The following is a 114,201-nucleotide window of genomic DNA, read 5'->3' on the forward strand; positions in this document are numbered from 1 at the left end:
CTCACGAGCGCGAAGATCATCGTCTCGGGTGGCCGGGGTCTGGGCAGCGGCGAGAACTACACGCAAGTGCTCGAACCGCTCGCCGACAAGCTCAATGCGGCACTGGGCGCATCGCGCGCAGCGGTGGACGCGGGCTACGTGCCGAACGACTACCAGGTGGGCCAAACCGGCAAGATCGTCGCGCCGCAACTGTATGTCGCGGTCGGCATCTCCGGCGCGATCCAGCATCTGGCAGGGATGAAGGACTCGAAGGTGATCGTCGCGATCAACAAGGACGAAGAAGCGCCGATCTTCAGCGTGGCCGACTACGGCCTCGTCGGCGATCTGTTCACGGTTGTGCCGGAGCTTCGCCATGCCCTCTGAGCATCATGGCATGCACGGCGACGATAGCGCACGCCACGCATTCTCCGCGCAATCGTATCTGTTCGTGCCGGGCAGCCGCCCGGAACGCTTCGGGCGCGCGCTGGAAAGCGGTGCGGACGCCGTCATCATCGACCTCGAGGATGCGGTCGAACCCGCCGCCAAGGAGGCGGCGCGTGAGAACATCGCGAACTGGGTCTCGCGCAAACATCCCGTGCTGGTGCGCATCAACGGCCGCGCGACGCCGTGGTTCGAGCAGGACGCGAAGCTGGGCGCGCTCGACGGCGTGGCCGGCATCGTGCTGCCGAAGGCCGAGAGCGCCGGGGATGTCGCGGCCACGATCGCCATCGCGCGCCGCCGTGTGAGCGTTTATCCGTTGATCGAAAGCGCGCTGGGCATGTGGCACGCCATGGCGATCGCGAAGGCGCCTTTCGTCAGGCGGCTGATGTTCGGCACGCTCGATTTCGTCGCCGAAATGGGCATGCCCGACGATGGCGAGCCGCTCAATCACTATCGCAGCCAGCTCGCGCTGATCTCGCGTGTGGCGGGTATTGAAACACCCGTCGATGGCGTGACGCCCGATATCCATGACATCGCGCGTATCGGGCGCGATGCGCTCAACGGCAAGCGGCTCGGCTTTGGCGGCAAGCTTTGCATTCACCCGCAGCAGATTGAGGCCGTTCACAACGTTTTCAGGCCGGGCGAACAGGAGCTGGCGTGGGCGGCGCGCGTGGCCGAGGCGGCTAGCCATGCGGACGCGGGCGCAATCACGGTGGACGGCAAGATGGTCGATCGACCGGTGTTGTTGCGGGCGCAACAGATTCTGGCGTTGGCCGAGGTGCTTAAAAAGCACTAATCGAACGAGGCCGGGGAGGCGCATATAGCCGTCCCCATTCGCGAATGCGGCCCACGTCGAGGATAGAGCCGATCAGCGACTGCCTGGCGGGCTATTTTTCGCCGTCGTCCACGCCGTCTGGGCTGCCAAGCAGGGCGCTGAGCGTTTGCAGCAGCTTGCGCGCGGGATAGGGTTTGTCGAGGATCGCGGCGAACAACGCGGGTTGCGCGCGCGCCGAAGCGCCCAGCGCCGCACTCGACAGAATCACGGGGATGTGGGCGAGCGCCGGGTTCGCCTTGAGTGCGCGCGCCAGTTCCAGTCCCGACATGGCGGGCATCATGTAATCCGTGATGACGGCGTCGGGGGCGACGCGCCCGATCAGGTCGAGGCCTTCCACGCCGTTGCGGGCGACATGCACGATATAGCCCGCGTCCTCCAGGAAGAAGGCGAGAAAATCGGTTATCAGGGTTTCGTCGTCGACTACAACGATGGTCGTCATTCCGGCTCACTCTCGGTGCCTGCCGCAAGCCCGGTGGGCTCACGCAATCGTGCGGCGGCGACTGCTTTCAGAGGGATGATTTGTCGGAGGCTGCCGCGCTGGCGTCCCTGATCAGTACCGAGGCGGCATTGGGAATAATGAGCTTGGTCAGCGCGGGTGCAAACGCACTGTCCCGGATCTTGATCACCTTCATCCCTTGATACAGCGAGTCGTCAGCCTCTTCGAGCTGCATGCCGATGACGTTGTCGAACAGGCTGAGCGCCTCGGGCGAAGCCTTGTTCATCGTCGTTGCGCTCAATTCGTTCGTCTCCCATGTGCAAACCGTCGTCACGTCCATGACGCGTAGCTGGTTGGTCAGCGCGGCCAGAAACTCCGTGAAGCGGTGGCTATCGACGCTCGCCCGCTCGAATCCGGCAAGACCGTCGATAACGAGCTTCCGCACTTTGCGTGCCCGCACCGCGTCGAGTAACTGATAGGCGAGACTGTCGATGACGTTTTCGGTGAGCGGGTTCCAGAGCACGGTCAACGCGCCGCCGGCGACGAGCGCGTCCATGTCGATGCCGAGCGCCGCTGCCTTGCTGGCAAGACGCGCGGGCGTCTCGTAGAAGCCGAAGTGCAGCGCCGGCTCCTCGGGGGTGGCCAGACGCAGGAAATTCAGGCCGAAACTGGTCTTGCCGCTGCCGCCCGGACCCACGACCGCCGTGGCCGAGAACGCGGGCAGACCACCCTTGATGCGGATATCGAGTTCGTCGACGCCGGACGAAACCCGCTCGCCTGGCGCGTGGTCCTGCCCCACAGGGCGGCCATAGAGCGATTCGAGGCGCGGAAACACCGTGATGCCCGCATCGCTGATCTCGTAATGATGCAGGCCGCCTAGCGATGCGCTGCCGCGCGACTTCGACACGCGCATGCGCCGCACGGTGCGCGAGCCGAATAGTTCTTCTTCGAGTTGCAGCACGCCATCGACCATGGTGTGCTCGGGGCTCGATTCGTCGATGCGCGCGCTCGTCAGGAACAGCACCGTGCAGCCGCTGAATGCCGCGTGACCCTGCAACTCCGCCACGAAAGCCTTCACGTCGAGCGAGCTATGCGTGCTCTCGCGCGCATTGAGCAGGCCATCGAGAATCAGCATCGTGGTGCCCTGGCGCGCCATCTCCTTGCGCAGCAAATCGACGAGCGCGCTCAGGCCGTCCACGCGCAGCGTGCGAAAGAGGCTCAGATACGTGACTTCCTTGCCGACGCGCCCGGCGTCGTAGAACGCGAGTGCCGAAAGCGACTGGAACAGGCGGTCGTGCGATTCGGCCAGCAGCGTGATGTAGAGCACCTTGCCGCCCTGGCCTGCCTGGGCGAAGGCAATCTGGTTGGCGAGGATGGTCTTACCGGCGCCAGGCCGCCCCTGAAGAATGTACGCGGACCCCGCGATGAGGCCGCCGCCCAGAATCGGATCGAGTCCGGGTACCTCGCTGCGCAAGCGCGTTAGAGTCTGATGCATCGCATGAACTGATTCGTCGAAGAGGATGGCCGAAAGTCCGGCAGGATCTCGCGCGTCTTCGCGGCGGGAAACTGCATTATGCGACAAAGGGCCAGCTCATGGCGATTGCATAAGCACACACAGGCACTAACCGAGGTGCTTTAACTGAGGGTTTTAACCTGGGGATTTAACTCAGCGACCCCATACCCGACTGCTGATAGTTCTGCAGGCCGACCTTGTCGATCAGGCCGAGCTGCGTTTCCAGCCAGTCGATGTGGTCCTCGGTATCGTCGAGAATTTCGACGAAAATCTCCCGCGAAACAAAGTCGTGCACCGATTCGCAATAGACGATCGCTTCCTTACATTGCGCCTGCGCGATGCGTTCGAGCTTCAGATCGCATTCGAGCGCCTCTTTCACGTCCTCGCCGACCAGCAGCTTGCTCAGGTCCTGCAGATTGGGCAGACCGTCGAGCATGAGAATGCGCTCGATCAGCTTGTCGGCGTGCTTCATCTCCTCGATCGATTCGTCATACTCATGTTTTCCGAGCGCGTTGAGACCCCAATGTTTATAGAGGCGCGCGTGCAGGAAATATTGATTGATCGCCGTGAGTTCATTCTTTAGTTCGGCGTTCAGAAGGGCAATGACTTTGGGATCGGATTGCATGAACTCTCTCCAGATCGGTTTTTCAGGTCTTGGGCGCGGGGTTGTTGAACGGCATAGAGAGAGGATAGACATTCAATTCGCGCCGTGCATGAACGGGAGTGGCAACGATATGCATTCTCTTTTCCTGACGTACGCTTTCGAAAATCGGTTCGGTCCCTTTCGCGCATGAGCCGCAGTTTGGCGGTGCGGTGTCCGGTTAGGACTATCATCGTCGGCCTGAATGCATTTCTTTATGTCAGGAGAAAGCGATGGCTGAACTGGTGACATGCCTGTGGTTCGACGAAGGCCGCGCGCACGAAGCGGCGCAGTTTTACGCGGCAACCTTTCCTGATAGCCGCGTCCACGCGCGAAACGTTTCGCCAATCGACGGGATTGGGCAGGGCGCCGAGTTGACCGTGGAGTTTACGGTGCTCGGAAAACGTTTCGTAGGCCTGAATGGTGGTCCGAACTACAAGCCGAGCGAAGCGACCAGCTTCATGGTGCAGACGGACAGCCAGGAAGAGACCGACCGCTACTGGAACGCGATTGTCGGCAATGGCGGCACGGAAGTAGCCTGCGGCTGGTGCAAGGACCGCTGGGGCTTCGCCTGGCAGATCACGCCGAAGCGTCTGCTGGAACTCGTCAATAGCGCCGATCGGGAAGTGGGTCGCCGCGCGATGGAAGCGATGATGCAGATGAAGAAAATCGATATCGCTGGAATCGAGCGGGCGGCGGGGCGGGAGAGCGCAAAATAGCGCCTGCCATCGTCAGTTGCGCGGGCGGCGGTCGCTGCGCAGCAGGCCATACAGCGCGCTATCGGTGACTTCGTCGCCGACGATCCAGCGCTCGCGCAGCAGTCCTTCGCGCACGAACCCCAGGCGTTCGTGCACGCGCGCCGAAGCGGCGTTGCGCGGATCGATATCGGGTTCGATGCGATTGAGTTTCACCGTGTCGAAGGCGTGAGCGATGACCGCTGATGCTTTTCTTTTTCGTTATCCCGATTGGACGGAAGGCGGCTTCAGCTTTGCCCTTCGTGCTTGAGGCGCTTGAGCACGAGCACGCACAGCGCGGGCACATGCACGACGCCCATGCCACCAAAAATCACCACCCACGGCGGCGCGATGGCCCCCGAAAGCATCGCTGAAATCGTACCGAACGCCAGCCCGACCAGCAGCAACACCGCATGCGCGATGAAGCGCTTGCGGCGCGTATTCGTGAAGCGCGGGATGCTCATATGAACGTAGATCATGACGAGCAGGGAGACGGTGGCGATAAGCGGGAACATGGCGGCGCAGGGTTTAAGCGAGTCGTGACGGGATGTTACGCGAGACGGCCATTTCCCGTTGGCGTATTGCGCGCGCAAGACAAGCGGCGACGGCGCATGTGCTGCGCGTCGCCGGGATGGCGGATTCGTTGCTGCCCGTTTGAGGTTTCCTCAAAACGGGCAGTGGTGATGAGGCTTTACTTCGCAACCGGCATCGTGAATTCGGCACCCTTTTCAGTGCTTTCCGGCCAGCGTTGCATGATCGACTTCTGCTTCGTGTAGAAGCGCACACCTTCTTCGCCGTAGGCGTGCATGTCGCCGAACAGGCTGCGCTTCCAGCCGCCGAAACCGTGCCACGCCATCGGCACCGGGATCGGCACGTTGATGCCCACCATGCCGACTTCGATCTGGCGGCCGAACTCGCGCGCCACGTTGCCATCGCGCGTAAAGCAGGCCACGCCGTTGCCGAATTCGTGATCGTTGATCAGTTGCACGGCTTCGGAGAAGTCCTTCACGCGCACGCAGGCGAGCACCGGGCCGAAGATCTCTTCCTTGTAGATGCGCATTTCAGGCGTGACGTTGTCGAACAGCGTGCCGCCCGTGAAGAAACCTTCTTCGTGGCCCGGCACCTTGAGGCCGCGGCCATCGACCACCAGCGTCGCGCCTTCTTCGATACCGCTCGCGATATAGCCTTCGATGCGCTCCAGCGCCTGGCGCGTGACGATCGGGCCCATTTCGGCGTCGGCTTCCATGCCGTTCTTGACGATGAGCGTCTTCGCGCGCTCGGCCAGACGCGGCACGATCTTGTCGGCGACATCGCCCACTAGCACGGCCACCGAAATCGCCATGCAGCGCTCGCCCGCCGAACCATAACCCGCGCCGATCAGCGCATCGACGGTCTGGTCGATATCGGCGTCGGGCATCACGACCATGTGATTCTTTGCGCCGCCCAGCGCCTGCACGCGCTTGCCGTGCTTCGCGCCCGTTTCATAGATGTAATTGGCGATCGGCGTGGAGCCGACGAAGCTCACCGCCTTCACGTCGCGGTGCGCGAGCAGCGCATCGACCACGACCTTGTCGCCTTGCACGACGTTGAACACGCCATCGGGCAGGCCCGCTTCCTTGAGCAGACGCGCCATGAAGAGCGAGGCCGACGGATCGCGCTCGCTCGGCTTGAGGATGAACGTGCAGCCTGCGGCCAGCGCCACTGGGAACATCCAGCACGGCACCATGCAGGGGAAGTTGAACGGCGTGATGCCGGCCACGACGCCCAGCGGCTGGCGCACGGTCCAGTTGTCCATGCCGGTCGAGACTTGTTCCGTGTAGTCGCCCTTGAGCAGTTGCGGGATGCCGCAGGCGAATTCGATCACGTCGATGCCGCGCGCGACTTCGCCTTGCGCATCGGCAAAGACCTTGCCGTGCTCGGCGGTGATGATCGCGGCCAGTTCGTCCTTGTGGCGGTTCATCAGTTCGAGAAAGCGCAGCATGACGCGCGCGCGGCGGATCGGCGGGGTGTCGCGCCAGGCCGGGAACGCGGCTTTCGCGCTCGCCACGGCGGCGTCGACGTCCGCGACTTCGCCCAGCACCAGACGGCGTGCTGCCGCGCCGGTGGCGGGGTTGAAGACGGCTTGGGTGCGGTCGCCCGCGCCGCGTTCGGTCTTGCCGCCGATGAAGTGAACTACGTCTGCGGAATCGGTAAAGGCCTGCATGTCATCTCCTCGCCAGATGGTTGAACCGGGGTTGCTTCAATCGATGACGGTCAGTGTACGAAGGCCGGGCGGCTCTGCAAAGGCACGGCGGCTGAATTGATTGTTTTCCATAGCAAACAATCACCCGTGGAAACCCTGAAAGATGGCGGATGGGGGTGCTATCATCGGCGCGTCAGTCACGATAGAAACCGGCGGGAGACGCGATGGATACGCAGAAAGCCGAATCGCTCTGGACCCATCTGCACTGGCTCAACGTGCTCGCCAATCAGGGCAGCTACACGGCGGCGGCGATGCGCCTGGGCGTGAGCAAGGCGGCGATGAGCCAGCGCATCGCGGAACTGGAGCGCGTCGCGGGCGTGGCGCTGGTGCAGCGCACGACGCGCAGCGTGCGCTTCACGGAGGCCGGGCAGCGGCTCGTCGAGCAAACGCGCGGGGAGTTCGAGCGCATCGCGGCGAGCTTCGCGGGCGTGCGCGAAATGGCCGATGTCGCGCGTGGCACGGTGCGCGTGACCGCGCCGGTGGCTTTCGCGCGTCAGCAATTGGTGCCGCATCTGGCGCGGTTCTCGCGCGCGCATCCCGAGGTGCGCGTGCAACTGGAAATGTCGGACCGCCTTACGTCTATCGCGAGCGAAGGTTTCGATCTGGCGATTCGCCATAGCGCGCAGGTGCCCGAAACGCACGTGGCCTGGAAGCTGTGCGACACGCGCTCCGTGGTCGTGGCCACGCGCACCTATCTGAAGCAGCGCGGCACGCCGCAAACGCCCGCCGATCTCGCCCAGCACGATTGCCTGTTTTATCCGCGCGCGATCGGCTCGGGCGCGTGGTCGTTCGAGAAAACCGGCCGGCGCGCGGAAAACACGCGCGTCAACGTGACGGTGAACGGCCCGTTCTCGGCCAACAACAGCGAGGCGCTGCGCGACGCCGCGCTCGAACATCTGGGCATTGCGCTCTTGCCCGATTTCAGCGCGCAGGCCGCCTTGCAGGCGGGCAAGCTCGTGCTGGTGCTGGCCAACTGGCGGCCAGTGGGCGCGTTCGCTTCGCAGTTGCACGTCGTGCGCCCGTATGGCGCGCATGTGCCGCGCGCGGTGTCGAGTTTCGCGGAGTTTCTGCGGCAGACCTTCAAACAGGGATTTCCACTGGAATAACGGCGCAAACCGTTATGCGCGTCAGCCGTCGGCGCGACGCGCCGGCTGGCGTTGCTGTAAAGGCAGAACGTTCATGGTCGGCGGCGAGTTTTGTATCGCAATGTATCTGCGGGGAGATCTGAAAAACTCGCTTGCAATAAGCCGGGTAGCGGAAACAAGCGAGATACGTCCGGGGCGTCAAATACATCCAACGCAACGTTGCAGCTAGACGAAAGAGCGCAACCCAGCGTGCAGTACCCATCCCGACCTTAGGACTTATTGATCGCTCCCGGAGAAAATCATGAACCTCGTTCGCTCCCTCGCCGCCGCCGCCGTTGTCGTTTCCGCCGCTGTGCCCGCGCTCTCGTTCGCGCAGGACCACACGATCACCCGCGCCGAAGTGCGCGCCGAACTCGTCCAGCTTCAACAGGCGGGCTACAACGCGGCCAGCGACAACAACCAGTACCCGACGAACCTGCAAGCCGCGCTCTCGCGCATCGCCGCCAACCAGCAAGGCACGAATGCCGCGTACGGCGGCAGCGCGAACGCCTCGGAAGCGGGCGCACCCGCCGTCGCCGCGCCGATGCAGCACGTATCGCATGTTTCGCACATCTCGCGTGGCGACCGTGCCGGCGATCCGCAGGATGTGGTCGGTCTCGAACCCATCTACGCCCACTCGTAATGCAGGGCACCTGCCGTCGCGAGCGATGCCCCGCGACGGCCTGCCAACAACGCACAACCAACGCACAACAACGCCACAACAAACCCTTTGCTGGAGTCATTCGATGATCCGTTTTCTTCGCCGGACCCTTGCGAGCGCGATGATGCTTGGTTCGCTGTTCGCGCTGCCCGTCGCTCATGCGGCGCAGACCGCGCCGACTGCTGACCTGCAAGGCAAGAACGTCGTGCTCGTGCACGGCGCCTTCGCCGACGGTTCGAGCTGGGACAAGGTGATCCCGCTGTTGCAGGCGCGCGGCCTGCATGTGGTCGCGGTGCAGAATCCGCTCGATTCGCTGGCGGGCGACGTGGCCGCGACCCGGCGTGCGATCGACGCGCAGCAGGGACCGGTGGTGCTGGTGGGGCATTCGTGGGCGGGCGTGGTCGTGAGCGAAGCGGGCAACGACGACAAGGTCAAGGCACTCGTCTATGTGGCCGCTTTCGCGCCCGATAACGGCCAGTCGATCAGCGACATCACCAAGGGCTTGCCGCCGCCCGTCTGGGCCGACCAGTTGCAGAAGGATTCGGCGGGCTATCTCACGCTGTCGACGCAGGGCGTGCTCGACGACTTCGCGCAGGATTTGCCCGTGGCGCAGCGCCGTTTGATCGCGGCGACCCAGGCGCCGTGGTTCGCGGGCTGCATCGACGAGAAGGTGACGAAGGCCGCGTGGCACGACAAGCCGTCCTGGTTCGTGATTCCCCGGCACGATCGCATGATCGATCCGCAACTCCAGGCGCAGATGGCCGCGCGTATCGGCGCGCAGGTGACGAGGGTGAACGGCAGCCACGTTGCGCTCGTGAGCCAACCGCAAGCCGTGGCCGATGCGATCATCGCGGCGGCGCGCAAAGCAGAATAAGCATGCGTCCCGTTGAGCGGGGAGAATCACGTCAGTTGGCAGACTGGCCCGTGACGTTTTAGTGACAGCCGAAAAAACGGTCGAACGGTTGGCTTCGTTCGACCGCGCACTAAATGGCGTATTGAATCGACTTGATCAGTGACGCAGAGCGATCAGCGTCACGCCTCGCCCTCAAGCTTCTCGATCGACATCCCCAGTTCGGTGGCCATGCGTTCGACCAGCGTTTGCAGGCGCGCGACTTCATCGGCCAGACGTTGCTGTTCCGCGCGTAGCGACTCGTAATCGGCGCTCGAAATCCCGGAACCGCCCGATGTGCCTGCGCCCGCATACTCGCCGTCGAAGCTGCCCGCAGGCGGCAGGCTCACTTCGCCGCACAGCAGATGCATCCAGCGGCTCTCGCGCTCGCCCGGCGCGCGCGGCAGTTTGACGACGAGCGGCGGCTCGCGCTCGGCCAACTCGGCGAGAAAAGCCTCGACCGACGACACGTCCGCGAAACCATGCAGACGCGCCGAATTCAGGCGCAATTCGGCGGCCGTCTGCGCGCCGCGCAACAGCAGCACGGTGAGCAGGGCGACGGCCTGGCCCGGCACGCCCAGCACGCGGTTCAGGTTGTGCTCGAAACGCGGCACGCGGCTGCTGCTGCCCTCGAACACGAGGCTCAGATGCTTGAGATCTTCGATCGCGCTCAGGATTTCGGCTTCGCTCACGTTCATGACCGGCGAGCGCGCGGTTTTCTGGTTGCAGCCCGAGGCCAGCGAATTGAGCGACAGCGGATAGGTGTCCGGTACCGTGTGCTGCTTCTCGATCAGCACGCCGACGATACGGGCCTCCAGCGGCGTAAGCGCGCGCAGCGCGCGGGGCGAGGGAGCATCGGCAGGGGTATTCATAGGCGGGTCAGGCGGAATTTTTTACGGGATTTGATGATACCCGCTCGTGGCGCCGCTGCGCAGGGGCGGCCCGTCGATCGCCGTGGATGTTTCGCCAGAAGTTTATTAGTAGCTTTTACCCAGAATTTTTGAAAGCGCCTAACAGTACCCCGCTATTACCTGAAACTGCCCAAAATCCGGGTTTTTTCCGACTTAAAAACTTCTGCATAGAGATTAACGCTTATTGCACTGCAACAAACGAATGCCTACACTGCTCCAGTTACCAGGCGTTTCGAACCTGCTTCGAAACATTTCGAAAAGGAGGGCGTGTCGTGAGCGCATCCCAATCGCCAATATTGCATACGGCCCTAAAGCTGCACGTCTTCGAACAGGAAGGCGGCTGGCATTGGGGCATCACCATTCCGCGCGCAGCAGGCGGTGGCTTCAAGGTCATCGCTTATAGCGATACGACGTTCTCCGGCGAGACCGAAGCCCGCCGTGACGGCGATCGCGTGCTTCACGCCATGCCGGACCATGCGGCGGCTTCGCTTGTCTGTTGAATTCGCCTGCTGAATTTGCGCTGAAGGCCGCGCGGCGTATGAGCCGCGCGGCCTTCGGCTTTCCTTCACGCCCGTTTTATGTGACCGGGTCATGACAATGTCCACGCGCCCGCAATAATGCGCTGGGGCCAGCTTTCAGATCGCTCGCGCAATGAGCAGGACGCCAGCCGCGATGCTCGTCACCCCGACCAGACGCACAAGACGTCCACGCGCCGCCGCTACGCGTTCGATAGCGATTGCCGCGCTTACGATGAGCGTCGCCTCGCGCTCCATCACGCCGGTCGCGAGCAGCACTGCCATCCAGTTGCCGCAGCAGCTTGCGCACAGCACCGCGAAACGCATACCAATGCGTAACGCAGAGAGCGCATCAGTTGGTGACGTCATCGGGCATTGGCGCATCGAATGGCAGGCGTGCAGGCGATTAACCTTCCATGCTGTGCATTGAAGAACACCCGCAACGATGACGACGCAGCCCGCCGCAAGCGGTGCCGCGCGCGCTATCGACGGTACGCGTATTTCAAGCGAAGCCAGCATGGCGCCCATCGGAAAGAGCAGCGCGCCCGCCAGAATCCATGCCGAGAAATAACCAAGCGCGCTCAAGATAATTAGCCATCCAGAACGAATGGTCAGCGTGCTGCGTTCGCGCCAGAGCATTGCCGCAAGCGCAGGCAGCATCATTGCGGGCGTCATGGTGGCCCACATCGACACGAACGACGCGGCGGTTTGCAGCCACGTCCGCCCGCACAGCGGCAGCCATGCGGCCGAAAGCGTCCAGCCGCCCGGCATCGGCGTGCCGCTCATCGCGGCCATCGACGTGAAGCGCAGCGCTGTCACTGTCGCGCTGGCCGCGAACAGCAGCGCGGCCCCGATCGCGAAGATCACTCGCGCTCTGGCGATGGGCAACACGATGGGCCCCGGTGAGCGTTGTATTCGTCGTGCCGCTTCCACCAGATGCCGGCTTCGTTGCGGCCTCGCGGCGCGCGGTCGAGCCACGGATACATGCCCCAGACGGCATCGAGACCGCGCGCATAGGTCGAATACGTGTGCCAGATCGCGCCGTCCTCGCGCACGAAGGCGCTCAGGCCCGGCCGGTCGCGTGCATAAGTCGCCGCATCGGTGCCGCAGCTTGCCGCGAATTCGGCGACGGGGGCGGGCGGCGGATCGGCGTCCATCGCGTGCTGTCCGCGCGCGTAGTTGTATTCGACATTGCCTTCGCGCTGCTGCGTTGCCGTGAACGACACGTTGAAGTCGAAGTTGAAATCGTTGCCTTGCGACGAGGCCCACGGAAAGCGCCAGCCCATACGCTCGCGATAGGCGAGCAGCCTGGCGAGCGGCGCGCGTGAGACCGCCATCAGCGTGACGTCGTGGTGGGCGAGATGGGCGACGTTGCCGTCGAAGCCATCGGCGAGCGCCGAGCAGGATGGGCAGCCCGCCGCGTAGTCGGGGCCGAACATGAAGTGGTAGACGACCAACTGCGAGCGTCCGGCGAAGAGATCGGCGAGCGAGGCGCGGCCTTGTTCGGTATCGAAGGTGTAGTCCTTGTCGATGCGTACCCAGGGCAGCGCCTGGCGTTGTCGGGCGAGCGCGTCGCTGCGCCTCGTGAGGTCTTTCTCGGCGGCGAGCAGGTCGAGCCGTGCGGCGAGCCATTGCTCGCGGGTGCCTGTTGCATGCGTGGTCATCGTGTGCTCCTGAAAGGGCTGATAGCGGAAACCGCGGAAAATCTGTGCTCTGACTGCCGTGTTAGATTAGGTCCGGACTGCCAGGCGAGGGGAGTGACAAGTGTGTCGGGATTGGGCTGCGCATGGACTCGTTGATCACTGCGGCGGCGCGCGCACTGGCCGCCGGTGATGCGCTGGGCGCGCTGAACCGCGTCGCCCTGCGCGGCGATGCGCCCGCGCTTGCGTTGCGCGGCATCGCCATGGCGCAGCTTGGCGATCTCGAACGCGCGAAGGCGCTTTTGCGCAGCGCCGCACGCGCGTTCGGCGCGCGAGAAGCGGTGGCCCGCGCACGCTGCATCGTTGCCGAGGCTGAAATCGCGCTGGCATTGCGCGACCTGGCGTGGCCCGCAGCGGCGCTCGATGCGGCGCGGCAAACGCTCGACGCGCACGGCGACACCCTCAACGCCGCGCACGCGCGCCATCTGGCCATACGCCGCCTGTTGCTGGTCGGGCGACTGGACGAAGCGGAACAGTGGCTGGCCGATATGGACCCCGCATCGCTGCCGCCCGCGCTCAGGGCATCGCACGAACTGATCGCAGCGGGCATCGCGATGCGGCGCATTCGTGCGCGGGCGGCCCGCACGGCGCTGGCCGAGGCAGCGCGTGCCGTGCGCATCGCGGACATCGCGCCGCTTGCCGCCGAAGTCGCGCGGGCGGCGCAATCGCTGGAGGAACCAGCCGCGCGGCTCATCGCAGGCGGCGAGGCGCGCCCGCTGCTGCTCGATGAAGTCGAAGCCTTGCTGGCCTCGGACACGCTGGTGATCGACGCGTGTCGCTACGCCGTGCGTCAGGCCGATATCGCGATTGCGCTCGCACGCAGGCCGATATTGTTCGTGCTGGCGCGCGCACTGGCCGAAGCGTGGCCCGCCGACGTGCCGCGCGACGTGCTCATCGCGCGTGCCTTTCGCATGAAGCATATGGACGATACGCATCGGGCGCGGCTACGCGTCGAAATTGGCCGTCTGCGCGCGCTGCTGGGCGAACTGGCCGCCATCCACGCGACGCCGCAGGGCTTCGCGCTCGCGCCGCGCGTCGCAAGCGAGGTAGTCGTGCTGGCGCGTCCTGTCGAGGAGGCACACGCGGCCGTGCTGGCGCTGCTCGCAGATGGCGAAGCGTGGTCTAGCTTGGCGCTGGCGCTTGCCCTGAGCACGAGCCAGCGCACCGTGCAGCGCGCGCTCGACGCGCTGGCGGCGGCGCGCAAGGTGCTGCCGGTGGGCGTGGGCCGCGCGCGCCGCTGGACCATGCCGCCGCTGCCCGGATTCGCGACGGCCTTGTTACTCCCCGCGCTCCTGCCAGGCGGGCAGGATGAGCGCATGAACCGACCGGCAAGGAGCCCACAATGAAGCATTCCACGGCCAGCATCCTGCGCGAATATGGTCCTTTCGAAGGCGTCGAGCAGGTGGGCGGCGTCACCTGGGACGGCAGCCGCGTGTGGTTCGCGGCGGGCGACCGGATCGCCTCGCTCGATCCGCAAAGCGGCGAGACCGGGCGCGCGATCGACGTGCCGGCGCATGCGGGCACGGCCTTCGACGGCCAGCACCTGTTCCAGATTTCCGAGGCGCAAATCCACAAGATCGACCCGCAGAGCGGCCGCGTGCTCGCCACGATTCCGGCGCCAGGCAATGGCGGCGATTCCGGCCTCGCGTGGGCCGAGGGCACGCTCTGGGTGGGCGAATATCGCGCGCGCAAGATTCATCAGATCGATCCGCAGACCGGCGTGATCCTGCGCACGATCGAGTCGAGTCGCTTCGTGACCGGCGTGACGTGGGTGGACGGCGAACTGTGGCACGGCACCTGGGAAGGCGACGAGAGCGACCTGCGCCGCATCGATCCGCAAACGGGCAAGGTGCTGGAGCGGCTGGCGATGCCGGAAGGTACCGCTGTTTCCGGGCTTGAATCGGATGGCGGCGAGCGGTTTTTCTGTGGCGGAGGCAATAGCGGGAAGATTCGCGCGGTGCGCAGGCCGGGGCATGAGGCGGGTGGGGATGCAGACGGGGAGCCGGGCGATTGAGCATGGCGTGCCGTTCGGGAAAAGACCTTGAGGTCGCCGCACGCGCCGCACGACCACCCGGAAGACGGTCGCGGCAAGCAGCGTCGGCAATCGTAAAGCCTCATCAGGAATATCGATAGCGCCAAATCGCCGGGTAATCTGACCACTCTTTGACAGACAGTCCGGCGCAGCCTTTTTGATAATGGATGCCTTGATCCGTCGCTGCGCGTATCGCGCGCGACGCCTACGGCCCCACTATCAGGCTCCCTATGAACTCTCCCGCATTGGCGCCGAAATCACCGTACGGCGGCGGCACGCCCGATTCCTTCGTGCGCCTGCACGGCGTGAGCAAGCGCTTCCAGGTCGCCGGCCATTCGCGCGCCATTCTCGCCGATCTCGATCTCGACATTCGCCGCAAGGAATTCATCGCTATCCTCGGCGAGAGCGGTTGCGGCAAATCCACCTTGCTACGTCTGCTGTGCGGGCTGGATAGCGCCTATGAAGGGCAGATTCTCGTCGATGGCGTCGCGCCCAGGATCGGCAACGACGAAGCGGGCATCGTGTTTCAGGACCCGCGTCTGTTCCCGTGGCTCACTGTCGAGCAGAACATCGCGCTGGGGCTTGCGCGCTTCAGCCTGGCTCGCAGCGAGGTACAGCAGCGCGTGAGCGAACACGTCGCGCTGGTCGGTCTCGCGGGTTTCGAACGCGCGCTGCCGCATCAGCTTTCGGGCGGCATGGCGCAGCGCGTGGCGCTCGCGCGCGCCATCGTCGCGAGGCCTGCTTTCCTGCTGCTGGACGAGCCGTTCAGCGCGCTCGATGCGCTCACGCGCTCGCAGATGCACGATCAATTGCTGCGTATTCGCGCGGCCGCCGATCTGACGATGCTGCTGGTCACTCACGATGTCGAAGAGGCCGTCTATCTGGCCGACCGCGTGGTGGTGATGGCGCCGCGTCCGGGACCGCTGCGCGCGGCCGTCGATATCGATCTCGCCTATCCGCGCAATCGTGCGGACACCGCATTCCAGCACGAGCGCGAACGCCTGCACGCGCTTCTCGGTCACGGGGTTAATTCGTTCAGTTGATTGATTAGCTGATTGTGTGCTTTGGACTGTAAAGGCATAGACAGATATTCGCGCAGTGTCCCGGTAGCATGGCTGTAACGGTCGTCATCGCAAAGAGCAGGTACAAAGAGCAGGCAAGCGATCACGATCTGAATGACGGCGAAGGCGCAATAAAAACATCGCCTTTGCGTTTTTATTCATAAGGATTCCTTTTCGTAGCGAGAAGAAAAAATGTCGAAACTCAACGTAGTGGAAACCGGCGAGCTGTCCATCCATCCGATCACGGGCCGCATTGGCGCGGAGATTCGCGGCGTGCGTCTGTCCGGCGATCTGCAACCGGCGGCGCTGGAAGCGATCAATGCGGCGCTGTTGCGCCACAAGGTCATTTTCTTTCGCGACCAGACGCATTTGACGGATCAGGAGCAAGAGTCGTTCGCAAAGCGGCTCGGCGATCCGGTTGCGCACCCGACCGTGCCGGTGCGCGAAGGCACCGAATATCTGCTTGAACTCGATTCGCTGCATGGCGGCCGCGCCAACTCGTGGCACACGGACGTGACTTTTGTGGATGCCTATCCCAAGGCGTCGATCCTGCGCGGCGTGACGAATCCCGAAGTGGGCGGCGACACGGTCTGGGCCAACACGGCGACGGCTTATGACGATCTGCCGGACACGCTCAAGACCCTGGCGGAACAGCTCTGGGCGGTGCACAGCAACGATTACGACTACGCAGCCGCCGCGAGCTACGCGCGCAATACGCTCACCGATCAGGCAAAGGCCGCCTACGAGCGCTATCGCGAGGTGTTCGTTTCCACGCGTTATGAAACCGAGCATCCGCTCGTGCGCGTGCATCCGGAAAGCGGCGAGAAAACCCTCGTGCTGGGCCACTTCTTCAAGCGCTTCGTGGATCTGCCGGGTTCCGCGTCGAACCATTTGTTCGAGGTCTTCCAGGGCTATATCACGCGCCTTGAAAACATCGTGCGCTGGCGCTGGCAGAGCGGCGACGTGGCGATCTGGGACAACCGCGCGACCCAGCACTACGCCGTAAACGATTACGGCGATGCGCGCCGTGTCGTGCGCCGCGTGACGCTGGCGGGCGACGTGCCGGTGAGCGTGGACGGCCGCAAGAGCGTCACGCGCAGCGTGGAAAAGAATCCGAAGCTTGCTGCCGCGGCTTAAGGAAAAGGCGTGCGCTGCGCTGCCGCGCGTTTCGCGTGGCAGCACATCGCACGCATTGAAAGTGCTTTATTTGTGGGGGTTCTCGTGGGACGTCGATTTTTCGCACACTTTTACGCTGCTTGCCTCGTCGCGTTCGCGCTGCTGGCCCTGGTTTCGCCGCATGCGCGCGCACAGAACGTGATCCGCATCGCGGTGCCCGATATCGGCGCGGCATCGAAGCCCGCGGGCGGCGGCGTGGTCGACGTGCTCAACGCGAACCAGACGCTGGAAAAGGCCTTTCAGAAAGACGGCGTGAAGATCCAGTGGACCTTCTTCAAGGGCGCGGGGCCGGCGGTCAACGAGGCCTTCGCGAACCATCAGGTCGATCTGGCTTTTCTCGGCGATCTTGCGGGCATCATCGGCCGCGCGAATGGACTCGACACGCGCCTGATCGCCGCGCTGGCGCGCGATGTCAACGGCTATCTCGCGGTGCAGCCGGGGCAGGGCATCAAGGATCTGAAAGACCTCAAGGGCAAACAGATCGCGCTTTTTCGTGGCACGGCGCTGCAATTGTCGTTCGATAGCGTCCTGCGCAGCGAGGGTTTGACCGAGCGTGATTTCCGCGTGGTCAATCTCGACCTCAACAGCGCCGCCGCCGCCATTGCCGCGCATCGCATCGATGCCGTATGGGGCACGTCCTCGCTCTTCATTCTCAAGGACAAGGGGCTGGTCGATATCCCCGTGAGCACGCGTGGCCGTGACGGCATCGGCACGTTCAAGGCGGGACTGGTGGCGTCGGGCGACTTCCTGCGCGCCCATCCCGAATGGGCGCAGCGCATCGTGGCGAGCGTGCTGGAAGCGTCGGACTGGGTCTCGGATCGCAAGAATCTGGACGCTTACCTGCAGCTCGAACAGACCCGCGCGGGCACGCCCACGTCGGTATGGCGCAATGAAATCGGCGATAGCGATCCGGCCACGTTCTTTTCGCCGTTGCTCGATCCGTACTACGTCAACGCATTCAAGCGCGACGTGGATACGGCAAAGCAGCTCGGCATGATCCGCCAGAGTTTCGATGTCGATCGCTGGGTCGACGCGACGTACCTGAATCAGGCGCTTGCACAGACGAAGCTCGCCGGCCGCTGGCAACCCTCGCGCACATTCACCGAAGTCGAAAAGACGGCAAAGACGAATTAAAAGGCATCTATAACAACATGAAGGACCACCACACCTTTTATCGCTTGACGGCGATTGCCGCAGCGGTTCTGGCCACGACTTCCGCATGGGCGCAGGACGACAGCAAAGCAGAAACCACGACCGGGACCACCCAGGCAAAAACCGAAAACCCGGTGCAACTGAAGGAATTCACGGTCACGGCGCGCCGCCGTTCGGAAAGCGCGCAAAAAGTGCCCGCGCCGATTTCCACGGTCAGCGGACAGGATCTGGAGCGCCAGCGCCTCTATCGCATCCAGGACTTGCAGCAGAGCTTGCCGAGCCTGAACGTCGCGTTCATCAATCCTCGCCAGTCGAGCATTTCGATTCGCGGCATCGGCAACAACCCGGCCAGCGACAATCTGGAGCCGAGCGTCGGCGTCTATCAGGACAACGTTTATCTCGGGCGTCCCGGTATGGCGGTGTTCGACCTGCTCGATATCCAGCAGGTGGATCTGTTGCGCGGCCCGCAAGGCACGCTGTTCGGCAAGAACAGCACGGCGGGCGTGCTCAATATCTCGACGCGCCCGCCGCAGTTTCATACCGAAGGCTATCTGGAGCAGTCGGTCGGCAATGACGGCTATGCGCAGACCAAGGCACATATGAGCGGGCCGCTATCCGAAACGCTCGCGGGCACGCTCGATCTGGAGCACACGCATAGCGACGGCAGCGAGACGAATCTGTACAACGGCAGTCAGTTGAACGGCGTATCGAATTATGGTGTGCGCGGCCAGTTGCTATGGAAGCCGAACAATGATCTGAGCGTGCGCTTCATCGCCGATTACAACACGCAGAATTCGAACACCGGCGCGATGCTGCTTTACGGCGTGCCGGCAAGCAGCACCTATCTGTCGCGCGCGGCGTTGCTGGGCGTGACGCCGGTGGTGAATCCCTCGCAGTTTCAGGTCAATACCGACACCACGCCGCACATGAACGTCCATCAGGGCGGCGTATCGACCGAGGTGAACTACAAGCTGCCGTCCGGTTATGCGCTCACGTCGATCACGGCGGCGCGCTTCTGGGACTTCTCGCCGAGCAACGACGGCGACGGCTTGCCCGTGCCCGCGATCACCAATACCGGCGTGCGCGTGGACGATCACCAGATCTCGCAGGAAGTGCGCCTCGCGTCGCCGACGGGCGGCCCGATCGACTGGGTGGTGGGCGCGTACTACTTCTACGAGCAGACCAACACGAACACCTTCAGCGCGTTCGGCCCGGATGCGGACCTGTTCCAGTACGGCGTGAATCGCGGCATCCTGAACGGCGTCACGGCGGTGTCGCCCGCCTCGGTGGAAACCAATAGCGCCGCGCTGTTCGGTCAGGCGACGTGGCATATCAACACGCGCGCGGACCTCACGGCGGGCGTGCGCGGCACCTACGAAGACAAGAGCGGCTACGTGAACCGTCTTGCGCCCACGGGCGGCGCGGCTCTGCCGGGTTCGCTGCTCGCGTTGCGCAATGCGGCGGTGGGCGCGTACCAGTCGGGACAACTCGGCGAGCGCAGTATCAGTCCGTCGATGATGCTCAATTTCAGCTACAAGCTCACGTCCGACGTGCTCGCCTACGCCACGCTCTCGCACGGAGAGAAGTCGGGCGGCATCAACATGGCGGTGGGCTCCGCGCCCACGCTCGGTGCGAACTCGCTGCTATTTGGCCCCGAGCGCGCCAATGACGCCGAACTCGGCATCAAGAGCGAATGGCTCGACCATCGGCTGGTGGTCAACGCCAATCTGTTCTGGACGCAGATCAACGGCTATCAGGCCACGACATACGTGACGGTGCCGTCCAGCGGTCTCGTGAGCCAGGTGCTCGCCAACGGCGCCAACGTGCGCTCGCGCGGCGCGGAACTCGATCTGCGCGCGCGTCCCCTGCGCGGCCTGACGCTCGGCCTGAACGCGTCCTATGTGAACGCGACCTATAGCTCGTACACGAACGGACCGTGCGCCGCCGAAGTCACGCTCGCCACCGGCGCGACCACCTGCAACCTCACGGGCAAGGCGGTTTCGGGCGCGCCGCGCTGGATCGCCAACCTGAGCGCGCAATACGAGTTCTCGCTTGGCCACGACATCGACCAGTACGTCACCGGCGTATGGTCGCTGCGTTCGAACCAGTACGGCACGCTCGACGATTCGCGCTATGGCCGCCTGCCGGGCTACGGGATCTTCAACCTCGCGACGGGCTGGCGTCTGAACAGCGGCGAGCACAAGTGGGATCTGTCCATCTGGGCGCACAACCTGTTCAACCGCCACTACTACCTGGCGTCGTTTGCGAGCGTGCAGAACACCTATACGGCGATGGCGGGCGACCCGCGCATGGTCGGCGCAACGCTTCGTTTTACTTATTGATTTCAACCGCTTTTAACAGGCACCCACAGGCTCCAACGGGCCGCGAGGCCGACATGCTCAATACGGCGAATTCGACGATTCTCGACGGCAACGATGCCGATGCAGCCCGCGCGCCGCGCGCGATACGCGTGAAGCGCGCGGGCGGTCAGGCCGTCACCTGGTCCGCGCTGCTGCCGTGGGCGCTGCCCGTGTTCGTTTATCTGCTCTGGTGGAAGGCGGCGCACGCGGGCTGGATGTCGGCGCAGATTCTGCCCGCACCCGAACTCGTGTGGGAAACCGCGCGCGATCTGCTGCGCGACGGCCTCGTGTCGAATCTGCTCATCAGCCTGGAGCGCCTCGCGATCGGCTTCGTGCTGGGCACGCTCGGCGGCGCGTTGCTCGGCGCGCTGATGGGCGCGAGCGTGGTTGCCGAAGAGGTCGTCGCGCCGCTGTTCTACGCCATCGCGCAAGTGCCGCCGCTCGCGCTGCTGCCGCTCTTGATGGTGGTGCTCGGCATCGGCGAGGCGCTCAAAATCGTGCTGATCTTCAAGGCCGTGGCGATTCCCGTGGCGATCCACACCCAGGCGGGCGTGCGCGCCATGCCATGGCGGCTGCGCGAGGTGGCGGGCGTGCTGCGTCTGTCCGCATGGCAGCGCGTGCGTCTGCTGGTGCTGCCCGCCGCGCTGCCCGCGTTCCTGACCGGCGTGCGCCAGGCGCTTGCGCAGGGTTGGCTCACGCTGATCGCCGTGGAACTGCTGGCGTCGTCGGAGGGCATTGGTTACCTGATGGTGTATGGGCGGCAGATGTTCCAGCTCGACGTGGTGTTCGTCTGCATCGTCACGATCGGGCTGACGGGATTCGCCATCGATCAGGGCGTGCAGCGGCTGGACCGCCGGCTCGTGCGCTGGCCGCATGAGGCTCCGGGCGCGCGAGTCGCTTCGGCGCGGCACGGCTTGCAACGCTACGCGCGCGGCGCCGTATTGCCCGCGCTGATTCTCGCGCTCTGGGCGCTCGTGGCGTATCTGCATCTCGTCGATGCGAACCTGCTGCCCGCGCCGGGTGTCGTGCTGCGCAGCGCGCTGGACGATCTGCGCAGCGGCGCGCTGCCGGTGCCGCTCGCGCATACGCTTGCCCGCGCGGGCGAGGGGCTGGCCGTGGGCGCGTGCGCGGGCCTCGCGCTCGGCATCGCTTTGGGCGCGGTGACGTGGGTGCGGCGCGCGTTCGGCCCGACGCTCACTGCCTTGCGCCAGGTCGCGATCTTCGCGTGGATTCCGCTTTTGACCGCGTGGGCGGGTCTCGGCGATCTATCGAAGGTGATCTTCGTCGCGCTCGCGGCGTTCTTTCCCGTCGTGCTGGCGACGAGCCGCGCCGTCGAAGCGCTGCCGCCCGCGCTGGTCGAAGTCGCGCTCACGCTGCGTCTGAACGCCTGGCAGCGGTTGCGCTGGCTGATCGTCCCCGCGATCCTGCCTGGCGTGTTCGCGGGGCTGCGGCTCGCGCTCGTCTATGCATGGCTTGGCGCGATCGGCGCGGAGTATCTGATGCCTTCGGGCGTGGGCCTTGGCACCTTCATGATCGACGCGCAGCAGCTCTTTCGCACCGACCGTCTGCTGTCCGCGGCCGTGACGATCGGCGCGCTGGGGGCGTTGTTCGGCTGGCTTGGCAGCCGCCTCGAAGCCTCGGCGACGCGCTGGCGCACGCGGCATTGAATGTCCGATTTGAATTTCACAGGAAACCTCGACATGACAAAGCAGTCCGGCAAACGCCCCAATTTCCTCGTGATCGTCGCCGACGATCTGGGCTTCTCCGACCTCGGCGCGTTCGGCGGCGAGATCGCCACGCCGAACCTCGACGCCCTCGCTCACGCGGGCGTGCGCTTCACCGACTTCCATACGGCCTCCGCCTGCTCGCCGACGCGCGCGATGCTGCTGAGCGGCACCGATCATCACGTGGCCGGCATCGGCACGATGGCCGAGGCGCTGCCGCCGCATCTCGCGGACAAGCCCGGCTACGAGGGCTATCTGAACGAGCGCGTGGCGGCGCTGCCCGAACTGCTGCACGAAGCCGGCTATTTCACGGCGATGGCGGGCAAGTGGCATCTGGGGCTGACGCTGGAGCGCTCGCCGTCGGCGCGTGGCTTCGAGCGCTCGTTCGCGCTGCTGCCGGGCGCGGCCAATCACTACGGCTTCGAGCCGGTCGGAGAGGACGACGAACAGCCGCGCCTGATGCGCTCGACGCGCGGGCTGTATGTGGAAGACGGCCTGTACGCCGAGAACCTGCCCGACGACTTCTATTCTTCCGACACCTTCGCGGACAAGCTGATCCAGTACCTGGGCGAGCGCAAGGATGACGATCGCCCCTTCTTCGCGTACCTGCCGTTTTCCGCGCCGCATTGGCCGCTGCAGGCGCCCGCCGAAATCGTCGAGCACTATCGCGGCCGCTACGACGCGGGCCCCGATGCGCTGCGCGCCGAGCGCCTGGCGAAGCAGAAGGCGCTGGGCCTGCTCGACGCCGAAGTGAGTGCTCACCCCGTCGTCGCGCCCACCCCCGAATGGGACGCGCTGTCGCCGCAGGAGCGTGCTTTCTCGGCGCGCACGATGGAGGTCTATGCCGCGATGGTCGAGCGGCTCGACTGGAACGTGGGCCGCGTGATCGAGCACCTCAAGGAAACGGGCGAATTCGACAACACCTTCGTGCTGTTTCTCTCCGACAACGGCGCGGAAGGCGCGCTGCTCGAAGCGCTGCCGATCTTCGGGCCGGATCTGCAGCGCTTTATCCGCGACTATTACGACAACAGCCTGGAAAACGTGGGGCGCGGCAATTCCTATGTCTGGTACGGCCCGCGCTGGGCCCAGGCGGGCACTGCGCCCTCGCGGCTCTACAAGGCGTTCACGACCGAAGGCGGGATTCGCGTGGTGGCGTTCGCGCATCACGCGGCGCTGGACAGACGCGGCGTCGGCGATGCGTTCGCGACGGTCATGGACGTGGTGCCGACGGTGCTCGAACTCGCGGGCGTCGAGCATCCCGGCACGCACTGGCGCGGGCGCGAGATCGCCGCCGTGAAGGGCCGCTCGCTGCTGCCGTATCTGCGCAACGAAGCCGACGCCGTGCACGACGCCACCCACGTCACCGGCTGGGAACTGTTCGGGCGGCGCGCGGTGCGCCAGGGCGACTGGAAGGCCGTCTTCATTCCCGCGCCAGTGGGGCCGGGCGTGTGGCAGCTCTACGATCTCGCGCGCGACCCCGGCGAAACCCAGGATCTGGCCGAGGCCGAACCGGCGCGGCTGCAAACGCTGCTCGCGCACTGGGAAACCTATGTCGAGGAAAACGGCGTGCAGGCGTTCGAGTTTGCGCCCGCCTGAAGCGCCGATGGCGTGAGCGGGCTGATGGGCTGACGCGCATCGCTGCAATCCGCGCTGCATTAGTACGGCGGCGCAGATATGGATAGCAGCAAATCATGGTTTGGGCGAGCGGGGATCGGATGCTCAAATGGATCGAACACATCATCCCCGGAGAACGAATCATGGCCGCCATAGCCACGCTAGCGCAGCGGTTTGCCACGCCCGAGCGGCGCGCAGCGCAAGCGCCGCCAGCCTGTTCCGCGCACGACGCGCTGTTCCGGCGCACGCTCGACCCGCTCACGCGCCAGCGCGTCATCAGCGCCTTCCTCACGAATCCGAGCCTGCAGCACTGGTCGGCGGGCGCGGCGGCCACCCTCGTCGATGCGGGCTACGAGAAGACCTGGCTGCATGGCGAACTCGTGGTGCCGTATCAGGCCGACTGCAAGGAGATCCTGATCGTGCTGGCGGGCGCGCTGGAAGCGAGCTGGGTGAGCGCGTCGGGCGCGCGCGTGATCGGCGAGTACATCCAGCCCGATTCGGTCATCAACATCATTCCGGCGCTCGACCGGAAAGGCTCGCTGTGTGACATGTATGCGCGCGGCACGGTGCGGCTGTACCATATCCCGCGCGAGGTCATGCTCGACCTGTTCGAGCAGCAGCCTGCGTTGATGCGCGGTTTTTTCGAATTGATCTGCTCACGCAACCGCGAACTGAACAACCGCTTCCGCTTCTCGCGGCTCGCGGACTTCAGCGCGCGCGTGGCGGAACGGCTGCTCAATCTCGCCGAGCGTTACGGCAATCCCGTCGATGCGGGCGTGGAGATCGGCCTGAAGCTTTCGCAGGACGATCTTGCGGCGCTGCTCGGCGTGTCGCGGCAGAGCATCAACAAGGAATTGCGGGCGTTCGCCGATCGAGGCTGGATCGAGATCCGCTACGGGCAGATCACGATCGTCGACAGCGCGGCCTTGCTGATGGTGCGCGAGGCTTGCGAGTAAGCGACGCGAACGCCCGGACCCGATAACCCATTCGATCAGACAGAGGATGCAGACATGAGCACGATTTACGACATTCCCGTGAACGCCATCGACGGCGCGCCAACCACGCTGCGTCCCTACGCGGGCAAAGTGCTGCTGGTGGTGAACGTGGCGTCCAAATGCGGGCTGACGCCGCAATACGAAGGCCTCGAAGCGCTCTATGAAGGCAAGCGCGCCGAAGGTCTGGAAGTGCTGGCGTTTCCCGCCAACAACTTCAAGGGCCAGGAGCCGGGCAGCGATGCTGAAATCCAGGCCTTCTGCACCGGCACTTTCGGCGTGAAGTTTCCGCTGTTCTCGAAGATTTCCGTGGTCGGCGACGATCAGCATCCGCTCTATCGCTCGCTCACCCAGGCGCAGCCGCAAGCGGCCGGCGACGGCCCGTTCCGCGCGCGTCTCGAAGGTTATGGCATCCAGCCGAACGCCGCGCCGGACGTGCTGTGGAATTTCGAAAAATTCCTCGTGAGCCGCACGGGCGACGTGGTCGCGCGCTTCGCGCCCGATACGGCCGCTGACGATCCGAAGCTCGTCGCCGCCATCGACGCGGAACTGGCGAAGGCGTAAGCGCTTTTTTGAGCGTGGGCGGCTCAGGACGCCTGTTCCGACTTCTGCTTTTGCGTCACCAGCACCCGGCTGCCCGCATTCGCGGGCAGCATCATGCTATCGATCGTGGCCAGCAGCGCCACGCACGCGATCATCCAGAACGCCAGTTGAAAATCGCCCGGCGTGGCTTGCCCCGCCGGGGTGCCATGCCATTGTTCGGCCAGCGACAGCAGCAGCGCGCCGACGGCAATCCCCATCCCCGCATTCATCTGCTGCAATACCGAAAAGAGCGTCGTGGCGTCGCGCATCTGCGGCTGCGGCACATCGGCGAAACCGATCGTGTTGAGCGCGGTGAATTGCATCGAACGCGTCATGCCCGTGAAGAACAGCAGCGCGCACACGAGCCAATACGGCGTGGCCGCGCTCAATTGCGCGCAGGCCGCGAATCCGGCCGCGACGAGCAGACCGTTGACCAGCAGCACCGTGCGAAAGCCGAAGCGATGCATGATGCGCGTCGTGCCGGGCTTCATCGCCAGATTGCCCGCGAACAGCCAGAGCAGTAGCGAGCCCGCCTGCACCGCGCCATAGCCGAAGCCGATCTGGAACATCAGCGGCAGCAGGAACGGCGCGGTGCCGATGGCGGTACGAAAGAGCGAGCCGCCCAGCGCCGTCACGCGAAACGTGCGGATCGCGAAGGGCGCGAGGCCGAAGAGCGGCTGCGACGCGCGCCGCAGATGCCACACGCTCAGCGCGAGCAGCACGACGCCACTGATCAGGATGCCGAACGAAGCGGCGCGGGGCACATCGGCGCGACTGATCGCCTCGATGCCCGCCATGAAGAGGCCGAAGCCCAGACCGCTCAGCACGAAGCCGGGCGTGTCGAAACGTTGAGTCAGCAACGTGCCGTTGCGCACGAGCAGGCGCGCGGCCACGAACGCGACGACGCCCAGCGGTAGATTGAGCAGGAAGATCCAGTGCCAGCTCCAGTGCGTGCTGATCCAGCCGCCCACGGGCGGCCCGAGAATCGGCGCGACCAGCGCGGGCCAGGTGAGCAGGGCGATGGCGCGCACAATGCCTTCCTTGGGCGTCTCGCGCATCACGACGAGGCGGCCGACCGGCACCATCATGGCCCCGCCGATGCCTTGCACGATACGCGCGGCGGTGAAGCTCAAAAGCCCCTGGCTCAGCGCGCAGAGCAGCGACGCAAAGGTGAACACGGCGATGGCGAGGCTGAACACGCGACGCGCGCCGAAGCGGTCGGCGGCCCAGCCGCTCACGGGAATGAAAACCGTGAGCGCCACCAGATAGGCGGACACGCCCACCGAAAGATACGCGGGCGCGGTGCCGAAATCGCGCGCCATGGCGGGCAGCGAAGTCCCGATCACAGTGGCGTCGAGGTTCTCCATGAAGAACACGCCCGCGACGAGCAACGCGATCGCGAGGCGCCTGCGGGCGGCGAGTGGGGACGTGGCGTCCATGAAAAGTGGTCCGGTGCTGGGTTAAGGCAAGTCGCCTGGCGTGACTCGAATCTTGGACGAGAGCTTCGCGTGACGTGCGGCGCTCCGCGGCCCTATTCGCGCGCTAATCGGCTTTCAGCCAATGCATCACCTGTTGCCAGTCCGCCGACGTCATCGCCCCAAACCAGTCGTCGTGATCGGCGTTGCCCAGCATCATCAAATGCGCATTGTCATGCGCGTTGGCAAAGTGCTGCGCATGCACCACGGGAATCAGCGTGTCCCGTTGGGCGCCTACGATCACGAGCGGCCCCGTGTAACGGGCGACGGCGGCGACCGAATCGAAGCCGTCGTGCAGCAGCCAGCGTACCGGAAAGATCGGATACTTTTCCGCGGCGACCTCCGCGAGCGAATCCCACGGCGTAATCAGCGCGACCCCGGCAATCGAAGCCTCGTTGCCCTTCACGACCTGCGAAGCCATGCCCGCGCCCAGCGATTCGCCGACCAGATAAACCGGGCCGCCCCATTGCGCGAGCGTCGCTTCGAACGCCTCGCGCGACGCGGCGAGCGCGGCCTTCATCGTGCGCGCGCCCGGACGGTTGCCATGCCCCGGATATTCGACGATGACGGCGCGATAGCCCGCGCGCACGAAGAGATCGGCAAGCGGCAGCTTGGTTTCGGCGGATTCCTCGTTGCCGTGATAGACGATGAAGGTGCCGCGCGGCGCGTGGCCCGCAGGCGTCACGACATAGCCCGCGTATTGATCGTGTACATGCCATGCGTCGACGGTGTCGCCCATATGCGTGAGCGAGCGCAGATCGGGGGCATCGGGCGTGGACGGCAGCAGCAGGCGGTCCTGCATCAGAAACAGCACCAGCGCCGCAATCAACCAGGCGGCGACTGCAAAGCGTAAGCCATAGGAAAGCAGCCGCATGCTGGATCTCGCGCGTTCGTATTCGTGAAGGGACCGCGCCAGTATAAGGAGAATCGTTTCTCTACCGTGATAGCAGGGCCTACTTACGGTACATTGCGCTTCCATCGCGGCGATGCACCGTCAACGCGGAAATTTCCAGGCGACGCGGCGCTCGCGAACGCCGCATCGCCGGTCAACGCGCCTGGCGATGACCCTGGGCCGCGCGTGCGGCGCGCGTCTTCGCGGCCTTCTTTGCCGCGGCGGATCGTCCGGCAGCACCCTTGGTCTGTGCGGCCTTCTTTGCCGCAGCCGAGCGACTCGCGGCCGGGCGCCGCGCAGCGGCACTCTTTGCCTGCTTCGCCAAGGCCTCCGGCGAAACGCCAGCCGAGCTTTCGCGCTTGAGTGCCGCCGTCGTTGCACGCGAGCGCTTTGCTTGCGATTCAGAACTGGTCGCGCGCTTTTTGCCTTGGCCGGCGGCGCTGTCTCGCGCGGCCTTCTTGCGGGTCGCCTCGCTGGTCTTGCCCTTCGCGGGCGCTTTCACCGCGACGCCGGCGCGGCGCGCTTCGGATAGTCCGATTGCAATCGCCTGTTTCGTCGAGCGCACGCCGTGCTTGCCCGCGCGTACGCGCTCGATTTCTTCCTTAACGAATTCGCCGGCCTGGGTGCTCGCCGATTTTCCCGCGTGCTTGTCGGCGCGTGCGCGTGCGAGGGTCTTTTTTTCGGGCATGATCGCTCTCCTGTTGAAGTTGACAGCCCGATAGCGCAACGCGCGTACCTTCTCGGCGAAAGTGCCGATTCGTCTGACCGCGTGGCGAAACGCGTATCGGCATGACGATTGCTCTTTATGTTGGCAGGCATTCCCTTTAGCGCTTGCGCTTCACACTCCTGGTCGACGGGACATGGAAAAATCAACTGCGATGTCAGCCGGCCGCTTCCGGCCCGAGGATTACGACGTGGTGTGCGGGCAGAAGGTCAACGCGCTCGGCCGATATATCGGCTATCTACGTATTCGCAGGAAGCCCGACGGCAAGCTCATCTATCCGTTCGACGGGTGCCAGGTGCCGGGGCCGTTTGCGACCGGCGAGGAAGCGCGCCGCGCGGCCTGCGAGATGGCCGAGGAACTGGTGCGGCTTGATATCGCGAGTCCGGAAGCGTAAGCGCGCCGTGGCCGGCACAGCCCCGCGCGCGACCCGATCGTGTAGCACTGTTTCTTCGAACAAGGTGGTTCTAGACGCAGCCCTGTCTCACACCATCGCCCCGTCAACCTTGAACGCCACCACCAGCGTATTCAGTGAATGCGCATGATCGGCGAGCGAAGAGGCGGCCGCCGCGCTTTGCTCGACGAGCGCGGCGTTCTGCTGCGTCACCTCATCCATCTGCGTGACCGCGAGACCGACCTGTTCGATGCCGTCGCTTTGCTCGCGCGAGGCCGACGCGATTTCATGAATCAGCGTGGCCACGCGTGTCGTCGAAGTCTGGATCGCTTCCATCGCGCCGCTTGCCTCGGTAACGAGCGTCGCGGCATTGGCGACGCGTCCCGTCGAACCCGCGATCAGCGTGCCAATCTCCCTGGCGGCGGCCGAGGCGCGCTGCGCGAGGCCGCGCACTTCCCCCGCGACCACCGCGAATCCGCGTCCTTCCTCACCGGCGCGCGCGGCTTCGACCGCCGCATTGAGCGCGAGAATATTAGTCTGGAATGCGATGCTTTCGATCGTGCCGATGATGTCGGTCATCTTCGACGAACTGGCATGAATTTCATGCATGGTTTGCTCCATGCGCGTAACGGCGTCGCGGCCGCGCCCGGCCACGTCGGCGGCGCCCAGCGCGAGGTCGCGCGCCTGCTGCGCATTGAGCGCGTTGGCCTGCACCGTGCCGATCAGTTCCTGCATCGCCGAAGCCGTCTGCGCGAGCGACGACGCCTGTTCCTCGGTGCGCTGTGACAGATCGAGATTGCCGCTTGCGATCTGCTGCGTAGCCGTCGCCATGGCATTCGCGCCTGCGCGCACCTGCTCCATCGTTTCGCGCAGGCGCGTCTGCATCGCCGCGAGGCCAACCAGCAGCGCGCCCATTTCGTCGTTGCGATGCGCCGTCACGCGCCTCGTCAGGTCGCCGGCGGCGATGGCCTCGAAATGCGCCATCGCCGCGCGCAGCGGAACCATGACGGCGCGACGCAAGTCACGCCAGCTCAGGAACGCGATCAGCAACGCCAGCACGATGCTCGCGCCGCAGATCACGCCGAGCGTGTGAAAGCGCGCGTCCGAATCGGCATCGGCCTGGTGCGCGGCATTGTCGAGATAGTGCTCAAGCGCGCCCTGGCTCGCGTTCATCGCCGTATAGAGGCCGATCAGTTCGGCGGCGCGGCGCTCGTCCATCCAGGCCGTGTCGCCGCCGCGGATCGCGGCGATCAGGCGATCGATTGCGTCGCGGCGCACGGCGGTGCGTTTGGCGTCGAGGTCGTCGGTGAGCGTTTGCAGTTCGGGCGTCTTGGGCAGCGCGCGGAACTGCTGCCACCAGCGGTCAGAATCCGCGAGCAGCGCTTGCGCGCGGTCGAGTTGCGGGCCGAGTTGCGGCGAATGCGGGTTGGCCATCGCCCAGTCCAGACCGAAGCGGGCGCGCGACATCGCCGTGCCCGATTTGCCGAGCGCCACCGCCGAGGCGAAATGCACCGCATACGCGTCGTGTTGCGCGCGATTGGTCATCTCCATGCCGAACAGGCTCACGACGCCCATTGCGATGACCAACGCCCCGAGCGTCACCACCGTCAGCGCGAGGCGCAGATTGATCGTCAAACTTTTCATTATTGTTCCATATGCGAAACTACGCACCGTATATGGAAAGTATAACGGCAGGTTCGGGTGGGAAATTAATCGTGTTGCGGTGGGTGTTTACCCTCGATATGTGCAGATGGCGATCGCCGGTACGAATCCGCGACCTACGGCCTTCGAAAGACGAGGCCAGTCAAGGCCCGAGGCGATGCAAGAAAAAAGCCCGTCCTGAAAGGACGGGCGCAAAGGACGTAGTGTGCGATATGTTTTCGTATCGCTATTCGATAGCGATCCTGACTATATCCCGCACTCCATCCGGAGAAGAAAGACTCACATCGCAAGGGAAACGGCGGCGGCTTCGCGCGGAAACCGGCGCCGCTTCCCTCTTGCCGCTTTACTTCAGCGTTACTGCAGAATCAGAAGCGCGTCAGCATGCCCACGGCGCCCATGACCTGATTGCCCGTCGAAGAAGCGCCGCCCGAGTTATACATGTTCGCGACGTTCTTGTTGCCGGTCGCGTGTTCGTACATCGCTTCTGCGTAGACTTCGGTGCGCTTGGACAGCGAGTAGCGCGCGATGGCGTTCACCTGGCTCCACTTCGGATCGGCGCCATACGAGGTCGCGCCGTTCAGATGCGCGTCGGTGTACGTGTACGACAGGCCGGCCTTGAGGGCGGGCGTGAAGTTGTACATGCCGTTGACTTCATAGTTGTCGAAACGCACCGAGCCGTTGCTCAGGCCGAAGGCGCTGGTGCCCTGGTACTGGCTGTGCGAATAGACAAAGCCCACGACAGCCGGGCCGAACGCGTAGTTCAGGCCGGCAGCGGCGGTGCGCTGCACGTCGGACGTGAGGCTGCCCTTCACTTCGGTCTGGTCGACCGCACCCGTGGTGTTGGTGAACGCGGTGCCCGTCTTCGATCCCGAGCCGTTGGTCTGCAGATAGCCGGCAGCCGCCGTCAACGGACCGTAGGTGTAGCTCGCGGCCGCGCTGTATGCGCGGCTTACGGCGAATTCGGTGCTGTTGCTGAATGCGTACATGCCGCCGAACTTGAAGCCGCCGTAGTTCAGGCTCGTGTACTTGACCGAGTTGTTGAAGCGCACGCTATGCTGAAGGTTGTCATTGTCGTACGGGTGCGCGAAACCCGAGTCGCCGAAGGTGCCCGCCGTGGCCGACAGCGGCGCGACGAAGTCGACCACGTCGTCGTACTGGCGGCCCATCGTCAGCGTGCCCAAGGCGTTGCTGCTCAGGCCCACATAGGCTTGACGGCCGAACATGCGGCTGCTTTGGCCCAGCGTACCGTTGGCGACGCTAAAGCCGTTTTCGAGCACGAAGACGGCTTTCAGGCCACCGCCGAGGTCTTCGGCGCCCTTGAGGCCGAAGCGGCTGCCGCTGATGTTGCCGCTCGCGAGTGCGACGCGGCCGCTACCGCCGACGTTGTTCGTATAGGCGATGCCGGCATCGACGAGGCCGTACAAGGTGACCGAGCTTTGAGCGTGTGCGGATGCAGCGGCAAACAGGCTCAGGCATGCCGCGGCGATCGAGATTTTTTTCACTGTGAGACTCCAGTTCTATAGGTACGCTGGGTTGAGACGACGGCGAGTATAGAAAAGGACGTTCACGAAAATGCGCTGCGGCTCGCGCACGGACTCTTCCTGAATATGGAAGAATCAATTCAAAAAAATGACATAAATTGCGCAAAGGCAGGTGTAATAACGCTCGTGAGGTTGTGTGCCGTCGCGAGCGTGTGGTTTGGTGTTTCCGTGAGTCGCGTATGTGCAACATCGCGACCTGGAATAATCGGCCGTCGAACCCGGCACGAATCCAGGCGCAAAATAGATCAAGCCTGCGCTTGCTTCGAGCGGAAAATGCAAAAACTCAATACCGCCAGCACGCTCACCGCTGTCCCGCCATAGAGCATGAGCACGCCAAAGCCGTGAATGAGCGCAGCCCGGCTGATCGCTTCGAAATGCGCCGCGCCCATGGTGGCTGCGCTCGTGAATGGCGCCGCAACGGGCGGCACCAGATCCCCCGCGGCGACACGGCTCGCCAGCGCGTTCCACGATACGTCGGCGGAATGTACGCCCAGCGCCGCTTGCAGCCGCATCGAAACGGCTTCAACCAGCAAAAAGCCCATCAATGCGATGTTGATGGCGAGCGTGATCATGCGTGCGCTCATGTCGATTCCGGAGGCCATCCCGGCGCGCGCGGCGCAGACCGATCCCGTCGTCGTGTTCGTGACCGGCGTATTGGTCAGACCCAGACCGGCGCCCGCGAGCAGGCATCCGGGCAGCACGGGCAGTGCGCCTGCATGGCCGCTGCGGCTGCCGGCCCACATCAGAAAGAAGCCCAGCCCGATCGTGAGCAGCCCGGCCGGAATAACGAAAGCGGGCTGATAACGCAGCGCGAGCCGTTCGCCGATCGGCGGAAAGACGAGCGTAGGCAGCGTATAGGCGAGCAACGAAAGCCCCGCGGCCACCGGCCCTTCGCCGAGCGCACGCTGAAAATAAATCGGCAGATAGATGATGAAGGCCCAGAAGCTGAAGTTCATCCCCACCGACCCCAGCAAAGCGCCCGAAAAGTTGCGCACCCGGAACACCGAGAAGTCGAACATCGGATGCGCGATGCGCGTTTCCATGGCGTAGAAAACAGCGAGGCTCGCCGCACTGGCGCCCAGTATGGCCAGGCCCGATGCGCTCGTAAAACCGCCATCGGCGCCTTGCGTGATGAACCAGACGAAGCCGAATATCGCCGCCGACAACGTCGCCATGCCCCACACGTCCAGGCGCCGCGCCTGCGGGTCGCGCGATTCCTGCACGCCGGCGACTGCCAGCGCGAGCGTCGCCACGGCGAGGCCGACGTGAATCCAGAACACCCATTTCCAGTTGGCGAGCGCGACGATCGCACCGCCCACGATCGGCCCGAAACCCAGTCCAATGCCGAGCACGATGCCCCATGCGCTGAACGCCCGCGCCCGTTGCGCGCCTTGCGGGAACTGATGCGAGAGCACGGCCACCAGGCAGATGAGCATGGCGCCGCCGCTCGCGCCCTGCAACACGCGGCTCGCGATCAGCACGGCTGAGTTCCACGCCAGACCGCACAACAACGATGCGATACCGAACAACACAATCGCGCCGATGAAGATCCGCTTGCGGCCGAACCGGTCCGCGAGCGTGCCCGTCGCCATGAGCACCGTCGTGCAGGCGATGGTGTAGGCGTTCATGATCCATTGGATCTGCCCGAAATCGCCGTGCAGCACGACTTCGAGTGTGGGCAGAATCACGGGCACGCTGGAAATTTCCAGCGCGAACATCATCGCCGCGAGACAGACGGCGATCAACGCAAGGGTGTTCCGTTGCGTGCGCAACGGTATGGGCGATGTAGAGACGGCGGCTTCACTGACCTGCATGACTGACTCCAGAAAGTGGGCGTGACGCCGCTGCGCAAGCAGGCCGTGCATCACCGGATATTCCTGAGCAGTTTAGAGGAATATAATTCCCCTATTGACGCGTTAAATTCCCATATTAGGTTCCCATGAAGAACCAATAGCCGGAGCAGGCAATGAAGGACAACCTCGACGGTGTAGCGACTTTTGTGCAGGTGGTGGAGGCGGGCAGCTTCGCGCTGGCGGCCGAGCGCATGAACCTCACCCGCTCGGCGGTCGGCAAGGCCATCAGCCGGCTCGAAGCCCGCCTGGGCGCGCGTCTGCTCCACCGCAGCACGCGCAGCCAGTCGCTCACGGCCGAAGGGCAGTCGTACTACGAGGGCTGCGTACGGGCGCTGGCCGAACTCGATAACGCAGAGGCCGCGCTCGACCATAGCGGCATCGAGCCGAGCGGCCGCCTGCGCGTGAGCGTGCCGGAGGCCTTCGGGCACCTGTGCGTCGCGCCGGTGCTGCTCGACCTCGCGCGGCAATATCCGCAACTCCAGATCGACCTGTCCTTCACCGACCGCGTGACCGATCTCCTCGAAGAAGGCATCGATCTGGCCGTGCGTATCGGCGAGTTGCGCGACAGCACGACGCTGGCGGCGCGGCACCTTGGTACGCAGCATGTGGTGATCGGCGCATCGCCCGCGTATCTCGCGCGGCACGGCACGCCCGCGAGTCTCGACGATCTCGCGGATCACGTCGGCATCGCGTATTCGTGCGGCGGCAATGTGGCGCCGTGGTGGGGCGCATTAGGCGCATTAGGCGCGGCAGGCGGTGATGAACGCGATGGCGCGGTGAAACCCGTGCCGATCCGTTCGCAGATCAGCATGGACGATATTCAGGCGATTGCCGCGGCGGCGATCGACGGCTACGGCCTGGCGTGGCTGCCGTGCTGGTTGCTCACGCGTTTCGCGCAGAGCGGGGCGCTGGTGCCGGTGCTCGACAGCTACCGCGTGCGTTCGCAGGAGATTTACGCGGTATGGCCGAAAGAACGTCATCTGCGCGCCAAGACGCGTGTTGCGATCGACGCCTTGAAAGCGCGCATTCCCGCGATGATCGGCGAGTAGCGCGCGGCGCTCAGTGCCTGGCCCGTTCGTGATCCGTTGCTCACGGCATCACGCATTCAAAGCTGCTGGCGCGATTGAGATTGCCGTGGCCCGCATAGCGCGCAAACGCGGGATAGCGGCACAGCGGGCGCGTGCGGCCGTTGCTTGGCTGCGCGATATCGGTGGCGAGCAGGGTTTGCGGCGCGACACCGTGCGAGACCCAGCCATCGAGCGCGCCCAGCAAGTCCACCGAAGGGATGAACACGCCGTTGCCGTGCTGGAAGCCCGGCACCATGTAAAGACGCATGAAGTCCGCCACGCGCTCTTCGCCGTAACGCGCGATCAGGCCGTTGTAATAGGCGATGGTCTGGTTCGGGCTGATGACTTCGTCGGCGAGACCTTGCAGCGTGATGAGCTTGCCGCCGCGCGCGAGATAGCGCGAGATATCCGGATTCATCGCGCCGATCGTCGCGGACAGCGTATAGAGGCGCTGCTGGTAGCGGCCCGGCTGCATCACGTCGAAGTTGCCCGCATCGAACGTCGGGTCGTGCGTGACGAAGTATTTGATGTACGCGTCGCCTTGCGCGAACAGATAGCCACTGGCGACGAAAGTGGGCTGCGGCAGGCGCTCCGGTGAATGCGCGAGGCCTAGCATACTGGTGAAGCGCACGCCCTGGAAGACGTTGTAGCCGCGATAGCGATCCGCGTTCCAGGCGAGCGCGTAGGGCAGACGCAGGCCATCGCGCAAGCGCTTGAGCGTCGCGAGTTGCGCGGGCGTGAGGCATTCGTCGGAGCCGGAGACGGCGCCCGCTTCCTGCGCCGCGCAACGCAGCGATTCGATGATATCGGCTTCTTTCGTGCGGCAGCCTTCGACGTTGCTGATGATGCCGTCGGCGGCGCCGTCGAGCGTGTCGCAAACCTGCATGGTGCGTTCGTACACATGCTCCAGCAATTGCGGCGGCAGATAGCCGCCCGGCGCGCGGTATTCGCTCTGGCCCACCATCACGCCCAGCAGCCGCACGCCCGAGAAGTTCAGCGCGGGCGCGTTGGCGATCACGCCGTCGTAATCGTCGGGATAGCGCTGGATGACCGTGTAGCCCTCGCGCCCGCCGGTCGAGCCGCCCGCAAAATACATGTGCTCGGGCGCGCGGCCGTAGCCTTGCTCGATCAGCGCGAGCGCGACGTCGTGCACTTTCTTCAGATGCAGATAGCCGAAGTTGGTCACGGCCTCGTCGAGCAGGCCGAAATTCGCCTGCGAGGAATCGCCGTGGTGCCCCGAGTCGTCGCCGAAGGTGGCGTAGCCGCGCGCGAGCGGGGCGCGGTCGGGCGAGAACGGCGTCGGCCCGGTGCCCGTGACGACGACGCCGTTATAGCCGCCGCCGCCGAATTGCACCGCGCGCCCATTCCAGCGCCCCGGCAGGTTCAGCTCGAAATGGATGTCCGGCGTGCCGGCGGTTTGCGGGCGAATCACGCCGGTGAGGCGGCAAAAGTCGCCGTCGAGGTTGCCGGTGGCCGTTGCGGCGATCATCGCGGCGCTCTGCACGAGCGCGCCGCCGGTGGGGGCGTCGATGTCGCTTGCAGGCAGCAGCAAGCCCGCGAGATCGGCGCAATGCAGGGGCAGCGCGGGGGCGCGCTGCGCGTGGGCCGGCGCGCTCGCGGCGAGCGCGTAAAGGAACGCGCAAGGGAACGCATAAGGGAACGCGAACGGAACCGTGAGCGCGAACGCCACCCGGCGGGCCACTCTCCAGCATAGGTAGCGCCGCGCGACGCTCATCCGCACCCAGCGCCGTTGACGGTGGCGCGCGCTTTTTGTCGCGCTTTTTGTCGATCCATCACGCCGCGCCAGGCGCGCGCGAGCATGAGCGTCGCGCCGATCGCCACGGCGTCGCCGGCCAGCGCGGCAGCGAAGGCCGCAGCGCCGTGCAGCGCGTGCGGCGTCGCGGTATCGACGGCAACCGAAATGAGCGTGCCGCCGACGAAGCACACCAGCCCCGTGCGGCCCACCGTCACCACGGAGGGCAGACGCGCGGCCAGGCGCGCGACGGTGCCGCGATGCACGAAATACGCGGCCACCATCGCGATCGCGATGAAGTTGACGACGCGGGCAAACGCCAGATGCTGTTTCATGGCTCCAGGCAAAGGTTGAGTCAGGACCAGCAGTTTTACCGCTGCGAATGCCGCCGCGGCTGCGAACGCGAAACGAGCCAGCCAGTTCGCGGCCTGCGATGCCTTGAAATCGGCGGGCAGCGGGTGCAGCCTGCACAGCATGCCGAACACGAACATCAGTTGCCATGCGAACGGATTGAACGACCAGTCGGCAACATGCCCCGCGCTCAAGATCCCGGCGAGCTGGGGCGCGACGACCCAGATCAGCAGGCTGACGGCCAGCGTCGGTAGCGGCGCACGGCGCGCGAGCGGCACGGCGGCGGGCACGCATAACGCAAATATGACATACATCGGCAAGACGCTCGACAGATAAGGCTGGCGCGCGAGCATGAGAATATGCAGGGTTTCGCGCATCGGGTGCGAGGCGAACGGCGCCCAGCCGCTCAGATCGGCGGCGAGCGGATTCAGATGGAGCACGGCAAGCAGCGCGCCCGACAGCAGCGTGAGCACGGCGGTCAGCAGATACGCGCGATAGATTTCCCAGCTACGCCGCAAAAAGCGCGTCTTCGCGGCGTTGACGCCGCGATGCGCGTGTACGGCCATATACGCGGCCGCCGACGCATAGCCGCCGAGAAAAACGAAGACCTCGGCGGAATCGCACAAGGCATACGCATGCAGCATCACATGCGAGAGCGCGCTGCCCGGAATGTGATCGAGCACGATCACGATCAGCACGATCCCGCGGAAAAAATCGACTTCGATGGAACGCCCCTGACCCGCTTGCATATGTCCCTCGCTTGCGTGCGGATCGCACGCGGCAGCACGCGCGATCGTTCGATGAAAGGTATCGAAGGCGCCGTGACAGGTGTGCTCGCACATCCTCCTCACCGCGAATCTTCGGCACGCCGCTCATGCGGCTAGGAGCGAATCGGACAATGAATGTTCCCCGCGAAATGCCCAGATGACCGGCGAGTCATGTCGATGCCAGTGACGCGCCAGATTCAGGCTCAGCCGTGAAATCGCCATGACCCTTGAGCGTCTGGGCGGGCCTGTTCATGCCCTGGGCGCGCAGCCGCGCCCCCCATTCCCGGCCGTCGCTACACACGTAAGCTATGATCCCGCTGCGGGTCGGAGCGTTCTGGACGCGCGCTATATCAACCCGAACTGGACACTCACACGGCGAAAACGGCGATGGGCAGCTTACGTTTGCATCTCTGGTCGATCCTGGGCACGGTCGCGATCTACCTGTTGACGCTCTGGGTCGACGAACGGCTTTTCCTTCACAGCGGCTTTCCGCGTTTCGTCGAATGGATTTATCTTCCCACCGGCATTCGCCTGCTGAGCACGCTGTTATTGGGCATGGACGGTGCGATCGGGCTGCTGGTCGCGGCCCTGCTGGTGGACTTCTTCCATTACTTTCCCCACGATCCGGTGCGCGCGATCGCGGGCGCGATCATCAGTTCGGTGGGGCCGTATGGCGTTTATCGCCTGGCGCTTGAGCGTTATGGCCTCAAGGCGTCGCTCGCGAATCTCACGGCGCGGCGCCTGCTCGTGCTGGCGTTCGCCGTCGCTTTCACGAATGCCACCTTGCATCACATCTGGTTCGCGCTGACGGGTTCGACGTCGAATCTGCTCCAGAGCTACAGCATGATGTTCGGCGGCGATCTGCTCGGCGCGCTGATCCTGCTTTATATCGTCAAGGGGCTGCTCACGCTGTTGCCCGCGCGGCCGGGCCATACGCGCATGACCGACGGCATGTTTCGCGTCCGGCTGGCGCTCGATAGCGCCTACAACAACCAGTTGCGCCTGCGCGCGTGAGCGTGTCAGGCATCGTCAACGCGCCGTAGGCGCACTATCAACCGCCCGCAATCAACTTGCGCCGCGCCGCCTTTACCTGCGCAAGATGCGCTTCGTCCCACTCGTAGAACCCCGCGCCGGTGCGCACGCCAACGCGCCCGGCATTCACCTGCTCGCGCAGCAGATCGATCACGTCTTCGTCCTTCGCGAGCTCGGGCATCAGATGCGATGAGATATCGACGAAGGTGTCCAGTCCGCCCATATCGGCGCTTTCGAGCGGCCCGACGATACTCCAGCGGCGGCCCAGCGACGCCTTCATCACGCGATCGACCACCTCGGGACTGGCGGCGCCCGAGCGCACGATATTGAGCGCTTCGCGCAGCACCGCGAATTGCAGACGGTTGCCCACGAACCCCGGAATCGCCTTCGCGAGCACGACCGGTTCCATGCCGATTTCGCGCATCAGCGCTTCGGTGCGCGCCGTGACCGCGGGCGCGGTGGCGCTGCCCGGCACCACCTCGACGAGCGGAATCATGTGCGGCGGGTTCCAGAAGTGCGCGATCACGAAGCGTTCGGGCGCACGCAATGCGTGCGCGAGGCGCTCGGGCTCGAAACCGCTCGTGTTGCTCGCGAGGATCGCATCCGGCGCGAGCACGGCGTCGAGTTGCGCGTAAAGCCGATGCTTGAGGTCGAGCACTTCGGGCACGGCCTCGAAGACGAACTGCGCCTGGGCCATGACGTCGAGTTGCGCGCTCGTTTCGATGCGCGCGAGCGCGGCCTCGCGCGCGGCCGCGTCGATGCGCCCGGCGTCGATCAGTTCGTCGAGCACGGCCCGCGCCTTTGCGGCCACGCTGGCCAGGCGCGCGGCATCGACGTCATGGACGATCGTGCGCAGGCCGTGCAGCGCGCATTGCGTCGCGATCCCCACGCCCATCAGCCCGGTGCCGATCACGCCGGCTACTGTCACTTTGCTGTCGATGCTGCTGTCCATGCGACCTCCCTGATTGCGCGATCAAGACATAAGCGAGCCGCAAGCATAGCGTTTGTCGCCGCGTTGCTGAACTGGCGCGTGCAGAAGCCGTTCTGCAAACATGCGGGCGGTGGCCGCGTCAAAAATAGCTGCGGCTTTCCTGGCGCGATGGTTTCGTGTGACCATATCCGGCGCTCAGCTTGCAAACTTGCCCACTTGATCAGGAAAAGTCAGTGACCCATTCGCATACCCGCCGCAAACTGATGATCGGCCTACCCATGCTGGCGGGCGCGTTCATCGCGCCGGATGTTTTCGCGCAGGACACCTCGCCACTGACCGATATCGAGCGACGTCATGGCGGACGGCTGGGCGTCTACGCCATCGACACAGGCACGGGCCACACGCTGGAACATCGCGCCGACGAGCGCTTCCTGATGTGCAGTACGTTCAAGGGTATGCTCGCGGCGCAGGTGCTCGCGCGCGTCGACGCGGGCAAGGAGCGGCTCGATCGTCTCGTGCATTACACGGCGCAGGATCTTATTTTCACGTCGCCCGTCACGAAGGCCAACGTGGCGCGCGGCGCGCTGCCGGTCCACACGCTCTGCCAGGCGATCATCGAGCAAAGCGACAACACCGCCGCGATTCTTTTGATGCGCGGCGCGGGCGGTCCCGCCGCGCTCACGCAATTCATGCGCGGGATCGGCGATGACGTGACGCGCTCGGACCGCTACGAGCCGGATTCGAACCGATACAGCGGCGTGCTCGACACCACGACGCCGCGCGCGATCGCCACCGCCGCGCGCGCGACATTGCTGGGCGACGTGCTGCGCCTGGCATCGCGCGAGCTACTGGAGCGCTGGATGATCGACTGCAAGCCGGGGCTCAACCGTCTGCGCGCGGTGTTGCCGGCGGGCTGGCTGGCGGCGGATCGTCCCGGCACGAGCGTCGAAGAGCAGACCAACGACTACGCGCTGGTGCGCCCGCCTGGCCGCGCGCCGCTGCTGGTGGCGGCGTACTACGACGCGCCGGGCATGAGCATGGACGAGCGCGAAGCGGTGCTGCGCGAAGCCGGCAAGGTGTTTGTGAAATGGGCCACGGCGGCTGCATGATGCGCGAGCAACCTTCACACGCCATGGGAAATGGGCGGATCGACGTTATTCGCGGTGTGGTGTGCTCGTATCGGCGCTGATGGTCCCGCGCCAGGGCGCCTCTCTCAGCACATCGGCCTGATAGAACGATGCGAAGCGTTCGAGCTGGCGCTCGGCTTCGTCGCGATCGACGCCTTCCTGAAGCACCGCGCTGGAGAAACCGGTGCGCTCCATTTGCAGCAGTTGATCGGCGAGCACATCGCCGGTCGCGCGCAAATCGCCCCTGAAGCCCAGACGTCGCCGCACGAGCCAGGCCTGGCTGAACGCGCGTCCGTCGGTGAAGGTGGGGAAGTGCAGTTCCACGCGTGCCGCGCTCGCGATTTCCAGTGCATGCGCAAGCGGATCGGCGTCGTTGGGCAGGGATAGAACGGCGTCCTGCGAATCGGGCGTGTGATCGTGCGCGCTCAAAAGACGGATGCGTTGCTTCATCATGCGACTTCCTCCGCCGTTGCGCGCACGCTGTCCGCCGCCGCCTTGAATGGCTCCGGCCCGACGCGCCGGACCGTTTCGATAAAGGTTTCGTTGCGCGCGCCACACGGTTCGCGCAGCGCGAGATAGCGCGTGAGCAGCGCTTCGACGGCGTCGCACACTTCATGCGCCGCGAACGACGGGCCGATCACCTTGCCGGGCCGCGCGTCGCCGCTGCGCGTGGAGCCGTCCGCGCCGCCCAGCGTGATCTGATACCACTCCGCGCCATCCTTGTCGACGCCGAGAATGCCGATGTGGCCGCTGTGATGATGGCCGCACGAGTTGATGCAGCCGCTGATATGCAGGTCGATTTCGCCGATATCGTCGAGTTCGTCGAGATCCTGGTAGCGCTCCATGATGCGTTGCGCGATAGGCAGCGAACGCGCGTTGGCGAGCGCGCAGAAGTCGCCGCCGGGGCACGCGATCATGTCGGTGAGCAGATGCACGTTGGCGCTGGCGAGTTGTGCGGCGACCGCCGCTTGCCAGAGCGCGGGCAGGTCGTCGGCATGGACCCACGGCAGCACGATGTTCTGCGTGTGCGTGACGCGCGCCTCGCCCGCTGAAAACCGGTCCGCGAGATCGGCGACGCGTTCGAGCTGCCCGGCGGACGCATCGCCCGGCGCCTGCAACAGGCGCTTGAACGACAGCGTGACGATGCGCAACGACGGCTCGCGATGCGCCGCGACGTTGCGCGCGAGCCAGCGCGCGAATTGCGGCGTGCGTGCGGCCAGCGCTTGTGCTTCGGCTGCGGCGCGAGGATCGGCGGGACGCCGCGAACCAGCCTGTGCGGGCACCTGAAAATATGCGCTCACGCGTTCAAGCTCGCTGTCGGGCAAGGTGTGCGGGCCGCCATCGCACTCGACGATCTGGCGGAATTCTTCCTCGACTTCATCGATAAAGCGCTGTCCCTCGGTCTTCACGAGGATCTTGATGCGCGCCTTGTACTTGTTGTCGCGACGGCCGAACTGGTTGTAGACGCGCACGACGGCTTCGATGTAATTCATGATCTGCCGCCACGGCAGGAAGTCGCGCAGCACCACGCCGATAAGCGGCGTGCGTCCCATGCCGCCGCCCACCGCCACGCGAAAGCCCAGTTCGCCCTGCGCGTCGCGCACGAGGCGCAGGCCCACGTCGTGCCAGTCGGTGGCCGCGCGGTCCTCGGCGGCGCCGCTGATCGCGATCTTGAACTTGCGCGGCAGATACGCGAACTCGGGATGCAGTGTGGTCCACTGGCGCATGATTTCCGCGAACGGGCGCGGGTCCGCGATCTCGTCGGGTGCGACGCCCGCGCGCTCGTCACAGGAGATATTGCGGATGCAATTGCCGCTCGTCTGGATGCCGTGCATATCGACGGTGGCGAGCAGGTCCATCACGTCGGCCGCCTTTTCGAGCGGAATCCAGTTGAACTGCACGTTGGTGCGCGTCGTGAAGTGCGCGTGGTGGGTGGGCAGATGCGTGGTGCCCAGCTTGCGCTGCGCGTCGAGCGCGTTGCGGTAGACCTCGGCATGTGGCGCGTCGTATTCGCGCGCGATGCGCGCGAGCACGCGCAATTGCGCGCTCGACAGTTCGCCATAGGGGACCGCGACGCGCAGCATGGGAGCGTGGCGCTGGACGTACCAGCCGTTTTGCAGGCGCAGGGGGCGGAAAGCGTCCTCGCTGAGCGTGCCGCGCTGCCAGCGCCCGATCTGGTCGCGGAATTGCGCGGCGCGGCTCGCCACGAAGGCCTTGTCGAATTCGTTGTAGCGATACATGGTGACGGCGGGGTGACTGCGGGGAAGGCCAATGGTAGCGCGGCTCAAGACGCCTTCCAGGCAGCAGTTGATGCAAAAACGAGCGCAGCAGCGCGGATATTTGCGGCGTTGGCGGCATTTGAGGGATTCCTGATGTGTTCGGCTTCCCGCAAGGCGCTCGAACGGCGCTATCTTCGTTCTGGCCACCACAACGTAGCCAGAACAAAACCAGGAGACGCCATGAAGCCGCATCGGCACTATCGCGAAGAGGATTGCTCGCTGCACGATTTCGTCGCCGTGTTGGAGCGCGATCGCGATACGGTGCGCACGGCGTATGCTCACAGCGTCCGCCATCATGTGCCGATTTACGATTGCCCGAGCCTGGATCGCGTACTGGGCGACGCCGTGCGCCGCATGGCCTTGCAGGAAGAATGGGCCGACGTGCTCGAACAGGGCGCGGGCGTCTTCGTGCTCAAGCGCGCTTATACCGATACCGCGACGATCGACGCGGCGAGCGCCGTGTTCGAAGCGATCATCCACGACGAGCGCGCGGCTGGCGGCGCGGCGGCCGATCACTTCGCGAAGGCGGGGGCGAACGACCGCATCTGGAATGCGCAGCAAAAGCTCTGTCTGCGTGCGCCGGAGGTGTTCGCGCGCTACTACGCCAATCCGTTTCTGGTGGCTGCATCCGAGGCGTGGCTTGGCCCGTGTTATCAGATGACCGCGCAGGTCAATGTCGTGCGGCCAGGCGGCGCGGCGCAACAGGCGCATCGCGATTATCACTTAGGGTTCCAGACGGTCGAGCAGGCGCAGCGCTATCCCGCGCAGGTGCATGCGATGTCGCCGTTCCTGACGCTGCAAGGCGCGGTGGCGCATGGCGATATGCCGGTCGAAAGCGGGCCGACGAAGCTGCTGCCGTTTTCGCAGCGCTACGCGCCGGGGTATCTTGCGTGGCGGCGTCAGGACTTCCGCGATTACTTCGAAGCGCATCAGCGGCAATTGCCGCTGGAAAAAGGCGACGTGATTTTCTTCAATCCCGCGCTCTTTCACGCGGCGGGTGAAAACCGCACAGCCGACGTGCAGCGCATGGCGAATCTGTTGCAGGTTTCGTCGGCGTATGGGCGGGCGATGGAGTCGCTCGATCGCGTCGCGATGTGCGAAGCGCTCTATCCCGTGCTGCTGGAGCGCATGGCACATGACGATTTGACGCTCGCGGAAATCGACGCCGTGATCGCTTCGTGCGCCGAGGGTTATCCGTTTCCCACGAATCTCGACAGCGATCCGCCGTCGGGGGGCCTCGCGCCTGAAAGCCAGCAGGCGTTGATGAGCCGCGCGCTGCGCGAGGCGTGGCGTAATGAGGATTTTGTCGCGGCGATCCGGGCGCAGGCGGGACGCAGGCAGGCGTGAAGCGCGGCCATTACGCTGGCGGTTCCGCCTGCCTATACCGATCGGGCACGAGGGCGTGGCGGAAGGCGACGCGCGGCTTACCCGGCTGCTTGTAAAATCCGTTTACAAAGCCCGCGCCCGTGCCGGCTTCCCGAAGCACTGAGGAGAAGAACAATGGATCTTGCTGAGATTTATTCGCGGATATGGGATTGTCTTGACCGCGCGGCAGCCGGGAAAAACCAGCCCTTCAAGACGATGCAAGCGGCGACGATCGGCCTCGATGGGTCGCCGAACGTTCGCACGGTGGTGCTGCGCCGGGTCAGCGAGCCGCAGAGCGAGATCATTTTTCATACGGATCTGCGTTCGCCGAAGATCGCCGAGTTGAGCCGGGAGCCGCGCATCGCGCTCGTTGGCGTGGATCCCGTTCGCAATCTCCAGATCAGGGCGAAGGGAAAAGCCGAAATAATACGCAGCGGCCCTGAGCGTCTGGAGGCGTGGAAGTCGAGTCCAGATCACACGCTGACGGTGTATCGCACCGCGCTCGCGCCGGGTACGCCGATCGACTCTCCTGACCAGGCTTTTGGCTCAGGCTCCGCCATAGCGGGCGAGCAAAAGGGCTTCGACAATTTCTGCGTCGTGAAGGTGCATATAGAAAGCCTCGAATGGCTGGAGCATTCGAACAACGATCACCACGAACGCGCGCTTTATCGCCGCGAAGGGGAGCGCTGGTCGCAAAGCTGGATCGCCCCGTGAGATCACGCGCAGCGCGCAGAGTGCGCTAGCTCTTCCGACTGGCTACGGTGCGCCGAAGGCGGACATGGCTTTGCCGCCTTCGTCACGCACTGGCGCCGCCCGTTCTCGCTGGCCCGCCAGTTTTATGCGGTTATCGTGTTGTCGATCGCGGGCGACGTCGGCATTACCTTCACGCATCTCGATCGATTGATCGGCGCCTCAGGCGCACGTCTGAACTGCGCGCGCATGTGGCATTTCGACTGCCGCGCCTTGATGTATCGCCATCCCGAACTACGGCTTCATATTGGCCGCGGTCTGGAACAATACCGGTCTGGTCAGATAAATCGAAGGAAACAAGGTCTTCAATGCCTCGACCTTCGGCATGTCGTTGATTGCGATATACGGATAGTCGGGGTGAAGGGCGAGAAAGTTCTGGTGGTAATTCTCCGCGGGATAGAAGCCCTTGAAAGACTCGACGCGCGTAACTATCGGACCGGAAAACACATGCGCGCCCTGCAATTGCGCGATATACGCCTGCGCCACATTGCGTTGTTGCGGATTCATCGGGACCACCGCCGAACGGTACTGCGTGCCGTGGTCGGGGCCCTGATAGTCCAGCTCCGTCGGGTTGTGCGCGACTGAGAAGAAAATCTGCAGGATCTTGCCGTAGCTGATTACGGCGGGGTCGAAGGTAATCCGCACCGATTCCGCGTGGCCGGTATCGCCGTCGCTCACGCGTTCGTATTCGGCCGTATCCGCCGCGCCCCCCGTATAACCGGACGCGACCTGCGTGACGCCGCGCACGTGTTCGAACACGCCCTGGACGCCCCAGAAACAGCCCCCCGCAACGACGGCGGTTTCCGTATGGGCGCCGCTCGCATGTTCGTCCTGGACCGGCGCCGGAATGGACACCGGCCGCTCATCGGAGTGAGCGCTGCGCTGCCAGAGCGCCACGACCGCCATGACGATGGCCAATGCGCCAATTCGCGCAATCTTGCCGGGCAGCGCGGGCCTGCGAATCGTCGCGGTCAGGGGTTTGATAAAAATCGGATTCACGATGTCATCCTTGTCGGGCTGATCGGGCGAATTGCGCCCATAGGGTGGGTTCAACCGAAAGTAAATGCAAAGGCCTGTACGCCAGGATCGAGAAATTGGATCGCGAAGGTGTGGTCCGCCACGTCGCCGGGCTGGCGCACGAGTTGATAGAGCCGTTGTTCCGTTACCATGCCGGTCCCGTCCGGCATCACATCGCTGCCGTGCGCGTCGCCCGGCGCCTTGTCGTCCACCGTCACGCGAAACCGCACCGGCTTGCCGTCTGGTCGCGGTCCCAGAACCAGATGCAGGTCTCGTGCATGGAAGCGGTAGACGATTTCGCCGCCAGGTCTTGCGAGCGTCGCGTGTTCGGCGCTGACGCTCCAGTCGCCTGAAAGTCCCCAATGGTTCAACCCTGGATTCGAGGGCGCGCGATAGTCGTGGGCACGGTCCTGCGCGACGCCGCCCGGCGAAGCGAATCCCTTGGCGCGTTCAAAGCCGATATAGGTTTCGGGCGAGCGCATATCGGCGTTATCGGCCTGCACCTGCACGCCGCTCTCTGTCGTGCCGCCGAGGCCGAGCGGGACATCCGCCGCTTCCGGGTGGCCCGCTTCCACGAGCAGTTGCTGAATCACGCGTTCGGACTGGTCGTACTCGCCCTCGCCAAAGTGTTCATAGCGGATTTGCCCTTTTGCATCGGCAAAATAGTGAGCGGGCCAATACTCGTTGTCGAACGCGCGCCAGATCGCGTAGTTGTTGTCGATCGCCACGGGATAATCGACGCCGAGGTCGTGGACAGCCTTGCGGACGTTGTCGATGTTGCGTTCGAAGGCGAACTCGGGGGCATGCACGCCAATCACGACCAGTCCCTTGTCCTGGTACTTGCGCGCCCACGCCTTGACGTAGGGCAGCGAGCGCAGGCAGTTGATGCACGAGTACGTCCAGAAGTCGACGATCACGACTTTGCCGCGCAGCGATTCGTCCGTGAGCGGCGGAGAATTCAGCCATTGCACGGCCCCCGAAAGCGGCGGCAACGGACCGAGCACCGGGAGCGTCGGCTTCGTTGCGGCCCGCATCGCGTCCGAGGTGCGCATCATGGCGCCGCCGTTCGCCGACATGGCGTTCGTCGTGTCCTCGGGCGCGCTCGTCGATTTCACGATATGGGCGGAGCCGCTCATCGCCAGGTCGGGGTGCCGCGACGGCGCGAACGCATCGACGAGATGTTGTTCCAGACCGCCCGTCGCGACCGTCGAAACGCGCGTGAGGAAGCCCGTATCCAGCCCCAGCGCGATAGCGGCGACACCGGCCAGCATCGCCACGCCAATGCCGCGCCGGATCCATTCGCCCGCGCCCAGCGAGCGCTTCATCGCCGCGAAGACTCGCCCGCCCAGCAGCAGCGCGACGGCCAGCGAGGTCGCCGCGCCCGCCGCGTAGGCCAGCAACAGCAGCGTCGTGCTGACGCTCGCTCCCTTGAGCGCCGCGCCCGTCAGGACGAGGCCGAGAATCGGGCCGGCGCAAGGCGCCCAGAGCAGCCCCGTGGCGATGCCAAGCAGAAACGACGAGCCGATGCCGGGCGCCCCGTCGTGCTGCGCCGCGTTCGAAAGGCGGTTGCCGGCATTCACGAGCGGTTGCATGATGCGGTCGGCGAAACGGGGCATCAGGAGCGTCAGGCCGAACACGGCGAGCAGGACGATGGCGAGCCAGCGGCCATACTGGTTGGCCTGGGCGACCCAGCCTCCGCCGACGGCGGCGAGCGTCGCGACCAGTGCGAACGTAGCGGCCATGCCGCCGAGCAGCGGCAGGCCCGAGCGCACGAAGGGCTGATCGGCGCGCGCGAAGACGAAGGGCAGCACGGGCAGGATGCAGGGGCTCAAGATGGTGAGCACGCCGCCGAGATACGCCAGGACGATGAGTAGCATGGTGGTGTCGGGTAGAGAGGTCCGGATTCGAGGCGTTCAGGCCGTGCCGTGCCTGAACGTCATGGCGATGCCGTTCATGCAATAGCGCAGGCCCGTCGGCTTTGGACCGTCATCGAACACGTGGCCGAGATGGCCGCCGCAACGCTCGCAATGCACTTCGGTGCGCACCATGCCGAATGAGGTGTCCTCGTGCTCGACCACCGCATGCTGAAGGGGCGCGTAAAAGCTCGGCCAGCCAGTGCCGCTATCGAATTTGGTTTTAGAGGCGAACAGATTCGTCCCGCAGCCTGCGCAGGCAAACGTGCCGGGGCGGTGTTCGTCGTTGAGCGGGCTCGTGAAGGGGCGCTCTGTCCCCGCGTTCCTGAGCACTTCGTACTGGGCCGGCGTCAGCAGCTTGCGCCATTCGGCGTCGGTGTGGACGATGGCGAAATGTTCGGCCGCCCCGCTTGCTCCGGCCGTTCCCGCATCGCCGCCGCTGGCCTGGGCCGCCTTCGCGCGCCACTGGCCGAGCGCCGCCATGACGGCGAGCGCGCCGCCGCCGGACAACAGAAGCCGTCTACGGATATCCATCGTGCTCTCCTTGTGCGATGCAGCGCCGCCCAGCGGATTGGGGCGGCGCGCATCCTTTACGTGAAGCTTAGGCGGCGGCCGATATCGAAGTCCTCACGGAAAGTAAAATTAATTGTGATAACCCGCTCGCGGAAAACTCTGCACAATGGGCGCTTCAATCCGGGGCGCTTTATCGCTTCGCGTACCTCATGCCTGAACGACACATGGACCAGACCAAACGCGTGCTAATCGTCGAGGACGACGTGGATATCGCCAACGTGCTCATGCTGCATCTGCGCGACGAAAACTATGAGGTCGTCCACAGCGCCGATGGCGCGCAAGGGTTGCGGCTGCTGGAACAGGGCCGCTGGGACGCCTTGATTCTCGACCTGATGCTGCCGGGCGTCGATGGCCTTGAAATCTGCCGCCGCGCGCGCGCCATGACGCGCTATACGCCGATCATCATCACGAGCGCGCGCTCAAGCGAAGTGCACCGCATTCTGGGACTCGAACTCGGCGCCGACGATTACCTCGCGAAGCCTTTTTCGGTGCTCGAACTCGTCGCGCGCGTGAAGGCGCTTCTGCGCCGGGTCGAAGCGATGGCGAAGGATCTGCGGCTGGAGGGCGGCACGCTGATGCTCGGCGGTTTTTCGATTGACCCGGTTACCCGCGAAGCGCAAGTCGATGGCAAGCGCATCGAGCTGACGCCACGCGAATTCGACCTGCTGTATCACTTCGCGCGCCACCCGGGCAAGGTGTTCTCGCGCATGGAATTGCTCAATGCGGTCTGGGGCTACCAGCACGAAGGCTACGAGCACACGGTCAACACGCACATCAACCGCCTGCGCACCAAGATCGAAGCCGACCCGGCGCAGCCCGTGCGCATCCTGACCGTGTGGGGGCGCGGCTACAAGTTCGACCCGCTCGCGCCGGCGGCATCGGGCAATGCCGCGCGTGACGATGCGAAAGGAGAGGCGTCGTGAGACTGTCATTGACGCAACGGGTATCCATCGTGTTTTCGGTGTTGTTGCTCGCATGCTGCGGAGCGTCGGCGTGGCTGCAGATACGGGCGTCGGATCTGCACGATCAGGAAGTCATCCAGGTGCTCTCGCATGACCTGGCGTCCCATATCGCCCGTAACTCGGCGCTGATGGGTTCAGATGGTCCCAAACCAGCGGCGCTGCGCACATTATTCGGACAACTGATGGCGGTCAACCCCAGCGTCGAGGTTTATCTGCTCGACGCAAACGGGCGCATCACGGGCGACGATGCGCCGCCGGGGCACATCCGGCGCACGCAAGTCGACTTGCAGCCGGTCCGGCGCTTTCTGGCCAATGATCCTTTGCCGATTCTGGGCGACGATCCGCGTAGCGTGGATGCCCGCAAGGTGTTCAGCGCCGCCATGGTTCCTGGCGCCGACGGCCAGCCAGCCGGCTATATCTACGTTGTCCTGATCGGAGAGGCACGTGACGCGCTGGCCTCGCGGCTCGCCGAAAGCACGGTGTTGCGGACCACACTCGGCTTGATGGCCGTCGTCGCGTCGCTCGGTTTGATTGCCGGCCTGATCGCATTTGGCCTCGTCACGCGGCCACTACGGCGCCTGACCGACACCGTGAGCCGCTTCGACGCGTCGATTCGTGCAGGATCGGAACCGGCGCCGCTTGCGCTCAGCCGCTCGGCGGCGCACACGGGAACGCGCGATGAAATTGCCATTCTCGAACGCACGTTTGCGCAGATGGCCGATCGCATCGGCTTGCAGTGGCGCGAACTCAAACGGCAGGACCAGGAGCGGCGCGAACTCTTCGCGAACATCTCGCACGATCTGCGCACGCCGTTGACGTCGCTGCACGGTTATCTGGAAACGCTGTCCTTGAAGGACGATACGCTGGAGGAGGCCGAGCGCCGTCGCTATCTGGCGATTGCGCTCGCACAAAGCGCGAAGGTGGGACGCCTCGCGCAATCGCTGTTCGAGCTTGCGCGCCTGGAGCACGAGAACGTACAGCTCACGCTCGAGACATTTCCGCTCGCGGATGTCGTGCAGGATGTGTTCCAGAAGTTCGAGCTTGCCGCGCAGGCCCGGCATATCCGCTTGCAGGCCGAAATCCCGCCGCATTTGCCTGCGGTATGCGCCGATCTGGGCATGATCGAGCGCGTGCTGACCAATCTGCTCGACAATGCGATCCGGCATTCGCCGGACGGCGGCGAAGTCAGCGTCGAGCTTGCGCGCGAGGGCGACAAGGTCGGCGTCGTGGTCAGCGACACCGGGCCGGGAATACCGCCCGAGCTTCGCGCGAGCCTGTTCCGGCGCGCATTCAGTTCAAGCGATGTCCGGCGCCAGGGCGGTCTGGGATTGTTGATCGTGCAACGAATGCTGCAACTGCATCGCAGCCGGATCGAACTGGTCGAGCGGGAGCAGCGCGGCGCGACGTTCAGCTTCACGCTGGATACGGTGCCGGCGCGCGTGACGATCAAAACGTGATCGACCCGCGCACGCCGCCTTGATTTGCGCGAGCCGACTCCATGTCGGCTTTTTTTGCGTATCCCGCTTCATACCCTGTGGGTATCGAGTCGATACCGAATTGGTGTTGGACCGCCGCTCAGGCAATCTCTACTATCAGCGCAAACAGGTTGCCAGGCCATCCAGAAGAGGCGACACAGAACGATTCCATAACGGAGATACTTCAGCGGAAAGTTTTGTCGAGACTAATCATTAGTCATCCATATTAATAAAAGTAACCACAATCAGGTTCGGAGACAGTATGAGATTGCACCATCTCGTGGGCGGAGCTTTGCTCGGATTCGCAACGACCGGCTTTGCGCAAAGCAGCGTGTCCCTCTACGGAATCATCGATACGGGTGTCGAATACGTTTCGCACGCCAATGCGGCGGGCAAAAGTATCGTCCGGATGCCGTCCATCACCGGCGAATTCCCGTCCCGCTGGGGGATTCGCGGGACAGAGGATCTTGGCGGCGGATATAAAGCGCTCTTTGTTCTCGAGAACGGTTTCAACGGCTCTAACGGTACGATGGGGCAAGGCGGCCGCCTGTTCGGCCGCCAAAGCTGGGTTGGCATCGAAAGTCCATACGGCACGCTGTCGTTCGGCCGCCAGTACACCATGACCTACCTCGCCGTGCTCGACGCCGACCTGCTCGGCCCGAACATTTACGGCTTGCCGTCGCTCGATGCCTATATTCCCAATGGACGCGCCGACAATTCCGTGGCGTGGCGCGGCAAGTTTGGCGGATTGACGGTGGGCGCCATGTACTCGTTTGGCAGGGATTCGGCGGGCACCGGCAATTCGCCGGGACAGGGTACGTGCGCCGGTCAAACGCCCGGCGACATGACCGAATGCCGTCTGTGGTCGGCGATGCTCAAGTACGACTCGACGTGGTTCGGCGCGGCGGCGTCCTATGAGGAACAACGAGGGGGTGGCACGACTGCCGCCGCGAACTTCTTCGACGGGGTCAAGCCTTTGACCCTGACGTCGAACGCCGACAAGGACGATCGTGCCCAGGTGAACGGCTATGTGAGCCTGTATGGCGTGAAGTTCGGCGGTGGCTGGATTGGCCGTTGGGTCGATACGGATTCGTCCGGCGGCCCGAACGTACATTCGAATCTTCTCTATCTCACCGCGAACTACTACTTCACGCCGGCTGTTTCCGTTGACGCCGGGGTCTACCACACCACCGTATCGGGCCAGGACGCTCGCGCGACGCTGGGGGTTCTGCGCGGCACGTATTTTCTCTCGAAACGCACCGCCGTTTATCTGCAGTGCGCGTATCTGGCGAACAGCGCACACGCGGCGTTTTCCGTGAGCGCCGGTGGCGGAGGCACGACGCCTGCGGCTGGGCAAGGCCAGGTTGGCGTGATGGCCGGCGTGCGTCACATGTTCTGACGATCGCGAAACGGCCGCCCGCTGCCCGACGGCAAACCTCCCTGATCGCCCCATTTCAGCCTGAAATTTATCTTATAAGGCTTTCAGTTCGTACTCGATCCCAAGGCTGCCGATTTGATCGTCCCGTCATAATCGTCTGGCAAGATGCACGATCCCCCGCTCGGCGCGCGCTGCGCCCGAGGCGGGAAAAAAGAATCAAAGAATCGCCTGCGTTAATTTTGCCCGGATAGTCTATGTGCAGACTGCATCGCGCGCTTGCATCGCAGATCCACCAGGATAACGAGGAATCGAGTACATGAGCTCAGTGCACTTTATTGGCGGCGAGAAAGGCGGGGTGGGAAAATCGCTCGTCGCCCGCGTTTTGGCGCAGTATTTCATCGACCGTGATTTGCCGTTTCTTGGCGTTGACACGGATCGCTCGCACGGTGCGCTACTGCGTTATTACGCTGATTTCACCGCGCCAGCGCCGCTTGACGACCACGACAGTCTCGACCCGGTCATCGAACACGCTCTCGAACAGCCCGAGCGCCGTATCCTTGTCGACCTGGCGGCCCAGACCCGGCAATCGGTGTCGAAGTGGTTCGATGACGCCGACGTGCCCGGTATTGCGCAGGAAAGCGATATTGGACTTACGTGGTGGCAGGTCATGGACGCGGGACGCGATTCAGTCGATCTGTTGCGGCAATGGCTCGATCAGTTCGGCGGCAAGTTACGCCTCGTGATCGTGATGAACGAAATCCGGGGCGAGCGCTTCGAATTGCTGGAAAGCTCAGGTCAACGTCAGCGCGCGGAAGCGCTTGGTGCAAAGTTCGTTTCGCTGCGCCATCTTCCCGACACGACAATGCAGAAAATCGACCAAAGGAATTTGAGCTTTTGGGCCGCTGCAAATCATCCGGATCGTGCGAGCACCGGTCTTGGTATGCTCGAACGCCAACGGGTCAAGGTCTGGCTCAACCGCGTTTATGAGGAATTCGACAAGGTCGTGCCTTGATTGACTCTGCGATCAACTCCACGCGCCTGCAAGGCCGGTGGTCTCATGGGGCAACAGGCGGCCGCGTCGCTGCGCGAGGTCAATTTCCAGCCGATGGCATCTCCGTCTCCGGCAGCGAAATCTCGATCCCACGGCGATGTAGCGCCGATAGCACGTGATACACCGCTTTAAAGCACATCACCGGGAATGCGGCGCGCCAGCTACCTCGCAGGTTTCCTGCCAGCAGATTGACGATGCCGTCCCGCATCCAAAAGCGATTGGACGGCGCCATAAAAAGCGTACGCATAACAGGATCATTCACGCGATAAATCAGCCAGCTAATCCGGTCCATCGCTTCCGACAATTCCTCGTTGGCCGACCGCGCAAGCTTCTTGCCTCGCGCCGGATCGTCGAGCCAGACGTGGGCAGCCTCGGCACCGAGTTCTCCGCCGGTCATCGCCATCAATACGCCTGTCGAGAACATCGGATCGACAAAACCATAAGCATCGCCAATCATCAGAAAGCCGTCGCCGTTTCCCTCGCGTGCGCGATAGCTGTAATTGGCCGTGCTATAGACCTCCGATACGCGCTGCGCGCCTTGCACGCGGGCTGCGACGGTGGGGCTCGAAGCGATACGCCCGGTCAGCAGGTCAGTGGGCGTCCCCGTGCGCTCCTTCCAGGCTGATTGATTGCCAACGAATCCAATGCTCATCGTGTCGCCGGGTAGTGGGATCAGCCAGAACCAGCCATCCTCCGCAAGATGAATGCTGATGTAGCCCGCAAGCTCACCTTCCCGACGCGTTACGCCGGTGAAATGCGCATAAACGGCCGCCGTGTTGTTGTACTTGTTCGAGGTTTTGACCTTCATCCGCGAGGCGAGAAACGTATCGCGTCCCGAAGCGTCGAGTACGTAGCGCGGATACCATTCACGGGTGCTCCCCGATTCGTCCTGCGTGGACACGATATGGCGTCCTCCGGCGCTGTCCAGTTTGACGTTCGTGACACGGGTACGCTCAAAACACCTGGCCCCGCGCGCGCCGGCGTTTTTGAACAACAAGGCGTCGAAGTCCGCACGCCGTACTTGCCAGGCGTGCGTACGGTCGCGATTGAGCGCGTTATGGAATGGGAACGCGCAACTACGGCCCGTGCGGTCCGAGACGAACTCCGCGCCTGGCTTATGGACACCGATCTCCCGGACCTGTTCCAGCACGCCGAGTCGCTCGAAAATGTCGAGGTTACGCGGGAGCAGACTCTCGCCGATATGAAAGCGCGGATGCGCTTCCTTTTCCACGAGGACAACGTCGCGTCCTTTCATCGCCAGTAAGGCCGCCGCCGTCGCCCCCGCAGGGCCGCCGCCGATAATCAGCACGTCGGGCCGGCTCGAATGGCTTTGCGATGCGTTCATTGCACTGGCTTCCAAAGATGGCGTATTCATGGTTTCCGCTATTCAACGCAAGGCCGATAGAGCGACCGTTATCGAAAAAGCACCGAGGATGAGTGAAGCGCTGCGGAACAGATATGTCGGCATCAGGCTTCCTGCGCGACCGGCGCCGAGTCGCGCACCGATGCCAATCCAAAGCAGCCCGACCGGAAACACGACGGCGAGAAACAAACCCATGGCTTCGAGCCAGGGCACGCCGCTCGCGAAGGCGGCTTTGGGAAAAATCGTGCCGCCGAACAGAATCGCCTTCGGGTTCAGCAATGTTGCGAAAAACAGGTCCCGCATATCGATCACATTGTGTGCGCCGTCGGCGAGTTCCAGCTTCGCATTCCACAAGCGCATCGCAAGATAAGCGATGTAAAGCGCGCTTCCAGCGCGGATCACAACGGGAAGCCAGGGCAAGCTCTGGCCGAGCGTGGCGAGGCTCATACCCCAAAAGGAAATCGCGATTAAATATCCGCAGGATTCAGCGAGGGTAAGCCGGGCGGACCGGCGAAATCCGCTTGCCAGTCCGGCCGTGGCAAGCAGCGTATTGGTCGGGCCTGGCATCACCAGGACGAGGAGCACGCCAGGAAGGAATACGCCAGGGCTTTGGAGTGGAATCATCGTGTTGTCAGGAGGCGCGTCGGTGCCTGAGACATGAAATCCGCCAAGGGGCATACGCAAGAGTATCGAACCGCGCGAGCAATTTTTGTTCCTCTTCGATTCAGGTGGAGGCAACCGGGAGGCCGGTCAAATGTGCCCTCAGCCTACGGCGCTATTTTGCCATCGGAGACCCGCCGCGCGTGCAAGCGTGCCGGATACGGCTTTCGCTCGCTCACTGGCGAGGCCGGACCGATTGGATTCCAGTCGTATTCAATGCGGACAATGCAAAAAGACGAAGCTGCGGCCGTTTATCAAAGCCCCAGACATATCCGGGGCACCTGTTCGACGACATCTCCAATCGTTGACAGACCGCATGTTCTGCGTGAAGTTAGCGTAATATATCAACGAACATAACGAGGGCGGAACCTCGCGAGCGTGTCATGTGTTCGATCACCACGGTGCGTCGAACCATCGTGAATGTTGCATGCAGAGGACGACACATGCGTGGCGGCACATGCGGGCACCTCCTCATGTGAAGCGTGCCGCCCTCCAGATCTGGAGACATGCGATGTTCATCCGTCAACTCAACTACCTGGTTACGTTGGCAAAGGAGCAGCATTTCGCGCGCGCGGCTGAGCTTTGCAACGTCACGCAACCGGCCCTTTCGTCCGCAATACGCAGTCTCGAGAACGAACTGGGCCTCGTGATCGTCAGGCGCGGTCGCCGCTTTCTCGGCCTCACCGAGGAGGGTGAGCGGGTGCTGGGTTGGGCACGTCAGACCATCGCGGCGCTCGATCATATGAGGCAGGACGTCTCGGCTTCGAACCTGCTGAGCGGCACGGTCAGGATCGGCGTCATTCCCACGACGATGCCGGTCGTGAGCATGCTCATCGCGACCTGTCGGGAGGCGCATCCCATGCTGAGCTTCGCGGTGCGCTCGCTGAGTTCGGATGCGATCCTGCGACAGCTCGACGACTATGAACTCGACATCGGCTTCACCTATCTCGACGATCACACGCAGGCCGGTTTCGAAGTGCTTTCGCTTTATCGTGAACGGTATGTGCTCGTCTCGCCATCGGGCGCGGGGGAAAGCGTGTGCTCCGGCGTGGGCCGCTGGGACGCGCTGGGTGACCTGAAGTTCGGTCTTCTGGATTCCTCAATGCAGAACCGGCAGGTGATCAATGCGGCCTTCCGTCGTGCAGGCGTCCAGCCCAAAGTCGTTCTCGAAGCCGATTCGTTGCTGACGTTGATTTCCAACGTGCAGCATGCCGGGCTTCACACCGTACTGCCGCATAGCGTGCTAAGCGTCATGAACAGCACCCAGCGGGATGCAGTGACTGCGCTCGAACCGGAACTCACGCGTGAGATCGGTCTGATTGCCCGCGATCTTCCATCTCGCCCGCCGCTTGTCGCGGCCTTATGGAAGGCCGCGAACCATCTCGATCTGCAGTCCAGTTTCGACGCGTTTCTGGATTCACCGCGCACGCTTGCCGAAGCGTCAACAGACGCTTCATAAGTCTTGTTTATCAGGTGATACGTCGAAACGATTGGATTACGATTGCAGTTGTCGTTGACACTCTGTCCGTCGATCGGTCGCATGCAGCGCGATCGTACAGCCGGCGGCACCAAGAGCCCCGGTTCCTCGCCCATCAGAGTGGAGACAAATATCGTGGCAAAAATTGTTTGTGTGCTGTATGACGATCCGGTCAACGGTATGCCGAAGCAGTACGCCCGTGACACCCTTCCTGAAATCACGCGCTATCCCGATGGGCAGACCACGCCGACGCCCAGGGCAATCGATTTCACGCCGGGCCATCTGCTGGGTTGTGTCTCGGGCGAACTGGGCCTGCGCAAGTATCTGGAGTCGAACGACCATCAACTGGTGGTGACTTCGAGCAAGGATGGCGCCGATAGCGTTCTTGACCGCGAACTGCACGACGCCGAAATTGTGATTTCGCAGCCGTTCTGGCCCGCCTACATGACGGCCGAGCGCATCGCCAAGGCGCCGAAACTCAAGATGATCGTCACCGCCGGCATTGGTTCGGACCACACCGATCTGCAGGCAGCCATGGACCGTGGCATCACCGTGGCGGAAGTGACTTATTGCAACAGTAATAGCGTGGCCGAACACGTCGTGATGACCACACTCGCCCTGGTGCGTAACTATATTCCTTCGCATAACATAGCAAATCAAGGCGGCTGGAACATTGCGGACTGTGTTGAGCGCTCGTATGACGTCGAAGGCATGCACGTCGGCACCGTCGCGGCCGGCCGCATCGGCCTGCGCGTTCTGCGCCTGCTCAAGCCGTTCGACATGAAGCTGCACTACCTCGATCGTCACCGTCTGCCGGAGTCGGTGGAGAAGGAGCTCAATCTGACGTATCACTCGAGCCTCGAAAGCCTGACGAAGGTATGCGACGTGGTGACGCTCAACTGCCCGCTGCATCCCGAAACCGAGCACATGATCAATGCGGCGACCTTGAAGAATTTCAAGCGCGGCGCTTATCTGATCAATACCGCTCGCGGCAAGCTGTGCGATCGCGACGCGGTTGTCGAAGCGCTGAAAAGCGGTCAGCTGGCCGGCTACGGCGGCGACGTCTGGTTTCCGCAGCCCGCGCCGGCGGATCATCCGTGGCGCAGCATGCCGCATCAGGGGATGACGCCTCATATCTCCGGCACGAGCCTCTCTGCGCAGGCGCGCTACGCAGCGGGAACGCGTGAAATTCTCGAATGCTATTTCGAAGGCCGCCCGATCCGCGATGAATATCTGATCGTGCAGGGCGGCAAGCTCGCCGGGGTTGGCGCGCACTCGTACAGTGCCGGTAACGCGACCAAGGGTTCGGAAGAAGCGGCCCGCTTCAAGGTGGCCTGACATTCATGACTTCCCCGTCCGCCGCTTCCGCTGGCGCCAACGGGGCCTCGACGTGGCGCACCCATGCCGGCAGCGTTCTGCTTGCCGGCCTGGGGGCATTCGTTGCATTGGCTCTCGTGGGCATGCTGGCTCAAGAGACCTCGGAACCGTGGATTCTTGGTTCGTTCGGGGCCACCTGTGTTTTGCTGTTTGGTTTTCCCTCCAGCCCGTTTTCCCAGCCGCGCAACATCATAGGCGGGCACGTCCTGACGTCATTGACAGGTTTGATCTGTTTGCATGCGTTTGGCCCAGGATATGTGTCCATGGCGATTGCCGCAGCGTCTGCATTGATGCTGATGATGCTGACGCGAACGGTTCATCCGCCTGCCGGCAGCAATCCGGTCATTATCTTTTTCGCGCAGCCAGGCTGGTCTTTCCTGGTACTCCCGACGATGTTTGGCGCGGTGGTGCTGGTGTTAATCGGCTGGCTTTATTGGGCAATCGTCAAGCGCGGTTCGTGGCCGCGCCGGGCAGGGTGACTATCGGGCGCGACCGGATTGTGATGTCAACGTGTCACCGGGGCGGCGCAATCGTGTCTGGAAGCGGCAGGACACGGATCGCGCTGCCTGTTGCGGAAGACGGCCTGGCGCGATCGACGATATATAGCGCGTGATGTACGTCGTCCACAGCGACGCCTCTTGCATTCTGGAAGCCGTCCGCTACGGGAGTAACTGTACCGTCCGTAGCGATGCGGCAAAACCCCGCCGCGCCGCATTTCGTGTAGAGCGTGCCAGTCTGGTCGACCGCGAGCAGATCGGGGTGCTCGACCCGTGCGAAGACCGTGCCGCTACTGGCGGCGACCGGTGTTCGAGCGGCAAGCGAGTCCGCCAGACCGAAGCTCAGGATCGTGTTTCTGTCCTGATCGGCGACCAGAAGGGCATCGCCGGATACGGCAATGCCGACGGGTTTGGTGAGGCCAGCGATCAGGTCGCGCTCGCTGGCAGCGTGCGTCGCCGAGTCATAGCTCACCAGGCTAACCCCGCCTATCAGGGGTTCGCTCGCTGCCTTCACGAACCAGCTCGACAGTACGCGGCCCGGCCCTATCGAGGCCAGACCCAGCCTGCGCCGCTCGGGCGCAAGGCCGGTGAGCGGCTGCGCGTCGCCGGGCGACATCGAAATAAACAGTGCTCCTCTATCGCCGAATCCGAAGCGCGCGACCAGCAGCGCTCCAGACGGCACGACGGCGACCTGACCGAGGCTGTTCGGCTGCCCTGGCACGACGGGTACGCTGGCGTAGGGGGCGAACGTCGCGTGGTCGCGTGACCAGAGAATCGCGTTAGCACGATCGTCGGTGATAAAGATCGCGCCGTCGTTCGGCCGAACGGCGATCCCGTTGGGTTGTGCGTGGACGTCGATGTGCGCCGGCGCGGCGCTCGGCATGGCCTGACAGCCCGCTATAACGATCGACAGTGCGGCTACAAGGAACAGGCGAGCGGGCAGTGAGAACGGCAGCAATCCGGACAGCGGCGCGGTCAATGGCATGGCGGCGGACTGCAGGCGCAGTCGTTTGATGGGAGTGCGGAAGATTTTACGCCGCACGCCCCGGGCCGCGATTTCATGTCGTCCACACGCCCGAACTTCCACGCCGATGACTATCGACCAGGTGTGTATCCACGATACCCGCGGCCTCCATGAGCGCAAACATCGTGGTGGGTCCGACGAATTTGAAGCCGCGTTTGCGTAGCGCCTTGCTCAACGCAATGGATTCAACAGACGTCGTGGGGATTTCCTCCAGCGTGCGCGGCGCGGGCGTGGCCGAGGGTTTAAATGACCAGATGAATTCCGCCAGTCCGCCGTCGCTGCGCAATTCAATGACTGCCTGGGCATTGTTGATCGTCGCGTCGATTTTTGCCCGGTTCCGGATGATGCCCGTATCTGCAAGCAGGCGCTCGATATCACTGGCGTCAAACTTCGCGACGACATCCGGTTCGAAATTACTGAAGGCCTCGCGCAATGCGTCGCGCTTTTGCAGAACGATCAGCCAGGACAGACCGGATTGAAACGCTTCGAGGCTGATGCGCTCGAACAGTCCGCGCTCGTCGCGGACAGGCATCCCCCATTCCGAATCGTAGTACTCGCGCAGCAAGGCATTGCTGACTGCCCACGGCGGGCGTTTCAGCCCATCGTCGCAGACGATCGCGTTGACGGACGCCGTCGTTTCGATGACGGCTTCGCTCAATGCCTTCTCTTTCAAGATCTCTTCTCCTTGATGGGCCATGACTGATGATATCCCTCTCGCCCGTCGCGAACTGTATTAGCCTGGACTGCACCTGACAGGTAATCGGGATGCTGTAGCTGTCGAAGAACGGTACGACGCGATCATGGAGTACATCGGCTGCGGGCAGCGGTGTCTTGCAGTCGTAGAGTTTGGCGAACGCCACCTTCGAGCAGGTATCGACGAGGATCTGCTGGTAGGCATGACCCACGCCCTTGGCAGGGAAAAGCGTACCGCCGCGCTCTCCCTGTAGTGTCTACGAGGGATTCCCCTGGGCATGATAATTCAACGTTCATTTCGCCCCGAATCCCGTCTAGCCGTGCTTTCCAGGGAACGCCTTTCGGTTACGCGCGGAGATTATTCGCGTTTCGCGAATGTCGCGTTCGCTGGTTCTTCCATACCGCAATAGTGGGCCTTGCACCTATCTTTGTGCCGTCGACTGGGTGACTTCAGCGCGCCTCGCACTGAAGAGGCGGTCGACCACACCTCGCGAATGACTTCGCACATAAAAAAACATCGGCATTGGCCCAGGTGTGGCGCTCCCGGCGCATGCACAACGAACCAATGGTTATGGAGACGGAAATGAAAGCAAACGAGTGGGATACCTCCTACGAATGGAAGGCCGTGACGCTGCTGGCCTTGGGTTTCGGCCTTGTCGGCCTCGACCGTTGGCTCATCGCACCGCTGTTTCCTTCAATCATGAAGGACCTCAACCTCACAGCACAGGACGTAGGCAACTGTATCGGCGTGCTTGGCCTGTCGTGGGGTGTCTTCGCGGCCCTGATGGGCGGCATTTCGGACAAGATTGGCCGCAGGAAGGTTCTCATTCCTGCAATCATTGTTTTCTCGCTGCTCTCAGGCTTCTCTGGACTCGCCGGCGGGCTCCTTGGCCTCATTGCCATTCGCGGCTTGATGGGCGTCGCAGAGGGCTCGTTCTGCCCGACGAGTTTCGCCGCAACGGCTGACGCGTCGCATCCGCGTCGCCGCGGCCTGAACCTTGGCCTGCAGCAGAGCGGCTTCGCACTGTTTGGGTTGGCACTGTCGCCCATCATCGCCACACAGCTCCTCAATTTCGTGACGTGGCGTTGGGTGTTCGCTCTCGTGGCTGTCCCCGGCCTGATTCTCGGCGCGATTATGTTCTTCGTCATCCGTGAGCCGAAGGTTGTGAAGGAGGTTGCTTCGGAGCACGCACCGGCGTCCCTCGGTCATGTGCTCAAGAGCCGGAACATTCTGGTCGCTATGCTTGCGTTGTGCTGCGCGATGACGGGTGTGTTTGTTCTCGGCGCGCTGCTGCCGCTTTATCTAACGAGCTACCTGTCGCTCGATACCCAGAAAATGGGCCTTGTTGTCTCGGCTATCGGCTTCGGCGGCTTTCTGGGGCAATTCGGTTTGCCCGGTCTTTCAGACCTCATCGGCCGCCGCCCGGCAAGCATCGTGGGCTTCGCCGGGACCACGGCGATGCTCTATATTTTTCGCGGTCTTGGACCTCAACCGCTTGCACTATTCGCAGTGCTCTTTGTCGCGTCGTTCTTCACGCTCGGCCTGGTTTCGCTGTTGTCCGGACCGGTGGCGACCGAGGCTGCTCCCATCGGACTCGTCTCGACGTCAATTGGCGCAGTGGTTGGCGTAGGCGAAATCTTCGGCGGCGGCGTTGCGCCGGCGATGGGAGGCTATGTCGCTGCTCACTTCGGTATCCAGAATATTCTGTGGTTGCCGATGTGCGCCGTCATCCTGGGCATCGCGGTCAGTATGCTTTTGAAGGAGACCGCGCCGGCCGTGCTGCAACGCCGTTCGGTCCTGCAACCCGAACTCACGGCAGGAGAGCAGCCCCGGTAATTCAGACGTGAATGCGGCTGCTACAGGTGCAATCAGCAGGACAAACGCATACTCGTGCGCTCTATGTGCGATTGACAACAATTTAGTGACGGTGTGACGTCTTATGCATGACGCAGTGAGAAGTCCGGTCCATATAAACTGTCATTTTGCTGACGGGAAGGGCGCGGTATGGACCGGTTTCTGAGCATCGAGGCATTCGTGAGAGTGGCGGAGGCAAGCAGCTTTGCCGAGGCGGCGAGACAACTGGGTGTGACGAGTTCGGTGGTGACGAACCGCATCCAGCAACTCGAGAAGTTCGTGAACGCGCCACTCTTCCATCGCAGCACGCGCCACGTCCGGCTATCCGAGGTCGGCGAGGCCTTTTATCGCGAGTGTGCCGAGGTCGTAGGCCGCGTCAACGAATTGACCGACCAGATGCGCGAGCTTCGCGCGACGCCGACAGGGCGCTTGCGCATCCAGATGCTTCCAGGGTTCGCGCTTGGACATTTCGGCGCGCCGCTGGCCGAATTCAATCGACGCTATCCAGGCATCCAGCTCGATGTCATCGTGAATGACCGCGTTGTCGATCCAGTCGAAGAGGGCTTCGATATCGCCTTCCAGATTTTCCCGCCAATTTCCGAATCGCTCATCGAACGTCGGCTATTTACCGTTCGGCGTCTATTCTGCGCGTCGCCAGCCTATATCGAGGAGCATGGTGCGCCACAGCATCCGCGTGACTTGCTGCAGCACACAACTGCGCTTTATTCCGGATATCCCTCTCGAAATCGCTGGACGATGACGCACGGCAACGAGGTTGTTGAGATGGAACTGCCGGGCATGATTCGCTCGAATTCAGTACATCTGCTAAAAGACTACGCGCTGACGGGCGGCGGCGTGGTGTGCCTGCCCACCCTGGTTGCGAGCGATGCGCTGGTGAAGGGCACACTGGTGCCTATCTTGACGGATTACGACCTCTCGCCACTGAGCTTTGCTGCTGTTTATCCCGCAACGCAGCGTCAGGCGCTAAAGGTGAAAGCACTCGTTGAATTCCTCGCCGAATATATCGGCAGTGAGCCGTCGTGGGATGTGCCGTTGCTTGAGCGCGGCTGGGTGAGGTAAGCCGCGAATCAGGCAGTGGATTATTCGGGAATCGCAAATGCCGTAGTCGCTCTCTGCCAGGTTGTTGCTGCCGTTCCTTGCCCCTAAAGTTGAACTTAACTAGCAGTTCAACACAGGAGACAGCAATGACCGACACGGCATTCCATACCGTCTTTGGCTCGCTCGATAGCTATAAAAAAGGCGACATCGAAATCACGAGCGGAAGCGCTCATCACTACGCCTTCTCGAATGTCTTCGAGGTGGCCTCCAGATCGGCACCCTACGAAAAGGTCGTCGCTGGCAAGAATCTCGAATACGTCATCGAAGTGCTGCGCACCGAAGGCGAGTCGCAATGGTTCGCATGTGCCCACGACGAATTCACCATCCAGATGGATGGCGAAGTTCAGATCGAATTCATCAAGCTCGACACTCCCCCGAAGACCGGGCGCGGCACCGTGAGCGCCGGCGCGCAGCCCGCTGGTCGCAAGATGGGCCGCGTCGTTCTGCGCAAGGGGCATCAGGCCCTGCTGCCCGCGGGCTGCGCGTATCGCTTTGTCGCAGGCAAACCGGGTGTCGCGCTGGTGCAGACCATTCTCGGTGAGCTGTCCGTGGAGAAATGGGCAGATATCTGCCTGCACTGACGCTATCTGCAGCGACCATTTGAATATCCCAGGAGACAAGCTATGGCCACCCTCGACACCTTCGACACCCTCGACCATCCCGTAGATTTTGCGGCAGATATGGTGCGCTCCACTGAGCCCGATGCCGTTACCGGCTACCGCCGCTTCCATCTCGGCGAATTTGAGTTCCAGCGCGATGAATACTTCGTGAAAATCAGCTGGCCGGCAAAAGGCCAGACCCGTACGCATGCTGTGCCCGCAGACGCTTTCCTGCGCGCGATGATGCGGGACGTGGCGTGGGGCTTCTTCTATGGCTGGGTTAATTTCGACCACGTGTTCGGCACGCGCAACCACTATGGAAAGGTCGATGTGTACGCAGGCACGTTCAACGGCATCCTGAAGGAAGCGGGCGTCGATTACACCGAGACGTTCGAAACGCCGACCATCATGGCAACGTTCAAGGCCATGTTGCACGACTGGACGAACGAAGGCTTCGACCCGTTCGCCGCTCCGGAAGAAACCGGCTCGGCGTTCGGCCGCAAGCATGGCGAGAACGACGCGGCCATCGAACGCACGCGCATCGCGACGCGCCGTATGCCGGGTCTGGAAGGCGACTCGCCGCTGCGTGACGACCTGCCGGTCAATCGCGCATTCCTCGACGTCGCGCAAGACGAGCCGGAAGTGCATGTCGAACCGGGCTTCGAGGGCGAGCTTCATGCGTTCAACCTCTTCAAATACCTCTCGCGTTCGGATGTGACGTGGAATCCGTCGGTGACGTCTGTGTGCGGCCTCAGCCTGTTCTGTCCGACGACCGAAGAATTCATCCTGCCGGTCTTCCACGGCAACGACCGTGTCGAATGGTTCCTGCAGCTCTCCGACGAAATCGTCTGGGATATCGGCGACAAGAACACCGGCGCGCCGCGGGCTCGCGTCACCATGCGTGCCGGCGACATCTGCGCGATGCCCGCCGATATCCGGCATCAGGGCTACTCGACCAAGCGCTCGATGCTGCTGGTCTGGGAAAACGCCACGCCGAACCTGCCGCAGCGTTATGAGAGCGGCGAACTCGCACCGTATCCCATCGAGTTCTGAGCAGTGAGCCAGCCATAAATCAAGGAAGATTCATGCAAACCCAACTCTTCATTGACGGGCGCTTCGTTGACGCCGTTGACCGCGGCACCATCGACGTGCTCAACCCGCACGACGGCTCGCTCATCACGAAAATCGCGGCAGCGAGCGCGGCTGATGTCGACCTCGCGGTCGAAGCCGCAACCCGCGCGTTTCCGAAATGGTCGGCGTTGCCGGCATCGGAACGCGGGCGGCTTCTATTGCGCCTGGCTGACGCTATCGAAGCGAATGCCGAGGAACTGGCGCAGCTCGAATCGCTCGATACCGGCCATCCGATTCGCGATTCGCGCTCGCTCGACGTGCCGCGTACCGCCGCGTGCTTCCGCTACTTCGGCGGCATGGCGGACAAGCTGCAGGGCTCGGTGATTCCAGTGGAAACGGGTTTCCTGAACTACGTGCAGCGCGCGCCTGTCGGTGTCGTGGGCCAGATTGTTCCGTGGAACTTTCCTCTGATGTTCACGAGCTGGAAGATGGGGCCGGCGCTCGCCGCAGGCAACACGGTGGTGCTCAAGCCATCGGAAATCACGCCGCTCTCAACGTTGCGCATCGTCGAACTCATGGCTGAGGTCGGTTTCCCTGAAGGCGTGGTGAATATCGTCCCGGGATACGGCCACACCGCTGGTCAGCGGCTCGCCGAACATCCCGGCGTAGGGAAAATCGCATTCACGGGTTCGACCGCAACCGGGCGCCGGATTGTCGAAGCGTCGCAGGGCAATCTGAAGCGCGTGCAGCTGGAACTCGGCGGCAAGGGCGCCAATATCGTGTTCGACGATGCCAACCTCGACGCTGCCATCAACGGGGCCGCGTGGGCCATCTTCCACAACCAGGGGCAGGCATGTATCGCAGGCTCGCGTCTTGTCCTGCACGAACGCATCGCGGACGAGTTCCTCGAACGTTTCGTTTCACTGGCATCGTCCATCCGCGTCGGCAATCCGCTCGACCCCGATGCCGAAATGGGGCCGCTGACGTCGAAGCAGCATCTGGACCGCGTGCTGACATTCGTCAACGTGGCGCGCGAACAGGGCGGTCGTGTACTCACCGGCGGCAGCGCCCCGCAGGATAGCGCGTTGGCCAAGGGTTACTACGTCCGTCCGACGGTCATCGAAGCGAAGAGCGCGTCCGACCGTATCGCGCAGGAAGAAGTATTCGGCCCGTTCGTCACGGTGCTGCGCTTCGGCAGTGATGAAGAAGCGCTGGCGATCGCGAACTCGACCGAATATGGGCTGGGCAGCGGCCTCTGGACACGTGACCTTTCGCGCGCGCACAAGACCGCGTCACAAATCAACGCCGGTATGTGCTGGATTAACTGCTATAAGCGCGTGAATCCCGGTAGCCCTTTCGGTGGTGTCGGCAAGTCGGGATACGGCCGCGAAATGGGCTTTGAAGCGATGCACGATTACACAGAAGCGCGTTCGGTGTGGGTCAACGTCGACGGTAACGTGCCGCCGCACTTCAAGCGCTGAGGTCTCCATGGAGCGCTTTGTCTATCAGGGAACCCCTTCGCGTGTCGTTTTCGGATGGGGTGCGCTCGCGAAGCTGCCGGACGAGTTGACGAAACTCGACGCCCGGCGGGCGCTTATCCTGTCAACGCCTGAGCAGCGCCATCTTGCCGGGCAGGTGAAGGACGTACTCGGGGAGCGCGCGGCCGGCGTTTGCGCCGAGGCTGTCATGCACGTCCCGGTGGAGGTGGCCCGCGCGGCGCGCGAGACGGCGCGCGAACTGGATGCGGACTGCTGCATCGCGATTGGTGGCGGGTCCACCATCGGACTGGGCAAGGCAATCGCACTCGAATCGTCCCTGCCCATCCTCGCGGTGCCGACGACCTATGCCGGTTCCGAGATGACGCCGATTTTTGGCCTCACGGAAGGCCGTCTGAAGCGCACGGGCCGCGATGCACGGGTGTTGCCGCGCACAGTCCTCTATGACCCGTCCTTGACGTTGTCGCTCCCGGCAAGTATCTCGGCGGCCTCCGGCGTCAACGCATTGGCGCACGCGGTCGAGGCACTCTACGCTGAAGACGCAAATCCAGTCATCAGCCTGATGGCCGAGGAATCCATCCGTGCGCTGGGTGAAGCGCTGCCGGTCATCGTAAGCGTGCCCGACGACCGCGAGATGCGTAGCCGGGCGTTGTACGGCGCCTGGCTCGCAGGAACGTGTCTCGGCGCCGTCAGCATGGCGATACACCACAAGCTATGCCATACCCTGGGCGGCACATTCAATCTGCCGCACGCGCAGACACACGCGGCGATGTTGCCTCATACCGCGCACTACAACCACGCTGCCGCGCCCGAGGCGCTGCGCCGGGTCGCACGCGCGCTGGGCGGCAGCGAAGCGGCGCAGGCCGGTCCGTTGCTGTTCAAGCTGAACGAAAAGCTCGGCCTCTCCGGGGCGCTCGCAGATATCGGCATGCCGCAGGACGGTCTCGACGAGGCAGCGGATATTGCCTGCAAGAACCCCTATGCAAATCCGCGGCCGATTGAGCGCGCGGCGATTCGTGAGCTGCTGCAGGACGCGTGGGAAGGGCGCGCGCCGCACTAGGCGCTCGCCAGGCAGCCACGAGCATAAATGGAGACAGAGGTGACCACCGAACACGACGATAGCAACGCGAGGCTGACCGAGCAGGTTGTTGCCAGCTTCGCCAGCACACCGGACGCGCGCCTGCGCACCTTGATGCAGAGCCTCGTGCGGCATCTCCATGCCTTTGTTCGCGAAACGGAGCCGACAGAAGCGGAGTGGATGTCCGCCATCCGCTTCCTTACCGAGACGGGAAAGATGTGCGACGACGTCGTGCGTCAGGAATTCATCCTGTTGTCGGACACGCTCGGCGTCTCCATGCTCGTCGACGCGATAAACCACCGGTTCGCGACCGGGTCGACGGACACGACCGTGTTTGGCCCGTTCTACATCAAGGGCATGCCCGAGCGCGCGTACGGCGAGAACATGGCTTTTACTCCGGGCTCGCCCGTTGTCGTCCGTGGCCAGGTGCGGAGTACCGATGGAACGCCGATTGCCAACGCAGTGCTCGACGTATGGCAGACCGCTGAGAACGGCATGTACTCGGGGCAGGACATCGAGCAGCCGCACGGCAATCTGCGTGGCCGCTACCGCACGGACGCCGAAGGGCGCTACGCAATCACGACGATTCTGCCCGTTAGCTATCCGATTCCAACGGATGGTCCAGTCGGCAAGATGCTCGACGCGACAGGCCGGCATCCGTGGCGGCCCGCGCATCTGCATTTCATGATTGATGCGCCCGGACATCGAACGCTCGTAACGCATCTGTTCGACAAAGACGACAAGTATCTTGAGTCGGATGCGGTTTTCGGGGTCAAGCCTTCGCTGATGGTTTCTTACCGCGAGCGCCCGGCGGACGATGAACTCGCGCGTCGTTTTAACCTGCGTGGTCCGTATCGCGAGGCGAATTACGACTTCGTGCTTGACCGGAGCTGAATCATGCGTCGCTATTTCGCAGTCTTTGCCACCGACAAGCCGGACATGCGCGAGGTCCGTGAGCGTGTGCGGCCCAGCCATCGGACTTACTTGCGCAGTGCGTCCCAGCACGGCGTCTTCGTACGCCTGGGCGGCCCCACGCTGGCACCCCTGTGCAATGCGATGAACGGCACGCTTCTCGTCGTAGAAGCGGACGACATCGATGCGGTAATGCGGTTCGTTGGAGAGGATCCGTACATGAAAGAAGGCTTGTTCTCGCGAGTCGAGGTTCGACCGTGGGATTGGAGCGTCGGAAATCCTGAGCAGCGGGTCTAGTGATGAGCGCAAGTCAGCTATGTCGCCTCGACGAAGTGCCCGACGGCGGTGCTCGCGTAATCGACGAGGAATCAGCAGGCCGCCCCATCGTCGTTGTCAGGCGAGGCGATAAGGTATGGGCCTACGTCAATCGTTGCCCCCATTTCTCCGTAGCCCTGGATTTTGTCCCGGGAAACGTCTCCTGCTATCGGTCTCAGGTTCTGATGTGTGCTCACCATAGTGCGCTGTTCAGGTTTGACGATGGAAAGTGCATTGACGGGCCATGCAGGGGGGCGTCCCTGGATGCCGTTCAAGTGGAAATTGACTCCGATGCATGGGTCGTTTTCGTCAAAGCTTGAGAAAAGCTATCTAATTTGAAGCGTTGTAGCAGGGTGACCGCTGATATCGGTCACTCTCTCTCCGCATGTGATGAGGATTGCAGTGCGGCTATGTTGGCAAAAAATGATAAGTATAACGAAGTATGTAAGATCGTAAAACGACGGAGACAAAAGATGAAACTACGGTTTGGAGCAGTCGTATTTCTCGCTCTCGCACAAGGCGCGTGGGCGCAAAGCAGCGTGACCATGTTCGGCCTCATCGACGCTGGGATAACGTATGTAAGCAACGAGGGCGGAGGGAAGAACGTCAAGTTCGATGATGGCATCTTCACTCCGAATCTTTTTGGTTTCCGTGGCGTGGAAGACCTCGGTGGCGGATATCGGGCAACCTTCGCGCTGGTGAATCAGTTTTCCATGGCGAATGGAAGCATCATTGGCGGCGGCATCTTCGCGCGTAACGCCTACGTCGGAATTGAGAGCGACCGCTTTGGCGGGATTACGCTCGGAAATCAGTACGATTTCATGGTGGATTCGCTTTTTGCCAAAGGGAACGCGATTTCAATGGACCTGACGGGCCTCTATGGGTTTCGCAATGGCCCGTTCCAACGCCTGGCGCTCCCGGACAATCCCACGGGTGCGTTCGATTGGGACCGTACAGCGGGAAGCAAGCCCGTGGCGAACTCGGTCAAATATAGCTCGCCGACCGTCGCAGGCTTATCCGGGGGCGTGATGTACGCCTTCGGCGGCGTGGCGGGTTCGGTCGGTGCGGACAACACGGTGAGCGCTGGGGTCAACTACGAGTTGGGGCCGTTCGGCGTGGGTGCTGCTTATACGAACGAGAAATACGGGCCAGCCGCTGGTGTGCCTTCGACGAGTGTGCGTAACTGGGGCGCCGGGATGCACTACACGCTCGGTGCATTGACTGCGAAGGCACTCGTGACAACCGTCCACAATTCCTTCAACGGTGCTGGCGTGTGGATGGCGGAAGCAGGCGGGGTGTGGAAGCTGCAGCCCGACCTATTCCTCGGCGCGAAATACATGTACATGAAGGGCAACGAAGCCGTGAGCAACAATCACGCTCACCAGATCAGCGCCGCTATCCAATATCTGCTGACGAAGCGAACGATGGTCTACGTTTCTGCCGACTACCAGCGCGCAAATAGCGGCGCGAACGCGCAGATAAATGGCGTGCTCGATGCGAATGGCGCATCTGGTTCTGCAAATCAGACCGCGGCGCGGATTGGCCTGCACACGTTGTTCTAAGCATCTCGCTAATGCGCCTTCCACGAGGAAGGTGCATCTCAACCTGCGTCGGCGATGAGCTGCCCGAGGCCGAGTCTGCTGAATCGAAATCAGTGTTGCGCAGTTGCGCGACGAGCGGGGAGCGTCACGCTGCCTGGTGGCGGCGTGACGGACGCGCGGGACCCGAGAGAGTCCGGCGGAGCTGTTGTACTGGCGGAAGGAACCTTGGAGGCTGTCAGGCCACCCGATCTTCAATTGGCATCGGTCAACGCGTGGCGCAGTTCCTGATAGCTGCGCAGCCCGGCGAGACCCAGTTCGCGCCCGATGCCGCTCAAACCCAGCCCGCCCCAGCAGACTTGCGGGAAGATCAATTGGGGCGTGTTGATCCACACGAGGCCCGCGCGCAGTTGCGTTTTGTAGTGGCGCGCGGCGTCGGGGTCGGCGGTCACGACGGTGGCCACCAGACCATAACGCGTGTCGTTGGCGAGCGTGATGGCTTCCTCGTCGGTGCGGAACGACTTCACGCAGGCCACCGGACCGAACACTTCCTCGGTCCACAGGACGTTGTCCACGGCCGGCTCGGCGACCACGACGGGCGCCATGAAGAAGCCCTGGGCGCAGGCCGTGTCGAGTTGCCCGCAGAACGCCACCGATGCGCCAGTCTCCACGCCTTGCGCCAGCAGCGCCTGCACGCGCTCGCGCTGGGCGGCCGAGACGAGCGGCCCCATCGCCACATCGTCGCCCGCGGGCGGCGCGACCACGATCGCGCGCACGGCCGTTTCGAACGCGGCCATGAACTTGCGGTAGACGTCGTCGTGCACGAGGATGCGCGCCGTTGCCGAGCACATCTGCCCGGCGTTCGTGAACGCGCCGCCCACTGCGAGCGAGACCGCGCGTTCGATATCGGCATCGGCGCGCACGATCAGCGCCGATTTGCCGCCCAGTTCTAGAGTCACGCGCTTCATGTCCTGCGCCGCAGCCTGCATTACCTTCTTGCCGGATGCCGTGCTGCCCGTGAACGAGATCTTGTCGATGAGCGGATGGGCGGTGAGTTGTGCGCCTACTGCGCCGCCGCCGTTTACGAGGTTCACGACTCCATCGGGCACGCCTGCTTCGGCGATGATTTCGGCCAGCATGTGCTCGATCGGGGAGGTGAATTCCGACGGTTTGAGCACTATGGTGCAGCCTGCGGCTAGCGCGGGCGCGATCTTCCACGCCGTCGTGACCATCGGGAAATTCCACGGCACGATCAGGGCGGCTACGCCTACGGCTTCGTAGTAGCGTTCTCCTGTTACGGTGTCGTCGGGGAGTTTGAGTTGTTCAGGGGCGAAGGTGGTGGTGTCGGCGCAGAGGCCCGCGTAGTAGTCGAAGGTCGCGGCGGCGTCGCTTACGTCGAGGTTCGCTTCGAATGGGGGCTTGCCGCTTACCTGCATTTGCGTTGCGCTCAGGCGTTCGCGGTCTGCTTCGATTAGTTCTGCGATTTTTTTTAGTAGCTTGGCGCGGGTGCTGGGGGTTGTGGTGCGCCAGGTTGGGAGCGCCGTGTGGGCGGCGCGCACGGCTGCGTCGATCTGCTCTGCGGTTGCGTGTTCTTGCCAGCCGATTATGGCGCCTGTTGAGGCGTTGTGGATCGGGGTTGAGGTTGCGCTGGGGTCGTTGTGCTTTGCGTGGCCTGCGATCGTCGCTGCGGGAAGTTTGAAGGGTTTGTCTTCGGTGATGTATGTGGTCATGGGTTTGTCTCCGGTTTGATTCTTTGATTCTTTGATTCGTGTGGTTTGTGTTGTCGCGTTTCCTTGTTTTCGCGGTGGTTTGCCAGCGTTGCCCCTGTGCGGGGCGGCACCTACTTTTCTTTGCAGCGGCAAAGAAAAGTAGGCAAAAGAAAGCCGCTCACACCGCCAGTGTGACGCCGTTCACCACTGGCCCACCATCGGAGTGGTGACTGGGCAGCGCCCGCACCACGCGCCGTATAACAGAGTGGAGACGCCCGCCCATCCGGGGGCGCTGCGCGCCCCGTCGGGCATAACCGCAAACCATCGGGGCACCGTTGGTTTCCCTGGCAGACCCAACCGCTGCGCGCGTAGCGAGCAGCGGGATGAATGAGTCCTTTGTCACTCCGATTTAAGGCGCGATAAGCGAGCAATGCCCAGTCACCACTCCGCTGCAAGGTTAGTGGTGGACGGCGTCACACTGGCGGTGTGAGCGGCTTTCTTTGCTTACTTTCTTTGCCGCCGCAAAGAAAGTGAGTGCCGCCCCGCACAGGGGCAACCCTGGCAGACCACCACGAACTCAAGGAAATGCCAAAAAAAGAGGACTACCGATAATTAACACCAGGCATAACACAAAGCATCTCAAACGCAAGATTAGCGCCGACAAGAGCGGTAGTACCGGCTTGATCATAAGGCGGCGACACCTCGACAAGATCAGCACCCACAACATTAAGCCCCTTCATCCCACGAACGATCTCCAGCCCTTGCTGCACAGTAAGACCGCCGACTTCAGGCGTCCCAGTCCCCGGCGCAAAAGCCGGATCAAGCCCATCGATATCAAAGCTGAGATAAACAGGCGTATCACCCACCCGCTCACGCACTTGAGCCATCAGCGGGGCAAGAGACTTATTCCAGCACTCTTCAGCCTGCACGACAGTAAAACCCTGCTTCCGACACCAATCGAAATCATCGGCGTGATAACCCGTGCCGCGCAAGCCAATCTGCGTAACCTTATCGCACTGAAGCAGCCCATCTTCCACCGCACGCCGAAACGGCGTCCCATGCGCGATTTTCTCGCCGAACATGGTGTCGTTCACGTCAGCATGCGCATCCACGTGCACAACCGCAACCTTGCCGTATTTCTTGTGCAGCGCCCGCAAAATCGGCCACGCAATCGTATGGTCGCCACCCAGCGTAATCGGCCGGCAGCCATTCGCGACAATCGCGTCATAAGCCTCTTCGATCAGCCGGATCGAATCCTTCAAATCGTACGGATTGGTTGCGACGTCACCAATATCCGCCACCTGCAGCGAATCAAACGGAGCCGCACGCGTCGCCATGTTGTAAGGGCGCAGCAGAACGGATTCCGAGCGGATCTGGCGCGGTCCGAAGCGCGCGCCCGAGCGGTTCGAGGTGCCAAGATCCAGCGGCACGCCCACGAAACAGGCGTCCAGCCCGTCGGTCGTGTCGGCCTGCGGCAGGCGCATCATCGTGGCGATGCCGCCAAAGCGCGGCATGTCGTTGCCGCCCAGCGGCTGGTTGAGTTCGCGTTGCATGTGGGTGTCTCCGATCGTTAAGTGCTATCAAGCGATGCAGTAAAGCGATCGGGCGATGGTAGGCGAGCCGGGCGCCGCGCGAATTACGAAGTTGAGATGTTCACATCGATTGCAATCGATGCGAAGGGGCCTTTACAGCGTTGCGAGGCAAGGGGAAGCATGCCCCCAGCCGATCAGTTCGCGTTTCGTGCGCACGCCGAGCTTCGCGAACGCGCGCTTCACGTAGGACTCCGCCGTGGCAGTGCGCACGCCAAGAATCTGCGCCGCCTCGGGCACGGTCTTGCCGGTAATGAGGTGCGCGCAGATTTCGTATTCGCGCCTGGAGAGCTTCACGCCATCCGCCGCGATGCGCGCATCGAACTGCGCGAGCGGGTGCAGATACGAGGTGGGATGCGCGACGCGCCGGGCCGCGCTGGTGGACGCATGTAGTTCCAGCAGAGGAAACAGAAAGTCGCTCACATGGCGAAAGCGGTTCATTTCCGCGAGCGAAAACGGCGGCGCGTGCAACGCGCGCTCAAGCGCGATGGAGTGCTGTGCGTGCCGCGTGCCGCGCGCAAGCACGCATTCGTGGGCGATCAGCGCTTCGTCGAAAAGTCGTTGGCGGAATTCGCCGGGAGGAATCGCGCCGATATCGCGCACCACCAGCATCGTGCCGATCTTGCCGCGTATGCCCGCAAACAACGGATCGCTTTCGTAGAAGCGATCGTAGTAGAGCGTCATGACGTCGGAAATCGTGCCCGAGTCCATGCCCACGCCGCCGCTGCCCACCCACTCGCAGCGAAAGCCGTTGGGCATGTTGCTGTCCGCGCGCGAACGCTCGATATGGACGACGTTCAGCGGCACCACTTCATTGAGCAGCAGCGTGAGGCGCGGCACGAAATCCGGTGTGCCGACGGCTTCGATGACGTTGCCGAGCGTTTTGAACGACAGCGGGAAACTGGATTGTTCTTGAGGGGGTACGGGAATCAGCATGGCGTGCCCCAGATTTAAAGGCCAAATCATTATAGCCGAAGGGCTGCATGCCCCGTTAGACGGGGTTTTCAGGGGTTTTAGCCGACATGATCGGCCAGCGCCTCGGCCTGCCAATGCGGGTCCGAAAAAGCGTCAGATCGAATGGGCGCAATCACGCGAAACGCATCTTGCCCCCCTTGAGGGGGGGCATACCGGGGCAGCCAGACCCGGCAACATTGCCGCACCGATTCAATGCATACGTCGGCAACGACGTCTAATACAGGAACAAACGGGAATAACCATGAGCAAGCTGATTCAGGACATCAAGGAACTGGGCGCAGGTCTGGGCGAATACACCAAGCTGGAATACGGCATGGACGAAGGCGACTGGCGCGCGGCCGAAGGCACCAACGGCAACTACGTGATCGGCTTCTGGGAAGGCAAGGTCGGTTCGGTCGAGTTTCCCGAAACGGGCGCCGACGAAGCGTGCTGGCTCGTCGAAGGCAAGATCGCGCTGACCGACGTGAACGGCGCGCGCAAGGAGTTCTCGGCCGGCCAGGGCTATCTGCTGCCGAAGGGCTTTGCGGGCAAGTGGGAAACGATCGCGGACGCGAAGAAGTTCTACGTTCTGCTCGAACCGCAGCAATAAATACCCGGCGATTCCGATCGCAAGCCGCGCCGCCCGCTTCAGGCGGTTGGCGCGGCGCCGTCCCCCGCTTTATGCAGTGAAGCCATCATGAGCGACAGCGCGCAACTCTACGAAGCCGGCATGGGTGCATCCGCACCGGCCGCCAAACGCGAATCGACGCGGAACCCCGCTGCCTTGGGCGTGGAAGAAGCGCTCTCGCGCACCAAACTTTCTCCCTACTGGCTCGACAATCCGGCGCAACCGCCCGCCGAGCCGAAACTCACGCAAGACACCCGCGCCGATCTGCTGATCGTGGGCGGCGGCTTCACCGGCCTGTGGGCCGCCGTGCAGGCCAAGGAGCAGATGCCCGAACTCGACGTGGTGGTGATCGAAGCGGGGCGCGTGGCGCACGGCGCTTCGGGCCGCGCGGGCGGCATCATTTCGACTTCGGTGATGCACGGCCTGCCCAACGCGGTGCGCGTGTTCCCGAACGACATCGCGCAACTGGAAGAATTCGGCCATCGCAATCTGGATGGTTTCGAAGAAACGCTCAAGCGCTACAACATCGACGCCGATATCGAGTGGAACGGCGAGATGACGGTGGCGGTCGACCCGGATCACGTCGAGCACCTGCAAGCCGACTACGATCTGCACACGGAATACGGCCATAACGTCGAACTGCTCGACGCCCGGGCCACGCGCGAGCAACTGGATTCGCCGCTGTTCGCGGGCGCGCTGTGGTCGCGCAACCGCAGCGGCATCGTGCATCCGGCGAAGCTCGCCTGGGGCCTCAAGCGCGCGGCGCTCTCGCTGGGCGTGCGGCTCTATGAACACAGCCCGCTCGTTACCGTCACCGATGAAGGACAGACGGTGTTCGTGAAGACGCCCGAAGGCAGCGTGCGTGCGCCGCGCGTGCTGTTCGGCAGCGGCACCGCGAAAGTGGGCATCGCGGATATCAACCGGCGTGTTCTGCAGGTGCGCGATCACGTGCTCGCGACCGAGCCGCTCACCGACGAGCAACTCGCGCGCATCGGCTGGAAGAACCGTCAGGGCATTTACGACACGCGCACGCAGCTCAATTATTTCCGCCTCACGAAGAACAACAATATTATCTTCGGCGGGCTGGTGAGCTATCACTTCGACGGCGATCCGAATCCTGCGCAGGACGAACAGCGCGAAACCTATTACCGACTCGCGCAGGCGTTCTACAAGACCTTCCCGCAACTCGCGGACGTGCGTTTCTCACATGCCTGGGGCGGTCCGATCGATTACTGCTCGCGTGGCTCCGTGTTCGCGAAACGTTATCTCGGCGAAAAGGCCGTGTTCGTCGCGGGGTATACGGGTTTTGGGGTGGCGGCCAGCCGCTTCGGCGCCTTCATGGGCCTGAACCTGCTGTTCGATCGCGACAGCCCGGAACGCGAACTCGATATCGCGAAGCTCAGCCCGACCTATATTCCGCCCGAGCCGGTGCGCTGGCTGGCGGCCAAGGTCACCTTCCACGCCTTCGACGGCGCGGACGACGAAGGCGGCTGGAAGCGCGCCTGGATCAAGGGCATCAAGGCGCTGGGTTTTCCGATGTGATGTGAGCGCGGCGCCTCGCATCGGCAGGGCGCCGCCGAAGTAACGCGGGTAGTGATTCAAAGCGGCATGTTCTCCAATACCTCCGACCTCGATCTGCGCCTCGTGCGGGTCTTCCTCGCCGTGGTCGACGCGCGCGGCATCACCGCCGCCGAAGCGACGCTCGGTGTGCGCCAGTCCACCATCAGCTCGCAGCTTTCCGCACTGGAAGCGCGCGTGGGCTTCACGCTCTGCGAGCGCGGGCGCGGCGGCTTTCGCCTGACTTCGAAGGGCGAGCGCTTCGTCAGCTCGGCGCGCGCGCTGGTGGCCGCGACTTCGCAGTTCGTTGCCCAGGTGCGCGACATCGACCGCAAGCTCGTGGGCACGCTTTCGATCGGCCTGATCGGGCAGGCCTCGCATGTCGAGAACGCACGGCTCGCGGAAGCGATCGGCGCGTTCCGCAAACGCGATCAGGCCGTGCGCTTCGCGATGCGCGTGGCGCCGCCGCAGGAGCTTGAAGAAAGCCTCGTGAACCAGCAGCTCGATCTGGCCATCGGCTACTTCTGGCATCGCGTGGCGGGGCTCGGTTATACGGAGCTTTTCAGCGAGCGCCAGGTGATCTGTTGCGGACGCGGGCACCCGCTCTTCCACGAAGGGCCGCATGTGACGCTCGACGATCTGCGCGTACAAGACTGGATCTGGCGCAGCTATCCCGTGCCCGAGGAGCTGGCGAGCATCGGCGAGCGCCAGGTCACGGCGATCGCGGACAGCATCGACGCGGCCACGGTGCTGATCCTGTCCGGCAGCCACATCGGCTATCTGCCTGAACATCATGCGCAGCCGTTCGAGCAGCGTGGCTTGATCCGCGTGCTCGGGCGCACGGCTTTCGGCTTCGACGTGCCCTTGCATCTGGCCGTTAAACGCGGCGCCGCCGACAAGCCCATCGTGCGTGCGTTCTGCGACGATCTGCTCAACGTATATGGCGCCCAAAACGTGGAGGAGCGCGCGTGCGCTTGAAGCGCGCAGAAGAACACTGGAAAGGTAATGGGTTTAGATGCGCGCGCAACGAAAACGACCGGTGTGAACAAACATTGGCCGCGCATGAAGTGAACGTTTGAAATACGCAATATGGCGCGCATTCGAGTGCTTTAGAGTGGCCGCCAGAGATGAGGACAGTGCGCGGATCTGACCGCGCGACGGGATACCGGCAAGGCGCAAGCCACGCCCAGGCCCCAAGGAGTGAGACAACATGGCAGACAACACCAGCATCACGCAAATCGAGACCTTCGGTTTCGAACGAATCCCCGACAAGTCGCGCTACGCGCGGCCCATCGATCTTTTCCGGCTGCTGTTCGGCGGCTGCAATACTTTTTCCACCTCCGTGCTGGGCGCCTTTCCGGTGCTCGTCGGCCTGTCGTTCAAGGCCAGCCTGTGGTCGATCGTGATCGGCGTGCTTGCCGGCACTTTCATTCTCGCGCCGATGAGTTCGTTCGGCCCGCGCAACGGCACGAGCGACCCGGTGTCCTCGGGCGCGCACTTCGGCATTCATGGCCGGATCGTCGGGTCGTTCCTCGCGATCCTCACGTCCGTTGCATTCTTCTCGCTTGCGGTGTGGAGTTCGGGTGACGCGCTCGTGGGCGGCGCGCATAACATGGTGGGCCTGCCGCAGAACGGCTGGACGCTGGGCGTGGCCTACATGGTGTTCGCCGTGCTCGTGCTGGTCGTGTGCATCTACGGCTTTCGCTTCATGCTGTGGGTCAACAAGATCGCCGTGTGGGCCGCGAGCCTGATGTTCGTGGTCGGCGTGTTCGCGTTCGCCAAAACCTTCGACGTCCACTACGCGGGCACGCTGCAACAAGGCAGCGCGGGCTTCTGGGCCGCCTTCATCGGCGCGGTGCTGGTGGCGCTGAGCAACCCGGTTTCGTTCGCCTCGACGCTGGGCGACTGGGCGCGCTACATTCCGCAGACCACGCCGCGCTACCGCGTCATGGGTGCCGTGTACGCCGCACAGATCGCTACCTTCGTGCCGTTCTTCTTCGGCCTCGCGACGGCGACCATCATCGCCACGCACGCGCCGAGCTTCATCACGTCGAACGACTACGTGGGCGGCCTGCTGGCGGTGTCGCCGCGCTGGTTCCTGCTGCCGATGTGCCTGATCGCGATCATCGGCGGGATGTCGACGGGCACGACCGCGCTCTACGGCACGGGCCTCGACATGTCGAGCATGTTCCCCAAGTACCTCAACCGCGTGGGCGCCACGCTGCTGATCGGCACGCTGGCAATCGCGTTCATCTTCATTGGCCGCTTCGCGTTCAACCTCGTGGAGAGCGTGTCGACGTTCTCGACGCTGATCTGCACGTTCAGCTGCCCGTGGATGGCGATCATGGTGATTGGCTATATGCAGCGCCGCGGCTTCTATCTCGCCGACGATCTGCAGGTGTTCAACCGCGGCGGCCGGGGCGGTCACTACTGGTTCACGCACGGCTGGAACCTGCGCGCGATGGGCGCATGGCTGCCGGCGGCGTTCCTCGGCCTGTCCTTCGTGAACCTGCCGGGCCAGTTCGTCGGGCCGCTGGGCAACCTCGCGGGCGGCTGCGACCTGAGCGTGCCAGTGTCGTTCATCGTGGGCGGCGTGCTGTATCTGGCGCTGCTGTGGCTGGTGCCGGAACCCGACGCCGTGTACGGCCCGCAAGGACGGCGCTTCGTGCGCGGCGGCCGGGCGGCGGCTGCGGCGGCCGCCACGCCGGTGACGGCGCGGCTTGCCGCCAGGCCTGCCCGCAAGCGTGAAGAGCAGGAGGCGCTCGGCATGGGCTCGGTGCAGCGCGTGCGCGAGTACGCGGAATAAAGACTGTTGCCCAGGCAACGGACAACGAACGGCCGGCGCGCGTAGCGTCGGCCGTTTGTTTTTTGTCCAGCGATCGTGCCCTTTCCCGGATCGGCCCGGATCGTCTCTTCCAGCGTGCCCAAAACCCCGTCCGCACGGCCCGTTTTGCCCGAAAACCGCTGAAATGGTTCGGGAAATGTCCGAAAGGCTTTAAAATCCTTGGTTCCTTGCAGGATCGCCGAGCTGATCCCGACCTTTTTCGCTGCCTGCCATGGCGCGGAAGGCATGATGGGGACGCATCGACGAGGGCGCTGGAACCGTTGAGCGCTGGGCGCAACGCCGCCGCAGCGCCGGAGGGCAGGGCGCGATCGGCTAAACTGTATGGCTCGCGCGACCGACTTTCGGCGGCGCGCCCTGGGCGGCCCGACCACTTTCAAACCCGTTGCAGCACTAGCGGCGGCGGGTCAATGCATAGACTGGATGAACAACCATGAGCACGATTCTCGAATCTCTTCCGACCGGCCAGAAAGTCGGCATCGCGTTTTCCGGCGGCCTTGACACCAGCGCCGCACTGGTCTGGATGCGCAAGAAAGGCGCCGTGCCCTACGCCTACACGGCGAACCTCGGCCAGCCCGACGAAGAAGATTACGACGCGATCCCGCGCCGCGCGACCGAATACGGCGCAGAAGGCGCGCGCCTGATCGACTGCCGCGCGCAGCTCGTTGCCGAAGGCATCGCCGCGCTGCAAAGCGGCGCGTTCCACGTCTCGACCGCCGGCGTCACCTACTTCAACACGACGCCGCTGGGCCGCGCCGTGACGGGCACGATGCTCGTCGCCGCGATGAAGGACGACGGCGTGAACATCTGGGGCGACGGTTCGACCTACAAGGGCAACGACATCGAGCGCTTCTACCGCTATGGCCTGCTCGTCAACCCGGATCTGAAGATCTACAAGCCGTGGCTCGACCAGACGTTCATCGACGAACTCGGCGGCCGTGCGGAAATGTCGGAGTTCATGAACCAGCAGGGCTTCGCGTACAAGATGTCGGCTGAGAAGGCCTACTCGACGGACTCGAACCTGCTTGGCGCGACCCACGAAGCCAAGGATCTGGAAAGCCTCGAATCGGGCATCAAGATCGTCAACCCGATCATGGGCGTGGCGTTCTGGCGCGACGACGTCAAGGTCGAGCGCGAAGAAGTCACGATCCGCTTCGAAGAAGGCCAGCCGGTCGCGCTCAACGGCAAGACCTTCGCGAACGCCGTCGAACTGCTGCTGGAAGCGAACCGCATCGGCGGGCGTCACGGCCTGGGCATGAGCGACCAGATCGAGAACCGCATTATCGAAGCGAAGTCGCGCGGCATCTACGAAGCCCCGGGCCTGGCGCTGTTGTACATCGCCTACGAGCGCCTCGTGACGGGCATCCACAACGAAGACACCATCGAGCAGTACCGCGAAAACGGCCGCAAACTGGGCCGCCTGCTGTATCAAGGCCGCTGGTTCGACCCGCAGGCGATCATGCTGCGCGAATCGGCGCAACGCTGGGTCGCGCGCGCGATCACGGGCGAAGTGACGATCGAACTGCGCCGCGGCAATGACTACTCGCTGCTGAGCACGAAGTCGCCGAACCTGACGTACCAGCCGGAACGCCTGTCGATGGAGAAGGTGGCATCGACGTTCTCGCCGCGCGACCGTATCGGCCAGCTCACGATGCGTAACCTCGACATCACCGACACGCGCGACAAGCTGCGCGTGTACTCGCAGGTCGGTCTGCTGAGCGGCGGCGAAAATTCGGGACTGCCGCTGCTGAATACCGATAAGGAATAAGCCGCTCAGGTAGTATCAGCAAAAAGCCCGCTTCGGTTTTTACCGAAGTGGGCTTTTTGCATTGGTGTTGGCTACATCCGTTGATTCAGGAGAGTCAACGTCCACTAAATTCTTTCCTGCGCGTCGTCCGTTACGCCAGTCCTGAGAGTAGCAACGAGTGAGTCAAAGCTTTCCGTTAATCCATTAGGCCCGACATTATCGGCGATGTGCACCATCAGGCCGCTCTGATTCGGTGCGATGCTGTCGTCAAGAACATGCTCTTTCGAATACGCGCCGCCGTTCTGTGGACGAAAAGCAATGGGCTCATCATCGAATAGTCGCTCCAGGCGGTTGCGCCATGCCGCAACCGCGTTGGACATCCTGTCAGTATCCATGTGACCCGTTCCATATACAGCGAAGCTCGGCAACACTTGCATGCCGGTAAAAAATAAAGTGCCATGCGTGACGGGAAAGAGCAATTGCTCCAACGGTCCGTTGATGCCGCGAGGGGAATAGTCCTGCTCCGGGCCGCCAACGGAGACGGCCAGCAACGCGCGTTTTCCCGCGAATCCGCCTTCGCCATAGCGATAGGTATTGCCCGCGCCCTGATAGCCGTAGGCGAGACCGAAAGCCCACACCCGATCAACCCATCCTTTCATGATCGCGGGCATGCTAAACCACCACAGCGGGAATATCAGAATCACCGCATCCGCAGCCAAAATCTTCCGTTGCTCCTCTTCGACGTCGGAAGTCTGATAGCCATTGGCAAACGCGTGTCCCGATTCTTCGATAAAGGACAGGCGAGCCTTATTGGCTCTACGGGGAAAATCCTGATCGTCGTACACGGCCTTCCATTGCATGCGGTATAAATCGGATTTTATGACCTCGTGACCTTGAGCCTGCAACACCTCATCCGCGATTTCGACGAGATGACTGGTCAAAGACGTAGGCTCTGGGTGGGCGTGGACAAGAAGAACATTCATTGCGCGGGTCGCTCTCGGTAGGTCAATGCAGGCACGATAGGTCTGCCCAAGGTATATTGGAAATGAATTTCAATAATTCCAGGTATTGCCGTGGACAATTCCTTGAGACGCCTCGACCTCAATCTGCTGGTCACGCTCGATGCCTTGCTATCGGAGCATCATGTGACGCGCGCGGCCGCGCGGCTGCACCTTTCGCAACCCGCTGTGAGCGTCCAGCTTGCAAGGTTGCGCGAAGTTTTTGAAGACCCGTTGCTGCTGCCCGGCCCGCGAGGGATGCGACCCACGGCGCGGGCCGACGAACTGCGCGAGCCACTGCGTCAGGCGCTGGAATCATTGGCGCAGGCAGTTGCGCCTGCCAGTCCATTCGATCCCGCTCATGCGAGCCGGACCTGGCGCATCGCGGCATCCGACTATGGCGAGTCTACGATCGTGTTGCCGGCATTGGCCGGATTGCGGTCAGCAGCGCCCGGCACGCGCCTGGCCATTTTCGAACTGACTCCGTCGGCGCTGGCGCGCGAGGTCGAGCAAGGCCGCATCGACCTGGCCTTTCATATCGCAGAGGAAGCGCCAACGGATCTGCACCAAAGATCGGTGTTCACCGAACGCTACGTGCTGGCGAGCCGCGTCGGGCATCCTAAACTGAAGAGACGTCCTACGCTTGCACAGTTCTGCAAACTGGATCATGTGATCGTCTCGCCGGATGGCGGCGGATTTCTTGGCGCAACCGATACTGCGCTGGCCGACAGGGGCATGTCGCGAAACGTGGCGCTGTCCGTACCGCACTTTCTCTTTCTCGTGTCGGTACTGGCGAATACCGATTTCGTTGCGATGGTGCCTTCGCGATTGGTACGCGAGAACAAAGCGCTTCAGGTTGTCGAGCCGCCTCTTGAGTTACCGGGCTTCGAGATGCTCATGCTCTGGCATAAACGGGTACATCGCGATCCCGCGCATCGATGGTTACGTGAACATGTCGCGCGCTCGGTCCAGGCATGAAAAGAATGGCAGGCGTGGAGCCTGTTTCATCGCGGGGCCAATCGCGGACAACGTCGATGGAGCATTCATCCACGAGTCTCGCGGCCATCGATTCCAACAGATGGACTCACCTATTTCTCTCAACGCCGCGCCCGATTACGATCACGACTATTCGCGCTCGCCATACGCTCCCCTCCGCCCCACGCTCCGGAACCAGTCCGCATGCCGCTCTCCAGGATCGACCTGAATCTCTTCATTGTTTTCGAAGCGGTCTATCGCACGCGCAATCTCACGCGCGCGGCGGAGCTGCTGTTCGTCACGCAGCCCGCCGTCAGCAATGCGCTCGCGCGTATGCGCAAGACCTTCGACGATCCGCTGTTCGTGAGCACACCGGCGGGCATGGTGCCCACGCCCGTTTCGGAGAACATCATCGGGCGCGTGCGGGAGGCGCTGCAATTGCTCGATTCGAGCACGCACGCGGGTGAGCGTTTCGATCCGGCGACTTCGCAGCGCACCTTCCGCTTGAGCATGAACGACCTCACCGAGGCGCTGCTGCTGCCCGCGCTCGAAGAGGTGCTGCAGCGCCTCGCGCCCGGCATCCGCATCGAAAGCTATTTCACGACGCGCCGCGAAGTGCCCGAGGCGCTGGCGAGCGGCGAAGTCCAGCTGGCGATCGACGCGCCGCTGATCGACGATCCGCAACTGGAGCAGGCGCCGCTCGGCAGCGACCGCTATGCGTGCCTCGTGCGCCAGGACCATCCGTTCGCGAAGAAGAAGCTCACGCTCGACGACTACCTGAGCCTCGGTCATATCCACGTTTCCAGCCGCCGGCAGGGTTCGGGTCTCGTCGATACGGAACTCAACAAACTCGGTCAGCGCCGCAACATTCTCACGCGCGTGCAGCACTATCTGGTCGCGCCGCTGATCGCCATGCGCACCGATCTGGCGCTGACCGCGCCGCTCACGCTCCTGCAGCGCTACGACGCACGAATCCTCAAGCTGCCCTTCGATCTGCCGGACCTCGAATCCCACGGCTACTGGCACCGCAGCGTGTCGGGCGACCCCGCTCACCGCTGGCTGCGCGAGCAGATTGCGCGCTTGATGCGCAAGAAGAACCTGCAGCCCTTCGGTCATCACCGTTAGTTATTGCTGGATATAAATAGAATAAACTTCCTGAATGCCGTAGAGCCCGCTATCGTTTCAGCCATCTTCACGCGAGGACGGCATGGCGGATCTCTATCTGGTACGGCACGGGCAGGCGTCGCTGGGCGCCCAGAACTACGACGCATTGTCGCCCTCCGGGCGCATCCAGTCGAACTGGCTCGGCGAATATTTCGCGCAGGCGGATATGCAGTTCGACCGCATCGTGACGGGCACGATGCGCCGCCACGAGCAAACCGCCGAAGCGCTGCTCGAAGGCATGCGCGCCCCGAAAATCGACGTCGTGCAGGACGCCGATCTCAACGAATACGACTTTCACGCCCTGTTCGCGGCGCTCGAATCGAGCGGCCTCATGCCGCCCGCGCCCGCCGACGGCAACGTCAAACATTTCTACAAGGCGCTCAAACACGCGTTGCGGCTGTGGTCGGAAGACCGTCTGCCGGGTGATCTGCCCGAAACCTGGCAGCAGTTCCAGGCACGCGTAGCGCGCGCCAGAGCGGCGATTCAGCGCATGGGCGGCAAGCGCGTGCTGGCGGTGAGTTCGGGCGGCGCCATCGCGGTGTTCACGCAACAGATCCTGGAGGCGCCGGCTTCCGCCGCGATCGCGCTCAATATGCAGATCCGCAACAGCAGCGTGAGCCAGTACGTCTTCAACGACAGCGCGATGTCGCTGGTCGGCTTCAACGCGCTGCCCCATCTCGAACGCGCCGAGCGCCGCAAGCTCGTCACCTATGGCTGATTTGCACTTACGCAGTATGAATAACCCACTTCAATTCGACGTCGACACCCTCACGCGCTATCTGGCAGTTCATGTACCCGGCTTGCAGGGGCCGGTGACCATCGAGAAGTTCGCAGGCGGTCAATCCAATCCCACCTTTTTGCTGACGACGCCGGGCGGCCGCTACGTCCTGCGGCGGCAGCCGCCGGGCACGCTGCTCAAGTCCGCGCATGCGGTGGACCGTGAATTCCGCGTGCTCGCGGCGCTGCGTGAGACGCCGGTGCCGGTCGCGCGGGCGCTGCATCTGTGCGAGGACCGCGACGTTATCGGCAGCCTGTTCTACGTGATGAGCTACGAGGACGGCGAAACCTTCTGGGACCCGGCGTTGCCCGAATTGAGCGTCGAGCGGCGTGGCGCATATTACGATGCCCTGATCGAAACCATGGCGGCGCTCCACGACGTGGATGTCGAAGCCGTGGGCTTGTCTGATTATGGTCGCGCAAGCCATTACTTCGCACGCCAGATCGATCTCTGGACTGCGCAATATCGCGCGGCGCAGACCGACGATCTCGACGCCATGGAAAAGCTGATCGCGTGGCTGCCCGCGCATTGCCCTGCTGAATCCGGCAAGCCGACGCTCGTGCACGGCGACTTCCGCATCGACAATTTCATATTCGAGCGTGGCGTGCCGCGCGTGCGCGCGGTGCTCGACTGGGAACTGTCCACGCTCGGCAATCCGCTCGCGGATCTCGCGTACTTCTGCATGTGTCTGCGCTTGCCGCGTCAAGGCCATATCGCCGGGCTGGCGGGCCTGGAGCGCGCCGCGCTGGGCGTGCCGGGCGAAGACGCGATTGTCGCGCAGTACTGCCGCCTGCGCGGCATCGACGCGATCGAAAACTGGAACTTCTACCTGGCCTTCAGTTTCTTCCGTCTGGCGTCGATCGCGCAGGGCGTGAAAAAGCGCGCGCTTGGCGGTAATGCGTCGAATGACAAGGCGCGTCAGGTAGGCGAAATGGCGGGGCCACTGGCGCAAATGGGCGTCGAACTAATTTGAATCTGGCGTCATATCCAATCTGCTCAGGCAATATCGAGGTTAATCAAGATGACTAATCTGTTTGATCTGAAATCGAAGATCGCGCTGGTCACGGGCGCAAGCCGCGGCATCGGCGAGGAGATCGCCAGACTGCTTGCGCAGCAGGGCGCGCATGTGATCGTTTCGAGCCGCAAGCTCGACGATTGCGAGGCCGTGGCGCGCGGCATTCGCGAAGCCGGCGGCAGCGCCGAGGCCTTCGCCTGCCACGTGGGCCGCATCGAGGATATTCACGCGATCTTCGGCCATATTCGCGAGCGTCATGGCCGGCTCGACATTCTTGTCAACAACGCCGCCGCGAATCCCTATTTCGGCCATATTCTGGACACCGATCTCGCCTCGTTCGAAAAGACCGTCGAAGTCAATCTGCGCGGCTATTTCTTCATGTCGGTAGAGGCAGGCAAACTCATGCGCGAGCACGGCGGCGGCGCGATCGTCAACACGGCATCCGTCAACGCGCTGCAACCGGGCGACCGGCAAGGCATCTATTCGATCACCAAAGCCGGCGTCGTGAACATGACGCGCGCGTTCGCCAAAGAGTGCGGGCCGCTGGGCATCCGCGTCAACGCGCTGTTGCCGGGTCTCACCAAAACCCGCTTCGCGGGCGCGCTGTTCGCGGATCAGGCGCTCTACGAACACGCGATCGGCAAGATCCCGCTGCGCCGTCATGCCGAGCCGCGCGAAATGGCAGGCACGGTGCTGTATCTCGTCTCCGATGCGTCGAGCTATACCAACGGCGAGTGCATCGTCGTGGACGGCGGCCTGACGATCTGAACGCCGTCAATCAATCCGATAAAGGAGAGCAAGATGGACTTCGCCTATAGCCCCAAAGTCGAGGCGCTGCGCGCGCAGTTGAACGCGTTCATGGACAAGCATATTGTGCCGCGCATCCACCAGTGGCACGAGGAAGTGAACGCTGGGCAATATCCCGTGTCCTTCATGGAGGCGCTCAAGGACAAGGCGCGCTCGGAAGGACTATGGAATCTCTTCCTGCCGCATCTGAACGAGGACGAACCGGGTACGCGTCTGAGCAATCTGGAATACGCGCCGCTCGCGGAAATCATGGGCCGCGTTCCCTGGGCCTCCGAAGTATTCAACTGCAATGCGCCAGACACGGGCAATATGGAACTGCTCCATATGTTCGCCACGCCCGCGCAGCGCAAGCAATGGCTCGAACCGCTGCTCGACGGCAAGATCCGTTCGGCGTTCGCAATGACGGAGCCGGCGGTGGCGTCGTCGGATGCGACCAACATCACCACGCGCATTCGCCGCGACGGCGACGACTACGTGATCGACGGGCGCAAATGGTTCATCACCAACGCCGCGCATCCGAACTGCCAGCTCTTCATTGTGATGGGCAAGACCGATCCCGACGCGCCGAGCCACAGCCAGCAAAGCATGATCCTCGTGCCGCGCGACACGCCGGGCGTCAAGATCATCCGCAATATCACGGTGGTGAATCACACTGCGCCCGAAGGCCACTGCGAAATCGAATTCAAGGGCGTGCGCGTGCCGAAGGAAAATCTGCTGGGTGCGGAAGGCAGCGGCTTTGCGCTGGCGCAGGCGCGGCTTGGACCGGGACGCATTCACCACTGCATGCGCTCGATCGGCGCGGCGGAACTGGCGCTCGAACTGATGATCGAGCGTGCCCAGGCGCGCACGGCGTTCGGCAAGCGCCTGCACGAGCATGGCTCGGTGGGGGAATGGATCGCGAAATCGCGGATCGAAATCGACCAGGCGCGTCTGTTCGTGCTAAAGGCCGCGTGGATGATCGACACCGTGGGCGCGAAGGCCGCGCGCAAGGAGATCTCGATGATCAAGGCGCTCGTGCCGAGCGTGCATACGGCCGTGTGCGAGCGCGCGATGCAGGTATTCGGCGCGATGGGCCTCAGCCCGGATACGCCGCTGGCCGATAGCTGGACGTGGGGGCGTGCATTGCGCTTTGCAGACGGCCCGGATGAGGTCCATCTGCAAAGCATCGCGCGTATGGAGATTCAGGCGCGTCCGTTTGAGGCGGGCAGCGTCAGTCCGTATCTGACCACGCCGGATTGACGATTGGTGCGCGCGCCCGACCGCGAGAATCAGCGGAGAATCATTGGCTAACGGCGCGCGCCCGCTTCAGCAAATGATCGACGTCCTCGAACGTCGTGGAGAAAGCCGTCACGAAGCGCACGACGCCCGCGCCCCAGCGGTCGTGATAAAAACGGAAGCCGGCGTCGAGCAACGCTTTGATCATCGGCTCGGGCAAGCGGCAGAACACGATGTTAGCCGTGGGCGCACCCATAATCTCGACTCCATCCAGCTCCGCAAGCCCTTGCGTGAGCCGCGACGCAGCAGCATTCGCCTGACGTGCGTTGCGCAGCCAGAGATCGTTGCTCAGATACGCGTCGATCTGCGCGGCCAGAAAGCGCATCTTCGAGAATAAATGACCCGCGCGTTTGCGGCGAAAGGCCAGTTCAGTCGCCAGCGTGCGGTCGAACAGCACGATGGCTTCCGCCGCGAGCACGCCGTTCTTGGTCGCGCCAAGAGACAGCGCGTGGACGCCGGCTTTCCAGGTCATCTCCGCAGGCGTGCAGTCCTGCGAGACCAGCGCATTGGCGAAGCGCGAACCATCCATATGCAGGCGAATGTTCGCAGCCTTGCAGGCATCGCTGATCGCCTCGATTTCGGCGAGCGTATAGACGCTGCCCTCCTCGGTCGCCTGCGTGATGCTCGCGCACGCGGGCTGCGTCGAATGCACGTCGCCGACCTTGGACCGCGCCGCTTCCAGCAACTTGGCCGGGTCCATTTTCGCGGCGCTGCCGTCCACCGTCACGAGCTTCGCGCCGTTCGTGTAGAACGCGGGCGCGCCGCATTCGTCGTTGTTGATGTGACTGGACGCGTGGCAATAGATGTTGCCCCACGGCGGCGTCATCGCGCTCAGGCACAGCGCGTTGGCGGCAGTGCCCGTAGGCACCAGCAAGACGTCGACTTCGCGTTCGAAGATGTCGCTCAGACGCCGCTCGACGCTGGCCGTGTACGGGTCCGCGCCATAGGGGTCGGCCTGTCCAACGCTCGCGGCCACCAGCGCCTCGATCACTTCGGGCGACGCGCCTGCAATGTTGTCGCTCGTGAAACCCAGGGCCGGCGCCCTGTCACTACTCGTCATGGTCGTTTCCTCAACTCGGGGGAGGCTGATGCCCCGGATGTGGGCATCGTATGTCGAGCGAGGGACGCGGCGCTTGTAAAAAATTGACGGACGCGATGAAACCGCGCGGGTTTCAGGCCCGAAAGCGCGAAGGCGCGACGCCATACGCCTGGCGAAACGCGCGATTGAAATGGCTCTGGTCGTAGAAACCCACGGCCTGCGCCACCGTGGCGATGGCCTGCGGGCCTTGCAGCAGCAGTTCGCAGGCCCGTTCGAGCCGCAAGCGCAGCAGCCACGCATACGGCGTCATGCCGATGGTCAGCTTGAACTGCTTGAGGAATTGAAAGCGGCCGAGTCCGCACAGTCCGGCCAGTTCGTCGAGCGTGATCTTGTCCGCCAGACGGCTGAAGCAGTAGTCGCGCACGCGGCTCCATTGGCCCGGAGAAAGCGCGCCCGGCACACGCTCGGGCACGATCGCGCGCGACTGGCGCAACAGGCTTTCGAGCAGCGTGAGCCATTGCGTCTGCGCGTCCAGGCTGCCTGCGCAGCCGTCGTCGTGCAGGGTGTCGTGCAGCCGCATCAGACGCCCTGCGAGCAGCGGATCGTCGAGCACGGCGCTACTGAGTTCGGGCGGGCGCGGTCGGCCGCTGATTTCCTCGGTGAGGCTCGCAACGAGTTCCTGTGAAAGCCTGAAGGTCTTGAGCGTGTATTCGCCGCCGTCCTCCGCCATGCCGTCGTGGATTTCGCCAGGCGGCATCAGGGCGATGCGGCCGGGGCCGAGCAGAACGGTCCTGCCGTGGCTGCCCTGACGCTGGACGCCCTCGCTCACGAGTCCCACGTGAAAATCGAGGTGGAAGTGACGATCGAAGCTGAATTCGGCGAAGCGCGCGGTACTCAGCACGAGGCCGGGCACCTCGGACACGGGCTGGTAGTGGACGTATTCGCGCATGAAACAGGGGGCGAGGGCAAGAATGGCGGGGATCCGCGAAGTATACCGCTGCGCGATTCACGCCTGCTCACAGCACCGGCAACACCGCCCGGATATGGTCCGCGAAGGCCGCCGCTAGTTGCGAGGGCCGCTTGCGGCTGGATTTCACGGTGATCCCCACGGCGGGCAAGGGTGGCAGTGCGGGATCGCCGTTGAGGATCGCGAGATCGGGGGGCACCGCCGTTTGCGTCATCACCGCGAACGCCTGGCCCGCGCGCACCAGCGCCATGAGTCCCGACAGGCTGCTGCTCGCGCACGCGATGCGCCACGCGCGGCCCGCGCTTTGCAGCGCTTCGCAGGCGGCGATGTGATCGAGCGTGTCCGCATCGGACAGCGCGAGCGGCAGGGGATCGAAGTGCGCCGGGTCGAGGCCGGGATAGCCGATCCACACCAGTTGCTCGCGGCGAATGAGGTCTTCGCCCGGCGCCGTCTCGGGTAGCGAGACCATCGCGAGATCGACCGCGCGTTTGTCGAGCAGATCGAGCAGCCTCGGCGTGGGCGCGCATACGACTTCCACGAGCGCGTGCGGATGCTGGCTCGAAAACTGGCGCAGCAGCGCGGGCAGAAACACGGCGGCATAGTCGTCGGGGCAGCCGAAGCGCAGGCTGCCCGTCAGGCCCGTGCCGCTCAGATCGGCCATCGCCTCGTCGTGCAGCCGCAGCATGCGCTGCGCGTGCACCAGCAGACGCTCGCCGGGATGCGTGAGCACCACGCCGCGCCCGGTGCGCTGAAATAGCGGCTGATCGACGATGGATTCGAGCCGTTTCATCTGCTGGCTCAACGCGGACTGGGTCCGGCCGACGCGCTCGGCGGCGCGGCTGAGCGCGCGCACCTCGGCAATCACGGCAAACGAACGTAGCAGATCGATTTCGAGTACGCGGCTCACGGTTTGGCTCCCGATATTAGCGTGGCTTCTAGCTCCCATTAATACTATTCGATTTAATAAAACCAGCGTGCGTCCTAGACTGCAAGACATGCCGCCATTCACGAGGAGAAGCACGGTGTCCCGCAACGACGACGCAACCTTCTGGCACCACGCCAGGCAGCACCTGATCCGCTACGGCGGCAGCTTCGAGCCGATCATCATCGAGCGCGCGCAAGGCAGCTTCGTCTATGACGCCGACGATCGCCCGATCCTCGATTTCACCTCCGGCCAGATGAGCGCCGTGCTCGGCCACAGCCATCCGGAGATCGTCGCGGTGATCCAGGATTACGCGGGGCGGCTCGATCATCTCTTCAGCGGCATGCTTTCGCGGCCCGTGGTCGATCTGGCCACGCGCCTGGCCGACATCACGCCGCCAGGACTCGACCGCGCGCTGCTGCTCAGCACTGGCGCGGAGTCGAACGAGGCCGCCATCCGCATGGCAAAGCTCGTCACCGGCAAGTACGAAATCGTGGGCTTCGCGCAGTCGTGGCATGGCATGACGGGCGCGGCGGCGTCGGCCACTTACAGCGCGGGTCGCAAGGGCGTGGGACCGGCGGCGGCGGGTTCGTTCGCGATTCCCGCGCCGCTCACCTACCGGCCGCGTTTCGAGCGCAACGGCGCGTACGACTATCTCGCCGAACTGGACTACGCGTTCGATCTGATCGACCGCCAGTCGAGCGGCAACCTCGCGGCTTTTATCGCCGAGCCGATTTTGAGTTCGGGCGGCATCATCGAACTGCCGCCAGGCTATCTTGCAGCGCTCAAGCGCAAGTGCGAGGAGCGCGGCATGCTGCTGATCCTCGACGAGGCGCAGACGGGCGTGGGCCGCACGGGAACGATGTTCGCGTTCGAGCGCGATGGCGTCACGCCCGACATTCTCACGTTATCGAAGACGCTGGGTGCGGGCTTGCCGCTGGCGGCGGTGGTGACGTCGGCACCGATCGAGGAGCAGGCCCACGAGCGCGGCTACCTGTTCTACACGACGCATGTGTCCGATCCGCTGCCTGCCGCCGTGGGCCTGCGCGTGCTCGACGTGGTGGCGCGCGAAGGGCTGGTCGCGCGGGCGAGAGTGATGGGCGAGCGCCTGCGGCGCGGGCTGCTCGATCTGATGGAACGTTACGAATGCATCGGCGATGTACGCGGGCGCGGCTTGCTGCTCGGCATGGAGGTCGTCAAGGACCGGCGCACCAAAGTCCCCGCCGATGGACTCGGCGCGAAGATCACGCGCGAATGCATGAGTCTCGGTCTGAGCATGAACATCGTGCAACTGCCCGGCATGGGCGGCGTATTCCGCATCGCACCGCCGCTGACCGTGAGCGAGGCCGAAATCGACCTTGGCCTGTCGCTGCTCGAACAGGCAATCAAGCGCTCGCTTTAACGTGGTTTTAAAGCGGCTTTAAAACTTCGGATTGCACTGGAAGCGCAGCACGGAATCCTGCGCCGCGAGCGCTTCCACGCCTTGCGTGCTTTCCACCGCGAAGCTCGTCTGCATGCCGCGCGCTGCGCAATAGTCGGCGGCTTCGGTCTGCGCGCGACGGTGGGCGCGCGCCCACGCGAGGCGACCTCCCGCTGCGGAAGCCGTCACCATATAGACGCCGTCCTTGCCGGTGGCGGTGACATCGCTCGCGCTGGCGCACGCCGATAGAACCGTGGCGGTGGCGAGCAGCGAAGCGATCAGGCGGAAAAGAGTCCGGGGGTATATCGACAACAGGGTATTCGACTGCATTTTTTACTTCGTATCGGGGACAAACGGGAACGTCGGGCGGCTCCCTGGCCGCCCGACTTTGATTTCAGGAACAGAGCGAAGTCGCCACGCGACGATTCCGGAGTGTCTTGTCGCGGCATTCCTGGATCGCGCGCAGCCTGACGTGGTCGACGATCTTCTGGCTCGTGAGGCGGCCAGCGGCGCTGCGGAACTTGCGGCCGGCGCGCGCCAGCAGCCGGTCGTCATGACGGCGATGCGCCCAGGCGCGCGCCGCGAACCAGCCGACGATGGTCCAGCCCAGCAGGATATTGACGAGTGTGATGGCCAGCGCGTCGCTGTGGTTGCGCGCATCGGCTTCGATGGACGGAATCAGATAAAGGCTCAGAGCGGCAATGGCTGCGGCGCCTTCGAAGACCTGCAACATGACTTCACCTCCGGATTAAGCAGCAATCGGGCGTTGCACCAGGCTTTGGTGCGTCGCCATTGCGATGGAGGGAGTTTAGAACGTTACTATCGAAAGATAATGCCAATAGAACGAAATCAGAGTTGCGTCCAAGAAAACAATCGCGGTCTATGGCTTTGTCTGAAGTTCGCCCGGATAAAAGAAAAGGGCGGATTTAATCCGCCCCTTGAAACGACCGGTGCCGTCGATTTAAACCGTGCTTCAACGCCAGGGCGACATCGCCTGGAATACGCCGTCGCGCCGCACGAGCGCATGAAACAGCGCCGCCGCGAGATGCACGACGATCAATGCGAAGAAGCACAGCGCGAGGAAACGGTGCGCGTCCCAGAGCAGCGAGTGCAGTTCGTTGCTATGGGGCAGGATGGCGGGCAAGCGCACGCCGGCGGCCACGACCGGATAATCGGCCGCCGAGAGCATGCCCCAGCCGATCAACGGCAGCGCGATCATCAGCGCGTAGAAGGCCAGATGCGAGAGCCGGGCGGCCAGTTTCATCGGCTCCGGCATGTTGGCGGGCAGCGGTGGCGCGCCCTTCACGAGCCGCGTCACGAGCCGGATCAGCGCGAGTATCAGGATGACGATGCCCAGCGGCTTGTGGATCGACACGAGCGTGAGGTAATCGGGCCGGATGGTCGAAACCATGCCCACGCCGATAAACAGCATCGACAGGATGCAGATCGCCATGATCCAGTGCAGGGCGCGTTGCAGCGGTGAAAAGCGCGCTTCAGGTGCGTGGCTCGGCGTCATGGCTTCGCTCCTTCGGGGGGCGTGTGCGGATAGTCCTTGTCCTCCGCGGTGCGGCGGTTGAACGAGACCGAATAGGCAGCCGAGCGCGCGGCGGGGAACGGATCGTCGGAGACGTGAATGCCCGAGGGCAGCACGGTCGGATCGAAGTTCAGATCGCGGCAGGGTCCGTCCGGTTCGGGCTGGATGGCGTTGACCACCAGCGTGCCCGCCTGCACCTTGCGGCGCTCGTCCGGCCAGGCCTTGCTCGGGTCACTGGTTGGATCGCCCGGGTCGGCCACGGTCACGATCAGGGTCCAGCGCTGTGGCCCGGCGTGCACGCGATCGGTGATATCGGTGGCGAGGAAGTCGGCGCCGCGCTGCTTGAGCGCATCGGGCGTGACCGGTTCCGGCGTCTGCGCGGGCACGAACGACCAGCGTACGACGTGGTCTTCGCCCTGCGCGTTGGTGAACACGAAGCTGTTGAGGCTGTTGTAGCGCTCCTGTGCGTAAGAGGCCGTCCACGGCGCGCTGCCCGCCCAGGCGCCGAACGCGGCGAACTCGGGATGCGCGCCGATGAAGTTCTTCATGGCGTCGGGGTCGCTCTTGTTGCCTGCCGCCTGCAACAGCGCGTAGAACGCCTGGGGCGTGGCAACAGGGAAGAAAGGCGCGTCGATCATGGCCGTGCGCCAGTCGCTGCCGTCGGGCGCGACGATGCGCAGGCTCATGCCGCGCACGCGCACGGTGGCGTCTGCGGCTTTGGCGTCGGCCGTGGCGAGATTGAAGCGGCCCGTGACGGGGTACGAGCCGGCCGCGAACATGGGCGCTTTGGAGAGCGCCGCGCCCGCGCCGTTGGCCTCGAAGGTGCCCGTGAAGCAGATGCCCTTGGCGTGGTTGCGCCGGAAGCCGAGCGCGGGGCCGCCCGGCGGCGCAAGACCGTTGACGACCTTGGCGGGCGTGATGCGCCCGGGTGTGAGCCACCCGGCGGTATAGGCGAAAGCGGCCACGAGGACCACCGCGACGGCGGCGATCAGGGCCAGCGAACGCGCGGTGCTGCCCTCCGCGGGACGCCTGGAATCCTTGGAATCGGGTCGATCTGACATGGCACCCTCGTTGTTAGGTGCTGCTGGGGACTTTGCCAGAGCATAAAGAATTTCTGACAATGGGGTTGCGTGTGCGTGCGGGGCGGTACGGATCGGGAAATCGCGCTTTGCGCAAAGACCCGCGAAGCGGGTTCGACATCGTGCGACGAATGACCCAATAATCGGCTTTCCCGATTTAAACGGCCTGAGCCAATACGCCTCATGAAAATCGCAGCCCTTTCGGATATCCACGGCAATCTGGCCGCGCTCGATGCCGTGTTAGACGATGCCCGTGGTCAAGCGGTCGATTTGATCGTCAATCTCGGCGATATGCTTTCTGGTGCGCTCTATCCTTCGCAAACGGCGGATCGGCTCATGGCGCTCGGCTTGCCGACAATCAAGGGCAATCACGAACGCCAGCTTCTTGCGGGAGATCCGGACCGCATGGGCCTGTCCGACCGGTTTGCACACCATCAATTGCGCGCCGATCAGTTGGCCTGGCTACGCGATTTGCCCGTCACGTCCAGACCTGTCGATGGCGTTCTGCTTGTGCATGGCACACCCTCAAGCGATCTGGATTACTTCCTTGAGACCGTGACCGCAAGCGGTTGCCGGGCTGCGACGCGCGCCGAAGTCGAAAGCCGCGCTGGCGACGTAGAGGCCGCGTTAATCCTTTGCGGGCACACGCATCTGCAACGATCGATGAAGCTCGATGACGGGCGGCTGATTGTGAACCCCGGCAGTGTCGGCTTGCCGGCGTATGAGGACGAACATCCGTTCCCGCATCGGATGCAGGCGGGGTCTCCCCATGCTCGTTACGCGATCGTCACGGAGCATGCGTCGGGATGGGAGGTGGAGTTTAAAGCCGTCGAATACGACTGGAACGCGGCCGCGAACGTCGCCGCATCGAATGGCCGTCCGGAATGGGAAAGGGCGCTTCGCACGGGATACTGCTGAAGTTCAATTCACGGCGGCGGACTCGCTCAATGCACGATCAAGGCATTGGACTGGGCATTACCCGCACCGGCAGCGATATTGACGCCGATATTACCGCTTGCGCCGGCAAGTGCGCCCGCACCGAGTTCGGCCCTGGCGCTACCGGCGACCAGTTGCACGACGGCGTGCGTATGCTGTTGCGTGACGATTTCCGCTCGAGACGGGGTGGCCAGGACGAGCTGATTGGACTGCGCATTGAGCGCGCCGGCCGTCAGGTTCACGCCAACGTTGCCGCTTGCGCCTCGCAGCACGTCGGCGCCCACGGAAGCCGTCGGGGCTTGGACTTTAGCGCTGCCGCCGACGTCCTGCAGCGTGGTCAGTTTCACCGATGAAAACACGGTGCTGCTGTCGTCGTCGGATAATGCGGCCGATGCGCCCGCGAACGCCGATGAAGCACCTGCACACGCTACGGCCCAGATCACTGGGGCGATTAACAAACGGACTTTCATCGGTGGCTCCCGGCGTGTGCGAAATCACACGGATACCCGCGATATCGACCGATGCCCGGCAAGTTGGATTGGGGTTTTCCCTGGGGCTGCGATGCCTGTGACTTGAAAGGAAGCGGTCATGTCTTCCAGGCAGGGCGCCGGAACGTAAGCCGCGAATGGCGCTATCCACGCTTGCGCAGCGGCGCAAGCAAATCTCGCAGGCCGTTATGATCCATCTCCTGCATCAACGCCAGGAGCCGGCCAATTTCGCCCGGCGGAAATCCTTCGCGGGCGAACCAGTTGAGGTAATGGCCGGGCAGGTCGGCGATCAGCCGGCCTTTGTATTTGCCGAAGGGCATGGCGAGCGTGACAAGGCGCTCGAGGTCTGCGGTTTCCATGGGAGCGTATTGTGCACGTTTCCTGTTCCTGCAACATGCCGCATCAGACACAACATCGCATCAGTGAAGCCGCCTTTCTCCGGCGGGGACGCTCGATCAGCGCGCATTTGCCGGGATCACTACCGCGCGCCCGAGGCGTGAACCTCCACGCCATCGGCGAATTTTCGCAAAAGACGCACGAGCTCGTCGATTTCCTGGTGCTCCCAATGGGCGAATAACGCACGCCCAAGGCGATCCCGCGCCGCGTCGACGGCATCGGTCATCGTCTTGCCCTTGGGCGTCACGATCACTTCCCGAACGCGTCCGTCTGCGGCGCCCGCGCGACGATCGACCAGGCCCAGGCTCTCAAGCTTCGCCACCTGGCGGCTCACCGTGGAGTGATCGCGGCCGACCCGTCCAGCCAGATCGACCATGCCAATCGGCCCGAATCGCTCGACGGCAACCAGCAGCGGAAAGAGGGCGCGGTCGAGCGAAATGCCCGCTTCCTGAATCATGCTTTCGTCCACATCGGGACGGTTCATCACGCTGACGATCCTGATCAGCGCTCCGTGCAATTCCCGGATCGATTTCGAAATGCGTGTATCTTGCACATTTTTTCGTGACGGCATAACATCCTCCTGTTGCGTGCATTTTACACATTGTTCGGAGGCGAAGGTGCGAGAGATATCGGTTGACGTGGTGATTTCGGGGGCCGGAGCGGCAGGCCTGACGCTGGCGATCGAACTGGCCAGACGTGGCGTGTCCTTCTGTCTGCTCGACAAACTGGAGGCGCCGTTCGGCGGGTCGCGCGGCAAGGGCATTCAGCCGCGAACCCTTGAGATTTTCGAGGATCTCGGCATTCTGGATCGCATGTTGCTGGCGGGCGGCCCGTATCCGCCCGAGCGCAAATATCGCGAGGACGGCAGCTATTTCGAACAGGAAGTCCACGGGTGCGATGAGCCGACGCCATCGGAGCCTTATCGTTCGCCGCTGCTCGTCGCGCAGTTTCGCAGCGAGTCCGTCATGCGCGAACGGCTTGCGGAACTCGGCCATCAGGTGCAGTACGGTTGCGAACTAGTGGGGTTGGAGCAGGATGAAGACGGCGTCGTGGCGCGCGTTGCCGGCCAGGCGGGCGAACGGACCATTCGGACCCGCTTTCTGGTCGGCGCAGATGGCGGTCGCAGTTTTGTGCGAAACGCCATGGGTATCGGCTTCCCAGGTAAAACGTTAGGTGTGCGAGCCGTTGTCGCCGATGTCTTTCTATCAGGCCTGGAACGCGATGTCTGGCATCGCTTCAACGAAGGCTCCATGGAGCGGCAGCTCTCGCTGTGTCCGCTTGTCGGCACGGAGATGTTCCAGCTACAGGCGCCTGTTGCACTGGAAGGCGATATCGATCTCCGCGCCGAAGGACTTGCCGTCATGGTTCACGCGCGCACGGGCCGCGATGACATCCATATCGAATCCGTATCGTGGGCATCGGCTTACAACATGAACGCACGCCTCGCCGACCGTTATCGTGATGGACGCGTGTTTCTCGTGGGTGACGCCGCGCACATTCATCCCCCTACCGGCGGGCAGGGCCTCAATACCAGTGTCCAGGATGCCTTCAATCTTGGCTGGAAGCTGGCGGCGGTGATCAACGGCGCGCCTGACTCGTTGCTCGACAGCTATGAAGCAGAGCGCAGAGCGGTGGCTGCTGAAATGCTCGGTCTCACGACCAGACTGCTCGATGCGATGAAGCGCGGCGACAATCGCCGGGGTCGCGAAGTACGGCAGCTTGATATTGGCTATCCGGAGTCCGCGCTCGCGCTGGAATGCCCCCAACGTTCGTCGGGACCGCGTGCCGGCGACCGGGCGCCCGATGCGCCAATTCGTCGTATAAGCGGGCATTCGGCGCGCGTATTCGATTTGTTGAAGGGCGCGCATTGGACGCTTTTCGGCTATGGCGTCGATCGCGATCGGGTCGCACCGCGCGCGGGCCTGCACATTCACACGTTCGGCGTTCGCGGCGATGTCGTGGATGACGGCGGGCATTTCAAAAATGCGTACGCGGCGGAGAACGGCGACTGGGTACTGGTGCGTCCCGATGGCTATATTGGCGCGATCGTATCGAATGACAATCTCGCGTCACTGGAGCATTACTTTCAATTCGACGCTCTGCCTTGATGCAATGCATCAGACGCGATGCCGCCGGATTTCGCGCGGCGCGACTACAATCGTCAGCAGATTAATCTTATCTAACGGCAATAGCCTGTCGCCGCATCATGGCACGAGTACTGGTGGTTGACGACGATTGCGAGTTACTGGGCGCTCTGACCCTCGCGCTCTCCGACGCGTTCGAGGTCGTCGCGGCCGAGGACGGCCATGCGGCCTGGGCTGTCCTGAACGATGGCCCGGTGGATGCCGTCATCACGGACCTGCGTATGCCCGGTATGTCGGGTGGCACGCTATGCGAAAAGATTCGCGATCGCGCCGGCATCGCGTCGTTGCCGGTCATCCTCGTGTCCGGGGAATATAGTCCGCCGGCATTCGTGCGCTATGACTGCTATCTGCGCAAGCCGCTGGATATGCAGCAACTCGTGGAAACGACAAAACGCCTGCTGCTGGCCGATCCGTTTCGCGCTATCGGCAATCCCGTTGGAAGGCCGCATGAGCGGTTGCCGGACTAATTTAAACGACACGATGAAACGTCTTTGCTGCGTGCTGGCCGCGAGTTTCATGATGGCGAATATCCACGCCAATCCGCTCGATCATGGCGACCTCGCCACGTTTCCCACGCGCGATGGCGTCACGCAAAGCGTGTTCATCTCGACACCCGCACCCAGGCCTGCATGGGTGATCGTGCTGTTCGGCGGCACGCCGGGCGCGCTGCATCTCGGCCCGAACGGCGCGACGACGCTCACGGGCAATTTCCTGGTCCGTTCGGCGCAGCACTGGATCGACGATGGCGAAGCGGTCGTACTGGTGGATACGCCGTCCGACCACCCGGAAGGCGTCGATGACGATTTCCGTCACGGCAAGGAATCATTCGCCGATACTCAAACGCTCGTGGCCAAAGTGCGCGAGCGCTTTCCCGAAGCAAAAATTGCGCTGGTCGGTACGAGTGCAGGGACGGTTTCGGTGGGCAATGCGCTGGAGCGCGATCCAAAAATCGCCGACGCCTTCGTGCTGACTTCGCCCGTCACGGTTTCGCGCAAGGGCGACGCGACCGTTGCCGATCTCGACGTGGACGGCACGCAAAGCCGCGTGCTGGTGGTCTCCAATGCGGGCGATCAATGCCCTTCATCGCCCGCCGATATCGCGAAGCGGCTGGCGAATAATCGCCACTACGATTTCATCGAAGTGAATTCGAGCGAAGGCGATCGCTATGGCGCAGGACGTTGCGGCGGCCATTCTCCCCATGGTTTTCTCGGCATTGAGAAAGAAGTGCTCAAAGCAATTCAGGCCTGGCTGAAAGCGCGGCCGGACACCCCACCCGCGCCACGCTGATATCGATAGCCTGCAAACGGCTCATATCGTTGTGCCAATCCGTTATTGGAGCGTGGCGCGGCGTCTTCCTATACTCGGTTTCCTGATCAGCACTCGCATGGGGCGAGTGCCAGAGATCGCCGGAAAACCCGCAACAGCAAAGGAAAGACGCCCATGAGCCTGCGCCCATTGCACGATCGCGTGATCGTCAAACGCCTCGACCAGGAAACCCGCACCGCGTCGGGCCTGGTGATTCCCGATAGCGCCGCTGAAAAGCCCGACCAGGGCGAAGTCCTCGCCGTGGGACCTGGCCGCCGCGACAACGATGGCCGCCGCATCGCGCCCGATCTGAGCGTGGGCGATCGCGTGCTGTTCGGCAAATACGCTGGCCAGACCGTGAAGGTCGACGGCAATGAACTGCTCGTGCTGCGCGAAGAAGATATCGTCGCCGTTGTTAATCGCTAGTTAATCGCTAAATTCCGCTTTAACGCCTGAGAGAAAACCCATCATGGCATCCAAAGAAATCGTATTCGGCGATATCGCCCGCACGAAACTGATCGAAGGCGTGAATATTCTCGCCGACGCCGTCAAGGTCACGCTCGGTCCCAAGGGCCGCAACGTCGTGCTCGAACGCAGCTTCGGCGCGCCCGTCGTCACCAAGGACGGCGTGTCGGTGGCCAAGGAAGTGGAACTGGCCGACAAGCTCCAGAACATCGGCGCGCAGATCGTCAAGGAAGTGGCATCGAAAACCAGCGACGCCGCCGGCGACGGCACGACCACGGCGACCGTGCTGGCTCAAGCCATCGTGCGCGAAGGGCAAAAATACGTGGCGGCGGGTCTGAATCCTCTCGATCTGAAGCGCGGTATCGACAAGGCGGTCATCGCCGCCATCGAGGAACTGAAGAAGATCAGCAAGCCCACGACCACGAGCAAGGAGATCGCCCAGGTTGCGACCATCTCGGCCAATGGCGAGGAATCGATCGGCCAGCGCATCGCGGAAGCCATCGACCGCGTGGGCAAGGAAGGCGTGATCACCGTTGAAGACGGCAAGTCGCTTGCCGACGAACTCGACGTGGTGGAAGGGCTGCAATTCGATCGCGGCTATCTTTCGCCGTATTTCATCAACAATCAGGACAAGCAGATTGCCGAACTCGACAATCCGTTCATCCTGCTATTCGACAAGAAGATTTCGAATATCCGCGATCTGCTGCCGGTGCTGGAGCAGGTGGCGAAGGCGGGACGCCCGCTGCTGCTGATCGCCGAGGATATCGAAGGCGAGGCGCTGGCGACACTCGTTGTCAACAACATTCGCGGCGTGCTCAAGACGGTCGCGGTGAAGGCGCCGGGTTTTGGCGATCGCCGCAAAGCGCTGCTTGAAGACATCGCGATTCTTACGGGCGGCCAGGTGATCGCCGAGGAAACCGGCCTCACGCTCGAAAAGGCGACGCTCGCGGAACTGGGTCAGGCCAAGCGCATCGAGGTGAGCAAGGAGAACACCACGGTGATCGATGGCGCGGGCGAGGCGTCGGCGATCGAGGCGCGCGTGAAGCAGATTCGTCTGCAGATCGAGGAAGCGAGTTCCGACTACGACCGCGAAAAGCTGCAGGAACGCGTGGCGAAGCTGGCGGGCGGCGTGGCCGTCATCAAGGTGGGCGGCGCAACCGAAATCGAAGTGAAGGAAAAGAAGGACCGCGTGGACGACGCGCTGCACGCCACGCGCGCGGCGGTGGAAGAGGGCATCGTGCCGGGCGGCGGCGTGGCGCTGATCCGCGTGCGTCAGGCGATTCTCGACCTCAAGGGTATCAATGCCGATCAGACGGCGGGCGTGAAGATCGTGCTGCGAGCGCTCGAAGAGCCGCTGCGCCAGATCGTGACCAACGCAGGCGAGGAAGCGAGCGTGGTGGCGGCGAAGGTCGCGGAAGGCAGCGGCAATTTCGGCTATGACGCAGCCACGGGGCAGTACGGCGATCTGGTGGAAAAGGGCGTGCTCGATCCGACCAAGGTGACGCGCACGGCGTTGCAGAATGCGGCTTCGGTAGCGGGGCTGTTGCTGACGACCGATGCGACCGTGTATGAGGCGCCGAAGCCCGCTGCGACGGGTTTGCCGGGTGGTGCGCCGGGCGGACCGGATCTCGGGTTCTGATCCGGGCGTCATGATTGGCGGGAAAAGCCGGGAGATTTCCCGGCTTTTTTGTTTTTCAGAAATTAATTCGTCATCCCAGGCAAGCGGAAAGTTCGAGCGAGGCGCCATGCGTGAGCGCACGCGGCAGCGTGCGGGCATGACTGACATGCGCCGTGGCGAGCGTCACGCCGAACACGCCTTCTCCACTGGCGGCGAGAAACGCCTGCAACCTCGCATGCAACCCCGCACGTGGCTCGTCGGCTGGCGTATCCGCCTCATCGCTCGCCGATGAGCCGCGCGGCGCGAGCAGCACAAGCGTCGCCGTACCGCTCGCAAACGTCGCGAGCCTGACCGCATGACCCGGCAGCGCAGCCACATGCGCATCGAAGGCGCCGCCCAGCAGCGCACGATAGCGCTTGATGCTCGCCTCCAGATCCTTCACGACGATCGCCACGCTGGCGACACCTTGCGCGCCATTCGCGTGCCGCCGTGCTTCGCCCACGGCCACGCGCAGGAAGCGCGGCGTGAGATCGCTGCATAGCAAAGGCAGGTCGCGTGTGGTGGGAACGGCGGTCTGCCATTCGATGCGCGTGCCATCGGGACGGATGCGCCCGCCCGGGATCGGGCCTTCGTAATGCAGGCCGCGCGCGCGTGCGGCCTCGATAGCATCCGGCACGCTGGGCGCAAGCAACGCGAAATCGGCGAAACCTTCCGCGGACGACTGAACGCCGTGAGGCCAGCGCGATTCGCGCGCCTGGCGCAGGCCGGGCACGGCGGCCGTCAGGTCGAGAAAGCGGCCGTCGTCGAAGCCGATCAACGCGTGCCGTGTGGTGCCGTCCGCATGGATGCCGCCGCGCTGCACGGTAAAGCCGGTCTCGCTGAAATCGGCGATGGCCTGTTCGATATCTTCAACGCGAATGACGACATGATCGAGCGGCAAGGACATGGCCGGGTCTCTCCATAAGGGTGAAAGACCAGACTAGGAGTCGCCTTGCAGCGAGGCAACCAATCAATGCTGGGAAGGATATGAAGCGGCGCGCGCGCGAGTTTTACGTCGCGCGCGGCAGAGGGATAAATAACGCAAGGGAAAGGCGAAAAGGCGTTCAGCCTTCGGCGTGCCAGGGCGTGAGCTTGCGTTGCAGCGCGCGCAGGCCGAGTTCGAGCACGAGCGCGATAGCGCCAATCAGCAGGATGCCGGCGATCACGACATCGGTGACGAGAAAGCGCGACGCCGAATAGACCATGAAACCGAGGCCTCGCGTGGCGGCGATCAGTTCGGCGGCGACGAGCGTGGACCAGCCCGCGCCCAGCGCGATACGCACGCCGGTGAGGATTTCCGGCAGGGCGCTTGGCAGTACCACGTGTACGAGCAATTGCAGGCGCGTGGCGCCGAGCGACTGCGCCGCCAGTATGCGGCTCTTCGCCACGCGATTCGCGCCCGCCGCAGTGGCGATGGCCAGCGGCGCAAAGATCGTGAAGTAGATCAGCAGCACCTTCGACAACTCGCCGATGCCGAACCAGATCACCATCAGCGGCAGATACGCGAGCGGCGGCACGGGGCGATAAAACTCGATGATGGGGTCGAGCACGCCGCGCGCGATGCGGCTCGTGGCGATGGCGATGCCCGCCGGAATCGCGGTGACGAGCGCAAGCGCGAACGCCAGTGCGATGCGCGAAAGGCTGGCGGCCAGGTGCTGCGTGAGCGTGGCATCGTCGAAGCCGTCGGTATAGAGCCGCCCGAGCTTGCGCAGCACGGCCTCGGGCGTGGGCAGCAGCACGGGCGGCAGCCATTGCAGATGACTCGCGAGCCACCAGAGCGCCAGCAGCGAACCGAGCGTCGCCGCCGTCGCGGCGTGGCCCGCGTGAAAGCGCGGCGCATCGCGGCGTACTTGCTTAGGTGTACTGGGTTCGTGAGTGGCAGAGGTCGCGGGAGCGCCAAGCGTCGCCGTGGGGGAATCGTTGAGCGCCATGTCAGGCTCCTTCCGTTTCGCGCATCAACTGGTCGAGCAACTCCAGATGGATGGCGGTGAATGCCGGGTCGCTGCGGATCGAGCGCAGCGATTCGCCCTGCGCATAACGGCGCGCAAAATCGAGCCGATGACGCGCGACCACGCGGCCAGGACGCGGCGAGAGAATCAGCAACTCGGTCGATAGCAGCACGGCTTCCTCGATGCTGTGCGTGATGAGAAAAATGCCCTTGCTGGTCTGCTTCCAGACATCGAGCAGCAGGCTCTGCATGCGCTCGCGCGTGAGCGCATCGAGTGCGCCCAGCGGCTCGTCCATGAGCAGAAAGGCAGGGTCGGCGGCGAGTGCGCGTGCAAGGCCCACACGCTGACGCATGCCGCCCGAAATCTCGCCGATGCGGTGACGCTCGAAGCCGCCGAGCTTCACGAGATCGAGCACTTGCGCCGCGCGCTGCTCGCGCTGGGCGCGGCTCGCACCCTGCATGCGCAGGCCAAATGAGACGTTGTCGATCACGTTGAGCCACGGCATCAGCGCGTCGTCCTGGAAGACCACGCCGCGGCTCGCATGAGGCCCGTCGACGTTCGCGCCGTCCAGCGTGACCGTGCCCGAAGTGGGCTGCTGGAACCCGGCGAGCAGCGAGAGCAACGTGCTCTTGCCGCAACCCGATGCGCCCAGCGCCACGACGATCTCGCCGCTCTTCACCGACACCGACACGTCCTGCAACGCGGTGAGCGCACCGCGCGCGCTTTCGTAAATGACGCTGACGCGGTCTGCTTTCAGCTCCGCCATGTTCGACTCCCTGGGCGCGCGCGGCGCGCCCGTTATGCACTCAATCAGGTTACTTTGCCGCCGCGACGTAACGCGGCGTGATCGAGGCGCTGTAATCGGGCAGCGCCTGATCGATCTTCTTCTGCTCTTCGAGGAAGCGCGCGGTCGCGGCCACGGCCTTCGCGGTGCCGCCGCCGAGCAGCGCCGGCGAGCGCTGCTCCGCTGCATCGGGATATTGATTGCCCGCGAGCAGTTGCGGCACGTCGGCAGGGCTTGCGCCGGAAAGCTTCGCGATCGCCGCCACCTGCGCCGAAGCGGGCGTCCAGCCCTTGCCATTGGCGCGATAGTCGGAAATCGCATTGAGCGTCACACCCACGAACTTCTGCACGAACTCAGGATGCGCCTGCGCGAAGTCCTTGCGCACGGCCCAGAGATCGAACGTGGGCGAGCCCCACTTGCCGACCTGCGCCGAATCCACCAGCACGTGGCCGCTTTCGCGCGCCTTGCCGAGCGCCGGGTCCCACGTATAGGCGGCGTCGATTTCGCCGCGCGACCAGGCCGCGACGGTTTCGGTCGGCCCCAGATTGACGATATGGACCTGATCCGGCTTGATGCCCCAATGCTTGAGGGCGGCCAGCAGGCTGTAATGCGCGGTGGACACGAACGGCGTGGCAATCGTCTTGCCGATCAGATCCTGCGGCTTGTCGATATGCGCGCCATTGCGCACGACCAGCGCTTCCGAGCCGCCCGTGAGCGCGTTGAGCACGACGGCCTCGACCGGCACGCCGCGGCTCACGGCGGCGGCGAACGGGCTCGAACCCACGTCGCCGATCTGGATGTCACCCGAAGCGAGCGCGGCGACAATATCCGCGCCGGTGTCGAAGCGCCGCCAGTTGATGGTCCAGCCCGTGGCTTTTTCGTAAGCGGCGCTGGCCTGCGCGAGCTTGGCCGGATCGGCGCCGTATTGATAGGCGATGTTGACGGTTTCCGCGCGCGCCGTCGTGCCGTGCGCGACGAGCAGCGCGAGTGCCGCGGGGGCGGCGATAGCCTGAATGAGTTGTTTGAGTTTCATGTTAGATAGCGTCCCGTATGTTGTAGGTAACTGGTGTTCACGCGTTGTTCGATAAGAGATGTGGACAGCTTAGCGTCGGCGCTGCGTGGCACGAACGAAGCAAACGTGCATTGCATATGCGCTGTCGCGTTAGAACGGATTGGAGCGGAATAGAGCGGCTCAGAACGAATGGCGCATGCCGATGCGCACATCCGCCTGAGTGGACGTGCTCGACGGCGCGAAGCTATAGCCGATCACAGCGTCCACGCCCTGCGAAGCCTTGAGCCAGTCGCCCGACACATAGACGTCAGTGCGTTTGGACAGCAGGTAATGGAGGCCGGCCGAAAGCTGGTTCCAGTGATGGCCTTCGAAATGCGTGTACTGGTAGCCGCCGATGGCGCTGAATGCGGGCGTGATCTGCCAGTCCGCGCCGCCTTCCGCGACCTGCATGTGCGAGCTGTTGCCGAAGGCCTTGATGGTCGTATACGTATAGTTGCCCATCAGCGTGACGGTACCGATTGCGTAGCTCGTGCCCACGCCGAAGGTGCCCTGGCGATCCACCGGGAAGCTGGTGCTGGAATAGAGATCGGTGACGGCGCCCGTGGCGGCATTGACGCTCACGGTCGGGCGGCCCAGGAACGTGCGTGTGCCGATCATCGCGTAAGGGTCGAATGCGTAGATGCCGCTGGGATTGTTCAACTGCGTATAGGCCGCGCCGAGCGTGAAGCTGCCGCGCGCGAAATGCGCGCCCACGCTATAGGCGCTGTTCTCGTGGAAATTGCCGGCCACATTGCCGAACGACCACATGCCGCCGAACGTGAAGCCGCCGAATTCCCTCGAAAGAAACTTGACCGAGTTCGGCAGGCGGTCGCCGTTGAAGCGGTCGAAGTCGCCCTGATGAATCGCATAGCCGCTGCCCCATGCGCTGATGTTGTAGGCGTAGACCATTTCCTCAGTCATGTCGAGCTGGTCGCCGAACGACAGCGTGCCCCATTGATTCGACAGACCGACATAGGCCTGGCGGCCGAATTCGGCGCCACCGAACCCACTCTGGCCGTTGCCGAGATGAAAGCCATTTTCCAGCACGAATACCGCTGAAAGTCCGCCGCCCAGGTCTTCGGTGCCCTTGATGCCCCAGCGGTTGCCGTAGGAAACGCCGTCGCTGAATTCGACCAGATGCGAGCCGCCGCTATTGCTGACATAAGTGACGCCGGCGTCGAGAATGCCGTAAAGCGTCACGCTGCTTTGCGCGTGAGCGAGCGGCGCGGCGGCGAACGCGACCAGGGCGGCGATGGCGCGCAGTGCGGGCGAGAGGAGGATCGTTTTTCTTGTTTGCATGGTGTGGGCGTGTGGTAGGCAAGAGTGCCATCGCGTCAGGTCGAATCGCTTTATCAGTCGATGGAATAAGCGTATTCCCGCAAGTGATTTGCAATCCGAACTATTGCGCGTGACCGGACAGACATTCGAGTCGCCACTATCGCCCACGGGTATCGCGCCCGTGAAGACACCGCTGCGTTATTCGGTCATAACGCGCGCTTATGCAAGCGCTTCGGTTTCGCAGACGCTGAAGAGCCAGCGGCGAAAGCGCTGCACCGCAGGCGCTTCGGGGCGCGCGGGCGGACGCACGAGAAAGTAGCCGCGCTCGGTCGTGACGGGCGCATCCAGCAAACGCACGAGCAGCCCCTTGTCGAGCAGATCGTCGACGAGCGGCGTCCAGCCCAGCGCCACGCCATGCCCAAGCAGCGCCGCCTGAATCACCAGCGAATAGCTGTTGAAGGTGGCGCTGCACGCGGCTTCGGGCGGCGGCAGGGCGTGTGCCGCAAACCAAGCATCCCACGAGAGCCAGCGCGACGGCTGCAGCGCATGGACATGAAGCAGCGGCAGATCGGCCATGTCGCGCGCCCCTTCGACATGGCGATGCGCGGCGGCAAACGCGGGCGAGCAGACCGGCGTGACCTGCTCCGCGAACAGGCGCGTGGAGGTGCAGGGTTTCCAGTTGCCGTCGCCGAATGCGATGGCCACGTCCGCGCGGTCGCTTCGCGGATCGAAGACGGCCTGTGAGGTGACGATATGGACGTCGAGCGTGGGCATCGCATGTTTGAGCGATGCGAGGCGCGGCATCAGCCAGTAGGCGGCGAAGCCCGGATCGGTGAGGATCGTGAGCACGTTATCCGTGCGGCTTGCGCGGATACCGGCGGCCGTGGCGCGGATCGTCTCCAGGCTCGTGCGGACCGTATCGAACAGCCGTTCGCCTTCGGCTGTGAGCGTCACGCCGCGATGGCCGCGCGCGAACAGCGGCGCGCCCAGATCCGCTTCTAGCTGCACGATGCGCTGGCTCACGGCGGGCTGCGTGGTGCCCAGCTCGCGCGCGGCGGCGGTGAAGCTTTTCAGCCGCGCGGCCGATTCGAAGGCGAGCAGCGCCTGCATCGGCGGCAGCCGGTCTTGAGCCGTTTCACGCGCGGCGCGCAAGGGTTGGGCGAGATTCGCGGTCATGTCGATGGCGGTATTCATGGGGCAGGCTTTCGAGGCATGACGGATCGCGCGTGCATTTGCCGCGTTTGCTTATGTGCTCATAAGCGTGCAAGGGGTTCACGCCGTCGTGCCCGCTGACCTAAGGTGTCACAGGAAGCATCCTGCAATCGTAATCGTTCATTCTATCGACGCCTGCTCATGGCTCATAACGCGAAACCGAATATCCTTATCCTCATGGGCGATCAGGTCACGCCAGCCGCGCTGCGCGCCTATGGCAACCCGGTGTCGAAGACGCCGCGCATCGACAAGCTCGCGCGCGAAGGCGTCGTGTTCGACTCCGCCTATTGCGCCAGCCCGCTGTGCGCGCCCTCTCGCTATGCGCTGATGGCGGGTAGCCTGCCTTCGCGCATCGGCGCCTATGACAACGCCGCCGAGCTGCCCGCGCAGACGCTCACGTTCGCGCACTATCTGCGCGAAGCCGGCTACCGCACCGCGCTTTCCGGCAAGATGCACTTCTGCGGCCCGGATCAGTTGCACGGTTTCGAAACCCGCCTCACCACCGATATCTATCCCGCCGATTTCGGCTGGGTGCCGGACTGGTCCGATCCGCAACGTCGCCAGAGCTGGTATCACAACATGAGTTCCGTGCTCGACGCGGGACCCTGCGTGCGCACGAACCAGCTCGATTTCGACGATGAAGTGGGCTATACGGTGCGTCAGCATCTGTTCGATGTCGCGCGCGATCAGGCCAGCGGCAAGGACGCGCGGCCCTTCCTGACGGTCGCGTCGTTTACGCATCCGCACGATCCTTATGCGATTGCCCGCGAATACTGGGATCTTTACGAAGGCGAGGAAATCGATTTGCCGAAGGTGACGCTCGGCTTCGAGGAGAGCGACCCGCATTCGCGCCGCCTACGCGAAGCCTGCGAGATCGACCGCGAGCCGATCCGGCCCGAGCATGTGCGCCGCGCGCGGCGTGCCTATTACGGCGCGCTTTCGTATCTCGACGCCCAATTCGGCGCGATCCTCGATACGCTGGATGCCACGGGCCTGGCCGACAACACCATCGTGATCTTCACCGCGGATCACGGCGATATGCTCGGCGAGCGCGGCCTCTGGTACAAGATGACGTTTTTTGAAGGCGCCGCGCGCGTGCCGCTGATCGTGCATGCGCCGGGCCGTTTCGCGCCGGCGCGTGTTCGGGCATCGGTCTCGCATGTCGATCTCTTGCCGACACTCGTGGAAATGGCGACGGGCGAGCGACGCGCCAATTGGCCCGATGCGATCGACGGGCGCAGCCTCGTGCCGCATCTGCAGGCGCAATCGGCCCACGACGAAGCGATTGGCGAATATCTGGGCGAGGGCGCGCTCGCGCCGATCGTGATGATTCGCCGCGAGCGTTACAAGTACGTCTATTCGCCGGTGGACCCTGAGCAGCTATTCGATCTGCAAGACGATCCGCTGGAATTGCGCAATCTCGCGAGACATCCTTTGCACGAGCCGCGCTGTGCGCAGTTCCGTGCGGAAGTCGCGCGCAGATGGAATCTCGACGCGTTGCACGAGGCCGTGCTGGCCAGTCAGCGCCGCCGCAGCTTTCATTTTCGCGCCACGCGCCAGGGCCGCATCGAACACTGGGACTGGCAGCCACGCGCCGCCGCAAGCGAGCGCTATATCCGCAGTCACCTGGAGCTCGACTCGCTCGAGGAAAACGCGCGCTTTCCGCGCGTCAAGCCTTGAGCGAAGGTGGCAAGATCAGGCTGCGTCCCAACGCGCGTCGGCGACGACCAGCTTCTTCGGAATCAGCTTGAGATCGGTGAAGGTGTCGGCGATCTGCTGCTGATACGCGAAGGTGGCCGCGTCTAGCGGGCGCACGCCGAACGTCGTGCGTTTGAGCGCGACTTCGAGCGTGCCGGCATCGAGCCCCACCAGCGGTGAGAGTTGCGAAGCCACGCTCGCGATATTGGCGCGCGCATAGTTGTCCACGGCGGCGATTTCGTCGAGCAGCGCATGCACGATCGGGGCGTGCGCGGCGGCGAACTTGCGGCCCGCGAGATAGTACTGCGTGTTGTTCACGAGGCCTTCGCCGGTCGCGATGGCGCGCGCGTTCGCCTGACGCTCGATCGCGGCGAAGTAGGGGTCCCAGATCGCCCATGCGTCCACACTGCGGCTCGTGAAGGCCGCACGCGCATCGGCGGGCGCGAGATAGACGGGCTGGATATCGTCATAGCGCAGATTCGCTTTCTTGAGCGCTTCGACCAGCAGGTAATGCACGTTCGAGCCGCGATTGAGCGCGACGCGCTTGCCGCGCAGATCGGCCACCGTGCGGATCGGCGAGTCCTGTTGCACGACGATGGCCTCGGCGCGCGGCGCAGGCGGCTCGCTGCCGATATAGACGAAATCCACGCCGCCTGCCTGCGCGAAGATCGGCGGCGTTTCGCCCACGGTGCCCACATCGACGGCGCCTGCGTTGAGGCCCTCCAGCAATTGCGGGCCGCCCGGGAATTCAAGCCATTGCACGGTGAAGCCGGCGGACGCGAGGCGCTTCTCCAGCGTTTTCTGAGCCTTCAGGACAACGAAGTTCCCATACTTCTGGTAGCCGACGCGCAGCACCTTGGCGTCGTCCGCGCGCGCCGCGCTGCTGCCGAGCGCAGCAGCGAGCGCACCCGCCGTTGCGGTGACGCCGCGTAAGGCACCCGCCGCGCCGGCTTTAAGGAGCAGACGGCGCGTGTCATTCGCGCCGTGGCGATCGTGCAAAGGTTTCGACATCGTAGTGTGGCCTTGAAAGGGATAGCGCAAGCGTGCATGCACGGCGAACGCGCATGATGCTCGGCGAGGCGCGCGCCGGTCAACGAATCCCTTCGAAGATTTTCTGCTACGTATTTCGCGTGGGGGAAATAAGAGGAACAGGTCGCCTGTTCAGGCATTCGTCATATAAAACGAGCAATCGCCGACGAGCCGCGAAGCGCTGGTGCGCCAAGGGGCCGTCGCGACGCACCGCAATTCAATCGTCGAACGTACCTTGATATTCCTGCGCAGCATCCTTGCGTGTATTCATCTCGAACATCACGCCGCCCGGTGCGCGGCAGAAAAAGCGCGAACCCCGCCCGTTATTGAATATCGCCGTCTCCATCTGCACGCCTTCGGCCTTGAATCGCGCGTAAAGCGCCTGCACGGCTTCGAGGTCCGGCAGTTCGAAGCCGAGGTGGAAATTCTTCGGCCACGCGGGCGCGTCGGCGCCAGCATGATCGATCACGACGTCATAGCCGGGACGCTTGAGGATATACGAGCGATCCCAACTGCCCGCGATCGTGAAGCCCAGATATCGCTCGAAAAAAGCCGCCGTGGCTTCGGTATTGGCCGAGGGAAAGCTCAGGTGATTGAGCTTCATGGCCTGAATGACGTGTTGAGTTGCATCGCTCATTTTCTGTCTCGCTTGCAGTGGCAGCGGCCCGATGCCGTGCCTTCCAGTGAGAACAGAATAAGAGAATCGAGCGCGTGCGGATACTCGCATTGCGGGCCGCTCAGGAACGAGCGCGAGGCCCGGCCCGGCGGGCGTTTGCGCGCGATGAGGGAGCGGGCGGGAGACGGGTGCTCGCGTTTGATACGACGCGATTTGCTGCGGATGGCGTATCCAGCCCGGCATAGCCGGGCCGTAATCCAGATACCTGGTGCGTTATGCCGCCAGTTTGAGCGCCTGCGTGAAGTCCGCAATCAGATCGTCGATATCTTCGATGCCTGCGGAAAGGCGCAGCATGCCGTCGGAAATGCCCATCGCCTTGCGCGTTTCGGCGCCTGCTTCGTAGAAGATTGTCGGCGCAACAGGAATGATGAGCGTGCGCGTGTCGCCAAGGCCCGTCGCCTTGATCGGCAATTGCAGTGCGTTGACGACGTCGATCATGCGCTCCGTGTTGAGCAGTTCGAACGACAGCAGCCAGGACGCGCCCTTGAAGAGCTTTTGTGCGACTTCGTATTGCGGATGGCTCTTCAAGCCAGGATAAAACACCTTGCCGATTGCCTCATGCCCTTCGAGAAACTGCGCAAGGGCCAGCGCATTGTCGCTGCTCTGCTTGACGCGCAGCGCGAGCGTTTCCGCGCCGAGAGCAATCGAATGCGCCTGCTCGGACGACAGCGCCGCGCCCATGTCGCGCAGCCCCTTCTTGCGGATTTGCAGCAGACCCTGCTCTTTCGCGGCCGAACGGCGGTAGTCGTCGGCGATGTTCGGGTACGCGCTCCAGTCGAACAGGCCGGTGTCGGTGACAGCGCCGCCGAGCGCCGCGCCGTGGCCCGCGACCGTCTTGGTCAGCGAGTTGATGACGAGGCTCGCGCCCACCGCCTTCGGCTTGAACAGCGCGGCGGAGGTGATGGTGTTATCGACGACATAGGCGAGGCCGTGTTCGCGGCATACGTCGCCAATGCCTTGCAGATCAGGAATCTGCGTGCCTGGATTAGCAATGGTCTCGACGAACACCATGCGCGTATTCGGGCGAATGGCGTTCTTCACCTCCTCGACATTGCCGGCGTCGACCGTCGTGACTTCGACGCCGAGCGTGCGCAGCGTGCCGAACAGGCTGTTGGTGTTGCCGAACACGTAACGGCTCGACACGAGATGATCGCCCGCGCGCAGAAGCGTGAGAAAGGTCGCCGTGATCGCAGCCATGCCCGTGCTGAAGCAGATCGAGCCGACGCCTTCTTCCAGGCTCGTGATCTTGCGCTCGAGCGCGGCCGTCGTGGGTGTGCCCTGGCGCGCGTAGTTGAAGCCGCCTTTTTTCGTGCCCTGGAACACGCCGATCAGGTCCTCGACGCGTTCGAAACCATATTGCACCGAGGTATGAATCGGCTGGCGCACGCCGCCGTGCTCGCTGCCCGAAATCCTGTCGC

General features: G+C 63.5%; 108 protein-coding genes and 2 pseudogenes (1 of these 110 only partly in view). 59 read left to right on the forward strand and 51 right to left on the reverse strand.

Annotated elements, in window-relative coordinates:
• Both B0G62_RS20895 and B0G62_RS20900 read left to right on the forward strand, forming a co-directional pair.
• Positions 1-363: electron transfer flavoprotein subunit alpha/FixB family protein (locus tag B0G62_RS20895; RefSeq protein WP_208624239.1), on the forward strand; the 363-nt coding region annotated here is incomplete at its 5' end.
• On the forward strand, positions 353-1,216 hold the full coding sequence (locus B0G62_RS20900) for an HpcH/HpaI aldolase/citrate lyase family protein (RefSeq protein ID WP_244193323.1): 864 nt from the start codon (positions 353-355) through the stop codon (positions 1,214-1,216). The genes B0G62_RS20895 and B0G62_RS20900, both read left to right, overlap by 11 nt.
• A gap of 91 nt (positions 1,217-1,307) precedes the next feature.
• Here the strand turns inward: B0G62_RS20900 and B0G62_RS20905 are convergent, their stop codons facing one another.
• The 3 genes from B0G62_RS20905 to bfr form a co-directional block, all read right to left on the reverse strand.
• The gene (locus tag B0G62_RS20905; protein WP_103706123.1) at positions 1,308-1,694 is read right to left on the reverse strand and encodes a response regulator; all 387 of its coding nucleotides are present in this window, start codon (positions 1,692-1,694) and stop codon (positions 1,308-1,310) included.
• 67 nt (positions 1,695-1,761) lie between these two features.
• On the reverse strand, positions 1,762-3,186 hold the full coding sequence (locus B0G62_RS20910; protein ID WP_103706124.1) for an RAD55 family ATPase: 1,425 nt from the start codon (positions 3,184-3,186) through the stop codon (positions 1,762-1,764).
• A 166-nt stretch (positions 3,187-3,352) separates the two neighbouring features.
• Entirely contained in the window at positions 3,353-3,829 is a 477-nt protein-coding gene (bfr, locus tag B0G62_RS20915; RefSeq protein ID WP_103706125.1) for a bacterioferritin, read from the reverse strand.
• A 248-nt stretch (positions 3,830-4,077) separates the two neighbouring features.
• On the opposite strand from bfr, the gene B0G62_RS20920 reads away from it, so the two are divergent.
• Entirely contained in the window at positions 4,078-4,563 is a 486-nt protein-coding gene (locus tag B0G62_RS20920) for a VOC family protein (RefSeq protein WP_103706126.1), read from the forward strand.
• 12 nt (positions 4,564-4,575) lie between these two features.
• Here the strand turns inward: B0G62_RS20920 and B0G62_RS20925 are convergent.
• The 3 genes and pseudogenes from B0G62_RS20925 to B0G62_RS20935 all read right to left on the reverse strand — a co-directional run.
• Positions 4,576-4,797 (reverse strand): annotated as a pseudogene (locus tag B0G62_RS20925) (GNAT family N-acetyltransferase); the annotation flags it as partial.
• Positions 4,798-4,826: 29 nt separating this feature from the next.
• On the reverse strand, positions 4,827-5,093 hold the full coding sequence (locus B0G62_RS20930) for a hypothetical protein (RefSeq protein WP_103706127.1): 267 nt from the start codon (positions 5,091-5,093) through the stop codon (positions 4,827-4,829).
• Between the two features lie 176 nt (positions 5,094-5,269).
• The gene (locus tag B0G62_RS20935; protein ID WP_103706128.1) at positions 5,270-6,781 is read right to left on the reverse strand and encodes a CoA-acylating methylmalonate-semialdehyde dehydrogenase; all 1,512 of its coding nucleotides are present in this window, start codon (positions 6,779-6,781) and stop codon (positions 5,270-5,272) included.
• 203 nt (positions 6,782-6,984) lie between these two features.
• On the opposite strand from B0G62_RS20935, the gene B0G62_RS20940 reads away from it, so the two are divergent.
• From B0G62_RS20940 to B0G62_RS20950, 3 genes are all read left to right on the forward strand, one after another.
• The gene (locus tag B0G62_RS20940) at positions 6,985-7,926 is read left to right on the forward strand and encodes a LysR family transcriptional regulator (RefSeq protein ID WP_103706129.1); all 942 of its coding nucleotides are present in this window, start codon (positions 6,985-6,987) and stop codon (positions 7,924-7,926) included.
• 280 nt (positions 7,927-8,206) lie between these two features.
• Complete coding sequence (locus B0G62_RS20945) at positions 8,207-8,587, forward strand: DUF4148 domain-containing protein (RefSeq protein ID WP_103706130.1); 381 nt, start codon at positions 8,207-8,209, stop codon at positions 8,585-8,587.
• A 103-nt stretch (positions 8,588-8,690) separates the two neighbouring features.
• Entirely contained in the window at positions 8,691-9,479 is a 789-nt protein-coding gene (locus B0G62_RS20950; RefSeq protein WP_103706131.1) for an alpha/beta fold hydrolase, read from the forward strand.
• 158 nt (positions 9,480-9,637) lie between these two features.
• On the opposite strand, the gene B0G62_RS20955 is transcribed toward B0G62_RS20950, so the two are convergent.
• Positions 9,638-10,366 carry a YceH family protein gene (locus B0G62_RS20955; protein WP_103706132.1) on the reverse strand — a complete coding sequence of 243 codons (729 nt, stop codon included), beginning with the start codon at positions 10,364-10,366 and terminating at the stop codon, positions 9,638-9,640.
• A gap of 311 nt (positions 10,367-10,677) precedes the next feature.
• On the opposite strand from B0G62_RS20955, the gene B0G62_RS20960 reads away from it, so the two are divergent.
• The gene (locus tag B0G62_RS20960) at positions 10,678-10,905 is read left to right on the forward strand and encodes a hypothetical protein (protein ID WP_227473004.1); all 228 of its coding nucleotides are present in this window, start codon (positions 10,678-10,680) and stop codon (positions 10,903-10,905) included.
• Between the two features lie 135 nt (positions 10,906-11,040).
• Here B0G62_RS20960 and B0G62_RS20965 read toward each other — a convergent pair whose 3' ends face one another.
• Both B0G62_RS20965 and B0G62_RS20970 read right to left on the reverse strand, forming a co-directional pair.
• Positions 11,041-11,787: a DUF2182 domain-containing protein gene (locus B0G62_RS20965; RefSeq protein WP_103706133.1), complete on the reverse strand. Its 747-nt coding sequence runs from the start codon at positions 11,785-11,787 to the stop codon at positions 11,041-11,043.
• Positions 11,784-12,584 carry a DUF899 domain-containing protein gene (locus B0G62_RS20970; RefSeq protein WP_103706134.1) on the reverse strand — a complete coding sequence of 267 codons (801 nt, stop codon included), beginning with the start codon at positions 12,582-12,584 and terminating at the stop codon, positions 11,784-11,786. The genes B0G62_RS20965 and B0G62_RS20970 overlap by 4 nt, the downstream gene beginning before the upstream one ends.
• A gap of 122 nt (positions 12,585-12,706) precedes the next feature.
• Here B0G62_RS20970 and B0G62_RS20975 point away from each other — a divergent pair, with 122 nt between their 5' ends.
• The 10 genes from B0G62_RS20975 to B0G62_RS21020 all read left to right on the forward strand — a co-directional run bounded on the left by B0G62_RS20975 (position 12,707) and on the right by B0G62_RS21020 (position 25,295).
• Positions 12,707-13,966: a helix-turn-helix domain-containing protein gene (locus B0G62_RS20975; RefSeq protein ID WP_103706135.1), complete on the forward strand. Its 1,260-nt coding sequence runs from the start codon at positions 12,707-12,709 to the stop codon at positions 13,964-13,966.
• Complete coding sequence (locus tag B0G62_RS20980; RefSeq protein WP_103706136.1) at positions 13,963-14,634, forward strand: Vgb family protein; 672 nt, start codon at positions 13,963-13,965, stop codon at positions 14,632-14,634. Before B0G62_RS20975 ends, B0G62_RS20980 begins: the two co-directional genes overlap by 4 nt.
• Before the next feature lie 263 nt (positions 14,635-14,897).
• Positions 14,898-15,695 carry an ABC transporter ATP-binding protein gene (locus tag B0G62_RS20985; RefSeq protein ID WP_244193324.1) on the forward strand — a complete coding sequence of 266 codons (798 nt, stop codon included), beginning with the start codon at positions 14,898-14,900 and terminating at the stop codon, positions 15,693-15,695.
• Between the two features lie 210 nt (positions 15,696-15,905).
• Positions 15,906-16,850, forward strand: a complete 945-nt coding sequence (locus B0G62_RS20990; protein ID WP_103706138.1) for a TauD/TfdA dioxygenase family protein — start codon at positions 15,906-15,908, stop codon at positions 16,848-16,850.
• 84 nt (positions 16,851-16,934) lie between these two features.
• The gene (locus B0G62_RS20995) at positions 16,935-18,023 is read left to right on the forward strand and encodes an ABC transporter substrate-binding protein (RefSeq protein ID WP_103706258.1); all 1,089 of its coding nucleotides are present in this window, start codon (positions 16,935-16,937) and stop codon (positions 18,021-18,023) included.
• A gap of 17 nt (positions 18,024-18,040) precedes the next feature.
• On the forward strand, positions 18,041-20,383 hold the full coding sequence (locus B0G62_RS21000; RefSeq protein ID WP_103706139.1) for a TonB-dependent receptor: 2,343 nt from the start codon (positions 18,041-18,043) through the stop codon (positions 20,381-20,383).
• Between the two features lie 53 nt (positions 20,384-20,436).
• Positions 20,437-22,068, forward strand: coding sequence for an ABC transporter permease (locus B0G62_RS21005; protein ID WP_103706140.1), 1,632 nt, complete (start codon positions 20,437-20,439; stop codon positions 22,066-22,068).
• Between the two features lie 33 nt (positions 22,069-22,101).
• Positions 22,102-23,721: an arylsulfatase gene (locus B0G62_RS21010; RefSeq protein WP_103706259.1), complete on the forward strand. Its 1,620-nt coding sequence runs from the start codon at positions 22,102-22,104 to the stop codon at positions 23,719-23,721.
• A 161-nt stretch (positions 23,722-23,882) separates the two neighbouring features.
• A complete protein-coding gene (locus tag B0G62_RS21015; RefSeq protein WP_167401319.1) occupies positions 23,883-24,695 on the forward strand; it encodes a Crp/Fnr family transcriptional regulator in 813 nt (270 codons plus the stop codon).
• A 54-nt stretch (positions 24,696-24,749) separates the two neighbouring features.
• Entirely contained in the window at positions 24,750-25,295 is a 546-nt protein-coding gene (locus tag B0G62_RS21020) for a glutathione peroxidase (RefSeq protein WP_103706142.1), read from the forward strand.
• Positions 25,296-25,318: 23 nt separating this feature from the next.
• On the opposite strand, the gene B0G62_RS21025 is transcribed toward B0G62_RS21020, so the two are convergent.
• From B0G62_RS21025 to B0G62_RS21035, 3 genes are all read right to left on the reverse strand, one after another.
• Positions 25,319-26,752 carry an MFS transporter gene (locus tag B0G62_RS21025; RefSeq protein WP_103706143.1) on the reverse strand — a complete coding sequence of 478 codons (1,434 nt, stop codon included), beginning with the start codon at positions 26,750-26,752 and terminating at the stop codon, positions 25,319-25,321.
• A gap of 103 nt (positions 26,753-26,855) precedes the next feature.
• Positions 26,856-27,662, reverse strand: a complete 807-nt coding sequence (locus B0G62_RS21030; protein ID WP_103706144.1) for an alpha/beta hydrolase — start codon at positions 27,660-27,662, stop codon at positions 26,856-26,858.
• 172 nt (positions 27,663-27,834) lie between these two features.
• Positions 27,835-28,368 (reverse strand): DUF6496 domain-containing protein, encoded by a 534-nt coding sequence (locus B0G62_RS21035; RefSeq protein ID WP_103706145.1) that lies wholly within the window; start codon positions 28,366-28,368, stop codon positions 27,835-27,837.
• A 172-nt stretch (positions 28,369-28,540) separates the two neighbouring features.
• Here B0G62_RS21035 and B0G62_RS21040 point away from each other — a divergent pair, with 172 nt between their 5' ends.
• Positions 28,541-28,798 carry a DUF6723 family protein gene (locus tag B0G62_RS21040; protein ID WP_146055337.1) on the forward strand — a complete coding sequence of 86 codons (258 nt, stop codon included), beginning with the start codon at positions 28,541-28,543 and terminating at the stop codon, positions 28,796-28,798.
• Between the two features lie 87 nt (positions 28,799-28,885).
• Here B0G62_RS21040 and B0G62_RS21045 read toward each other — a convergent pair whose 3' ends face one another.
• The 3 genes from B0G62_RS21045 to B0G62_RS21055 form a co-directional block, all read right to left on the reverse strand.
• Entirely contained in the window at positions 28,886-30,439 is a 1,554-nt protein-coding gene (locus B0G62_RS21045; protein WP_103706147.1) for a methyl-accepting chemotaxis protein, read from the reverse strand.
• Positions 30,440-30,822: 383 nt separating this feature from the next.
• Positions 30,823-31,959 (reverse strand): porin, encoded by a 1,137-nt coding sequence (locus tag B0G62_RS21050; protein WP_103706148.1) that lies wholly within the window; start codon positions 31,957-31,959, stop codon positions 30,823-30,825.
• A gap of 284 nt (positions 31,960-32,243) precedes the next feature.
• Positions 32,244-33,812, reverse strand: coding sequence for an MFS transporter (locus B0G62_RS21055; RefSeq protein WP_103706260.1), 1,569 nt, complete (start codon positions 33,810-33,812; stop codon positions 32,244-32,246).
• A 152-nt stretch (positions 33,813-33,964) separates the two neighbouring features.
• On the opposite strand from B0G62_RS21055, the gene B0G62_RS21060 reads away from it, so the two are divergent.
• On the forward strand, positions 33,965-34,900 hold the full coding sequence (locus B0G62_RS21060; protein ID WP_103706149.1) for a LysR family transcriptional regulator: 936 nt from the start codon (positions 33,965-33,967) through the stop codon (positions 34,898-34,900).
• 40 nt (positions 34,901-34,940) lie between these two features.
• Here B0G62_RS21060 and B0G62_RS21065 read toward each other — a convergent pair whose 3' ends face one another.
• Positions 34,941-36,653 carry a tannase/feruloyl esterase family alpha/beta hydrolase gene (locus tag B0G62_RS21065; RefSeq protein WP_103706150.1) on the reverse strand — a complete coding sequence of 571 codons (1,713 nt, stop codon included), beginning with the start codon at positions 36,651-36,653 and terminating at the stop codon, positions 34,941-34,943.
• Entirely contained in the window at positions 36,650-37,771 is a 1,122-nt protein-coding gene (locus B0G62_RS21070) for an OpgC domain-containing protein (RefSeq protein WP_103706261.1), read from the reverse strand. Before B0G62_RS21070 ends, B0G62_RS21065 begins: the two co-directional genes overlap by 4 nt.
• Positions 37,772-38,176: 405 nt before the next feature.
• Here B0G62_RS21070 and B0G62_RS21075 point away from each other — a divergent pair, with 405 nt between their 5' ends.
• Positions 38,177-38,803, forward strand: coding sequence for a hypothetical protein (locus B0G62_RS21075; protein ID WP_103706151.1), 627 nt, complete (start codon positions 38,177-38,179; stop codon positions 38,801-38,803).
• Positions 38,804-38,840: 37 nt separating this feature from the next.
• On the opposite strand, the gene B0G62_RS21080 is transcribed toward B0G62_RS21075, so the two are convergent.
• Complete coding sequence (locus B0G62_RS21080; RefSeq protein WP_103706152.1) at positions 38,841-39,773, reverse strand: 3-hydroxyacyl-CoA dehydrogenase family protein; 933 nt, start codon at positions 39,771-39,773, stop codon at positions 38,841-38,843.
• A 212-nt stretch (positions 39,774-39,985) separates the two neighbouring features.
• Here B0G62_RS21080 and bla point away from each other — a divergent pair, with 212 nt between their 5' ends.
• Entirely contained in the window at positions 39,986-40,861 is an 876-nt protein-coding gene (gene bla, locus B0G62_RS21085; protein ID WP_103706153.1) for a class A beta-lactamase, read from the forward strand.
• 45 nt (positions 40,862-40,906) lie between these two features.
• Here bla and B0G62_RS21090 read toward each other — a convergent pair whose 3' ends face one another.
• The gene (locus B0G62_RS21090; protein WP_103706262.1) at positions 40,907-41,329 is read right to left on the reverse strand and encodes a DUF934 domain-containing protein; all 423 of its coding nucleotides are present in this window, start codon (positions 41,327-41,329) and stop codon (positions 40,907-40,909) included.
• On the reverse strand, positions 41,329-43,119 hold the full coding sequence (locus B0G62_RS21095) for a nitrite/sulfite reductase (protein WP_103706154.1): 1,791 nt from the start codon (positions 43,117-43,119) through the stop codon (positions 41,329-41,331). The genes B0G62_RS21090 and B0G62_RS21095 overlap by 1 nt, the downstream gene beginning before the upstream one ends.
• Positions 43,120-43,338: 219 nt before the next feature.
• Here B0G62_RS21095 and B0G62_RS21100 point away from each other — a divergent pair, with 219 nt between their 5' ends.
• Both B0G62_RS21100 and B0G62_RS21105 read left to right on the forward strand, forming a co-directional pair.
• The gene (locus B0G62_RS21100; protein WP_103706155.1) at positions 43,339-44,505 is read left to right on the forward strand and encodes a phytanoyl-CoA dioxygenase family protein; all 1,167 of its coding nucleotides are present in this window, start codon (positions 43,339-43,341) and stop codon (positions 44,503-44,505) included.
• 153 nt (positions 44,506-44,658) lie between these two features.
• On the forward strand, positions 44,659-45,237 hold the full coding sequence (locus B0G62_RS21105; protein ID WP_103706156.1) for a pyridoxamine 5'-phosphate oxidase family protein: 579 nt from the start codon (positions 44,659-44,661) through the stop codon (positions 45,235-45,237).
• Between the two features lie 270 nt (positions 45,238-45,507).
• On the opposite strand, the gene msrA is transcribed toward B0G62_RS21105, so the two are convergent.
• From msrA to msrB, 3 genes are all read right to left on the reverse strand, one after another.
• Positions 45,508-46,179, reverse strand: a complete 672-nt coding sequence (msrA, locus tag B0G62_RS21110) for a peptide-methionine (S)-S-oxide reductase MsrA (RefSeq protein WP_103706263.1) — start codon at positions 46,177-46,179, stop codon at positions 45,508-45,510.
• A gap of 143 nt (positions 46,180-46,322) precedes the next feature.
• Positions 46,323-48,167, reverse strand: a complete 1,845-nt coding sequence (locus B0G62_RS21115; protein ID WP_103706157.1) for a cytochrome c biogenesis protein DipZ — start codon at positions 48,165-48,167, stop codon at positions 46,323-46,325.
• A 36-nt stretch (positions 48,168-48,203) separates the two neighbouring features.
• Positions 48,204-48,737, reverse strand: a complete 534-nt coding sequence (msrB, locus tag B0G62_RS21120; protein WP_103706158.1) for a peptide-methionine (R)-S-oxide reductase MsrB — start codon at positions 48,735-48,737, stop codon at positions 48,204-48,206.
• Between the two features lie 203 nt (positions 48,738-48,940).
• Here msrB and B0G62_RS21125 point away from each other — a divergent pair, with 203 nt between their 5' ends.
• The 4 genes from B0G62_RS21125 (at position 48,941) to B0G62_RS21140 (ending at position 53,603) form a co-directional block, all read left to right on the forward strand.
• Entirely contained in the window at positions 48,941-49,699 is a 759-nt protein-coding gene (locus B0G62_RS21125) for a response regulator transcription factor (RefSeq protein WP_103706159.1), read from the forward strand.
• Positions 49,696-51,195 (forward strand): sensor histidine kinase, encoded by a 1,500-nt coding sequence (locus B0G62_RS21130; protein ID WP_103706160.1) that lies wholly within the window; start codon positions 49,696-49,698, stop codon positions 51,193-51,195. Before B0G62_RS21125 ends, B0G62_RS21130 begins: the two co-directional genes overlap by 4 nt.
• A gap of 280 nt (positions 51,196-51,475) precedes the next feature.
• Positions 51,476-52,612: a porin gene (locus B0G62_RS21135; protein ID WP_103706161.1), complete on the forward strand. Its 1,137-nt coding sequence runs from the start codon at positions 51,476-51,478 to the stop codon at positions 52,610-52,612.
• A 295-nt stretch (positions 52,613-52,907) separates the two neighbouring features.
• Entirely contained in the window at positions 52,908-53,603 is a 696-nt protein-coding gene (locus tag B0G62_RS21140; protein WP_103706162.1) for a P-loop NTPase family protein, read from the forward strand.
• A 79-nt stretch (positions 53,604-53,682) separates the two neighbouring features.
• On the opposite strand, the gene B0G62_RS21145 is transcribed toward B0G62_RS21140, so the two are convergent.
• A complete protein-coding gene (locus B0G62_RS21145; protein WP_103706163.1) occupies positions 53,683-54,987 on the reverse strand; it encodes an NAD(P)/FAD-dependent oxidoreductase in 1,305 nt (434 codons plus the stop codon).
• A gap of 42 nt (positions 54,988-55,029) precedes the next feature.
• Positions 55,030-55,629, reverse strand: a complete 600-nt coding sequence (locus B0G62_RS21150) for a LysE family translocator (protein ID WP_103706164.1) — start codon at positions 55,627-55,629, stop codon at positions 55,030-55,032.
• Between the two features lie 511 nt (positions 55,630-56,140).
• On the opposite strand from B0G62_RS21150, the gene B0G62_RS21155 reads away from it, so the two are divergent.
• The 3 genes from B0G62_RS21155 to B0G62_RS21165 all read left to right on the forward strand — a co-directional run bounded on the left by B0G62_RS21155 (position 56,141) and on the right by B0G62_RS21165 (position 58,998).
• Positions 56,141-57,124, forward strand: a complete 984-nt coding sequence (locus B0G62_RS21155; RefSeq protein ID WP_244193326.1) for a LysR family transcriptional regulator — start codon at positions 56,141-56,143, stop codon at positions 57,122-57,124.
• A gap of 153 nt (positions 57,125-57,277) precedes the next feature.
• On the forward strand, positions 57,278-58,480 hold the full coding sequence (locus tag B0G62_RS21160; RefSeq protein ID WP_103706264.1) for an NAD-dependent formate dehydrogenase: 1,203 nt from the start codon (positions 57,278-57,280) through the stop codon (positions 58,478-58,480).
• A gap of 5 nt (positions 58,481-58,485) precedes the next feature.
• Positions 58,486-58,998, forward strand: a complete 513-nt coding sequence (locus B0G62_RS21165; RefSeq protein ID WP_103706166.1) for an HPP family protein — start codon at positions 58,486-58,488, stop codon at positions 58,996-58,998.
• Positions 58,999-59,032: 34 nt separating this feature from the next.
• Here the strand turns inward: B0G62_RS21165 and B0G62_RS21170 are convergent, their stop codons facing one another.
• The 3 genes and pseudogenes from B0G62_RS21170 to B0G62_RS32295 all read right to left on the reverse strand — a co-directional run.
• On the reverse strand, positions 59,033-60,001 hold the full coding sequence (locus B0G62_RS21170) for an NHL repeat-containing protein (RefSeq protein ID WP_103706265.1): 969 nt from the start codon (positions 59,999-60,001) through the stop codon (positions 59,033-59,035).
• Positions 60,002-60,074: 73 nt separating this feature from the next.
• The gene (locus tag B0G62_RS21175; RefSeq protein ID WP_244193327.1) at positions 60,075-60,713 is read right to left on the reverse strand and encodes a DNA-3-methyladenine glycosylase I; all 639 of its coding nucleotides are present in this window, start codon (positions 60,711-60,713) and stop codon (positions 60,075-60,077) included.
• 85 nt (positions 60,714-60,798) lie between these two features.
• Positions 60,799-60,951, reverse strand: a pseudogene (locus B0G62_RS32295) (IS481 family transposase); the annotation flags it as partial.
• Positions 60,952-61,316: 365 nt separating this feature from the next.
• Here B0G62_RS32295 and B0G62_RS21185 point away from each other — a divergent pair.
• The 10 genes from B0G62_RS21185 to B0G62_RS21230 all read left to right on the forward strand — a co-directional run bounded on the left by B0G62_RS21185 (position 61,317) and on the right by B0G62_RS21230 (position 70,740).
• Complete coding sequence (locus B0G62_RS21185; protein ID WP_103706266.1) at positions 61,317-62,570, forward strand: MFS transporter; 1,254 nt, start codon at positions 61,317-61,319, stop codon at positions 62,568-62,570.
• Positions 62,571-62,738: 168 nt separating this feature from the next.
• A complete protein-coding gene (locus tag B0G62_RS21190) occupies positions 62,739-63,668 on the forward strand; it encodes a LysR family transcriptional regulator (RefSeq protein ID WP_103706168.1) in 930 nt (309 codons plus the stop codon).
• Between the two features lie 125 nt (positions 63,669-63,793).
• The gene (locus tag B0G62_RS21195; protein WP_103706169.1) at positions 63,794-64,288 is read left to right on the forward strand and encodes a cupin domain-containing protein; all 495 of its coding nucleotides are present in this window, start codon (positions 63,794-63,796) and stop codon (positions 64,286-64,288) included.
• A gap of 42 nt (positions 64,289-64,330) precedes the next feature.
• The gene (locus tag B0G62_RS21200) at positions 64,331-65,359 is read left to right on the forward strand and encodes a hydroxyquinol 1,2-dioxygenase (protein WP_103706170.1); all 1,029 of its coding nucleotides are present in this window, start codon (positions 64,331-64,333) and stop codon (positions 65,357-65,359) included.
• Between the two features lie 32 nt (positions 65,360-65,391).
• Positions 65,392-66,858: an aldehyde dehydrogenase family protein gene (locus B0G62_RS21205; protein WP_103706171.1), complete on the forward strand. Its 1,467-nt coding sequence runs from the start codon at positions 65,392-65,394 to the stop codon at positions 66,856-66,858.
• 7 nt (positions 66,859-66,865) lie between these two features.
• Complete coding sequence (locus tag B0G62_RS21210) at positions 66,866-67,933, forward strand: maleylacetate reductase (RefSeq protein WP_103706172.1); 1,068 nt, start codon at positions 66,866-66,868, stop codon at positions 67,931-67,933.
• Positions 67,934-67,972: 39 nt separating this feature from the next.
• On the forward strand, positions 67,973-68,845 hold the full coding sequence (locus tag B0G62_RS21215) for an intradiol ring-cleavage dioxygenase (RefSeq protein ID WP_103706267.1): 873 nt from the start codon (positions 67,973-67,975) through the stop codon (positions 68,843-68,845).
• Positions 68,846-68,848: 3 nt separating this feature from the next.
• Complete coding sequence (locus B0G62_RS21220; RefSeq protein WP_103706173.1) at positions 68,849-69,160, forward strand: YciI family protein; 312 nt, start codon at positions 68,849-68,851, stop codon at positions 69,158-69,160.
• A 2-nt stretch (positions 69,161-69,162) separates the two neighbouring features.
• Complete coding sequence (locus B0G62_RS21225) at positions 69,163-69,498, forward strand: Rieske (2Fe-2S) protein (protein ID WP_103706174.1); 336 nt, start codon at positions 69,163-69,165, stop codon at positions 69,496-69,498.
• Between the two features lie 153 nt (positions 69,499-69,651).
• Positions 69,652-70,740 (forward strand): porin, encoded by a 1,089-nt coding sequence (locus tag B0G62_RS21230; protein ID WP_103706175.1) that lies wholly within the window; start codon positions 69,652-69,654, stop codon positions 70,738-70,740.
• 230 nt (positions 70,741-70,970) lie between these two features.
• Here B0G62_RS21230 and B0G62_RS21235 read toward each other — a convergent pair whose 3' ends face one another.
• From B0G62_RS21235 to B0G62_RS21245, 3 genes are all read right to left on the reverse strand, one after another.
• Positions 70,971-72,446 carry an aldehyde dehydrogenase family protein gene (locus B0G62_RS21235; protein WP_103706176.1) on the reverse strand — a complete coding sequence of 492 codons (1,476 nt, stop codon included), beginning with the start codon at positions 72,444-72,446 and terminating at the stop codon, positions 70,971-70,973.
• 581 nt (positions 72,447-73,027) lie between these two features.
• Positions 73,028-73,978: an agmatinase gene (speB, locus tag B0G62_RS21240; protein WP_103706177.1), complete on the reverse strand. Its 951-nt coding sequence runs from the start codon at positions 73,976-73,978 to the stop codon at positions 73,028-73,030.
• A 132-nt stretch (positions 73,979-74,110) separates the two neighbouring features.
• Complete coding sequence (locus tag B0G62_RS21245; RefSeq protein ID WP_103706178.1) at positions 74,111-74,950, reverse strand: helix-turn-helix transcriptional regulator; 840 nt, start codon at positions 74,948-74,950, stop codon at positions 74,111-74,113.
• A 280-nt stretch (positions 74,951-75,230) separates the two neighbouring features.
• Here B0G62_RS21245 and B0G62_RS21250 point away from each other — a divergent pair, with 280 nt between their 5' ends.
• The 5 genes from B0G62_RS21250 (at position 75,231) to argG (ending at position 81,763) form a co-directional block, all read left to right on the forward strand.
• Positions 75,231-75,578, forward strand: a complete 348-nt coding sequence (locus B0G62_RS21250) for a cupin domain-containing protein (RefSeq protein WP_103706179.1) — start codon at positions 75,231-75,233, stop codon at positions 75,576-75,578.
• A 120-nt stretch (positions 75,579-75,698) separates the two neighbouring features.
• The gene (locus B0G62_RS21255; RefSeq protein WP_103706268.1) at positions 75,699-77,138 is read left to right on the forward strand and encodes an NAD(P)/FAD-dependent oxidoreductase; all 1,440 of its coding nucleotides are present in this window, start codon (positions 75,699-75,701) and stop codon (positions 77,136-77,138) included.
• A 66-nt stretch (positions 77,139-77,204) separates the two neighbouring features.
• Entirely contained in the window at positions 77,205-78,131 is a 927-nt protein-coding gene (locus B0G62_RS21260) for a LysR family transcriptional regulator (protein ID WP_103706180.1), read from the forward strand.
• Positions 78,132-78,363: 232 nt separating this feature from the next.
• Positions 78,364-79,959, forward strand: a complete 1,596-nt coding sequence (locus B0G62_RS21265) for a purine-cytosine permease family protein (protein ID WP_103706181.1) — start codon at positions 78,364-78,366, stop codon at positions 79,957-79,959.
• Positions 79,960-80,428: 469 nt separating this feature from the next.
• Entirely contained in the window at positions 80,429-81,763 is a 1,335-nt protein-coding gene (gene argG, locus B0G62_RS21270) for an argininosuccinate synthase (RefSeq protein WP_103706182.1), read from the forward strand.
• 104 nt (positions 81,764-81,867) lie between these two features.
• On the opposite strand, the gene B0G62_RS21275 is transcribed toward argG, so the two are convergent.
• Positions 81,868-82,725: an NAD(P)H-dependent oxidoreductase gene (locus tag B0G62_RS21275; RefSeq protein WP_103706183.1), complete on the reverse strand. Its 858-nt coding sequence runs from the start codon at positions 82,723-82,725 to the stop codon at positions 81,868-81,870.
• Positions 82,726-82,815: 90 nt separating this feature from the next.
• Between B0G62_RS21275 and B0G62_RS21280 the strand changes: the two genes are divergently transcribed.
• The 6 genes from B0G62_RS21280 to B0G62_RS21305 all read left to right on the forward strand — a co-directional run bounded on the left by B0G62_RS21280 (position 82,816) and on the right by B0G62_RS21305 (position 88,718).
• Positions 82,816-83,718, forward strand: coding sequence for a LysR family transcriptional regulator (locus tag B0G62_RS21280; protein WP_103706184.1), 903 nt, complete (start codon positions 82,816-82,818; stop codon positions 83,716-83,718).
• Between the two features lie 201 nt (positions 83,719-83,919).
• Positions 83,920-84,840, forward strand: a complete 921-nt coding sequence (locus tag B0G62_RS21285) for a LysR family transcriptional regulator (protein WP_103706185.1) — start codon at positions 83,920-83,922, stop codon at positions 84,838-84,840.
• A gap of 82 nt (positions 84,841-84,922) precedes the next feature.
• Positions 84,923-85,597, forward strand: a complete 675-nt coding sequence (locus tag B0G62_RS21290; protein WP_103706186.1) for a histidine phosphatase family protein — start codon at positions 84,923-84,925, stop codon at positions 85,595-85,597.
• Positions 85,598-85,613: 16 nt separating this feature from the next.
• The gene (locus tag B0G62_RS21295; protein ID WP_103706187.1) at positions 85,614-86,630 is read left to right on the forward strand and encodes a phosphotransferase family protein; all 1,017 of its coding nucleotides are present in this window, start codon (positions 85,614-85,616) and stop codon (positions 86,628-86,630) included.
• A gap of 48 nt (positions 86,631-86,678) precedes the next feature.
• Positions 86,679-87,440 carry an SDR family oxidoreductase gene (locus B0G62_RS21300; RefSeq protein ID WP_103706188.1) on the forward strand — a complete coding sequence of 254 codons (762 nt, stop codon included), beginning with the start codon at positions 86,679-86,681 and terminating at the stop codon, positions 87,438-87,440.
• A 33-nt stretch (positions 87,441-87,473) separates the two neighbouring features.
• Positions 87,474-88,718, forward strand: coding sequence for an acyl-CoA dehydrogenase family protein (locus B0G62_RS21305; protein ID WP_103706189.1), 1,245 nt, complete (start codon positions 87,474-87,476; stop codon positions 88,716-88,718).
• Between the two features lie 40 nt (positions 88,719-88,758).
• On the opposite strand, the gene B0G62_RS21310 is transcribed toward B0G62_RS21305, so the two are convergent.
• The 3 genes from B0G62_RS21310 to B0G62_RS21320 all read right to left on the reverse strand — a co-directional run bounded on the left by B0G62_RS21310 (position 88,759) and on the right by B0G62_RS21320 (position 91,667).
• Positions 88,759-89,814 (reverse strand): threonine aldolase family protein, encoded by a 1,056-nt coding sequence (locus B0G62_RS21310; RefSeq protein WP_103706190.1) that lies wholly within the window; start codon positions 89,812-89,814, stop codon positions 88,759-88,761.
• Positions 89,815-89,926: 112 nt separating this feature from the next.
• Entirely contained in the window at positions 89,927-90,742 is an 816-nt protein-coding gene (locus B0G62_RS21315; protein WP_103706191.1) for a helix-turn-helix transcriptional regulator, read from the reverse strand.
• A 67-nt stretch (positions 90,743-90,809) separates the two neighbouring features.
• Positions 90,810-91,667: a LysR family transcriptional regulator gene (locus tag B0G62_RS21320; protein WP_103706192.1), complete on the reverse strand. Its 858-nt coding sequence runs from the start codon at positions 91,665-91,667 to the stop codon at positions 90,810-90,812.
• Positions 91,668-91,782: 115 nt separating this feature from the next.
• Here B0G62_RS21320 and B0G62_RS21325 point away from each other — a divergent pair, with 115 nt between their 5' ends.
• Entirely contained in the window at positions 91,783-93,084 is a 1,302-nt protein-coding gene (locus B0G62_RS21325) for an aspartate aminotransferase family protein (protein WP_103706193.1), read from the forward strand.
• A gap of 18 nt (positions 93,085-93,102) precedes the next feature.
• Here the strand turns inward: B0G62_RS21325 and B0G62_RS21330 are convergent, their stop codons facing one another.
• The 4 genes from B0G62_RS21330 to B0G62_RS21345 all read right to left on the reverse strand — a co-directional run bounded on the left by B0G62_RS21330 (position 93,103) and on the right by B0G62_RS21345 (position 95,697).
• The gene (locus B0G62_RS21330; protein WP_103706194.1) at positions 93,103-93,432 is read right to left on the reverse strand and encodes a hypothetical protein; all 330 of its coding nucleotides are present in this window, start codon (positions 93,430-93,432) and stop codon (positions 93,103-93,105) included.
• Positions 93,433-93,496: 64 nt separating this feature from the next.
• Complete coding sequence (locus tag B0G62_RS21335; RefSeq protein WP_103706195.1) at positions 93,497-93,835, reverse strand: superinfection immunity protein; 339 nt, start codon at positions 93,833-93,835, stop codon at positions 93,497-93,499.
• A gap of 240 nt (positions 93,836-94,075) precedes the next feature.
• Positions 94,076-94,618 carry a cytochrome b gene (locus tag B0G62_RS21340; RefSeq protein WP_103706196.1) on the reverse strand — a complete coding sequence of 181 codons (543 nt, stop codon included), beginning with the start codon at positions 94,616-94,618 and terminating at the stop codon, positions 94,076-94,078.
• Positions 94,615-95,697: a catalase family peroxidase gene (locus B0G62_RS21345; protein ID WP_103706197.1), complete on the reverse strand. Its 1,083-nt coding sequence runs from the start codon at positions 95,695-95,697 to the stop codon at positions 94,615-94,617. Before B0G62_RS21345 ends, B0G62_RS21340 begins: the two co-directional genes overlap by 4 nt.
• A gap of 201 nt (positions 95,698-95,898) precedes the next feature.
• Between B0G62_RS21345 and B0G62_RS21350 the strand changes: the two genes are divergently transcribed.
• Positions 95,899-96,633, forward strand: coding sequence for a metallophosphoesterase family protein (locus B0G62_RS21350; protein WP_103706198.1), 735 nt, complete (start codon positions 95,899-95,901; stop codon positions 96,631-96,633).
• 26 nt (positions 96,634-96,659) lie between these two features.
• On the opposite strand, the gene B0G62_RS21355 is transcribed toward B0G62_RS21350, so the two are convergent.
• The 3 genes from B0G62_RS21355 to B0G62_RS21365 form a co-directional block, all read right to left on the reverse strand.
• On the reverse strand, positions 96,660-97,121 hold the full coding sequence (locus tag B0G62_RS21355) for a hypothetical protein (RefSeq protein ID WP_146055338.1): 462 nt from the start codon (positions 97,119-97,121) through the stop codon (positions 96,660-96,662).
• A 161-nt stretch (positions 97,122-97,282) separates the two neighbouring features.
• Complete coding sequence (locus B0G62_RS21360) at positions 97,283-97,498, reverse strand: DUF3820 family protein (RefSeq protein ID WP_103706200.1); 216 nt, start codon at positions 97,496-97,498, stop codon at positions 97,283-97,285.
• Positions 97,499-97,617: 119 nt separating this feature from the next.
• On the reverse strand, positions 97,618-98,019 hold the full coding sequence (locus tag B0G62_RS21365; RefSeq protein ID WP_322789239.1) for a MarR family winged helix-turn-helix transcriptional regulator: 402 nt from the start codon (positions 98,017-98,019) through the stop codon (positions 97,618-97,620).
• A gap of 133 nt (positions 98,020-98,152) precedes the next feature.
• Here B0G62_RS21365 and B0G62_RS21370 point away from each other — a divergent pair, with 133 nt between their 5' ends.
• The 5 genes from B0G62_RS21370 (at position 98,153) to groL (ending at position 103,088) form a co-directional block, all read left to right on the forward strand.
• Positions 98,153-99,643 (forward strand): FAD-dependent oxidoreductase, encoded by a 1,491-nt coding sequence (locus B0G62_RS21370; RefSeq protein WP_244193328.1) that lies wholly within the window; start codon positions 98,153-98,155, stop codon positions 99,641-99,643.
• A gap of 98 nt (positions 99,644-99,741) precedes the next feature.
• Positions 99,742-100,146, forward strand: coding sequence for a response regulator (locus B0G62_RS21375; RefSeq protein WP_103706201.1), 405 nt, complete (start codon positions 99,742-99,744; stop codon positions 100,144-100,146).
• A 13-nt stretch (positions 100,147-100,159) separates the two neighbouring features.
• The gene (locus B0G62_RS21380) at positions 100,160-100,966 is read left to right on the forward strand and encodes an alpha/beta hydrolase (RefSeq protein WP_103706202.1); all 807 of its coding nucleotides are present in this window, start codon (positions 100,160-100,162) and stop codon (positions 100,964-100,966) included.
• A gap of 153 nt (positions 100,967-101,119) precedes the next feature.
• A complete protein-coding gene (locus B0G62_RS21385) occupies positions 101,120-101,410 on the forward strand; it encodes a co-chaperone GroES (protein WP_103706203.1) in 291 nt (96 codons plus the stop codon).
• A gap of 43 nt (positions 101,411-101,453) precedes the next feature.
• Complete coding sequence (groL, locus tag B0G62_RS21390) at positions 101,454-103,088, forward strand: chaperonin GroEL (protein WP_103706204.1); 1,635 nt, start codon at positions 101,454-101,456, stop codon at positions 103,086-103,088.
• A 70-nt stretch (positions 103,089-103,158) separates the two neighbouring features.
• On the opposite strand, the gene B0G62_RS21395 is transcribed toward groL, so the two are convergent.
• From B0G62_RS21395 to B0G62_RS21420, 6 genes are all read right to left on the reverse strand, one after another.
• Positions 103,159-104,013: a VOC family protein gene (locus tag B0G62_RS21395; protein WP_103706205.1), complete on the reverse strand. Its 855-nt coding sequence runs from the start codon at positions 104,011-104,013 to the stop codon at positions 103,159-103,161.
• A gap of 157 nt (positions 104,014-104,170) precedes the next feature.
• The gene (gene tauC, locus B0G62_RS21400; protein ID WP_103706206.1) at positions 104,171-105,037 is read right to left on the reverse strand and encodes a taurine ABC transporter permease TauC; all 867 of its coding nucleotides are present in this window, start codon (positions 105,035-105,037) and stop codon (positions 104,171-104,173) included.
• A 1-nt stretch (position 105,038) separates the two neighbouring features.
• Positions 105,039-105,821 carry a taurine ABC transporter ATP-binding protein gene (locus B0G62_RS21405; protein ID WP_103706207.1) on the reverse strand — a complete coding sequence of 261 codons (783 nt, stop codon included), beginning with the start codon at positions 105,819-105,821 and terminating at the stop codon, positions 105,039-105,041.
• 49 nt (positions 105,822-105,870) lie between these two features.
• Positions 105,871-106,872: a taurine ABC transporter substrate-binding protein gene (tauA, locus tag B0G62_RS21410; protein ID WP_103706208.1), complete on the reverse strand. Its 1,002-nt coding sequence runs from the start codon at positions 106,870-106,872 to the stop codon at positions 105,871-105,873.
• Between the two features lie 159 nt (positions 106,873-107,031).
• Complete coding sequence (locus B0G62_RS21415; RefSeq protein WP_103706209.1) at positions 107,032-108,189, reverse strand: porin; 1,158 nt, start codon at positions 108,187-108,189, stop codon at positions 107,032-107,034.
• Between the two features lie 198 nt (positions 108,190-108,387).
• Positions 108,388-109,278 carry a choline sulfate utilization transcriptional regulator gene (locus tag B0G62_RS21420; protein WP_103706271.1) on the reverse strand — a complete coding sequence of 297 codons (891 nt, stop codon included), beginning with the start codon at positions 109,276-109,278 and terminating at the stop codon, positions 108,388-108,390.
• A gap of 243 nt (positions 109,279-109,521) precedes the next feature.
• On the opposite strand from B0G62_RS21420, the gene betC reads away from it, so the two are divergent.
• Entirely contained in the window at positions 109,522-111,060 is a 1,539-nt protein-coding gene (gene betC / locus B0G62_RS21425) for a choline-sulfatase (protein WP_103706210.1), read from the forward strand.
• Between the two features lie 15 nt (positions 111,061-111,075).
• Here betC and B0G62_RS21430 read toward each other — a convergent pair whose 3' ends face one another.
• The 3 genes from B0G62_RS21430 to B0G62_RS21440 form a co-directional block, all read right to left on the reverse strand.
• Positions 111,076-112,089 (reverse strand): sulfonate ABC transporter substrate-binding protein, encoded by a 1,014-nt coding sequence (locus tag B0G62_RS21430; protein WP_103706211.1) that lies wholly within the window; start codon positions 112,087-112,089, stop codon positions 111,076-111,078.
• Positions 112,090-112,324: 235 nt separating this feature from the next.
• Positions 112,325-112,711, reverse strand: a complete 387-nt coding sequence (locus tag B0G62_RS21435) for a VOC family protein (protein WP_103706212.1) — start codon at positions 112,709-112,711, stop codon at positions 112,325-112,327.
• A 285-nt stretch (positions 112,712-112,996) separates the two neighbouring features.
• Positions 112,997-114,201: the 3' portion of a cystathionine gamma-synthase family protein gene (locus B0G62_RS21440; RefSeq protein ID WP_103706213.1), read on the reverse strand. Its footprint extends 37 nt past the window's final position; 1,205 of the gene's 1,242 nt are visible here — the last part of the coding sequence; its start codon lies off the right edge, out of view — the gene reads right to left on this strand; it ends in the stop codon at positions 112,997-112,999.

It is taken from the genome of Paraburkholderia eburnea, assembly GCF_002917095.1.
GTDB classification, from domain to species: domain Bacteria; phylum Pseudomonadota; class Gammaproteobacteria; order Burkholderiales; family Burkholderiaceae; genus Paraburkholderia; species Paraburkholderia eburnea.

Coding starts and splice junctions, on each gene's coding strand:
- B0G62_RS20905 (WP_103706123.1), bottom strand. CDS start 1,694: ATGACGACCATCGTTGTAGTCGACGACGAAACCCTGATAACCGATTTT.
- B0G62_RS21010 (WP_103706259.1), top strand. CDS start 22,102: ATGACAAAGCAGTCCGGCAAACGCCCCAATTTCCTCGTGATCGTCGCC.
- B0G62_RS21030 (WP_103706144.1), bottom strand. CDS start 27,662: ATGCGGCTGCTTTCCTATGGCTTACGCTTTGCAGTCGCCGCCTGGTTG.
- B0G62_RS21000 (WP_103706139.1), top strand. CDS start 18,041: ATGAAGGACCACCACACCTTTTATCGCTTGACGGCGATTGCCGCAGCG.
- B0G62_RS21330 (WP_103706194.1), bottom strand. CDS start 93,432: ATGCAGTCGAATACCCTGTTGTCGATATACCCCCGGACTCTTTTCCGC.
- B0G62_RS21140 (WP_103706162.1), top strand. CDS start 52,908: ATGAGCTCAGTGCACTTTATTGGCGGCGAGAAAGGCGGGGTGGGAAAA.
- B0G62_RS21265 (WP_103706181.1), top strand. CDS start 78,364: ATGGCAGACAACACCAGCATCACGCAAATCGAGACCTTCGGTTTCGAA.
- B0G62_RS21145 (WP_103706163.1), bottom strand. CDS start 54,987: ATGAACGCATCGCAAAGCCATTCGAGCCGGCCCGACGTGCTGATTATC.
- B0G62_RS21235 (WP_103706176.1), bottom strand. CDS start 72,446: ATGACCACATACATCACCGAAGACAAACCCTTCAAACTTCCCGCAGCG.
- B0G62_RS21185 (WP_103706266.1), top strand. CDS start 61,317: ATGAAAGCAAACGAGTGGGATACCTCCTACGAATGGAAGGCCGTGACG.
- B0G62_RS21135 (WP_103706161.1), top strand. CDS start 51,476: ATGAGATTGCACCATCTCGTGGGCGGAGCTTTGCTCGGATTCGCAACG.
- speB (WP_103706177.1), bottom strand. CDS start 73,978: ATGCAACGCGAACTCAACCAGCCGCTGGGCGGCAACGACATGCCGCGC.
- B0G62_RS21275 (WP_103706183.1), bottom strand. CDS start 82,725: ATGAATGTTCTTCTTGTCCACGCCCACCCAGAGCCTACGTCTTTGACC.
- B0G62_RS21345 (WP_103706197.1), bottom strand. CDS start 95,697: ATGTCAGATCGACCCGATTCCAAGGATTCCAGGCGTCCCGCGGAGGGC.
- B0G62_RS21405 (WP_103706207.1), bottom strand. CDS start 105,821: ATGGCGGAGCTGAAAGCAGACCGCGTCAGCGTCATTTACGAAAGCGCG.
- B0G62_RS21360 (WP_103706200.1), bottom strand. CDS start 97,498: ATGGAAACCGCAGACCTCGAGCGCCTTGTCACGCTCGCCATGCCCTTC.
- B0G62_RS21255 (WP_103706268.1), top strand. CDS start 75,699: ATGGGTGCATCCGCACCGGCCGCCAAACGCGAATCGACGCGGAACCCC.
- B0G62_RS21225 (WP_103706174.1), top strand. CDS start 69,163: ATGAGCGCAAGTCAGCTATGTCGCCTCGACGAAGTGCCCGACGGCGGT.
- B0G62_RS21395 (WP_103706205.1), bottom strand. CDS start 104,013: ATGTCCTTGCCGCTCGATCATGTCGTCATTCGCGTTGAAGATATCGAA.
- B0G62_RS21065 (WP_103706150.1), bottom strand. CDS start 36,653: ATGAGCGTCGCGCGGCGCTACCTATGCTGGAGAGTGGCCCGCCGGGTG.
- B0G62_RS21165 (WP_103706166.1), top strand. CDS start 58,486: ATGACTTCCCCGTCCGCCGCTTCCGCTGGCGCCAACGGGGCCTCGACG.
- B0G62_RS21420 (WP_103706271.1), bottom strand. CDS start 109,278: ATGCAGGCGCTGCTCGCCTTCGAATCGGCCGCGCGGCTGAAAAGCTTC.
- B0G62_RS21170 (WP_103706265.1), bottom strand. CDS start 60,001: ATGCCATTGACCGCGCCGCTGTCCGGATTGCTGCCGTTCTCACTGCCC.
- B0G62_RS20980 (WP_103706136.1), top strand. CDS start 13,963: ATGAAGCATTCCACGGCCAGCATCCTGCGCGAATATGGTCCTTTCGAA.
- B0G62_RS21150 (WP_103706164.1), bottom strand. CDS start 55,629: ATGATTCCACTCCAAAGCCCTGGCGTATTCCTTCCTGGCGTGCTCCTC.
- B0G62_RS21035 (WP_103706145.1), bottom strand. CDS start 28,368: ATGCCCGAAAAAAAGACCCTCGCACGCGCACGCGCCGACAAGCACGCG.
- B0G62_RS21290 (WP_103706186.1), top strand. CDS start 84,923: ATGGCGGATCTCTATCTGGTACGGCACGGGCAGGCGTCGCTGGGCGCC.
- B0G62_RS20950 (WP_103706131.1), top strand. CDS start 8,691: ATGATCCGTTTTCTTCGCCGGACCCTTGCGAGCGCGATGATGCTTGGT.
- B0G62_RS21305 (WP_103706189.1), top strand. CDS start 87,474: ATGGACTTCGCCTATAGCCCCAAAGTCGAGGCGCTGCGCGCGCAGTTG.
- B0G62_RS21090 (WP_103706262.1), bottom strand. CDS start 41,329: ATGAAGCAACGCATCCGTCTTTTGAGCGCGCACGATCACACGCCCGAT.
- B0G62_RS21005 (WP_103706140.1), top strand. CDS start 20,437: ATGCTCAATACGGCGAATTCGACGATTCTCGACGGCAACGATGCCGAT.
- B0G62_RS21070 (WP_103706261.1), bottom strand. CDS start 37,771: ATGCAAGCGGGTCAGGGGCGTTCCATCGAAGTCGATTTTTTCCGCGGG.
- B0G62_RS21205 (WP_103706171.1), top strand. CDS start 65,392: ATGCAAACCCAACTCTTCATTGACGGGCGCTTCGTTGACGCCGTTGAC.
- B0G62_RS20920 (WP_103706126.1), top strand. CDS start 4,078: ATGGCTGAACTGGTGACATGCCTGTGGTTCGACGAAGGCCGCGCGCAC.
- groL (WP_103706204.1), top strand. CDS start 101,454: ATGGCATCCAAAGAAATCGTATTCGGCGATATCGCCCGCACGAAACTG.
- B0G62_RS20940 (WP_103706129.1), top strand. CDS start 6,985: ATGGATACGCAGAAAGCCGAATCGCTCTGGACCCATCTGCACTGGCTC.
- B0G62_RS20945 (WP_103706130.1), top strand. CDS start 8,207: ATGAACCTCGTTCGCTCCCTCGCCGCCGCCGCCGTTGTCGTTTCCGCC.
- B0G62_RS20910 (WP_103706124.1), bottom strand. CDS start 3,186: ATGCATCAGACTCTAACGCGCTTGCGCAGCGAGGTACCCGGACTCGAT.
- B0G62_RS21365 (WP_322789239.1), bottom strand. CDS start 98,019: ATGAACCGTCCCGATGTGGACGAAAGCATGATTCAGGAAGCGGGCATT.
- B0G62_RS21100 (WP_103706155.1), top strand. CDS start 43,339: ATGAAGCCGCATCGGCACTATCGCGAAGAGGATTGCTCGCTGCACGAT.
- B0G62_RS21295 (WP_103706187.1), top strand. CDS start 85,614: ATGAATAACCCACTTCAATTCGACGTCGACACCCTCACGCGCTATCTG.
- B0G62_RS21060 (WP_103706149.1), top strand. CDS start 33,965: ATGAAGGACAACCTCGACGGTGTAGCGACTTTTGTGCAGGTGGTGGAG.
- B0G62_RS21435 (WP_103706212.1), bottom strand. CDS start 112,711: ATGAAGCTCAATCACCTGAGCTTTCCCTCGGCCAATACCGAAGCCACG.
- B0G62_RS21220 (WP_103706173.1), top strand. CDS start 68,849: ATGCGTCGCTATTTCGCAGTCTTTGCCACCGACAAGCCGGACATGCGC.
- B0G62_RS21285 (WP_103706185.1), top strand. CDS start 83,920: ATGCCGCTCTCCAGGATCGACCTGAATCTCTTCATTGTTTTCGAAGCG.
- B0G62_RS20970 (WP_103706134.1), bottom strand. CDS start 12,584: ATGACCACGCATGCAACAGGCACCCGCGAGCAATGGCTCGCCGCACGG.
- B0G62_RS21055 (WP_103706260.1), bottom strand. CDS start 33,812: ATGCAGGTCAGTGAAGCCGCCGTCTCTACATCGCCCATACCGTTGCGC.
- B0G62_RS21310 (WP_103706190.1), bottom strand. CDS start 89,814: ATGACGAGTAGTGACAGGGCGCCGGCCCTGGGTTTCACGAGCGACAAC.
- B0G62_RS21230 (WP_103706175.1), top strand. CDS start 69,652: ATGAAACTACGGTTTGGAGCAGTCGTATTTCTCGCTCTCGCACAAGGC.
- B0G62_RS20930 (WP_103706127.1), bottom strand. CDS start 5,093: ATGTTCCCGCTTATCGCCACCGTCTCCCTGCTCGTCATGATCTACGTT.
- msrA (WP_103706263.1), bottom strand. CDS start 46,179: ATGGCGGTCGTGGCGCTCTGGCAGCGCAGCGCTCACTCCGATGAGCGG.
- B0G62_RS21020 (WP_103706142.1), top strand. CDS start 24,750: ATGAGCACGATTTACGACATTCCCGTGAACGCCATCGACGGCGCGCCA.
- B0G62_RS20955 (WP_103706132.1), bottom strand. CDS start 10,366: ATGAATACCCCTGCCGATGCTCCCTCGCCCCGCGCGCTGCGCGCGCTT.
- tauC (WP_103706206.1), bottom strand. CDS start 105,037: ATGGCGCTCAACGATTCCCCCACGGCGACGCTTGGCGCTCCCGCGACC.
- B0G62_RS21190 (WP_103706168.1), top strand. CDS start 62,739: ATGGACCGGTTTCTGAGCATCGAGGCATTCGTGAGAGTGGCGGAGGCA.
- B0G62_RS21115 (WP_103706157.1), bottom strand. CDS start 48,167: ATGCTACTCATCGTCCTGGCGTATCTCGGCGGCGTGCTCACCATCTTG.
- B0G62_RS21095 (WP_103706154.1), bottom strand. CDS start 43,119: ATGTATCGCTACAACGAATTCGACAAGGCCTTCGTGGCGAGCCGCGCC.
- bfr (WP_103706125.1), bottom strand. CDS start 3,829: ATGCAATCCGATCCCAAAGTCATTGCCCTTCTGAACGCCGAACTAAAG.
- B0G62_RS21015 (WP_167401319.1), top strand. CDS start 23,883: ATGGCCGCCATAGCCACGCTAGCGCAGCGGTTTGCCACGCCCGAGCGG.
- B0G62_RS21210 (WP_103706172.1), top strand. CDS start 66,866: ATGGAGCGCTTTGTCTATCAGGGAACCCCTTCGCGTGTCGTTTTCGGA.
- tauA (WP_103706208.1), bottom strand. CDS start 106,872: ATGAAACTCAAACAACTCATTCAGGCTATCGCCGCCCCCGCGGCACTC.
- argG (WP_103706182.1), top strand. CDS start 80,429: ATGAGCACGATTCTCGAATCTCTTCCGACCGGCCAGAAAGTCGGCATC.
- betC (WP_103706210.1), top strand. CDS start 109,522: ATGGCTCATAACGCGAAACCGAATATCCTTATCCTCATGGGCGATCAG.
- B0G62_RS21025 (WP_103706143.1), bottom strand. CDS start 26,752: ATGGACGCCACGTCCCCACTCGCCGCCCGCAGGCGCCTCGCGATCGCG.
- B0G62_RS20900 (WP_244193323.1), top strand. CDS start 353: ATGCCCTCTGAGCATCATGGCATGCACGGCGACGATAGCGCACGCCAC.
- B0G62_RS21430 (WP_103706211.1), bottom strand. CDS start 112,089: ATGTCGAAACCTTTGCACGATCGCCACGGCGCGAATGACACGCGCCGT.
- B0G62_RS21080 (WP_103706152.1), bottom strand. CDS start 39,773: ATGGACAGCAGCATCGACAGCAAAGTGACAGTAGCCGGCGTGATCGGC.
- B0G62_RS20990 (WP_103706138.1), top strand. CDS start 15,906: ATGTCGAAACTCAACGTAGTGGAAACCGGCGAGCTGTCCATCCATCCG.
- B0G62_RS21300 (WP_103706188.1), top strand. CDS start 86,679: ATGACTAATCTGTTTGATCTGAAATCGAAGATCGCGCTGGTCACGGGC.
- B0G62_RS21125 (WP_103706159.1), top strand. CDS start 48,941: ATGGACCAGACCAAACGCGTGCTAATCGTCGAGGACGACGTGGATATC.
- B0G62_RS21075 (WP_103706151.1), top strand. CDS start 38,177: ATGGGCAGCTTACGTTTGCATCTCTGGTCGATCCTGGGCACGGTCGCG.
- msrB (WP_103706158.1), bottom strand. CDS start 48,737: ATGGATATCCGTAGACGGCTTCTGTTGTCCGGCGGCGGCGCGCTCGCC.
- B0G62_RS21415 (WP_103706209.1), bottom strand. CDS start 108,189: ATGCAAACAAGAAAAACGATCCTCCTCTCGCCCGCACTGCGCGCCATC.
- B0G62_RS21340 (WP_103706196.1), bottom strand. CDS start 94,618: ATGACGCCGAGCCACGCACCTGAAGCGCGCTTTTCACCGCTGCAACGC.
- B0G62_RS21040 (WP_146055337.1), top strand. CDS start 28,541: ATGGAAAAATCAACTGCGATGTCAGCCGGCCGCTTCCGGCCCGAGGAT.
- B0G62_RS21260 (WP_103706180.1), top strand. CDS start 77,205: ATGTTCTCCAATACCTCCGACCTCGATCTGCGCCTCGTGCGGGTCTTC.
- B0G62_RS21250 (WP_103706179.1), top strand. CDS start 75,231: ATGAGCAAGCTGATTCAGGACATCAAGGAACTGGGCGCAGGTCTGGGC.
- B0G62_RS20935 (WP_103706128.1), bottom strand. CDS start 6,781: ATGCAGGCCTTTACCGATTCCGCAGACGTAGTTCACTTCATCGGCGGC.
- B0G62_RS21200 (WP_103706170.1), top strand. CDS start 64,331: ATGGCCACCCTCGACACCTTCGACACCCTCGACCATCCCGTAGATTTT.
- B0G62_RS21245 (WP_103706178.1), bottom strand. CDS start 74,950: ATGCTGATTCCCGTACCCCCTCAAGAACAATCCAGTTTCCCGCTGTCG.
- B0G62_RS21045 (WP_103706147.1), bottom strand. CDS start 30,439: ATGAAAAGTTTGACGATCAATCTGCGCCTCGCGCTGACGGTGGTGACG.
- B0G62_RS21105 (WP_103706156.1), top strand. CDS start 44,659: ATGGATCTTGCTGAGATTTATTCGCGGATATGGGATTGTCTTGACCGC.
- B0G62_RS21195 (WP_103706169.1), top strand. CDS start 63,794: ATGACCGACACGGCATTCCATACCGTCTTTGGCTCGCTCGATAGCTAT.
- B0G62_RS21375 (WP_103706201.1), top strand. CDS start 99,742: ATGGCACGAGTACTGGTGGTTGACGACGATTGCGAGTTACTGGGCGCT.
- B0G62_RS20975 (WP_103706135.1), top strand. CDS start 12,707: ATGGACTCGTTGATCACTGCGGCGGCGCGCGCACTGGCCGCCGGTGAT.
- B0G62_RS21355 (WP_146055338.1), bottom strand. CDS start 97,121: ATGAAAGTCCGTTTGTTAATCGCCCCAGTGATCTGGGCCGTAGCGTGT.
- B0G62_RS21385 (WP_103706203.1), top strand. CDS start 101,120: ATGAGCCTGCGCCCATTGCACGATCGCGTGATCGTCAAACGCCTCGAC.
- B0G62_RS21335 (WP_103706195.1), bottom strand. CDS start 93,835: ATGTTGCAGGTCTTCGAAGGCGCCGCAGCCATTGCCGCTCTGAGCCTT.
- B0G62_RS21315 (WP_103706191.1), bottom strand. CDS start 90,742: ATGCGCGAATACGTCCACTACCAGCCCGTGTCCGAGGTGCCCGGCCTC.
- B0G62_RS21380 (WP_103706202.1), top strand. CDS start 100,160: ATGAAACGTCTTTGCTGCGTGCTGGCCGCGAGTTTCATGATGGCGAAT.
- B0G62_RS21350 (WP_103706198.1), top strand. CDS start 95,899: ATGAAAATCGCAGCCCTTTCGGATATCCACGGCAATCTGGCCGCGCTC.